This is a genomic window from Xanthomonas sacchari (genome assembly GCF_040529065.1).
GTDB lineage: Bacteria > Pseudomonadota > Gammaproteobacteria > Xanthomonadales > Xanthomonadaceae > Xanthomonas_A > Xanthomonas_A sacchari.
The window spans coordinates 3,718,502-3,833,844 of sequence record NZ_CP132343.1 but is presented as its reverse complement, the minus strand read 5'-3'; the positions used below and the strand labels follow the sequence as shown (position 1 = coordinate 3,833,844).

The 115,343-nt window shown below is 69.6% G+C and carries 89 protein-coding genes (2 of these 89 running past the window's edge); 45 read left to right on the top strand and 44 right to left on the bottom strand.

The features are described 5' to 3' along the window. Nucleotides 1-281: the 3' portion of a hypothetical protein gene (locus tag RAB71_RS16080; RefSeq protein ID WP_010342249.1), read on the top strand. It extends 202 nt beyond the left edge of the window; only the last 281 of its 483 coding nucleotides appear in the window; its start codon lies off the left edge, out of view; the stop codon is at nt 279-281. Nucleotides 282-531: 250 nt separating this feature from the next. On the opposite strand, the gene RAB71_RS16075 is transcribed toward RAB71_RS16080, so the two are convergent. Then, nucleotides 532-2,121 (bottom strand): alpha-N-arabinofuranosidase, encoded by a 1,590-nt coding sequence (locus RAB71_RS16075; protein ID WP_010342248.1) that lies wholly within the window; start codon nt 2,119-2,121, stop codon nt 532-534. Between the two features lie 374 nt (nt 2,122-2,495). On the opposite strand from RAB71_RS16075, the gene RAB71_RS16070 reads away from it, so the two are divergent. Beyond that, nucleotides 2,496-3,560 (top strand): aldose epimerase family protein, encoded by a 1,065-nt coding sequence (locus tag RAB71_RS16070; protein WP_029561992.1) that lies wholly within the window; start codon nt 2,496-2,498, stop codon nt 3,558-3,560. Nucleotides 3,561-3,650: 90 nt separating this feature from the next. On the opposite strand, the gene ccsA is transcribed toward RAB71_RS16070, so the two are convergent. After that, nucleotides 3,651-4,445, bottom strand: a complete 795-nt coding sequence (gene ccsA / locus RAB71_RS16065) for an inner membrane protein YpjD (protein ID WP_010342246.1) — start codon at nt 4,443-4,445, stop codon at nt 3,651-3,653. A 104-nt stretch (nt 4,446-4,549) separates the two neighbouring features. Between ccsA and ffh the strand changes: the two genes are divergently transcribed. The 8 genes from ffh to rplS all read left to right on the top strand — a co-directional run bounded on the left by ffh (nt 4,550) and on the right by rplS (nt 11,585). Then, complete coding sequence (ffh, locus tag RAB71_RS16060) at nt 4,550-5,929, top strand: signal recognition particle protein (protein ID WP_010342245.1); 1,380 nt, start codon at nt 4,550-4,552, stop codon at nt 5,927-5,929. 22 nt (nt 5,930-5,951) lie between these two features. Then, entirely contained in the window at nt 5,952-7,244 is a 1,293-nt protein-coding gene (locus RAB71_RS16055) for a hypothetical protein (RefSeq protein ID WP_029561991.1), read from the top strand. A gap of 79 nt (nt 7,245-7,323) precedes the next feature. Then, nucleotides 7,324-8,388, top strand: a complete 1,065-nt coding sequence (locus RAB71_RS16050) for a nitronate monooxygenase family protein (protein ID WP_104609585.1) — start codon at nt 7,324-7,326, stop codon at nt 8,386-8,388. After that, a complete protein-coding gene (locus RAB71_RS16045; RefSeq protein ID WP_010342241.1) occupies nt 8,385-9,185 on the top strand; it encodes an aminotransferase class IV in 801 nt (266 codons plus the stop codon). Before RAB71_RS16050 ends, RAB71_RS16045 begins: the two co-directional genes overlap by 4 nt. A 173-nt stretch (nt 9,186-9,358) precedes the next feature. Next, the gene (gene rpsP / locus RAB71_RS16040; protein ID WP_010342240.1) at nt 9,359-9,619 is read left to right on the top strand and encodes a 30S ribosomal protein S16; all 261 of its coding nucleotides are present in this window, start codon (nt 9,359-9,361) and stop codon (nt 9,617-9,619) included. 43 nt (nt 9,620-9,662) lie between these two features. Next, the gene (gene rimM / locus RAB71_RS16035; RefSeq protein ID WP_010342239.1) at nt 9,663-10,175 is read left to right on the top strand and encodes a ribosome maturation factor RimM; all 513 of its coding nucleotides are present in this window, start codon (nt 9,663-9,665) and stop codon (nt 10,173-10,175) included. Nucleotides 10,176-10,254: 79 nt separating this feature from the next. Continuing rightward, nucleotides 10,255-11,037: a tRNA (guanosine(37)-N1)-methyltransferase TrmD gene (gene trmD, locus RAB71_RS16030; protein ID WP_010342238.1), complete on the top strand. Its 783-nt coding sequence runs from the start codon at nt 10,255-10,257 to the stop codon at nt 11,035-11,037. Nucleotides 11,038-11,168: 131 nt separating this feature from the next. After that, complete coding sequence (rplS, locus tag RAB71_RS16025; RefSeq protein WP_010342237.1) at nt 11,169-11,585, top strand: 50S ribosomal protein L19; 417 nt, start codon at nt 11,169-11,171, stop codon at nt 11,583-11,585. Nucleotides 11,586-11,843: 258 nt separating this feature from the next. Here the strand turns inward: rplS and RAB71_RS16020 are convergent, their stop codons facing one another. After that, complete coding sequence (locus RAB71_RS16020) at nt 11,844-13,304, bottom strand: MATE family efflux transporter (protein ID WP_010342236.1); 1,461 nt, start codon at nt 13,302-13,304, stop codon at nt 11,844-11,846. Nucleotides 13,305-13,820: 516 nt separating this feature from the next. Between RAB71_RS16020 and RAB71_RS16015 the strand changes: the two genes are divergently transcribed. Next, a complete protein-coding gene (locus RAB71_RS16015; RefSeq protein ID WP_010342235.1) occupies nt 13,821-14,228 on the top strand; it encodes an RNA-binding S4 domain-containing protein in 408 nt (135 codons plus the stop codon). Nucleotides 14,229-14,365: 137 nt separating this feature from the next. Here the strand turns inward: RAB71_RS16015 and coaE are convergent, their stop codons facing one another. From coaE to RAB71_RS16000, 3 genes are read right to left on the bottom strand one after another with little or no spacing between them, the layout of a single operon-like run. Beyond that, on the bottom strand, nt 14,366-14,989 hold the full coding sequence (gene coaE / locus RAB71_RS16010; RefSeq protein WP_010342234.1) for a dephospho-CoA kinase: 624 nt from the start codon (nt 14,987-14,989) through the stop codon (nt 14,366-14,368). A gap of 13 nt (nt 14,990-15,002) precedes the next feature. Then, the gene (locus tag RAB71_RS16005) at nt 15,003-15,866 is read right to left on the bottom strand and encodes an A24 family peptidase (RefSeq protein ID WP_010342233.1); all 864 of its coding nucleotides are present in this window, start codon (nt 15,864-15,866) and stop codon (nt 15,003-15,005) included. Between the two features lie 6 nt (nt 15,867-15,872). Beyond that, on the bottom strand, nt 15,873-17,132 hold the full coding sequence (locus RAB71_RS16000; RefSeq protein ID WP_010342232.1) for a type II secretion system F family protein: 1,260 nt from the start codon (nt 17,130-17,132) through the stop codon (nt 15,873-15,875). Between the two features lie 358 nt (nt 17,133-17,490). Between RAB71_RS16000 and RAB71_RS15995 the strand changes: the two genes are divergently transcribed. Together RAB71_RS15995 and pilB are read left to right on the top strand one after the other, a co-directional pair. Continuing rightward, on the top strand, nt 17,491-17,898 hold the full coding sequence (locus RAB71_RS15995) for a pilin (protein WP_010342231.1): 408 nt from the start codon (nt 17,491-17,493) through the stop codon (nt 17,896-17,898). Nucleotides 17,899-18,098: 200 nt separating this feature from the next. Further along, nucleotides 18,099-19,829 (top strand): type IV-A pilus assembly ATPase PilB, encoded by a 1,731-nt coding sequence (gene pilB / locus RAB71_RS15990; RefSeq protein ID WP_029561990.1) that lies wholly within the window; start codon nt 18,099-18,101, stop codon nt 19,827-19,829. Between the two features lie 165 nt (nt 19,830-19,994). Here pilB and RAB71_RS15985 read toward each other — a convergent pair whose 3' ends face one another. Then, nucleotides 19,995-21,383, bottom strand: a complete 1,389-nt coding sequence (locus RAB71_RS15985) for a sigma-54 dependent transcriptional regulator (RefSeq protein ID WP_010342229.1) — start codon at nt 21,381-21,383, stop codon at nt 19,995-19,997. A gap of 82 nt (nt 21,384-21,465) precedes the next feature. Further along, nucleotides 21,466-23,079 carry a PAS domain-containing sensor histidine kinase gene (locus RAB71_RS15980; RefSeq protein ID WP_010342228.1) on the bottom strand — a complete coding sequence of 538 codons (1,614 nt, stop codon included), beginning with the start codon at nt 23,077-23,079 and terminating at the stop codon, nt 21,466-21,468. A gap of 341 nt (nt 23,080-23,420) precedes the next feature. Here RAB71_RS15980 and sucC point away from each other — a divergent pair, with 341 nt between their 5' ends. The 4 genes from sucC (at nt 23,421) to RAB71_RS15960 (ending at nt 30,025) form a co-directional block, all read left to right on the top strand. Continuing rightward, nucleotides 23,421-24,590, top strand: coding sequence for an ADP-forming succinate--CoA ligase subunit beta (gene sucC, locus RAB71_RS15975; protein ID WP_010342227.1), 1,170 nt, complete (start codon nt 23,421-23,423; stop codon nt 24,588-24,590). 22 nt (nt 24,591-24,612) lie between these two features. Continuing rightward, entirely contained in the window at nt 24,613-25,488 is an 876-nt protein-coding gene (gene sucD / locus RAB71_RS15970) for a succinate--CoA ligase subunit alpha (RefSeq protein ID WP_010342226.1), read from the top strand. 382 nt (nt 25,489-25,870) lie between these two features. Beyond that, complete coding sequence (locus RAB71_RS15965; protein ID WP_010342225.1) at nt 25,871-27,928, top strand: pyrroloquinoline quinone-dependent dehydrogenase; 2,058 nt, start codon at nt 25,871-25,873, stop codon at nt 27,926-27,928. Between the two features lie 459 nt (nt 27,929-28,387). Further along, nucleotides 28,388-30,025: an NAD+ synthase gene (locus tag RAB71_RS15960; RefSeq protein ID WP_010342224.1), complete on the top strand. Its 1,638-nt coding sequence runs from the start codon at nt 28,388-28,390 to the stop codon at nt 30,023-30,025. A gap of 203 nt (nt 30,026-30,228) precedes the next feature. Here the strand turns inward: RAB71_RS15960 and egtD are convergent, their stop codons facing one another. After that, a complete protein-coding gene (gene egtD, locus RAB71_RS15955) occupies nt 30,229-31,212 on the bottom strand; it encodes an L-histidine N(alpha)-methyltransferase (protein ID WP_010342223.1) in 984 nt (327 codons plus the stop codon). Next, nucleotides 31,209-32,498, bottom strand: coding sequence for an ergothioneine biosynthesis protein EgtB (gene egtB, locus RAB71_RS15950; protein ID WP_010342222.1), 1,290 nt, complete (start codon nt 32,496-32,498; stop codon nt 31,209-31,211). The genes egtD and egtB overlap by 4 nt, the downstream gene beginning before the upstream one ends. A gap of 70 nt (nt 32,499-32,568) precedes the next feature. On the opposite strand from egtB, the gene RAB71_RS15945 reads away from it, so the two are divergent. After that, nucleotides 32,569-33,777, top strand: coding sequence for an aminotransferase class V-fold PLP-dependent enzyme (locus RAB71_RS15945; RefSeq protein WP_010342221.1), 1,209 nt, complete (start codon nt 32,569-32,571; stop codon nt 33,775-33,777). 145 nt (nt 33,778-33,922) lie between these two features. Here the strand turns inward: RAB71_RS15945 and RAB71_RS15940 are convergent, their stop codons facing one another. The 5 genes from RAB71_RS15940 to RAB71_RS15920 all read right to left on the bottom strand — a co-directional run bounded on the left by RAB71_RS15940 (nt 33,923) and on the right by RAB71_RS15920 (nt 39,612). After that, complete coding sequence (locus RAB71_RS15940) at nt 33,923-34,894, bottom strand: IS110 family transposase (RefSeq protein WP_353940057.1); 972 nt, start codon at nt 34,892-34,894, stop codon at nt 33,923-33,925. 339 nt (nt 34,895-35,233) lie between these two features. Next, complete coding sequence (locus RAB71_RS15935) at nt 35,234-36,736, bottom strand: glycine betaine ABC transporter substrate-binding protein (RefSeq protein WP_010344380.1); 1,503 nt, start codon at nt 36,734-36,736, stop codon at nt 35,234-35,236. Next, nucleotides 36,733-37,470: an ATP-binding cassette domain-containing protein gene (locus tag RAB71_RS15930; protein ID WP_010344379.1), complete on the bottom strand. Its 738-nt coding sequence runs from the start codon at nt 37,468-37,470 to the stop codon at nt 36,733-36,735. Before RAB71_RS15930 ends, RAB71_RS15935 begins: the two co-directional genes overlap by 4 nt. A 52-nt stretch (nt 37,471-37,522) precedes the next feature. Further along, on the bottom strand, nt 37,523-38,473 hold the full coding sequence (locus RAB71_RS15925) for a hypothetical protein (protein WP_029562308.1): 951 nt from the start codon (nt 38,471-38,473) through the stop codon (nt 37,523-37,525). A 263-nt stretch (nt 38,474-38,736) separates the two neighbouring features. Beyond that, entirely contained in the window at nt 38,737-39,612 is an 876-nt protein-coding gene (locus RAB71_RS15920) for an outer membrane protein assembly factor BamD (protein WP_010344377.1), read from the bottom strand. A gap of 116 nt (nt 39,613-39,728) precedes the next feature. Between RAB71_RS15920 and rluD the strand changes: the two genes are divergently transcribed. The 4 genes from rluD to RAB71_RS15900 all read left to right on the top strand — a co-directional run bounded on the left by rluD (nt 39,729) and on the right by RAB71_RS15900 (nt 42,579). Then, nucleotides 39,729-40,736: a 23S rRNA pseudouridine(1911/1915/1917) synthase RluD gene (gene rluD / locus RAB71_RS15915; RefSeq protein WP_010344376.1), complete on the top strand. Its 1,008-nt coding sequence runs from the start codon at nt 39,729-39,731 to the stop codon at nt 40,734-40,736. A 112-nt stretch (nt 40,737-40,848) separates the two neighbouring features. Then, entirely contained in the window at nt 40,849-41,622 is a 774-nt protein-coding gene (gene pgeF, locus RAB71_RS15910; protein WP_010344375.1) for a peptidoglycan editing factor PgeF, read from the top strand. After that, the gene (locus RAB71_RS15905; protein WP_010344374.1) at nt 41,607-42,149 is read left to right on the top strand and encodes a DUF4166 domain-containing protein; all 543 of its coding nucleotides are present in this window, start codon (nt 41,607-41,609) and stop codon (nt 42,147-42,149) included. The genes pgeF and RAB71_RS15905 overlap by 16 nt, the downstream gene beginning before the upstream one ends. Beyond that, a complete protein-coding gene (locus RAB71_RS15900) occupies nt 42,136-42,579 on the top strand; it encodes a thiol-disulfide oxidoreductase DCC family protein (protein ID WP_029562305.1) in 444 nt (147 codons plus the stop codon). The genes RAB71_RS15905 and RAB71_RS15900 overlap by 14 nt, the downstream gene beginning before the upstream one ends. A 19-nt stretch (nt 42,580-42,598) precedes the next feature. On the opposite strand, the gene RAB71_RS15895 is transcribed toward RAB71_RS15900, so the two are convergent. The 6 genes from RAB71_RS15895 to RAB71_RS15870 form a co-directional block, all read right to left on the bottom strand. After that, the gene (locus RAB71_RS15895) at nt 42,599-44,461 is read right to left on the bottom strand and encodes a methyl-accepting chemotaxis protein (protein WP_029562304.1); all 1,863 of its coding nucleotides are present in this window, start codon (nt 44,459-44,461) and stop codon (nt 42,599-42,601) included. Nucleotides 44,462-44,775: 314 nt separating this feature from the next. Further along, entirely contained in the window at nt 44,776-47,208 is a 2,433-nt protein-coding gene (locus tag RAB71_RS15890) for a membrane-bound PQQ-dependent dehydrogenase, glucose/quinate/shikimate family (protein WP_029562303.1), read from the bottom strand. A gap of 351 nt (nt 47,209-47,559) precedes the next feature. Further along, on the bottom strand, nt 47,560-48,930 hold the full coding sequence (gene otsA / locus RAB71_RS15885; RefSeq protein WP_010344370.1) for an alpha,alpha-trehalose-phosphate synthase (UDP-forming): 1,371 nt from the start codon (nt 48,928-48,930) through the stop codon (nt 47,560-47,562). Further along, nucleotides 48,927-50,708, bottom strand: a complete 1,782-nt coding sequence (locus RAB71_RS15880; protein ID WP_010344369.1) for a glycoside hydrolase family 15 protein — start codon at nt 50,706-50,708, stop codon at nt 48,927-48,929. Before RAB71_RS15880 ends, otsA begins: the two co-directional genes overlap by 4 nt. A 76-nt stretch (nt 50,709-50,784) precedes the next feature. Continuing rightward, entirely contained in the window at nt 50,785-51,537 is a 753-nt protein-coding gene (gene otsB, locus RAB71_RS15875) for a trehalose-phosphatase (RefSeq protein ID WP_010344368.1), read from the bottom strand. A gap of 190 nt (nt 51,538-51,727) precedes the next feature. Next, nucleotides 51,728-54,166 carry a TonB-dependent siderophore receptor gene (locus tag RAB71_RS15870; RefSeq protein WP_010344367.1) on the bottom strand — a complete coding sequence of 813 codons (2,439 nt, stop codon included), beginning with the start codon at nt 54,164-54,166 and terminating at the stop codon, nt 51,728-51,730. A gap of 243 nt (nt 54,167-54,409) precedes the next feature. Between RAB71_RS15870 and RAB71_RS15865 the strand changes: the two genes are divergently transcribed. From RAB71_RS15865 to RAB71_RS15850, 4 genes are all read left to right on the top strand, one after another. Next, nucleotides 54,410-54,889 carry a DUF3574 domain-containing protein gene (locus tag RAB71_RS15865; protein ID WP_010344366.1) on the top strand — a complete coding sequence of 160 codons (480 nt, stop codon included), beginning with the start codon at nt 54,410-54,412 and terminating at the stop codon, nt 54,887-54,889. A gap of 70 nt (nt 54,890-54,959) precedes the next feature. Then, on the top strand, nt 54,960-55,418 hold the full coding sequence (locus RAB71_RS15860) for a GNAT family N-acetyltransferase (RefSeq protein WP_040902338.1): 459 nt from the start codon (nt 54,960-54,962) through the stop codon (nt 55,416-55,418). 100 nt (nt 55,419-55,518) lie between these two features. Continuing rightward, nucleotides 55,519-57,117: a hypothetical protein gene (locus RAB71_RS15855; RefSeq protein ID WP_010344364.1), complete on the top strand. Its 1,599-nt coding sequence runs from the start codon at nt 55,519-55,521 to the stop codon at nt 57,115-57,117. A 135-nt stretch (nt 57,118-57,252) separates the two neighbouring features. Further along, nucleotides 57,253-58,086 (top strand): DUF3014 domain-containing protein, encoded by an 834-nt coding sequence (locus RAB71_RS15850; protein ID WP_104609547.1) that lies wholly within the window; start codon nt 57,253-57,255, stop codon nt 58,084-58,086. Nucleotides 58,087-58,251: 165 nt separating this feature from the next. On the opposite strand, the gene RAB71_RS15845 is transcribed toward RAB71_RS15850, so the two are convergent. Next, nucleotides 58,252-58,956 (bottom strand): glutathione S-transferase, encoded by a 705-nt coding sequence (locus RAB71_RS15845; protein ID WP_010344362.1) that lies wholly within the window; start codon nt 58,954-58,956, stop codon nt 58,252-58,254. Nucleotides 58,957-59,172: 216 nt separating this feature from the next. On the opposite strand from RAB71_RS15845, the gene clpB reads away from it, so the two are divergent. The 3 genes from clpB to RAB71_RS15830 all read left to right on the top strand — a co-directional run bounded on the left by clpB (nt 59,173) and on the right by RAB71_RS15830 (nt 63,833). Continuing rightward, nucleotides 59,173-61,758, top strand: coding sequence for an ATP-dependent chaperone ClpB (clpB, locus tag RAB71_RS15840; RefSeq protein WP_010344361.1), 2,586 nt, complete (start codon nt 59,173-59,175; stop codon nt 61,756-61,758). Continuing rightward, the gene (locus RAB71_RS15835) at nt 61,758-62,417 is read left to right on the top strand and encodes an HAD-IA family hydrolase (protein WP_010344360.1); all 660 of its coding nucleotides are present in this window, start codon (nt 61,758-61,760) and stop codon (nt 62,415-62,417) included. Before clpB ends, RAB71_RS15835 begins: the two co-directional genes overlap by 1 nt. Before the next feature lie 129 nt (nt 62,418-62,546). Next, complete coding sequence (locus tag RAB71_RS15830) at nt 62,547-63,833, top strand: O-acetylhomoserine aminocarboxypropyltransferase/cysteine synthase family protein (protein ID WP_010344359.1); 1,287 nt, start codon at nt 62,547-62,549, stop codon at nt 63,831-63,833. Between the two features lie 172 nt (nt 63,834-64,005). On the opposite strand, the gene RAB71_RS15825 is transcribed toward RAB71_RS15830, so the two are convergent. Then, entirely contained in the window at nt 64,006-64,944 is a 939-nt protein-coding gene (locus RAB71_RS15825; protein WP_010344358.1) for a LysR family transcriptional regulator, read from the bottom strand. A gap of 59 nt (nt 64,945-65,003) precedes the next feature. Here RAB71_RS15825 and RAB71_RS15820 point away from each other — a divergent pair, with 59 nt between their 5' ends. After that, nucleotides 65,004-67,040 (top strand): FUSC family protein, encoded by a 2,037-nt coding sequence (locus tag RAB71_RS15820; RefSeq protein WP_010344357.1) that lies wholly within the window; start codon nt 65,004-65,006, stop codon nt 67,038-67,040. Between the two features lie 68 nt (nt 67,041-67,108). Here RAB71_RS15820 and RAB71_RS15815 read toward each other — a convergent pair whose 3' ends face one another. After that, nucleotides 67,109-67,858 carry an SDR family NAD(P)-dependent oxidoreductase gene (locus tag RAB71_RS15815; RefSeq protein WP_010344356.1) on the bottom strand — a complete coding sequence of 250 codons (750 nt, stop codon included), beginning with the start codon at nt 67,856-67,858 and terminating at the stop codon, nt 67,109-67,111. A 97-nt stretch (nt 67,859-67,955) separates the two neighbouring features. On the opposite strand from RAB71_RS15815, the gene RAB71_RS15810 reads away from it, so the two are divergent. Further along, a complete protein-coding gene (locus tag RAB71_RS15810) occupies nt 67,956-68,327 on the top strand; it encodes a helix-turn-helix domain-containing protein (protein WP_010344355.1) in 372 nt (123 codons plus the stop codon). 129 nt (nt 68,328-68,456) lie between these two features. On the opposite strand, the gene RAB71_RS15805 is transcribed toward RAB71_RS15810, so the two are convergent. Beyond that, on the bottom strand, nt 68,457-69,287 hold the full coding sequence (locus RAB71_RS15805; protein WP_234006547.1) for a helix-turn-helix domain-containing protein: 831 nt from the start codon (nt 69,285-69,287) through the stop codon (nt 68,457-68,459). A gap of 30 nt (nt 69,288-69,317) precedes the next feature. Here RAB71_RS15805 and RAB71_RS15800 point away from each other — a divergent pair, with 30 nt between their 5' ends. Both RAB71_RS15800 and RAB71_RS15795 read left to right on the top strand, forming a co-directional pair. Beyond that, nucleotides 69,318-70,553 carry an MFS transporter gene (locus RAB71_RS15800; protein ID WP_010344352.1) on the top strand — a complete coding sequence of 412 codons (1,236 nt, stop codon included), beginning with the start codon at nt 69,318-69,320 and terminating at the stop codon, nt 70,551-70,553. Nucleotides 70,554-70,655: 102 nt separating this feature from the next. Continuing rightward, nucleotides 70,656-71,741 (top strand): sterol desaturase family protein, encoded by a 1,086-nt coding sequence (locus RAB71_RS15795; protein WP_010344351.1) that lies wholly within the window; start codon nt 70,656-70,658, stop codon nt 71,739-71,741. A gap of 374 nt (nt 71,742-72,115) precedes the next feature. On the opposite strand, the gene RAB71_RS15790 is transcribed toward RAB71_RS15795, so the two are convergent. From RAB71_RS15790 to ybaL, 9 genes are all read right to left on the bottom strand, one after another. Further along, nucleotides 72,116-72,430, bottom strand: coding sequence for a PsiF family protein (locus tag RAB71_RS15790; protein ID WP_010344350.1), 315 nt, complete (start codon nt 72,428-72,430; stop codon nt 72,116-72,118). 53 nt (nt 72,431-72,483) lie between these two features. After that, the gene (locus RAB71_RS15785; RefSeq protein WP_010344349.1) at nt 72,484-73,737 is read right to left on the bottom strand and encodes a type III PLP-dependent enzyme; all 1,254 of its coding nucleotides are present in this window, start codon (nt 73,735-73,737) and stop codon (nt 72,484-72,486) included. Further along, the gene (locus tag RAB71_RS15780; RefSeq protein ID WP_010344348.1) at nt 73,734-75,491 is read right to left on the bottom strand and encodes an IucA/IucC family siderophore biosynthesis protein; all 1,758 of its coding nucleotides are present in this window, start codon (nt 75,489-75,491) and stop codon (nt 73,734-73,736) included. The genes RAB71_RS15785 and RAB71_RS15780 overlap by 4 nt, the downstream gene beginning before the upstream one ends. After that, the gene (locus RAB71_RS15775; protein WP_010344347.1) at nt 75,469-76,641 is read right to left on the bottom strand and encodes an MFS transporter; all 1,173 of its coding nucleotides are present in this window, start codon (nt 76,639-76,641) and stop codon (nt 75,469-75,471) included. The genes RAB71_RS15780 and RAB71_RS15775 overlap by 23 nt, the downstream gene beginning before the upstream one ends. Next, the gene (locus RAB71_RS15770) at nt 76,638-78,434 is read right to left on the bottom strand and encodes an IucA/IucC family protein (RefSeq protein ID WP_010344346.1); all 1,797 of its coding nucleotides are present in this window, start codon (nt 78,432-78,434) and stop codon (nt 76,638-76,640) included. Before RAB71_RS15770 ends, RAB71_RS15775 begins: the two co-directional genes overlap by 4 nt. Continuing rightward, nucleotides 78,431-79,657 carry a siderophore biosynthesis protein PvsA gene (locus RAB71_RS15765; protein ID WP_010344345.1) on the bottom strand — a complete coding sequence of 409 codons (1,227 nt, stop codon included), beginning with the start codon at nt 79,655-79,657 and terminating at the stop codon, nt 78,431-78,433. The genes RAB71_RS15770 and RAB71_RS15765 overlap by 4 nt, the downstream gene beginning before the upstream one ends. 250 nt (nt 79,658-79,907) lie before the next feature. Then, nucleotides 79,908-81,986 carry a TonB-dependent siderophore receptor gene (locus tag RAB71_RS15760; RefSeq protein WP_050946600.1) on the bottom strand — a complete coding sequence of 693 codons (2,079 nt, stop codon included), beginning with the start codon at nt 81,984-81,986 and terminating at the stop codon, nt 79,908-79,910. Between the two features lie 79 nt (nt 81,987-82,065). Then, nucleotides 82,066-82,797 carry an HpcH/HpaI aldolase/citrate lyase family protein gene (locus RAB71_RS15755; protein ID WP_010344343.1) on the bottom strand — a complete coding sequence of 244 codons (732 nt, stop codon included), beginning with the start codon at nt 82,795-82,797 and terminating at the stop codon, nt 82,066-82,068. Between the two features lie 203 nt (nt 82,798-83,000). Next, a complete protein-coding gene (gene ybaL / locus RAB71_RS15750; protein ID WP_010344342.1) occupies nt 83,001-84,680 on the bottom strand; it encodes a YbaL family putative K(+) efflux transporter in 1,680 nt (559 codons plus the stop codon). Nucleotides 84,681-85,115: 435 nt separating this feature from the next. Here ybaL and RAB71_RS15745 point away from each other — a divergent pair, with 435 nt between their 5' ends. Next, nucleotides 85,116-86,630 carry an MASE1 domain-containing protein gene (locus tag RAB71_RS15745; RefSeq protein ID WP_081482010.1) on the top strand — a complete coding sequence of 505 codons (1,515 nt, stop codon included), beginning with the start codon at nt 85,116-85,118 and terminating at the stop codon, nt 86,628-86,630. On the opposite strand, the gene RAB71_RS15740 is transcribed toward RAB71_RS15745, so the two are convergent. From RAB71_RS15740 to RAB71_RS15725, 4 genes are all read right to left on the bottom strand, one after another. Beyond that, entirely contained in the window at nt 86,620-87,051 is a 432-nt protein-coding gene (locus tag RAB71_RS15740) for a hypothetical protein (protein WP_010344340.1), read from the bottom strand. The two genes, RAB71_RS15745 and RAB71_RS15740, sit on opposite strands and share 11 nt — an antisense overlap. Before the next feature lie 720 nt (nt 87,052-87,771). Next, nucleotides 87,772-90,156, bottom strand: coding sequence for a TonB-dependent siderophore receptor (locus RAB71_RS15735; RefSeq protein ID WP_010344339.1), 2,385 nt, complete (start codon nt 90,154-90,156; stop codon nt 87,772-87,774). 820 nt (nt 90,157-90,976) lie between these two features. Further along, entirely contained in the window at nt 90,977-93,370 is a 2,394-nt protein-coding gene (locus RAB71_RS15730) for a TonB-dependent siderophore receptor (protein WP_010344338.1), read from the bottom strand. A gap of 211 nt (nt 93,371-93,581) precedes the next feature. Further along, the gene (locus tag RAB71_RS15725; protein ID WP_010344337.1) at nt 93,582-95,972 is read right to left on the bottom strand and encodes a TonB-dependent siderophore receptor; all 2,391 of its coding nucleotides are present in this window, start codon (nt 95,970-95,972) and stop codon (nt 93,582-93,584) included. A 255-nt stretch (nt 95,973-96,227) separates the two neighbouring features. Between RAB71_RS15725 and RAB71_RS15720 the strand changes: the two genes are divergently transcribed. Next, nucleotides 96,228-98,084 (top strand): ABC-F family ATP-binding cassette domain-containing protein, encoded by a 1,857-nt coding sequence (locus RAB71_RS15720; RefSeq protein WP_010344336.1) that lies wholly within the window; start codon nt 96,228-96,230, stop codon nt 98,082-98,084. 145 nt (nt 98,085-98,229) lie between these two features. Then, complete coding sequence (locus tag RAB71_RS15715) at nt 98,230-98,745, top strand: YcxB family protein (protein WP_010344335.1); 516 nt, start codon at nt 98,230-98,232, stop codon at nt 98,743-98,745. 319 nt (nt 98,746-99,064) lie between these two features. Here RAB71_RS15715 and RAB71_RS15710 read toward each other — a convergent pair whose 3' ends face one another. Both RAB71_RS15710 and RAB71_RS15705 read right to left on the bottom strand, forming a co-directional pair. Continuing rightward, the gene (locus RAB71_RS15710; protein ID WP_010344334.1) at nt 99,065-99,355 is read right to left on the bottom strand and encodes a hypothetical protein; all 291 of its coding nucleotides are present in this window, start codon (nt 99,353-99,355) and stop codon (nt 99,065-99,067) included. Between the two features lie 226 nt (nt 99,356-99,581). Next, nucleotides 99,582-100,460 (bottom strand): LysR substrate-binding domain-containing protein, encoded by an 879-nt coding sequence (locus RAB71_RS15705; RefSeq protein WP_010344333.1) that lies wholly within the window; start codon nt 100,458-100,460, stop codon nt 99,582-99,584. A 98-nt stretch (nt 100,461-100,558) separates the two neighbouring features. Between RAB71_RS15705 and bla the strand changes: the two genes are divergently transcribed. Together bla and RAB71_RS15695 are read left to right on the top strand one after the other, a co-directional pair. Further along, entirely contained in the window at nt 100,559-101,467 is a 909-nt protein-coding gene (bla, locus tag RAB71_RS15700) for a class A beta-lactamase (RefSeq protein ID WP_029562297.1), read from the top strand. 316 nt (nt 101,468-101,783) lie between these two features. Further along, the gene (locus RAB71_RS15695; RefSeq protein WP_029562296.1) at nt 101,784-102,725 is read left to right on the top strand and encodes an alpha/beta hydrolase; all 942 of its coding nucleotides are present in this window, start codon (nt 101,784-101,786) and stop codon (nt 102,723-102,725) included. 67 nt (nt 102,726-102,792) lie between these two features. On the opposite strand, the gene RAB71_RS15690 is transcribed toward RAB71_RS15695, so the two are convergent. Both RAB71_RS15690 and RAB71_RS15685 read right to left on the bottom strand, forming a co-directional pair. After that, on the bottom strand, nt 102,793-104,979 hold the full coding sequence (locus tag RAB71_RS15690; RefSeq protein WP_010344330.1) for a phosphocholine-specific phospholipase C: 2,187 nt from the start codon (nt 104,977-104,979) through the stop codon (nt 102,793-102,795). Nucleotides 104,980-105,049: 70 nt separating this feature from the next. Further along, nucleotides 105,050-107,446: a TonB-dependent receptor gene (locus tag RAB71_RS15685; RefSeq protein WP_010344329.1), complete on the bottom strand. Its 2,397-nt coding sequence runs from the start codon at nt 107,444-107,446 to the stop codon at nt 105,050-105,052. A gap of 424 nt (nt 107,447-107,870) precedes the next feature. Here RAB71_RS15685 and RAB71_RS15680 point away from each other — a divergent pair, with 424 nt between their 5' ends. Further along, nucleotides 107,871-109,154 carry a cation:proton antiporter gene (locus tag RAB71_RS15680; protein WP_010344328.1) on the top strand — a complete coding sequence of 428 codons (1,284 nt, stop codon included), beginning with the start codon at nt 107,871-107,873 and terminating at the stop codon, nt 109,152-109,154. A 71-nt stretch (nt 109,155-109,225) separates the two neighbouring features. Beyond that, nucleotides 109,226-109,567: an FmdB family zinc ribbon protein gene (locus tag RAB71_RS15675; protein WP_010344327.1), complete on the top strand. Its 342-nt coding sequence runs from the start codon at nt 109,226-109,228 to the stop codon at nt 109,565-109,567. Nucleotides 109,568-109,735: 168 nt separating this feature from the next. On the opposite strand, the gene RAB71_RS15670 is transcribed toward RAB71_RS15675, so the two are convergent. After that, the gene (locus RAB71_RS15670) at nt 109,736-110,686 is read right to left on the bottom strand and encodes a DUF3011 domain-containing protein (protein ID WP_010344326.1); all 951 of its coding nucleotides are present in this window, start codon (nt 110,684-110,686) and stop codon (nt 109,736-109,738) included. A gap of 157 nt (nt 110,687-110,843) precedes the next feature. Here RAB71_RS15670 and aspS point away from each other — a divergent pair, with 157 nt between their 5' ends. From aspS to RAB71_RS15645, 5 genes are all read left to right on the top strand, one after another. Further along, the gene (gene aspS, locus RAB71_RS15665; protein WP_010344325.1) at nt 110,844-112,595 is read left to right on the top strand and encodes an aspartate--tRNA ligase; all 1,752 of its coding nucleotides are present in this window, start codon (nt 110,844-110,846) and stop codon (nt 112,593-112,595) included. A 33-nt stretch (nt 112,596-112,628) separates the two neighbouring features. Continuing rightward, nucleotides 112,629-112,949: a hypothetical protein gene (locus tag RAB71_RS15660; protein WP_010344324.1), complete on the top strand. Its 321-nt coding sequence runs from the start codon at nt 112,629-112,631 to the stop codon at nt 112,947-112,949. 3 nt (nt 112,950-112,952) lie between these two features. Further along, nucleotides 112,953-113,471 (top strand): GNAT family N-acetyltransferase, encoded by a 519-nt coding sequence (locus tag RAB71_RS15655; RefSeq protein ID WP_010344323.1) that lies wholly within the window; start codon nt 112,953-112,955, stop codon nt 113,469-113,471. 98 nt (nt 113,472-113,569) lie between these two features. Then, on the top strand, nt 113,570-113,881 hold the full coding sequence (locus tag RAB71_RS15650; RefSeq protein ID WP_010344322.1) for an I78 family peptidase inhibitor: 312 nt from the start codon (nt 113,570-113,572) through the stop codon (nt 113,879-113,881). A 7-nt stretch (nt 113,882-113,888) separates the two neighbouring features. Beyond that, complete coding sequence (locus RAB71_RS15645) at nt 113,889-114,515, top strand: triacylglycerol lipase (RefSeq protein ID WP_010344321.1); 627 nt, start codon at nt 113,889-113,891, stop codon at nt 114,513-114,515. 98 nt (nt 114,516-114,613) lie between these two features. Here the strand turns inward: RAB71_RS15645 and RAB71_RS15640 are convergent, their stop codons facing one another. After that, nucleotides 114,614-115,343 carry the 3' portion of a hypothetical protein gene (locus tag RAB71_RS15640; RefSeq protein WP_010344320.1) on the bottom strand. It continues 173 nt past the right edge of the window, so only the last 730 of its 903 coding nucleotides appear in the window; the start codon falls outside the window, past its right edge; the stop codon is at nt 114,614-114,616.

Below are 115,343 nucleotides of genomic sequence, written 5' to 3'. Positions count from 1 at the left end.
CGCGCGAGGGCGTGTGCCGGCTGGACTTCGATCCGTGGACCAGCGCGCAGGACGGCGACATTCAGGGCGCGCCGACCTTCACCCTGGTCTCGGGCGGTTCGCAGGCCACCGTGGTGGAGGTGCGCATGGACTACCGCTTGGCGTTCGGCGGTCGTGCCGCGCGGGCGCAGTCGGTCAAGATCGAGCTGCAGCGCCGCGGCAACGGTTGCTGGGCGGTCAGCGACCTGATCGCGCCGGACGGGCAGTCGCTGTTCGCGCTGCTGACCGATCCGGAGGACTAGGCGCGCGGAGCGTCACGCGACGCAAGGAATCCAAATCCTTCTGCTGGGAGAGGGGCTGTGCATCGTGCGGATGGCTGCATGCGCCCTCAATGTGCGGAGGTGATGGGTGCGCTGGCAGGTGGGTCTGTCCCGCGCGCTATTGATCGGCGACAGGCTATTGGGGAGGAGTGGATGTGCTGCGCGCACGTACCCTCACCCCAACCCCTCTCCCGGGGGGGAGAGGGGCTAGGAGCGGGACGGTGACTTCGGGCTACTGCAACTTCAGCATCACGATCGCCTTGGCCGGCAGCGCCACCTGCAGCGTGTCGCCTTGCAGGCGGGCACCTGCGAACGCGGCCGGGCGCACCGCCTGCGGCTGGGCGAAGGTGTTGAGTGCATCGATGGTCGGGGCGGTCAGGATCTGCCCGTCGACGCTGCGTGCCTGCACGCCGTCGACCTGCACCGCGATGTCGGCGCTGCGGTTGGGGTCCAGATTGGTCAGCGCCACGTACACGTGCCCGTCCTTGGCCCGCACCGCCGAGCCGTGCACCGCCGGCACCGTGTAGCCGGCATGCCGGTAGTCCGGCGTCGTGATCTGCAGCGGCAGCGCGGTCGCGTCCTGGTAGGGCTTGTACAGCATGAACACGTGGTAGGTCGGCGTGAGCAGCATCCTGTCGCCGTCGGTGAGGATCATCGCCTGCAGCACGTTGACCATCTGCGCGATGTTGGCCATGCGCACGCGATCGGCATGCTGGACGAAGATGTCCAGGTTGAGCGAGGCCACCAGTGCGTCGCGCAAGGTGTTCTGCTGGCGCAGGAAACCCGGGTTCACGTCGGGCAGGCCCTTGTACCAGGTGCCCCATTCGTCGACCACCAGCGCGACCTTCTTGTCCGGGTCGTACTTGTCCATGATCGCGCTGTGCTTGGTGATCAGCTCGTCCATCAGGAGTGTGCGCGACAGCGTCTCGATCCAGGCCGCCTCGTCGAAGCTGATCGAGGAGGCGCGCGGCGGCCAGCCGCCGGGGATGGTGTAGTAGTGCAGGCTGAGGCCATCCATGAACTTGGTGGCCTCGCGCATCATCACCTCGGTCCAGTGATAGTCGGCATCGCTGGGGCCGGGAGCGATCTTCATGATCTTCTGGTCGGCCGGCGCCTTGACGAAGGTCTGGTAGCGGCGGAACACGTCGGCGGCGTATTCGGCGCGCATGTTGCCGCCGCAGCCCCACAGTTCGTTGCCCACGCCGAAGAACGGCACCTTCCACGGCGCCTGGCGGCCGTTGCGGCGGCGCTGCTCGGCCAGGGTCGAGCGCGTGGGCGCGGTCATGTACTCCACCCACTGCGCCATCTCGTCCGGCGCCGCGTCGCCGACGTTGCCGGCCACGTAGGCCTGCGTGCCGAGCAGTTCGGTGAAATCCATGAACTCGTGGGTGCCGAAGCTGTTGGGTTCCTCCACGCCGCCCCAGTGGGTGTTGACGCTGGTCGGGCGCTGGTTGCGCGGACCGATGCCGTCGCGCCAGTGGTATTCGTCGGCGAAGCAGCCGCCGGGCCAGCGGATGTCGGGGACATCCAGCGCCTTCAGCGCGGCGACCACGTCGTTGCGGTAGCCGCGGGTGTTGGGGATCTTCGAGTCCGGGCCGACCCAAACGCCGCCGTAGATGCCGGTGCCCAGGTGCTCGGCGAACTGCCCGAACAGGTGGCGCGACACTGCGGCGCCGGGGCGGTCGGCACGCAGGGTGCCGCGCACCTCGACGTCGGCGGCCTGCGCCAGCGTGGCGGCCAGCGCCAGGCCGAGCGTCGCGGCGATCAGCGGCAGCCGCCGCCACTGCACCGCACGCTGCTTCAGGAAACGGGGCGAACGCATCGGGAACTCCTTGTCGGTAGGGCGGCGCTGTCGCCAGCGTCGCGTGGAAGCGACGGCCGGCAGGCGGCCACGACGTGGCGCCAGACCGATGCCGCATTCGGGTGGCGCAACCCCGGCGCGCATCGCCTCCGCGCCTGCCCCCGGTTGCCCCTGTCCCGAGCATAAAAGAGACGCGCAGAGCGGACCAATGTCCGAATGCGCTGCCGCCATATCCGAATTGCAATACGCGGCACTGCCCCCCGCGCAGCCCGGTCCGCGAGTGTGCGCGCTATCGCACAGCGCACGGCCGCTGCTCGCGCAGCGATGGCCGCGCCGCGTCCTCGCTGGTTATGCTGCGGACCCCGCGCATGCGCACCGACTTCCAAGGCTCCTGCATGTCCTCGCTTTTCGGTCATCTTCCCGACGGTACCGCCATCCAGCGCATGGTCCTGGACAGCGGCGACGGCCTGCGCGCCGAACTGCTGACCTACGGCGGCCTGTTGCGCAGCCTGCGCCTGCACGGCGCGCATGGCGAAACCGACCTGGTGCTGGGGCTGCCGACGCTGCAGGACTACCTGCACGACCCGGCCTACCTGGGCGTGCTGGTCGGCCGCTTCGGCAACCGCATCGCCGGCTCGGCCTTCACCGTCGATGGCCGGCACTACGCGGTCACCGCCAACGAGGGCGCCAACCACCTGCACGGCGGCGCGCTGGGCTTCGGCCGGCGGGTGTGGACGGTGCTGGCGCAGACCGAGCGCACGTTGCAGTTGCGCTACGACTCGCCGGCGGGCGAGGAAGGCTACCCGGGGAACGTCGCGGTGGAGGCGACCTACCGCGTCGATGGCCGCTGCCTGAGCGTCGAGTTCGTCGCGCAGACCGATGCGCCGACCCCGCTCAATCTCACCCATCATCCCTATTTCAACCTGGCCGGCGACGCCGCGGTGCCCGCCGCGGCGCAGTGGCTGCGGGTGCCGGCCGACCGTTACCTGCCGGTGGGCGACGCCGCGTTGCTGCCGCGCGGCGAGGTCGCCACGGTGGCCGGCACGCCGTTCGATTTCCGCCAGGCGCGGGCCATCGCCGACAAGGACATCGCCGCCGATCCGCAGCTGTCGCTCAGCGCCGGCTACGACCACTGCCTGGTGCTGGCCGACGGCCACGACTGCACCGCGCTGCTGTATTCGCCACACAGCGGCGTGGCCATGCGCATCGCCAGCCCGATGCCGGCGGTGCAGTTGTACGAGGGCCAGGGCCTGGACCGGCAGCATCCGGCGCTGGGCCGCGGCATCTGCCTGGAGCCGCAGGGCTACCCGGACGCGCCGAACCAGCCGGGTTTTCCCGATTGCATCCTGCGTCCGGGCCAGGTCTATCGGCACCGCATCGTGTATCAGTTCGCCGACGTTGGCCGCGGAGCCGACTGGGCGGCGGTGGAGGCGGCCCTGGCGGAGCAGGGCGGCGGTTGATGCGTGGGACGTCGCCGTAGGAGCGGCTTCAGCCGCGACCGGGCCTTCACCCGTCGCGGCTGAAGCCGCTCCTACGGGAAGATGGGGATGCTACTGCGCGTGCCCCAGCACCAGCTCGATCACGAACTTGCTGCCGAAGAACGACAGCAGCAGGAGCACCATTGCCGCCAGGGTCCAGTGCACCGCCTTGACCCCACGCCAGCCATAGCGCCAGCGGCCGAACAGCAGCGCGCCGAACACGATCCACGACAGCACGCTGAGCACGGTCTTGTGCACCAGCCGCTGCGCCAGGAAATCCTGCACGAACAGCACCCCGGTCAGCAGGGTCAGGGTCAGCAGGATGAAGCCGACCACGATGGTGCGGAACAGCAGCGTCTCCAGTGCGGTCAGCGGCGGCAGCGCCCGCAGCCAGGGATGAAAGTCGCGGCGTCGCAGCGCGCGTTCCTGCAGCCACAGCATCACCGCCAGCAGGGCGGCGATGCCCAGCGTGGCGTAGGCCAGCAGCGCCAGCCAGGCATGTAGTTGCAGCCGCCAGTCCAGCACCGGCGCCGGCTCGTGGCCGTAGCCGTGGTAGGCCAGCAGCAGCGCCGCCGACAGCGGGAACACCACCACGCCCAGCGCGGCCATGCGCCCGCTGGCGCCGACCAGGGCGGTCATCAGCGCCATGCCCAGGCTGACCAGCGACAGCGCGGCGAAGAAGTGCATGTCCGGGCCGCCGGCGGTGTGCAGGGCGACCTGCACGTGATAGCCCGCATGCAGCGCCACTGCCGGCAGCGCCGGCAGAAGCCACGCCCGGCTGCGGTCCACCCGGTCGCGCACCACCGCGGCGATCAGCAGGCCGGTCGCGGACAGGTACAGCAGGGCGGCAAGGACGGTGATGAGCATCGCGCCAGTTTCGCATATCGGGCCCGCCGCCGTGATGGCGGCACCGGGATCGCCGGCGCGCCCGGCTATAATCGACGGCCGTTTCCCGCTCGCGACCCGCCCGCATGTTCGAATCCCTCACCCAACGCCTCTCCGGCACCATGCAGCGCCTGCGCGGCCGCGGTCGCCTGACCGAGGAGAACATCCGCGAAGCCACTCGCGAAGTGCGCATCGCGCTGCTCGAGGCCGACGTCGCCCTGCCGGTGGTGCAGGCGCTGATCGAGCGCATCAAGGTACGCGCGGTCGGCCAGGAAGTGCTCAAGAGCCTGACCCCGGGCCAGGCGCTGATCAAGGTCGTGCGCGACGAGCTGACCGCGGTGATGGGCTCGGCCGCCAGCGACCTCAACCTCAACGTGCCGGCGCCGGCGATCGTGCTGATGGCCGGCCTGCAGGGCGCGGGCAAGACCACCACGGTCGGCAAGCTGGCCAAGCACCTGAAGGAAAAGCGCAAGAAGAAGGTGATGGTGGTGTCGGCAGACGTGTACCGCCCGGCCGCGATCGAGCAGCTCAAGACCCTTGCCGAGCAGGTCGGGGTGCTGTTCTTCCCGTCCGAGGCCTCGCAGAAGCCGGTGGACATCGTCCGCGCTGCCATCGCCGACGCGCGCAAGTCCTTCGTCGACGTGCTGCTGGTGGATACCGCCGGCCGCCTGGCCATCGACGCGGCGATGATGGAGGAGATCAAGGCGCTGCACGCGGCGATCGCCCCGGTCGAGACCTTGTTCGTGGTCGACGCGATGACCGGCCAGGACGCGGCCAACACCGCCAAGGCGTTCAGCGAGGCGCTGCCGCTAACCGGCGTGGTGCTGACCAAGACCGACGGCGACGCCCGCGGTGGCGCGGCGCTGAGCGTGCGTTACATCACCGGCAAGCCGATCAAGTTCATCGGCGTCGGCGAGAAGCCCGACGGCCTGGACGTGTTCCACCCCGACCGCCTGGCCAGCCGCATCCTCGACATGGGCGACGTGCTGTCGCTGGTCGAGCAGGTCGAGCACCAGGTCGACAAGGACAAGGCGCAGAAGCTGGCCGAGAAGGTCGCCAAGGGCAAGAAGTTCGACCTCAACGACATGCGCGACCAGCTCGAGCAGATGCAGAACATGGGCGGCCTGTCCGGGCTGATGGACAAGCTGCCGGGCATGGGCCAGATCCCCGAGCACCTCAAGCAGCAGGTCGCCGGCAACAAGGACGTGCCGCGGATGATCGCCATCATCGGCTCGATGACCAAGAAGGAGCGGCGCAACCCGGGTCTGCTCAACGGCTCGCGCCGCGCGCGCATCGCCCGCGGCTCCGGCACCCAGCCGGCCGACGTCAACAAGCTGATGAAGCAATATCAGCAGATGGAAAAGATGATGAGCAAGATGGCCGGCGGCGGGATGAAGGGCCTGATGCGCGGCATGAAGGGCATGCTCGGCGGCATGGGTGGCCGCGGCGGCCTGCCGTTCCGCTGAGCCTGCAGCCACGGCACGCGTGGTGAGCGCGTCCGCTGGCACGCGCGTGCTGCGTCTGGCCCTCGCGCTCGCCCTGGCGCTGCACGCGACCTCCGGCTGGGCGGTGCTGCCGGCGACACTGGTGTACTGGGTGCTGGTGGTGCTGGTTGCCGCCGCAATCGATCACGCGATGGCGCGCCACACGGTCGGCAGTGCCGCGGCGGCGTCCATGGACTCCGTCAGTGGCGAGGCCGGCGCCGCGCCCGCACCGGCGCGGTTGCCGCCGCCAGCGCAGCCGGTCATCCCACCTGCGGCGCTGTGCGCGCGGCCGTCCGGTCCGCGCCAGTGGCGCCTGCATCTCGAGGACATCGTTCCATTCCCGGAGGAGCGCTTTCCGCGCCAGGGCATCTGCACCACCTCCGAACTGGTGCTGTACGCCGGCGATGCGCTGGTGCTCGCCTTCCATCCTGCTGCCGATAGCCCCGCGCAGTGGCGCTGCGACGTGCTTGCGCCGGGCGCGACCCAGCCGCAATGGCTGGAGGTGGCGGCGGACGTCGAGTACGTGGTGCCGATCGCGCAGACCGGCGTGTACTCGATCGGCATCGGCCAGGCCGAACTGCATGTACCCGGTACGGTGGCGCTGTGGCGACGCGTGCCGGAACCGGAACGGCTGGCGTGGCCGGTGCAGCCGCTGCGCGGCGCCCCCTTGGTCTATGCGCAGCGCTCCGACGGCTCCCTCGCCATCGATGACGCGCCGGCTCTGGATGCATGGCCGCTGGCGCAGTTGCCGCTCCGTTGCGTGGCACGCGCGCCGGCGGGAGCCGCGTTGCTCTTCGCCAGCGTCGATCGGAGCTGGGATGTGCCTGGAGCATCCGACGCCGCGGTGGCGGATCCAGCGGATGGCGCGATCGTGCATCGCCACTTCCTGCAGCTGAGCCAGGGTGACGTCCTGGTGCTCGAGGCGGTGTGGACATCCGCCCTCTTCGGCCAGCCACTGCCGGTGCCCGGCGGCACCCGTCCGACCGACGGCGAACTGCGGCTGTTCGCGCTGTTGCACGGGCCGCAGCTGGCGGCCTTGCATTCGTCCGCGACTGCGCCGACATGCGTGGAGGTGGTCTGTCCGGTCGACGGGCTGTATTGCCTGGAGTTGTGGTTGTCCGGCCCGGCGTCGTGGCGCGATCGTGCTGTGGAGACGTTGGTCGATCTGCGGCTGTGGGGCGCCTTCGTGCAGCGCCCGGCGCGGCTGCGCGCTTTTTCCCTGCAACAGGTGTGGGTCGGCGATCGGGGCCGGCAATGTCTGCCGGTGCCGGTGCCGGTGCCGCTGCCGCTGCCGTGAGCGTCGCCGCGTCGGTGGTACGGCGGCCCGGAGGCAGCGCGGCTAACATGGCGATTCCTGGAATCGCGGAGCACGCATGATGGAGCGCCTGGCGCGCGTGGAGGCCTTTCGGCAGCGCTTCGGCCTGCGCCTGCCGATCCTGCTCAGCCCGATGGCCGGCGCCTGCCCGGTGCCGCTGTCGGCCGCGGTCGCCGCGGCCGGCGGCATGGGCGCGATGGGCGCGGTGCTGTCCGCCCCGCAGGACATCGTGACGTGGATGGACGCGCTGCGTGCCGCCGGCGGCGGGCCGGCGCAGGTCAACCTGTGGGTGCCGGATCCGCCGCCCGCGCGCGATGCCGCCGCCGAGGCCGAGGTGCGCGCCTTTCTCGCTGCCTGGGGGCCGCCGGTCGAGGCGGCGGCCGGCGATGCGGCGCCGGCCGACTTCGACGCCCAGTTCGAGGCCTTGCTGGCGGCGCGGCCGGCAGTGGCCTCCTCGATCATGGGACTGTTCCGCCCGGATCAGGTGCAGCGGCTGCGGCAGGCTGGGATCGCCTGGTTCGCCTGCGTCACCACCCTGGACGAGGCGCTGGCCGCGCAGGCCGCCGGCGCTGATGCGGTGGTCGCGCAGGGGGGCGAGGCCGGTGGTCACCGCGGCGCCTTCGAGGCCGGCAGCGCCGAGCGGCAACTGATCGGGCTGTTCGCGTTGCTGCCACGGCTGGCCGACCATCTGCGGATCCCGGTGATCGCCGCCGGCGGCATCGGCGACGGCCGCGGCATCGCCGCCGCGCTGACCCTGGGCGCGAGCGCGGTGCAGATCGGCACCGCCCTGCTGCGCAGCCCGGAGGCGGCACTGACGCCGGCCTGGGCCGACGCGCTGGCCAGGGCCGAACCCGAGCAGACCACGTTGACTCGCGCCTTCTCCGGCCGCCTGGGCCGCGCGCTGGTCACCGACTACGTGCGTGCCGCCGCCGCGCCGGACGCGCCACCGCCGCGACCGTACCCGGTGCAGCGCGGGCTGACCGCACCGATGCGCCAGGCCGCGCAGCGTGCCGACCGCCTGGCGGCGATGCAGGCCTGGGCCGGGCAGTCGGCGTGGATGGCACCGGCCGAGCCCGCCGCGACGTTGGTTGAACGCTGGTGGGCGCAGGCGCAGGCCCTGCTGTGACATCGCAAGTCTTCCACCGCGGGCAGCCTGCCGGCGCCGAGCTGCTGGCCGCGGCCGCGCTGGTGAACTATGGGCATTTCAGCACCATGCAGGTGCGCAATGGTGCCGTGCGCGGGTTCGACCTGCATCTGCAGCGGTTGCAGCAGGCCAACGCGGCGCTGTTCGGGAGTGCCCTGCCGCATGAGCGCGTGCGCGACGAGCTGCGCGCGGCGCTGGCCGCCTTCGGCACGGGCGACGCCTCGCTGCGCGTCACCGTGTTCTCGCCCGCATTCACGCTGCGCCTTGCCGGTGCTGACTGCGCCGTGGAACTGCTGCTGTCGCTGGCGCCACCGGCACAGGCCGAGGCGGCGCCGCTGCGGCTGCGCAGTGGCGTATTTGCCCGGGAGACGCCCCACCTCAAGCACGTCGGCACCTTCGGTGCTTTTTACCAACGCCGCCTGGCGCAGCAGGCCGGCAGCGACGACGCGCTGTTCGTCGACGCGAAGGGGCAGGTGGCCGAAGGCCCGACCTGGAATCTGGGATTGTGGGACGGGGCCTGCCTGCACTGGCCACAGGCCCCGGCGCTGCATGGCACCCAGCAGCGGCTGCTGCAGGCGGGCCTGGCAGAGTTGGGTGTGGCGCAAGAAGTACGACCACTGCCGCTCCAGGCGTTCGGGCCCGACGTGGCCGCCTTCACCTGCAATGCCCGCGGCCAGCAGCCGGTGGCGGCGGTGGACGGGCGCGCGTTGCGCCCGGCCGAGGACTTGCTGGCCTTGCTGGAAGAAGCGCTGCGCACCCAGCCCTGGCAGGCGATCTAGGCGGCTCAAGAGGCATCTCGTGGCCATCGGCACCGCTTCTGGCGAATCCCCAATCCCGGATCCCCAATCCCTTGCCGCGGCAGCGGCACCCGACTTGGCAGAGCCGGGGCCGGCCGCTATAATCGCCGGCTCACCGCGCCATCCTGGCGACTGGGCAACACCGGAAACTCACCATGGTCAAGATCCGCCTCACCCGTGGCGGCGCCAAGAAGCGCCCCTTCTACCACATCATCGTCACCGACGTGCGCAGCGCGCGCGACGGCCGCAACATCGAACGCGTCGGTTACTACAACCCGGTCGCCCAGGGCGCCGAGCCGCGCGTGGTGCTGGACCTGGCCCGCGTCGACCATTGGGTGTCCAATGGCGCGCAGCTGACCGACAAGGTGCGCAACCTGTACAAGGAAGCTACCAAGAACCAGGCCGCCGCGGCCTGATTCCGCGGGCCGCGCCCAGCGCGCGGCCCTTACGTTTGCGCCAATGAAAGACAGCCAGCGCCGCATCCTGCTCGGTCGGGTCCTCGGCGCGTTCGGCATCCGTGGCGAGGCCAAGCTCGAGTCCTGGACCGAGCCGCGCCTCGCCATGTTTCGTTATCAGCCCTGGATCGTGCGCAAGCCCGACGGCAGCGAGAGCAGCCTCACCGGCGTGCGCGGCCGCGAGTCCGGCAAGTACCTGATCGCCACGCTGCCCGAGGTCACCGACCGCGACGCCGTGGAAGCCCTGCGCGGCACCGAGATCTACGTGGCGCGCAGCAGTCTGCCGCCGCCGCGCCCGGACGAGTACTACTGGGTGGACCTGGAAGGCCTGGACGTGCGCACCGTCGACGGCGTGGCGCTGGGGCAGGTGTCGCACCTGTTCTCCACCGGCGCCAATGACGTGCTGGTGGTGCGCGGCGACCGCGAGCGGCTGGTGCCGTTCGTGCAGCCGGACTACATCAAATCGGTGGATTTCGAGGCCAACCTGGTCGTGGTCGACTGGGACCCCGAGTTCTGAGCGAAGCGGCCATGCGGCCGCCTTGGCTTTTGCTTTTGCTTTTGCCATTCCCCATTCCCGACTCTCTATTCCCAGCTTCATGCGCATCGACGTCATCAGCCTGTTCCCCGAGTTCGTCGCCCAGTGCGCCGGGTTCGGCGTGGTCGGGCGTGCGCAGGAGCGGGCGCTGCTGGACCTGCACGGCTGGAACCCGCGCGACTACGCCGGCGGCGGCTACCGCAAGGTCGACGACCGCCCGTTCGGCGGCGGCCCGGGCATGGTGATGATGATCGAGCCGCTGCAGGCCTGCCTGCAGGCGGTGCGCGACGCCGATCCACAGCCGGCGCCGCTGATCTACCTGAGTCCGCAGGGGCGGCCGCTGACCCAGGCCAAGGCCCGCGAACTGGCCGCGTTGCCGCGTCTGCTGCTGCTGTGCGGGCGCTACGAGGGCGTGGACGAGCGCTTCGTCGCCGCCGCGGTGGACGAGGAAATCTCCATCGGCGACTACGTGCTGTCCGGCGGCGAACTGGCCGCGGCGGTGCTGGTGGATGCGGTGACCCGGCTGCAGGAGGGCGCGCTGAACGACGCCGAATCCGCCGCCCAGGACAGTTTCGAAGGCCCGGACGGCCTGCTCGACTGCCCGCACTACACCCATCCGCGCGAACACGCGCTGGGCGAGGTGCCGGCGGTGCTGCGTTCCGGCAACCACGCTGCGATCGCGCGCTGGCGGCGCATGCAGGCGCTGGGGCGGACCTGGCTGCGGCGCCCGGAGCTGCTGGACGAGGCCGCGCTGAGCGCCGCCGACCGGCGCCTGCTGCAGGAATTCCGCCAGGAGCGGGAGGCGGCGCAGGCCGCCGAACAGGAAAATCCATCCAGGCCCTAGCCATTGCCGCCGGGCTGGGTTAAAATGCCCGGCTTTCCGGCCAGTGCGTTCCGTGCTTGGCCCATCCGATATCGCGCAATCGCCGTGCGGCGACTGCCGGACCACCTCACCAGACACAAGCGGTGCCCACCATGAGCAAGCTCAACAAGACCATCCTGGCCGACTTCGAAGCCGCCCAGATCCAGCGCAAGCTGCCGGAGTTCAACCAGGGCGACACCGTCGTCGTCAACGTCAAGGTGAAGGAAGGCAACCGCGAGCGCGTGCAGGCCTACGAAGGCGTGGTGATCGGCACCAAGAACGCCGGCCTGAACTCCTCGTTCACCGTGCGCAAGATCTCGCACGGCTACGGCGTCGAGCGCGTGTTCCAGACCCACAGCGCCACCATCGACTCGGTCGAAGTGAAGCGCCGCGGCAAGGTCCGCGCCGGCAAGCTGTACTACCTGCGTGGCCTGGAAGGCAAGGCCGCTCGCATCAAGGAAGACCTGGCCGCCGCTGCGCAGGCCAAGGTCGCGCGTCAGGCCGCTGCCGCCGCCGCCAAGGCCGAGTAATCCCCCGGCGACCAATCGGTCGCTGCCGCAACGGCCGCCTTCGGGCGGCCGTTTGCGTTTGTGGCGTCGGCCATTGTGCCGGCCCGGTATGTCAGCCAAGGCCGCGCGCGCGGTGCTCTGTAGGAGCGGCTTCAGCCGCGACAAGCTCGACCGGATCAAGGCCGATCCAGGCGCGTAGCGGCAATGGCTTTGCGGGGAATGCCGTCGCGGCTGAAGCCGTTCCTGCGCGAGGATGGTGCGATACGCGGACGGGCGCACTCAGCGCGCCGGATCCTGCGCCACCGCCACGTCGGCGACCGGCGCCGGCGGCTGCACCGGGACTTCCGCCGGATGCGCCACCGTCTCCGGTGGCGCGGGCGCCAGCATCCGCGCGGTGCGCCAATTGCCCCAGCGGTAGTACGCCAGCGACACCAGCATCGCGCAGGTGGCGCTGGTCGGGAAGCTCCACCACACCGCATCGGCACCCAGTTGCGGCTGCAGCAACTGGGCGAACGGCACGCGGATGCCCCACAGCGACAGCGCCAGGATCAGCAGCGGCGGGATCACCGCACCCGTGGCGCGGACTACGCCGGAGATCACGAAGGTCACCCCGAAGAACAGGAACGACCACACCGCGATGTGGTTGAGATGGCGCGCGATCTCCAGCGCCGCGCTGTGCGGCGGCAAGAACAGCGCCAGGGTCCAGCGGTCGAACAGGATCAGCGGCGCGATCAGTGCGCCGGTCAGCAGGAAGTTGAACAGCACGCCCTTGCGCGCAGTCGCCGCGACGCGGTCCCAGCGCTGCGCACCGACGTTCTGCGCGGCCATCGACGAACAGGCCGCACCGATCGCCATCGCCGGCATCTGCAGATAGGCCCACAGTTGCAGCGCTGCGCCGTAGGCCGCGGACGTGTCGGTGCCGTAGCCGTTGACCAGGGCGATCATCACGATCATCGCCAGCGAGATCAGCACCATCTGTAGGCCCATCGGCACACCCTTGACGATCAGCGCGCGCAGGATCGGCAGGTCGAGCCGGAACAGCCGCGCGTCGCGGCGGCCCAGCCACAGCACGTGGCGCTTGTGGCGCAGGTACAGCAGCAACCCGGTCAGCGACACCGCCTGCGCGATCAGCGTGGCCCAGGCCGCACCGGCGATGCCCAGCTTGGGGAACGGTCCCAGCCCGAACAGCAGCAGCGGATTGAAGCCGATGTCCAACGCCACCGACAGCAGCAGGAAGCGGAACGGCGTGCGCGAATCGCCGGTGCCGCGCAGCGCCGCCGACAGGAACGCGAACGTGTACAGCAACGGCATCGCCAGGAAGATCACCCGCAGGTAGGCCTCGGCCAGCGGCAGCGACGCCGCCGGCGTGCCCATCGCCGCCAGCAGGTGCCGCGCCAGCCACCAGCCGCCGGCGGCGATCAGTACCGAGATGCCGATGAAGAAGGTGGCGCTGGTGCCCATAACCCGCCGCGCCTGCGCCACGTCGCCGCGGCCCATCGCCTGGCCGATCAGGATGGTGGCGGCCATGCCGATGCCGAACACCGAACCGATCAGGAAGAACATGATGCTGTTGGCGTTGGCCGCGGCGGTGAGTGCCGCTTCGCCGAGATAGCGGCCGATCCATACGGCATTGACCGAGCCGTTGAGCGACTGCGCGATGTTGCCGGCCAGGATCGGCAGCGAAAACAGCAGCAACTGGCGGCCGATCGGGCCTTCGGTTAGCGCGGCGGGCTTGGTCATCGCGGGTCGGGATCGAGCGTGAGCCGGCCACACTATCACCGACGGATGTCGCTGGGCGATGGGCGGATCTGGGTCTGCAGCGTTCGTGCAGCAGACGGGCTGTGGGGCGGGCCTGCGCCGCCCCCACGGCGGGTTGCGTGGGCCGTCACGCGTGGCGGCCGGTCCAGCCCGAGTCGCGGTAGTGCGCTTGCGCCGAGGATGGGCGCGCGTTCGGCATGGATCGCGTCATTCGCTTGGTGTGGGGGTGGATCAAGGCCAGCGTCAGCCTGGGACAGTAAATCTGGGTGAGCCACACCCACGGTGCGCCTGCCTGGAGTTCGCTCGCTACCTGCCAACGCATTCATCCTGAAGGGGCGTGTCCCTGCGGACGCGGTGCTTGTATTGGCGCGATCGCATCGCCATCTGTGCGGAAAGACCTGCGCGCCGCCCATGCACCCTGCCGGTGCCATGGTGTCCGATCCGGCGGCGTCCCTTGGCTGCCTGCAACCTCAACGTGAGTGGATGTCGAGCAACGCAATGAACGAACCTGTCGTGCAAGCTGCTTCGGTGCGCCTGGATGTCTGGCTATGGGCCGCGCGCTTCTTCAAGACCCGCAGCCTGGCCAAGCAGGCCGTGGAAACCGGCAAGGTGGACGTGGCCGGGCAGCGGCCCAAGTCCTCGCGCGCGGTGCGCGTGGGCGAGCAGGTGCGGGTGCAGCGCGGAGACGAGCTGTTCGAGATCCAGGTGCTGGGGCTGAGCGATACGCGCGGTCCGGCCAGCGTGGCGCAGGCGCTGTACCAGGAAAGCGAGGCGTCGCGCGAGCGCCGCGCGCAGTTGCGCGCGCAGCGCAGCGCCGAGCGCAACGGCTACCAGGCACCGGAGGGCAAGCCGGACAAGCGCGCGCGGCGGTTGATCCGCGCGTTGGGTGATCTGGACGCGTTGTAGCCGAACCTGCGTCGCCGTGCTTAGGCGGGCGGCGTTGCGCCGATCTTGGTCAGAAGGTGGGCTGCGGCCCGTAAGCCGTTCGCGTCGATGGCAGTGGCGACGCGTCCGCTGTACCGCAGTCGCAGCTGAAGCGGCTTCTACGAGGCGGCTTTTGCCGCCGCCAATGCCCGGTATTCCCGATCCAGCCGCTCCACCGACGCCTGCAAATCCGCTGCGGCGCCGTCGTTGACCACCACGTCGTCGGCAATGGCCAGTCGCGCGGCGCTGGTGGCCTGCGCTGCCAGCATGCGCTGCGCCAGGTCGGCGGTGATGCCATCGCGCTGCATCAGCCGGGCGTGCTGCATTGCCTCGGGGGCGTCGATCACCAGGATCCGGTCGAGCCAGGGATAGGCGGTGCGTGCGCCGACCTCGGTGAGCAGCGGAATGGCCGCGATCGCGTACGGTCCTGCGGCTTCGCGGCACTGTTGCTGCAGCAATTGGCGGATGGCGGGGTGGGTGATCGCTTCCAGGTCGCGGCGTGCCGTCGCGTCCTCGAAGATGCGCTGACGCAAGGCGGCACGATCGAGCTGCCCATCGTCCTGCAGGATCTGCGGCCCGAACCGCGCCACGATCTGCGCCAGCGCGGGATGCCCGGGGGCGACCACCGCACGTGCGGCAAGGTCGGCATCGGCGACGACGATGCCCCTGGCCTCGAAGCGGCGACTCAGTTCGCTCTTGCCGGAGGCCACGCCTCCGGTCAGGCCGACGACGAAATCAGTCAAGCGGCGGGCTCCGTCAGCGCAGTCCCGACCAGCGCATGTAGGTCTCGACGATTTCCGTGCCCCAGAAGAAGGTGATCCAGCCGGCGATCGCCAAGTACGGGCCGAACGGGATCGGCGTGGCGCGGTCGCGGCCCTTGGCCGCCAGCCACAACGAACCCAGGATCGCGCCGACCAGCGAGGAGATCAGGATGGTCGGCAGGATGCCCTTCAGGCCGCACCAGGCGCCGATCGCGGCGAGCAGCTTGAAGTCGCCATGGCCCATGCCCTCCTTGCCGGTGATCTGCTTGAATAGCCACCACACCGACCACAGCGAGAAATAGCCGACCGCGGCGCCAAGCAGGGCCGGTTTGGCCGGCATGTACAGGTTGTCCATGCTGCCGATCAGGCCCAGCCACATCAGTGGCAGGGTCAACTGGTCCGGCAGCAGGCGGGTACGCAGGTCGATGCCGGACAGCGCCACCAGGAAACAACTGAACACGATCGCGCCGAAGCCCTGCCAGCCGAAGCCGAAGCGCCACACGCTCGCGACCACCAGCAGGCTGGTGAGCAGTTCCACCAGCGGGTACTGCGGCGAGATCGGCGCATGGCAGTAGCGGCACTTGCCGCGCAGCGCGAGCCAACTGAACAGCGGGATGTTCTCGAACCAGGCCAGCTTGTGCTTGCAGTGCGGGCAGTGCGACGGCTCCACCACGATGCCGGGCGGCGGCGGATCGTAGATGTCCGGCAGCTCCAGGATCTCGCGCGAATCGCGCTTCCACTGCCACTCCATGCGCTTGGGCATGCGCAGGATCACCACATTGAGGAAGCTGCCCACCAGCAAGCCGAGTCCGGCCGCGGCCGGGAAGCCGAGGCCGGGGTGTTGATCGAGAAATGCCATTAATGCTTATCCAACGACGGAGGCCAGCTTGAAGATCGGCAGGTACATGCCGATGACCATGCCGCCGACGATGGTGCCGATGAACACCATGATCAACGGCTCCAGCAAGCTGCTCAATGCATCTACCGCGTTGTTCACTTCTTGCTCGAAGTACTCGGCCACCTTGAACAGCATGGCATCCAGTGCGCCGGCCTCTTCGCCGATCGCCGTCATCTGGATCACCATGTGCGGGAACAGATTGGTCTGCTTCATCGCCATGTTGACCGGGTAGCCCACCGCTACGTCGTCGCGCATGCGCAGCACCGACTTTTCGTAGACGCTGTTGCCGGTGGCGCCGGCGACGATGTCCAGCGCCTCCACCAACGGTACGCCGGCGCGGAAGGTGACCGCCAGGGTGCGCGAGAACCGCGCCACTGAACTGTTGTGCATGATCTGGCCGATGATCGGCACCTTCAGGATCAGCCGGTCCATGCCGTGTTGCATGGCTGGCGACCGCTTGTAGGCAAAGGTGAAGCCGACGATAGATCCGACCAGCGCAACCAGCAACAACCACCAGTAGGCCACCATGAAGCGCGAGGCTGCCACGATCATCTGGGTGAAGGCTGGGAGTTCCGCACCGAAGCCCTTGAACACGTCTTCGAACTGCGGAACCACGAAGACCAGCAGGATCGAGCTGACGATCAAGGCGACGGCCATGACCATGGCCGGGTAGAACAGGGCCTTCTTGATCTTGCCCTTCAGTGCTTCGATGTTTTCCTTGTAGGTCGCGACCGTCTCCAACACGGTCTCGAGCACACCTGCACCTTCGCCAGCCTTGACCAGATTGCGGTACAACTCATCGAACTGCACCGGGTGCTTGCTGATGGCTTCGTATAGGGACGAGCCGCCCTCAATATCGGTACGGATCTGGTCGACCATTTTTTTCATGCGCGGGTTCTTGTGCCCGCTGGCGATGATTTCCAGTGAACCCACGATGGGGACGCCCGATTTCATCATCGTCGCCATCTGGCGGCTGAAGAAAGCGATGTCCTTCGTGCCGATCTTGCTGCCGCTCGCCCCGAACAGCGGTTTCGGCTTGGGTTTGACCACCGAGGGCGTGATGCCTTGCCGGCGCAATTCGGCGCGCAGCAAGTTGGCGCTCTTGGCGACCTGTTCACCCTTCATTTTGACGCCGCGCTTATCCGTACCCTCCCAGACGAAGGGCACCTGCTGACTGGTGCTGCGTGCGACCGGCTCTTTCTTGACTGCGCTGCGCGTTGCGGACATCAGGTTGTCTCCCCCGTCCGGCCATCCCCGGGCGGACATATCCAGCATGGTATCGGTTTCCTGGACGTCTGACATCCGCAGCGGCCATCATCAAACCGGATCGCACCCCGGAGGTGACGCAGTGCGTCACTTTCTGCCCCGCATGGGCGGATGGTCCATCCTGTCGCAAATTCCTGATTTGCCTGCAACTTGGGCCTGTGGCTGAGGCATGATGCACTTCGGTAGGGGATTGGACGTGCGCGCGAAGTTGGCACGCAGTCTGCTTCACTTACCCCACGTGGCGCTCCGCCGCGGCGCTCGGGGAGTAGGATCCGCGGGCGAGTGCCCATCACTCACATTCCATCTCTAGGGGTTTGTTATGAAGAAGCAGCAGGGCTTTACCCTGATCGAACTGATGATCGTGATCGCGATCATCGCCATCCTGGCCGCCATCGCGCTGCCGATGTACCGTGATTATGTGGCCAAGTCGCAGCTCGCCGCCGCGCTTGCTGAGGTGAATCCGGCCAAGACCATGCTGGAATCCAAGCTGCAGGAAGACAGCACCTACGTTCCGGCAACTGCCGCCGACGTTGGCCTGCAGTCCACCTCGCCGCGCTGCACCACCTTCAGCGCCACCGCAACCACCCTGTCGTGCAACACCATCAAGGGCAACGACATCGTCGCCGGCGCGACCTTGACCCTGACCCGTGCCAACACCGGTGTCTGGACCTGTGCGATCACTGGTGGTGCGGTGCTTGCCAAGCACAAGCCGAGCAACTGCACCTAAGAGATTGCTCGCGGTTTCAAAAAGAAAAGGCCCTATCGGGCCTTTTCTTTTTTGCCCCCTCGGCTGGTGGGGCGGCGGTATAGTGGCGGTCAGGTCGGATTGAAGTCGGTCTCGGCTTTGACCACGATCGTTTCAGCCGCGCTGACGAAGTTCGAACGGCCTGTCTGAATATTCGATTTGAAATTTTCGAGCAGGTATTCATGAACGCAATGACGAGCAACCTAGTCGGCATCACCGGGATCGCCCGCCGCCTCGTGCAGGACGGTGTGCTCGAGGAAGCCGCGGCGCGGACCGCCATGGCCCAGGCGGCCGAGGCGAAGGTGCCGCTGCCGCAGTGGTTCTCCGAGAAGAAGCTGGTCACTGCCGCACAGCTGGCCGCCGCGAATGCGGTCGAATTCGGTATGCCGTTGATGGATGTCTCGGTTTTCGACGCCAGCCAGAACGCGATGAAGCTGGTCAGCGAGGAGCTGCTGCAGAAGTACCAAGTGCTGCCGTTGTTCAAGCGTGGCACCCGCCTGTTCGTCGGCATCAGCAACCCCACCCAGACCCGGGCGCTGGACGACATCAAGTTCCACACCAATCTGACGGTGGAGCCGATCCTGGTCGACGAGGACCAGATCCGCCGGACCCTGGAGCAGTGGCAGGCCAGCAACGATTCCCTCGGCAGCGCGCTGGGCGACGACGAGGGCATGGACAACCTCGATGTCGGCGGCGGCGACGAGGACATGGGCGGCGGTGGCGACACCGGTATCGACGCCAAGGGCGAGGACACCCCGGTCGTCAAGTTCGTGAACAAGGTGCTGGTCGATGCGATCCGCCGTGGCGCGTCCGACATCCACTTCGAGCCCTACGAGGACGACTATCGGGTGCGCCTGCGCATCGACGGTCTGCTCAAGAGCGTGGCCAAGGCCCCGGTCAAGCTCAACCAGCGCATCGCCGCGCGCCTGAAGGTGATGGCCCAGCTGGACATCGCCGAGAAGCGGGTCCCGCAGGATGGTCGCATCAAGCTCAACCTGTCCAAGAACAAGCAGATCGACTTCCGTGTCAGCACGCTGCCGACGCTGTTCGGCGAGAAGATCGTGCTGCGTATCCTCGACGGCAGTGCGGCCAAGCTGGGCATCGACAAGCTCGGCTACGAGCCGGAGCAGCAGAAGCTGTTCCTGGATGCGATCCACAAGCCGTATGGCATGGTCCTGGTCACCGGCCCCACCGGCTCGGGCAAGACGGTGTCGCTGTACACCGCGCTGGGCATCCTCAACGACGATACCCGCAACATCTCCACCGCCGAGGATCCGGTCGAAATCCGGCTGCCCGGGGTCAACCAGGTGCAGCAGAACAACAAGCGCGGCATGACCTTCGCCGCGGCGCTGCGCTCGTTCCTGCGCCAGGATCCGGACATCATCATGGTCGGCGAAATCCGCGACCTGGAGACCGCCGAGATCGCGATCAAGGCCGCGCAGACCGGCCACATGGTGCTGTCCACCCTGCACACCAACGACGCGCCGCAGACCATCGCGCGCCTGATGAACATGGGCATTGCGCCCTACAACATCACCAGTTCGGTGACCCTGGTCATCGCCCAGCGCCTGGCGCGGCGCCTGTGCAACAACTGCAAGCGTCCGGTCCAGTTGCCCGAGAAGGCCTTGCTGGCCGAAGGCTTCACCGAGGCGGAGATCGCCGCCGGCGTCCAGCTGTACGAGGCGGTCGGCTGCGACGAGTGCACCGAGGGCTACAAGGGCCGCACCGGCATCTACCAGGTGATGCCGATGAACGACGAGATCGCGGCGATCGTGCTGCAGGGCGGCAACGCCATGGACATCGCCAGCGCCGCGCAGAACATCGGCGTCAAGGACCTGCGCCAGTCGGCCCTGCTGAAGGCCCGAAACGGCATCACCAGTCTGGCCGAGATCAATCGGGTGACGAAGGACTGATTGGGGCGGGGATTGGGGAGTCGGGATTGGGGATTGGCAACAGCGGCGCAGCGGCTTGCGTCACCGTGCGCTGCCTTGCCGCTTCACCTGCTTGAGATCCGATCGCTCGGAAGCCGCTCTTCGCTCTTGCTAATCCCCAATCCCGACTCCCTAATCCCGGCGCTCCTACTCCATCCCCAGCTTCTTCAGCTTGTAGCGCAGCGCTCGAAAGGTGATGCCTAGTTGCGCGGCGGTGCGGGTCTTGTTCCAGCGGTTCTCTTCCAGCGCCTTCTGGATCGCGGCGCGTTCGAGTTGCTCGATGTAGGACGGCAGGGCGGAGGAGCTGGGGTCGATGTCGACCACGCCGCGCGGCAGGGCGGGGGCGGCTTCGGCGGCGCTGCGGGCGTGGTTGCCGGGTTGCGGCAGGCGCAGGTCGGTGGCGCTGATCTGGTCGTCCTCGGCCATCGCCAGGGCGCGTTCGAGGATGTTTTCCAGTTCGCGCACGTTGCCGGGAAAGGCGTAGCTGCTCAGGGCGTCCAGCGCCGAGGGCGACAGCAGCGGGGTGGGGCGGCCGTGGCTCTTGGCCAGCCGCGCCAGGATCGCCGCGGCCAGTTGCGGCAGGTCGCCGCCGCGCTCGCGCAGCGGCGGCACGCGCAGTTCGATCACGTTGATGCGGTAGTACAGGTCGTGGCGGAAGCGGCCCTCGGCGACCAGGTCGGCCAGGTCCTTGTGCGTGGCCGAGAGGATCCGCACGTCCACCGGCACTTCGCTGGCGGCGCCGACCGGGCGCACCGATTTCTCCTGGATGGCGCGCAGCAGCTTGACCTGCATCGGCAACGGCAGTTCGGCGACCTCGTCGAGGAACAACGTGCCGCCGTGCGCGGCCTGGAACAGGCCGGCCTGGTCGGCATGGGCGCCGGTGAAGCTGCCCTTCTTGTGGCCGAAGAACTCGCTTTCCATCAGTTCGGCGGGGATCGCGCCGCAGTTCACCGGCACGAACGGACCGGCCGCGCGGGCGCCCTGTTCGTGGATGGTGCGCGCGACCAGTTCCTTGCCCACGCCGGATTCGCCGAGGATGTAGACCGGCGCCTGGTTGCGCGCGACCTTGGCGATGGTGCTGCGCAGCGCGTCCATCGCCGCCGAGGCGCCCAGCAGGCGGCTGGCCTGTTCCGGGGCCGGCGGCGGCGGCGCGGCGCGGCTCTCGTTGTTGAGTTCCAGCGCATGCTTGACCAGGCCGCGCAGCACCTGGATGTCCACCGGCTTGCTGACGAAGTCGAAGGCGCCGGCCTTCAGCGCCTCCACCGCCAGGTCCATGCTGCCGAAGGCGGTGATCATCGCCACCGGCGTGCGCGGGTAGTGCCTGGCGATCTCGCTGACCAGTTCGATGCCGTTGCCGTCGGGCAGGCGCATGTCGGTGATGCACAGATCGTAGGGGTTGCTCGCCAGCAGTTCGCGCGCTTCGGCGAGGTTGGCGGCGGTGCTGATGCGCAGCCCCATCCGGCCCAGGGTCAGGACCAGCAACTCGCGGATGTCGCGCTCGTCGTCGACGACCAGGGCGCTTCGGGTTTCGTTCATGTGCAGGGAAGATAGCGTAGGAACCGGGGCATGCGCCAATTTACCGGCGCCGGCCGCGCGCTGGCGGAGCGATTCTCACCTGTCAGCCGCTGAGCATGGCGTGTGGGCCGGGCAGGGCGACGCGGAAACAGGCGCCGCCGGCCGGCACCGGCACGTACTCCAGGCGTGCCTGGTTGGCCCGGCACAGCTCGCGGGCGATGTACAGGCCCAGCCCGGTGCCGTGCTCGGAGGTGGTGAAGAACGGCCGGAACAGCTGTGCCGCCACCGCCTCGGGGATGCCGGGGCCGCGGTCCATCACGTCGACGATGGCGTTGCGCTCCTGCAGCGCCACGCGCAGGCGCACTCGCGCCGGTTCCTCCATCACCCGCCCGTACTTGAGCGCGTTGTGCACCAAGGCGCTGAGGATCTGGTGCAGGTGCTTGGGATCGACCAGCGCGTGCACCGGCTGCGGGGCGAGGATCGCTTCGAGGCTGTCGGTCTCGATCGACAGGGTCTGCCGGTACTCCAGCACGAAGCGGCGCACGAACGCGCCCAGGTCCAGGTTCTCCGGATTGGAGCGTTCGCGCCGGGCCAGGCCGAGCACGCTCTCGACGATGCCGTTGGTGCGCTGGCACTGCTGGTGGATGATCTGCAGCAGGCGGCGGTCGGCATCGCCGATCGCCGGCGATTCCTCCAGCAACTGCGAGGCGTAGTTGATCGCGGCCAGCGGGTTGCGGATCTCGTGGGCCAGGCTGGCCGAGAAGCGGCCCAGCGCCGACAGCGTCAACGACTCGGCGCGCCGCGACACCACCGTGGCGTCGTCCAGGAACACCAGGGTCAGGTCGCCCTCGGCCAGCAGCCGGGCGAAGCGCGGCTGCACCTCGGGCTGGTCCGGCGACAGCTGCAGCGGGCTTTCGTCCTGGTTCCAGCCGTTGCGCCAGCGCTGCAGGCGCCGGGCCAGTTCCGGCGCGGCGCTGAGCAGGTCGAGCCGGCCGCTTTCGCTGTTGCCGTCGGTGTCGCCGAGCAGGGCCGACGCGGCCTCGTTGGCCAGCGTCACCCGGTTCTGCGCGTCCACCACCAGCACCCCGGTGCGCATGCGGCGGATGATCAGTTCGTTGATTTCGTAGAGATTGGCCACCTCGGCGCCGCGGCGTTCGGCCAGGCTCTGGCTGGCGCGCGCGCGCTGGCCGAGGCGGTTGCAGATGTAGGCCACCGCCAGATAGCTGGTGGCGAACATCGCCAGTTCGGCCAGGCTGCGGGTGTTGTCGGCGCCGTCCAGGACGCTCCAGATGTATTCGGCCAGTGTCGCCGCCGAGGCGGTCAGGGCGACGGCGAGGCCGCCGCGCAGGCGCAGCAGCATCGCCGCGGCGGCGACGTTGAACAGCAGCATCATCGCGATGCCGGCGCTGGCCGCGGGCAGGGCGTGCGCGGCCAGGGTCGCGGCGACGATGTCGGCGATGGCGCTGAAGCCGACGATCGGCGCCAGGTGCGCCTCGTTGCGGCCCCACACCAGCAGCGCCAGCGCCACCGCCAGGTAGGCGGTGGACAGGGTGGTGGCCAGTTGCGGGTAGCGCGGCTCGCCGACCAGGATGCCGAGCGGACTGAACACCAGGGCGGCGATCAGCCCGGCCACCAGCACACGGTACAGCGCGAAGAAGTACAGCTCGCGGCGCGGGATGGACTCGATGCGATCGATGAGCGAGGCGCTGGTGGGCAAGCCGGACTCCGGGCGGGCAGCGGACGGCGCGAGTATAGGGGCGGTGCTGTCTGCGCGGATGGCGGCCGGGGCGCAGCGACCTGGCCGGGCCGTCGCCGCCGGCGGTGCGGTGCCCGGTCGAGGCAGGAGAAAGCACGGGCGAGCACGGCGGGGCGGATGCGGTCCGCCAGCCGATGGCGCCACCGCGGACCTCCCCGGCGTCCTCGGCCGGGTCGGCGCGCCGACGCTTTTGCGCCGCCGCCCTCGGTCGGCGACAATAGGCGTCCCGTCCGTACCGCTCCCGGCCGCCACTCAGGGCCCGGATCGCTGCGGGACGGCCGTTCCTTTTCCCACGGTGACGCATGAATTTCCACGAATATCAGGCAAAACAACTGCTTGCCGAGTACGGCATCCCGGTCCCGGCCGGCAAGGTCGCGGCGACTCCGGAAGAAGCGGTTGAAGCCGCCAAGTCGCTGGGCGCTGGCCCTTGGATGGTCAAGGCGCAGATCCACGCAGGTGGTCGCGGCAAGGCCGGCGGTGTCAAGTTCTGCAAGACCACCGACGACGTGAAGGCCGTTGCCGAGAAGCTGCTCGGCACCAAGATGGCCACCTACCAGACCGCCGGCGTCGAGCTGCCGATCAACCTGGTGCTGGTGACCACCGCCGGCGAGATCGTCAAGGAGCTGTACCTGTCGGTGCTGGTCGACCGCGGCACCCGCACCATCAGCTACATCGCCTCCTCCGAGGGCGGCATGGAGATCGAACAGGTCGCCGCCGAGACCCCGGACAAGATCCACACGCTCAACGTCGACTTCGTCGAGGGCGTGCAGGGTTACCACGGCCGTGACATCGGCTTCAAGATGGGCCTGACCGCCAAGCAGGCCGGCCAGTTCGCCAGCATCATGGTCAACCTGTACCGCATCTTCAACGAGAAGGATCTGGCCCTGGTGGAGATCAATCCGCTGGCCATCCTGGACGACGGCAACCTCTACGCGCTGGACGGCAAGTTCAACAGCGACGACAACGCCAACTTCCGCCACAAGGAACTGGTCGCCATGCGCGACAAGTCCCAGGAAGACGAGACCGAAGTGACCGCTTCGGAGCTGGACATCAACTACGTCACCATGGACGGCAACATCGGCTGCATGGTCAACGGCGCCGGTCTGGCCATGGCCACGATGGACGTGATCAAGCTCAACGGCGGCGAGCCGGCGAACTTCCTGGACGTGGGCGGCGGCGCCAACAAGCAGCGCGTGATCGAGGCGTTCAAGCTGATCCTGTCCTCGGACAAGGTCGAAGGCATCTTCGTCAACATCTTCGGCGGCATCGTCCGCTGCGACATGATCGCCGAGGGCATCATCGCGGCGGTCAAGGAAGTGGGCGTCAAGGTGCCGGTCGTGGTGCGCCTGGAAGGCACCAACGTGGAAGAAGGCAAGCAGCTGCTGCGCGACAGCGGCATGGCCATCATCCCGGCCGACAACATCAACGACGGCGCCAAGAAGGTCGTTGAAGCTGTCAAGAACGCTGCCTGATCCACGACACCAAGGAACTCCAATGTCTGTTTTGATCAACAAGAACACCAAGGTGATCGTGCAGGGCTTCACCGGCCAGCAGGGCACCTTCCACGCCACCCAGATGATCGAGTACGGCACCCAGGTCGTCGGCGGCGTCACGCCGGGCAAGGGCGGCACCACCCACATCGACCTGCCGGTGTTCAACACCGTGGCCGATGCGGTGCAGAGCACCGGCGCCGATGCCTCGGTGATCTACGTGCCGCCGCCGTTCGCGGCCGACGCGATCCTGGAAGCGGCCGCGGCCGGCATCAAGGTCATCGTCTGCATCACCGAAGGCATCCCGGTGCTGGACATGCTGCGCGTCAAGAACGTGCTGACCCGTTCGCATCCGGACACCGTGCTGATCGGGCCGAACTGCCCCGGCGTGATCACCCCGGGCGAGTGCAAGATCGGCATCATGCCGGGCCACATCCACAAGCCGGGCAAGATCGGCATCGTGTCGCGTTCGGGCACGCTGACCTATGAAGCGGTCAAGCAGACCACCGAAGTCGGCCTGGGCCAGTCCACCTGCATCGGCATCGGCGGCGACCCGATCAACGGCCTGAACTTCGTCGACTGCCTCAAGCTGTTCAACGAGGACCCGCAGACCGAAGGCATCATCATGGTCGGCGAAATCGGCGGCGACGCCGAGGAAGCCGGTGCCGAGTACATCGCCAAGCACGTCAAGAAGCCGGTGGTCGGCTTCATCGCCGGTGCCTCGGCGCCGGCCGGCAAGCGCATGGGCCACGCCGGTGCGATCGCCTCGGGCGGCAAGGGCACGGCTGAAGGCAAGTTCGCGGCGATGGAAGCCGCTGGCGTCAAGACCGTCCGCTCGCCGGGCGACCTGGGTGCGGCGATCGCCTCGCTGGTGAAGTAAGGCGTCAGCGCCGCCACGGCAGCGACCCGTCTCCGGGTCGTCGCTGTCGCCGCCGCTGTCCGGAAAGGCCTCGCGCAAGCGGGGCCTTTTTCGTTTTGGTTGGCCGGTGTACGGCATCGTTGCGACGTGCCTGGTGTGACCGGCCGGGTGCGGGCGGCCACGCGCTGCAGCCGACCAGCCCCCTGCGCAATCAAGCGTTTGCGCCATCCCCGGGGTCGCCACTCGTCCCTGCCGACCCGCCATTGGTCCCCAGGCCTGGGGTTGCCGTCCCTGCTGCGCTGACAGGGCCCGGCACGACTCCGACACTGGCGCCACTTTCTTCGGCAGCGACAGGAGCGGATGCGTGATCAGGCGATGGCGGGCAGCGGTATGCGGGGCGGGCATGGCGATGGGTATCGGTGGCATCTGCGCGGCGGCGCCAGGCGACTGGGCCAGTTATGCCGGCGCGCCCGGCGGCGGGCAGTATTCGCCGCTGACCCAGATCACCCCGGACAACATCGGCCGGCTGCGCATCGCCTGGTCGTTCCGCACCGGCGAACTCGGCGCGGGCCTGCCCGATCCGGAACGGCGCCGCTTCGAGGCCAATCCGCTGGTGCTGGGTGGGCGCATGTACCTCACCACCGGGACCGGCATCGCCTTCGCCCTGGATGCGACCAGCGGCCGCACACTGTGGTCGTTCGATACCAAGGTCGCGCGCAACAAGCACTACAGCGACCCGGCCTCGCGCGGGGTGAGTTTCTGGCGCGACACGCAGGCGACGGCGGGCGCGTGCCGCGAGCGCATCGTGTACGGCACCCTGGATGCGCGGCTGATCGCGCTGGACGCCGCCGACGGCAAGCCCTGCGCCGGGTTCGGCAAGGACGGCACGATCGACCTGCATGCCGGCATCGACGTGCACGACAACGCCAGCGATGCCTGGGCCAACTATGCGGTGACCTCGCCACCGGTGGTGGCCGGCGACGTGCTGGTGGTCGGCAGCTCGATCGGCGACAACCGCGGGCATGCGCTGGAGCAGGGCGTGGTACGTGGCTACGACGCGCGCAGCGGCCGCGAGCTGTGGCGCTGGGATCCGGTGCCGCGCGATCCGGCCAAGGCGGCTGCGGCCGGATGGCAGCCGGCGCAGGCGGCCACGGTCGGCGGCGGCAATGCCTGGGCGCCGCTGTCGGTGGATCCGGCGCTGGGTCTGGTCTACGTGCCGACCGGCTCGGCCAGCCCCGACTACTACGGCGGCGAGCGCCTGGGCGACAACCGCGACGCCGACTCGCTGGTGGCGCTGGACCTGCACAGCGGCCGCCGGGTGTGGGCGCAGCAACTGGTGCACCACGACCTGTGGGACTACGACCTGGCCTCGCAGCCGGTGCTGACCACGGTGCAGACCGCGCAGGGGCCGCGTGCGGCCGTGTTGCAGGCGACCAAGACCGGCTTCCTGTTCGCCTTCGATCGCCGCGACGGCACGCCGCTGTTCCCGATCAGCGAGGTGCCGGTGCCGACCTCCGACGTGCCGGGCGAGCGCACCTCGCCGACCCAGCCGATGCCCGAGCCGGGGTTGCGTCTGGCACGGCATGCACCGCTGACCGCTGCCGATGCGTGGGGGGCGACGCCGGGCGCGCGCCGCGAATGCGCCGCGCTGATCGCCGGGCTGCGCTCGGAAGGCCTGTTCACCCCGCCCAGCGTGCGCGGCACGATCGCGCTGCCGGGCTGGGCCGGCGGCGTGAACTGGGGCGGCATCGCGGTGGATCCGCAGCGGCAGCTGGCGATCCTGCCGGTGTCGGACCTGCCGATGCAGGTGGCGCTGATCCCGCGCGAGCAGTTCAGCAAGGCCGAGCACGCGCGCCATCCGGACCAGCAGTTCAACGACATGGAAGGCACGCCGTACTACATGCGCCGCGGCATGCTGAGCTCCTCCGGCGGCATTCCCTGCGTCAAGCCACCGTGGGGGCGACTGGTGGCGGTGGATCTGCGTACGCGCAAGATCGCCTGGGAGCGCCCGCTCGGCACCCTGGAAGAGAAGCTGCCGTGGCTGCCGCTGGAGGTGGGCACGCCGCTGCTCGGCGGCGCGGTGACCACGGCCAGTGGTCTGACCTTCATTGCCGCGGCGGCCGATGCGCGCCTGCGCGCGCTCGACAGCGCCACCGGCAAGACCCTGTGGGAAGCCAAGCTGCCGGCCGGCGGCCAGGCCACGCCCTCGGTCTATGCGGTGGGCGGCAAGCAGTACGTGGTGATCGCGGCCGGCGGGCGCGAAGGCATGGGCACGATGGGCGATTACGTGGTTGCCTATACGCTCGACGGCGAAGGCAAGGAGGTGGTGTTCCAGCACGGCGTCGGTGTGCGCATGGCGGTGCTGGGCGCCGTCGCGCTCGGGTTATGTGCGGGAGTGGTGATGCTGTTGCGGCGTTGGCGCCGGCGGCGCCGTGCACGGACCGGTGCTGGCGTCCGCTGAAGCACTTGGCGCTGGCAGGTTAGCGCCTTGGAGTGATGCAGTCGGGACTGAAGTCCCTCCCACAGTGACGCCTCGGCACGTGCTGTCCCTGGCGTGAGCGCGGCTTCGGCGGCGACGCGCGGCGCATGCGCCAGCGATTTCTGTTGGTCGTGCATGTTGCTCGATCGTGGGTGCGACTTCAGGTCGCGACGCGGGGTGCCTGGCCAAGCGGCTTTCTCGGGCGCGCGCAGCGGAGAGAGCGTCCTGCGGCATCGCCGCGGCTGCCGCCATGTGCGCATCCAAGATGCGGCTTGCCCGGGCTGCACGCCGCATTCCAGCGTGGCGGCATGCGCATCATCGGCCGCAACCCGGCACAGCGCTACACTGCGCATGGCGCCGCGCGATGCAACGGCGCTGCGGCAGGTGCGATGCGCTCGCGTGGCGCCTGACGGTCTTCCATCCGTTCCTGCAAGGTTGCCTATGTCCGCCTCCCTCCGCCTCGCCATGGCCCAGTTCGATTTCCCGGTCGGCGCCGTGGCCCAGAACACCGACCGCATCATCGCCTTGATCGAGGAGGCGCGCGACGAGTACGGCGCCGACGTGGTGCTGTTCCCGGAGCTGGCGGTGAGTGGCTATCCGCCGGAAGATCTGCTGCTGCGGCCGGGCTTCTTGGCCGACTGCGAGCGCGCAGTGCAGCGCATCGCCGCGCAGGTGCGTGGCATCGTCGCGGTGGTCGGCTGGCCGCAGAGCGCCGGCAGCGTGGTCTACAACGCCGCCAGCGTGCTGCGCGGCGGCCGCATCGAGCGCACCTACCGCAAGCGCGAACTGCCCAACTACGCAGTGTTCGACGAGCGCCGCTATTTCGACGTGGACCCGGACGGCGAGAACTGCGTGTTCGAGGTCAAGGGCACGTCGGTCGGCCTGGTGATCTGCGAGGACCTGTGGTTCCCGGAGCCGCTGGCGGCGACCGTGCGGGCGGGTGCGGAACTGGTGCTGGTGCCCAATGCCTCCCCCTACGAACGCGGCAAGCATGCGCAGCGCGACGCGCTGCTGGCCGAGCGCAGCCGCGAGAGCGGCGCGGCGCTGGCCTATCTCAACGTGGTCGGTGGCCAGGATGCGCTGGTGTTCGACGGCGCCTCGGTGGTGGCCGACGGCGACGGCACCGTGCATCCGGCGGCGGCTGCCTTCACCGACCAATGGCTGGTGGTGGAGTACGACACCGCCGCGCGCCGCTTCGCGCCGCTGCGCTGGACCGACGACGGCGACGAGAGCATGGATGCGCTGGCCTGGCGCGCGGTGGTGCGCGGGCTGCAGGACTACTGCGCCAAGAACCGCTTTTCCAAGGTCTGGCTGGGCCTGTCCGGCGGCATCGATTCGGCGCTGGTGCTGGCGATGGCAGTGGACGCGCTGGGCGCGGACAACGTCACCGCGGTGCGCTTGCCGTCGCGCTACACCGCCGATCTGTCCAACGACCTGGCCGCGGACCAGTGCCGCGTGCTGGGCGTGAAGCTGGAGACGGTGGCGATCGAGCCGGCGTTCGAGGGCTTGCTGAGCGCGCTCGGTCCGTTGTTCGCCGGCACCGAGCCGGACGTCACCGAGGAGAACCTGCAGTCGCGCAGCCGCGGCGTGATCCTGATGGCGCTGGCCAACAAGTTCGGCGGCCTGCTGCTGACCACCGGCAACAAGAGCGAGTACGCGGTGGGCTACGCCACCATCTACGGCGACATGTGCGGCGGCTACGCGCCGCTGAAGGACCTGTACAAGACCGAGGTGTTCGGCCTGGCGAAGTGGCGCAATACGGTCGGCGGCACGCCGGTGATCCCGCCGGCGGTGATCGCGCGGCCGCCCTCGGCGGAACTGCGCGCCAACCAGACCGACCAGGATTCGCTGCCGCCGTACGACGTGCTCGATGGCATCCTCTACCGCTACGTCGACCAGGAAGAATCGCGCGACGAGATCGTCGCCGCCGGCTATGCCGCCGAGGTGGTCGACCGGGTGGTGCGGCTGGTGCGCATCAGCGAATGGAAGCGCCACCAGGCCGCGCCGGGGCCGAAGGTGTCGCGCCGCGCGTTCGGGCGCGAGCGGCGCTATCCGATCAGCAACGGGTACCAGGCCTGACGCGGTCGTCGACCTGGCATCTGCCTCATCTGTCTCATCTGTAGGAGCGGCTTCAGCCGCGACGGGCCTTACCAGGGTTGCTGGAAAGCCTGTCGCGGCTGAAGCCGCTCCTACGAGGGATCTACGCGAGGTTTCGTTGACAGGAAGCTACAGCATCGCGCCGTATTAGCTTTTACGAATCCCCAATCCCAAATCCCCACCCTTCAGACCGTTTGCAACAACCGCAGCCCGAACGCATCGTCCTGCGCATTCCAGCCATGACTGACGCGCAGGCCGGCTTCGGCGGCCATCGCCGCGAAGCTCTGGTCGGTGTACTTGTGGCTGTACTCGACCTGCATCGCTTCGCCTTCGGCGAAATCGAAGCGGCGCCCGGCCACGGTCACCTGCTGCGCGCACTGGCTGACCAGGAAGGTCTCGATCCGCTCGCGCGCTTCCGAGTACACCGCATGATGGCGAAACTGCGCCAGGTCGAAATCGCTGCCGATCTCGCGGTTGAGCCGGCGCAGCAGGTTCAGCGTGAATTCGGCGGTGACCCCGGCGGCGTCGTTGTAGGCGGCCTCCAGCAGCGCCGTGTCCTTGACCAGATCGATGCCGATCAGCGCGCAGCCGTCCGCGCCCATGGTCTGGCGCATCGAGCGCAGCAGGGCGATGCCGTCCTCGCGGGTGAAGTTGCCCAGGGTCGAGCCGGGGAAGAACACCAGGGTGCGGCGCGCGCCGCGCTGCGGCGCCGGCAGCGCCACCGGCGCGGTGAAGTCGGCGCACACCGGCAGCATCTGGATGTGCGGGAAGCGCTCGGCCAACCGCGCGGTGCTGGACATCAGCATGTCGCGGGATATCTCTATAGGCGTGTAGGCCACCGGCATGCGCAGGCCATCCAGCAGCAACTGGGTCTTGCGGCCGCTGCCGCTGCCCAGTTCCACCACGTGCGCGCCGGTGCCCACCGCCTGCGCGATCGACGGCATGCGCGCTTCCAGCAGGTCCAGCTCGGTGCGGGTCAGGTAGTACTCGGGTTGGCGGGTGATCGCCTCGAACAGGCGCGAGCCCTCGGCGTCGTAGAAATACTTGGACGGCAACTGCTTGGGGCTGCACGACAGGCCAGCGATCGCATCGGCGGTGATGTCGTCCGGCTGCGGATGCAGGTCGGTCAGGGCGGCTTCGGTGAGGGCACGGGCGGTTGCGGCATTCATGCGGGATCCTTGGCCAGGCGCACGCCGGCGAACTGCCACCGCGCATCGGAGGGGAAGAAATTGCGGTAGCTGGCGCGGATGTGATCGTGCGGCGTGGCACAACTGCCGCCGCGCAACACCCACTGCGCGTTCATGAACTTGCCGTTGTATTCGCCCAGCGTGCCCGACCACGGACGGAAGCCGGGGTAGGGCAGGTAGGCACTGCCGGTCCATTCCCAGACATCGCCGAACAACTGCTGCAGGCCAGTACTGGCCGGCGCCGTCGACTGCGGATGCAGCGCATCGCGTTCGACGAAGTTGCCGGCGACGGCGACGCCGGCCGCCGCCTGTTCCCACTCCGCTTCGGTCGGCAGGCGTGCGCCGGCCCAGCGCGCGAACGCATCGGCCTCGAACAGGCTGAGATGGCACACCGGCGCATGCGGATCGCGTTCGCGCCAGCCGCCGAGGGTGAATTCGCGCGCGCCGTCGGCATGCCAGTACAGCGGGCGCTGCCAGTCCTCGGCGCAACGCTTGGCCCAGCCGTCGCTGAGCCACAGCCCGACCGTGCGATAGCCGCCATCGGCGATGAACTCGGCGTATTCGGCATTGCTCACCGGGCGGCTGGCCAGCGCATGCGCCGGCACCAGCACGCGATGCCGCGGCGATTCGTTGTCGTAGGCGAAGTCGGCATGCGCCGGCCACGGCGCGGCACCGATCTCGCTGATCTGTTCGTCGCGCTGCAGCCAACGCAGGGGGGACGCCGGCGCGTGCTGCGTCGCCAGGTCGGCGCGATAGGCCGGGCCCAGTGGATTGCGCCAGAACGCGTGCTTGATGTCGGTGAGCAGCAACTCCTGGTGCTGCTGCTCGTGCTGCAGGCCCAGCTCCAGGATCTGCAGCGTCTGCGGCGCCAGCGTGCCGGCCTGCAACTGCGCCAGCACGCGGCTTTCGATCTCCGCGCGGTAATCCAGCACCTGCGCCAGCGATGGCCGCGACAGCAGGCCGCGATGCGGTCGCGCATGCGCCGGGCCGATGCTCTGGTAGTAGCTGTTGAACAGGTAGTCCCACTGCGGGTCGCGGGCACGGTATGCCGAATCGGCGCCGAGCACGAAACGCTCGAAGAACCAGGTGGTATGCGCCAGATGCCATTTGGCCGGGCTGGCGTCGTCCATGCTCTGCACCATCGCGTCTTCTTCGCTCAATGGTGCGGCCAGATGACGGCTGCGGTCGCGCACGCGGCGCAGGCGCTCGGCCAGCGTCGCGGCGGACGCGATGGGCGAGGGCGGTGACGCCGGAGAGATCGCTTGCATCGCCGCAGTCTTAGCGCTGGGGCGTGAACGGACCGTCACGCGTCGCGGACCGTGGCGTTACCCTAGGCACATGTCTACGATCGCCTCGCGCCACGCAGCCGGTCTGGCGTCCACCGGACAACTGGTCGACCTCGATGCCGCGGCGGAGGCGTTCGCCCTGCCGGCCGGAGTGCGCCACCTCGACACCGCCAGCAAGGGGCCGCGCCTGCACCGTGCGCTGGCCGCGGGGCAGGCGACGTTGGCCGACTCGGTCGCCCCATGGACGCTGTCCTTCGATGCCTGGCGCGGGCAGATCGAAGACCTGCGTGCGCTGGCGGCAGCCACCGTGTTCGCGGGCGACAGCGAAGGCGTGGCGATGGTGCCCTCGGCCGCCTACGGCCTGGCTATCGCGGCGCGGCAGGTGCCGTTGGCGCCCGGCGATGCGGTGCTGCTGCTCGATGGCCAGTTTCCGTCCAACCTGCTGGCGTGGCAGCAACGCTGCGCCGAGAGCGGTGCGCACCTGGCGGTGGTGCGGCGGGCGCCCGGACAGGACTGGACCGATGCGGTGCTGGCCACGCTCGACGCGCAGCCGCGCGTGCGTGTGGCGACATTGCCGAATGCGTATTGGCGCGACGGCGGTCTGCTGGATCTGGATCGGATCGCGCCGCGCGTGCATGCGGCCGGCGCAATGCTGGTGCTGGACCTGAGCCAGAGCCTGGGCGTGCTGCCGGTGCGGTTGGACGCCTGGCGGCCGGACTTCGTGGTCTCGGTCGGGCATAAATGGCTGCTCGGGCCGATCGGGCTGGCATGGTTGTGGGCCTCGCCGCACTGGCGCGCGCACGGCGTCCCGTTCGAGCAGCACTGGCAGGCGCGCGATCCGGGTGGCGACTGGCAGTTCCCGGCCGAAGCGCCGCCACCGTACCGTAGTGGCGCGCGCCGCTTCGATGCCGGCGGCGTGGCCGATCCGCTGCGCCTGGCGATGGCCAACGCGGCGCTGCAGCAGGTGCAGCAGTGGCAGCCGGCACGCATCGCGCAGCGGCTCGGTGAACTTGGCGCGGCGTTCGATTCGGAACTGCAGGCGCTGGGCGCGGGCGACTGGATCGCGTCGGGGCATGCGCCGCATCTGTATGCGCTGCGTCCGCCGGCGTCGACGATGCCGGTGTTGCTGCCATGGCTGCAACATGCGCAGGTCATCTGCACGCATCGCCACGGCGCGCTGCGCATCGCGCCGTACCTGCAGCTGACGGCGGAGGCGATGCGCGACCTGGCGCGCGAGATGGTGGCGGTGGTGCGTGGCTAAAGCACGCGTGTGCGAGCGTCGTCTGTCCGCGGCCGACGACCGATCCGAATCGTCGATTGTGTTGAGATGCATGCCTTCGTTCGTCGCGGCAGAAGCCGCTCCTACGAGAGACGCGGCATGCATGCCGTAGATACCGTCTTACCCCCTAGCAGGCAAGTCCCCTTTTCGGATCGAACGCCGTACCCGATTTGAGAACCCCGTAGGCCAGGTGCAGGAGCTTGCGCATGGCGGCGCACACGATCTGCTTGCCGGCTTTGCCGCGTTCGCTCAGCCGCTGTTTCAGCGTCCGGATGATCGGGTTGTGGGTCATGGCCACCAGGGCCGGCATGAACAGGCCCGCACGCAGGCGGGGCGAGCCGGTGCGCGAGATGCAGACGTGGCCTTTGCGGTCGCCCGACTGCTGCAGGCACGGATTCAGGCCCGCGAAGGCGGTCACCGCCGCGGCATCGGCGAAGCGCCTCACATCGCCAAGCTCGGCCAGCATCAAGGCCGCGCTGGTGTCGGCAATCCCCTGGATGCTCACCAGCAGCTCGCGCTGCCCACGCAAGGTCGGATCCTGGTCGATGTGGTCATCGATGGCCTGCTCGATCTGGGCGATGTGGTGTTGCAGATCGGCCAAATGGACCTGGATCGAGTCCTTCACCTGGGCCGGAGCGACGTCCAGCCGGTTGCGCTCCATCTGCAGCATCTGTTGCAGATCCTGGCGCCGGCGCACCAGCGCTTTGAGCTGCTTGAGCGCCGGCGGATCAGGGTGCCAACGGCGTAACTGCTCGCGGTGACGCAGGGCATAACTGGCGATCAGCTTGGCATCGCTGCGATCGGTCTTGACCCGGCTGAGCTGGCTGCGTGCGTACGCGGCCGTCTGCGCAGGGTTGAGCACGCACACCTGATAGCCTCGTGCGTGGAGGAACTCGGCCAGCGCCTGGTGATATGTGCCGGTGGCCTCCATGGCGATCCAGCTATCGGGCTGCGCATGCGTCTGCAGCCATGCCTGCAGGGCCTGGAAGCCCTTGGCATCGTTGGACAACTTGGCCTTGGTACGGTGCTTGCCATTGGTCAGATCGATGGCCGCATCGAAACTGCGTTTGGCGACGTCGATGCCGATGACGGGAGACATACGCGATTCCTCCATCGTGTCAGGGTCATGATCGGCGCTGGGCCCGGTCCTGCCTTGTCGATGCGAGTTCACGCCCGGGAGCGGACTCTGGATACCGTTCGGACACACAAGGGCCAGCATGTGGAGGGCGGAGCCGATCTACGATGCAAGCTCGAAGCTTTAGGAGCGACTGGACCTGCCACACCTCCTCCGATGATCAGTCGGAAGACATGACGCCTGTCTAGGGGCGACATGTCCAGATACAAGGAGCGGCTTCAGCTGCGACCTCTACGTCGGTGTGAAGCGTGTCGTGTTGCCACGGGTCGGCACACGCGCAACTCTCCAGGCGCTGCACCTGCTTCACCGCCGCGCCGCCAGGCGCAACCCGCGCGGCGTCAGCACCCGCTCCAGCAGTTCGAACAGGCCCTGCACCAGCAACGCCAGCAGTGCGGCCGGCACCGCGCCTTCCAGGATCAGGCCGAGGTCGTCCAGGCGGATGCCGGTGAGGATCGGCTGGCCGTAGCCGCCGGCGCCGATCAGCGCGCCCAGAGTGGCGGTACCGACGTTGATCACCGCCGCGGTCTTGATGCCGGCGAGGATGGTGCGCAGCGCCAGCGGCAGTTCGATTCGCCACAGCCGGGTGCCCGGCGGTAGGCCCAGCGCGGCGGCGGTCTCGCGCAGTTCGCGCGCAATGCCGGTGATGCCGGCGTGCGTGTTGCGCACGATCGGCAGCAGGCTGTACAGGAACAGCGCGGCGATCGCCGGTTTGGCGCCGATACCGAACAACGGGATCATGAACACGAACACCGCCAGCGACGGCAGCGTCTGCAGCACGCCGGTCAGGGCCAGCACCGCCTGGCCGAGCCGTGGCCGATGCGCGGCCAGGATGCCCAGCGGCAGCGCCACCAGCAGGGCCAGGCCCAGCGACAGCCCGACCAGCGCCAAGTGCTCGCGGGTGCGTTGCAGCAGCCTTGGCAAGCGGCCGTCCTCGGCCGGCGCGGCGATGCCCAGCCAGTGCGCGGCGATGGCGCTCTCGGCGCGCTTGTCGAGCTTGGCTTCGGCGTTGAGCCGCTGCATGGTCGCCGCGTCGATGCGTCCGCCCAGTCCCTGCAGCGCCTGCACGAAGCGCGGCGCGCGCTGCGCCAGGTCGGCGCGGTACAGGAACACCGCGGCGTAGCGCGGGAAGTAATGCCTGTCGTCCTGCAGCACCAGCAGGTCGTGCGCGGGGATCTCGGCGTCGGTGCTGTACAGGTCGGTGAGGTCGATCGCGCCGCTGTCCAGCGCGCGGTAGGCGAGGTCGTGGTCCAGGCCGGTGGGCACCTGCGGCAGGCCGTAGGCGTCGCGCACGCCGGGCCAGCCGTCGGCGCGCGAGACGAATTCGTTGCTCAGTCCGAACTTCAGCGTCGGATGCGCGGCCAGGTCGGACAGGTGCACGATGCCCAGCGCCTGCGCGCGTTGCCGGCGCATGCCGAATGCATAGGTGTTGTCGAAGCCCAGCGGCGCGCTCATCGCCAGGCCGCGCTGCGCCAGCGCCTGCCGCAGCGCGGCGTCGTCGGCGCCGGGCATGTGCAGCAGTTCGGCGGCCAGGGTGCCGGTGTACTCGGCATAGGCGTCGATCGAACCCTGTTCCAGCGCGCGCCACAGGATGCGGGTGCCGCCGAGTTGGCGCCGGTGCTCGACCTCGACGCCGGCCTGGCGCCCGGCGCCGGCGGCGATCTCGCCCAGCACCACCGCTTCGGTGAAGTTCTTGGAGCCGACCACGACCTTGGGGTCGGCGGCGGCGGCCGGCAGGCTCAGCAGACTGGCTGCTGCACCGAAGGCGAGCAGCGCGACCGCGCGCCAGTGCGCGCCCAGCGACGTCATCGCGCATCCTCCAGGGTGCGCTGCGCCTGCAGGAACTGGCCGACGAACGGATCGGCCGGCGCCTCCAGCAACTGGCGCGCGCTGCCTTCCTGCAGCACGCGGCCGCCACGCATCAACACCAGCGTGTCGCCCAGGTAGGCGGCCTCGGCGACGTCGTGAGTCACCAGCACCACGGTCTTGCCGAGCAGTGCGAACAGGTCGCGCATCTGCGTCTGCAGTTCGTGGCGCACGATCGGGTCGAGTGCGCCCAGCGGTTCGTCCAGCAGCAATACCGGCGGATCCAGCAACAGCGCGCGGATCAGCCCCACGCGTTGGCGCTGGCCGCCGGACAGCTCGGCCGGGTAACGCGCCAGCAGCGCTTCCGGCAGCCGGCACAGCTCGGCCAGCTCGTGCAGGCGCGCGGCGATGCGCGGTCGCGTCCAGCCCAGCGTGCGCGCCAGCAAGGCGGCGTTGTCGCGTGCAGTCAGGTGCGGGAACAGCCCGCCTTCCTGGATCACGTAGCCGATGCGCCGGCGCTGCGCCAGCAGGGTGGCGCGGCGCAGCGGTTCGCCCTGGAAGCGCACCTCGCCGCCATCCGGCCATTCCAGCCCCAGCAGCAGGCGCAGCACGCTGGACTTGCCGGCGCCGCTGGGGCCGATCAACGCGGTGGTGCGGCCGGGGGCGATGCAGAGATCGACCCGGTCCAGCGCCAGCATGTCGCCGTAGCGGCGGATGACCCGATGCAGTTCGAACATCGCCGCAGCATAGCCGCAGGCGGCGACCACGCCGCGCGAAGACGCGGCCGGCTCAGCGCGCGGCGTCGGTCAGCAGGTCCAGCGTCGGTTTCGGCCGGCTCAGGTCGTACATCAGGCCGAAATGCGCTTCCGCGCCCTGCTGGTCAGGCTGGTCGAGCAGTTCGTAGAGATTGATCTCGGCGACCACGTCGGCGTAGTCGCTGCGCAGGGTCTGCAGCAGTTCCGCCACGCTGTCGTAGCAGGCGCCGTCGCCGGGATGGCCGCCATCGGTGTTGCCGGTGTAGATCTCGGCGCAATTGAGCTCGTTGACGTAGACCTTGGTGGCGTATTTCTGCGCGGCGGCGCGCACTTGTCCGAGATACAGGTCCATCCAGTAGCCGCGCTCGCCGTGGAAGGCGTAGTAGTGGAAGCTGATCCGGTCGAAGTCGAAGCCGGCGGCCTTGGCCTGGTCCAGGAACCACAGCGAGCCGTTGCGGTCGCCCGGGCAGCGCGCGTTGGCCGAATGATCGTCGCTGTTGCAGGCGGTGATGTTGATGGTGAACTGCAGGCCGGCGCCCAGTTCGTCGGAGGCCTGCTTCATGCCGCGGTACATCGTGGTCATCGCCGCGATCCGCGCCGGCGCGGCGGCACGATCCAGGTCCTGCTCGTTGCCGATCTCCCAGACCTTGATGTCGTTGGCATAGCGGCGCGCCAGTGCGTAGCCGATCTCGCGCGACATCGGGTACACCATCGGCCGCAGCGCGATGTTGTACTGGCGCGAGAGCTGCACCAGCCGGTCGAGCACGGTGAAGTTGCGCGGGTCCACGTCGAACCGGTAGCTGCGCAGGTTGCGCTGATCGAGCAGGCGGAACACCGCCTCGCTCTGGCTGAGCGGGTAGGCCTGGCGGCCGTCGTGACCATTCACCCCGTACACGATGGCCGGTGCCGCGGCGGCCGGGAGGGCGGCGATGGCGAGGACGGCGGCGAACAACCACAGCAGCGGGCGCAGGATGGGCATGGGCATGGTCCCAGCGGATCGGCACGGAGGAGGTGTGCGGGCAGCCTAGCAAGCCTGCGCAGCGGTCTGGCCGACAATCGTCCGGATTGGGGCGCGCGTCGCAGTCCGCAGCGCCGGGCTGGCCCGGCGTCGTTGCGCTGCTGCGCGGCGTTCCCGGCGTGTGCCGGTTCGGATCGGCTCGCCTTGCAGGGAGGCCGCGGTGATCGCCCTTCAGAACGCGACAGGGGCCTTGCGGCCCCTGTCGGTGTGCATCGTGTCGGCGCGGTGGATCAGCGCTGCATCTGCGAATTCGATTGTCCGGTGGCGGCGGACTTCTCGCCGGCGAACGGGTTGAGCTTGCGGATCATCCACGGGTACTTCGGCCAGTTGCCGGTCAGCCACGGATGCTGCGGATCGTTGAGTTCGAGCACGCGGCGCGCGTCGGCGGCCAGGGTCTTGTTGCCCAGGTGGGTGTAGGCATCGGCCAGCACCGCCACCGCGTCGTTCTGGTAGGCGCTCTGCGGGTAGGTCTCGAGCAGGTAGGTGGCGCGCGAGGCGGCCGACACCCAGGCGTCGCGGCGCAGGTAGTACAGCGCGTTGTCCAGCTCGTGCTGGGCGAACACGTTGCGCAGGGCGATCATGCGCGCGCGCGCGTCGGCGGCGTAGCGGCTGTTCGGGTAGCGCTCGGCGACGGTGTTGAAGTCGGCGTAGGCCTGCTGCGGGGTGGACAGGTCGCGGCGGCTGGGATCCAGCGACCACACCCGGCGCAGGAACACCGTGTCGCGGTTGGAGTTGGACAGCCCGCGCAGGTAGTACATGTAGGCGATGTTGCGCTGGGTCGGATAGGTGCGGATGAAGCGGTCGATGGTCGACACCGCGTCGTCGTGCTTGCCGGCCTTGTACTGGGCGTAGGCGCTCTCGATCATCGCCTGCTCGGTGTAGTTGCCGTACGGGTACTGCGCGATCAGCCGCTTGAAGCTGCTCTCGGCGCCGGCCCAGTTGCCGGTCTCCATCTGCCCGTGCGCCTTCTGGTAGAGCTGCTCCACCGGCATGCCTTCTTCGGGGTTCTTCTTCTGACGGTGGCAACCCGTCGCCACGACCAGCGTGACCAGCAGCAGGGCGATGAAACGGACGTGCGCGGACAGCGGGACGGAGCGTCGGATCATGGGTTCGGGCGCGGCAGGGCAGGAATACGAAGGGGCGATGATAGCCTAGTGGCCTGTCCTGCGACTGACTACGGCCGCCGCGACCCTCCTTTTCCGACCCAAGCCGTGCACCTGCCATGCCCCATACCCCCCCGGATCTGCCCGAGGACGCCGTCAGCGACGGCCCGCGCCAGGCGCGCGTCCCCGATCACGCCGCCGGCCGCCGCTTCGACGCGGTGCTGGCCGAACTGTTTCCCGAATACTCGCGTTCGCGCCTGGCCGAATGGATCAAATCCGGCGACGCCCTGCTCGACGGCGCCCCGGCGCGGCCGCGCGATGCGCTGCGCGGCGGCGAGATCGCCAGCCTGCACGCGGTGCTGGATACCCAGACCCACGCCCTGCCCGAGGACATCCCGCTGGAGGTGCTGTACGAGGACGACCAGGTCATCGTGCTGAACAAGCCGGCCGGGCTGGTGGTGCACCCGGGCGCCGGCAACCCCAGCGGCACCCTGGTCAACGCCTTGCTGTACCGCGACCCGGGGCTGTCGGCGCTGCCGCGCGCCGGCATCGTGCACCGCCTGGACAAGGACACCAGCGGCGCCATGGTGGTGGCGCGGACCCTGCAGGCGCATACCTCGCTGGTGGCGCAGCTGTCGGCGCGCGACGTGCACCGGCAGTACCTGGCGGTGGTGGTCGGGGCCCTGGTCTCCGGCGGCACCGCCAACGCGCCGATCGACCGCCACCCGCGCGACCGCCTGCGCATGGCGGTGCGCGAGGACGGCCGCGACGCGGTCACCCACTACCGGCTGCGCGAACGCTTCCGCGCCCACACGGCCCTGGAATGCCGCCTGGAAACCGGCCGCACCCACCAGATCCGCGTGCACATGGCGCACCTCAAGCACCCCATCGTCGGTGACCCGCTGTACGGCGGCCCGCTGAAGCTGCCCAAGGGCGCCAGCGACGAACTGATCGCCGAACTGCGCGGTTTCAAGCGCCAGGCGCTGCACGCCGAGACCCTGGAGTTCAAGCACCCGCTGAGCGGCGAGCCGGTCCGCGCCACCGCCGCGGTGCCGGCCGACCTGCAGCAGTTGATGGCCTCCCTGCGCGCGGATGCGCAGGCGGCGGCCGAGCGGACGCGGCGCTGAACATGGCCGCGGCGTCGCTCTCCCGCGCCATGGCGCGCGGCTCCCACCTGGGACGTGGCCTGGGACGCCAGGCTGCCGGCATGGCGCCCGGTGTCGGCCGCGGGCGTTGCCGATGAGCGACTTCGCATTGTCGGCCGACTGGCCAGCCCCGCCCCGCGTCCATGCCCTGACCACGCTGCGCCATGGCGCCGGCGCCTCGTTGCCGCCATTCGACCGCTTCAACCTGGGCAACCGCAGCGCCGCCGACGGCGACGACCCGGCCACGGTGCAGCGCAACCGCGATGAGTTGGCCGCGCGCCTGGCGCTGCCGACGCCGCCGCATTGGCTGCGGCAGGTGCACGGTGTGCAGGTGCTGCGCTTCGACGCGCCGCCCCGCGGGACCGGCATCGACGCCGAGCCGACCGCCGATGCCGCGGTCACCGCCGAGCCGGGGGTGGTGCTGGCGATCCTGACTGCCGACTGCCTGCCGGTGGTGTTCGCCGCCCGCGACGGCAGCGAGGTCGGCGCCGCGCATGCCGGCTGGCAGGGGCTGGCCGGCGGCATGCTCGAGGCCACCATCGCCGCGCTGCGCACGGCGCCAGCGCAATTGCAGGCCTGGCTGGGACCGGCGGCCGGACCGCAGCACTACGAGATCGGCGTCGAGGTGCGCGAGGCGTTCCTGCGCCACGATCCGGCCGCCGCGGCCGCGTTCGTCGCCACCCGGCCCGGTCATTGGTTGGTGGACCTGTACGCGCTGGCGCGGCAACGTCTGGTCGCGGCCGGCATGGACCCGGAGCAGATCCACGGTGGCGGGCTGTGCACCATCGCCGATGCGCAGCGCTTCTACTCCTATCGGCGCGACCGCCGTAGTGGACGCATGGCGACCCTGGCGTGGATCGCGCCCTGACGCCGCCGCTGTTCGCGCAGGTGCTGGGGCCGGCGTTCGCGCAATTGCCGCCGGTGCTGCGCGCGCTGCACACGCCCTCGTCGCAGTCGCGCTATGTCGGCCAGGCGATGGTGCAGCGCGGCCGCCACCCGCTGCTGCCGCTGTGCGCGTGGCTGGTGCGGTTGCCGCGCACCGGGCCGGCGACGCCGGTGGAGGTGGTGTTCCGCGCCGATGCCCGCGGCGAGCGCTGGGAACGCCGCTTCGGCACGCATGCCATGCCGTCCGGGCTATGGCTGCACCGCGGCCGGCTACGCGAGCGCCTGGGCGCGGTGGTCTTCGAATTCGCCTTGCGGGTCGACGGTGCCGGCATCGAATGGCGTGCTGCCCGCGCCTGGGCCTTCGGCGTGCTGCCGCTGCCGCGACGTTGGCTGGCCGGCGTGCACTGCCGCGAAGACCAGCGCGACGGCCGCTACGCGTTCGTGATTGCGGTGACGCTGCCGTGGATCGGCCCGTTCATCCGCTACGAGGGTTGGCTTGCGCCGGCCTGAGCCGCCACCGGGTGCGGCGCCTGCGGCGTCGGAAGACACGGCCATCGTCGTGTTCGATGGGGTATGCGCGCTGTGCAGCCGCTGGGTGCGGTTCCTGCTGCGCTTCGATCGCCGCGGCCGCTACCGCTTCGCGGCGATGCAGTCGCCGCGCGGCAGCGCGCTGTTGCGCGAGCATGGCCTGGATCCGGCCGATCCGCTGTCGTTCCTGCTGCTGACACGGCACGGTGCCTTGACCGATTCGGACGCGGCGATCGCGGTGATCGCCGGGCTTGGCGGCGTGTGGCGCAGCGTCGCGTTGCTGCGCCTGCTGCCGCGTCGCTGGCGCGATGCCGGCTACCGCGTGCTGGCGCGCAACCGCCATCGCTGGTTCGGCACGACTGCACAGTGTTTCCTGCCGGAACCGCAACAGCGCGCGCGCTTTCTGGACTGAGCGCCTCGCGCGGACCGGCTCAGCCGGCGCCGCGCGCGAACGGCACGACCTTGCCGTCGCTGCCGCCGGCGCGGCCGCTGTCGATCCGGAACACCGCAACCGCCGCAGCCAGCCCACCGGCCTGTTCCTCCATGCTGCGCGCGGCGGCGGTGGCTTCCTCGACCAGGGCGGCGTTGCGCTGGGTCACCTCGTCCAGTTGCGCCACGGTGCGGTTGACCTGTTCGATGCCGCTGGACTGCTCGCCGCTGGCTGCGCTGATCTCGCCGATCAGGCCGGTGACCCGCTGCACCGAACCGACGATCTCGTGCATGGTGGCGCCGGCGCGGTTGACCAGTTCGGCGCCTTCGCCGACGGTGCGTGTGGAGGCCTCGATCAGTTCCTTGATCTCCTTGGCCGCATCGGCCGAGCGCTGCGCCAGCGAGCGCACTTCCGAGGCGACCACGGCGAACCCACGGCCCTGTTCGCCGGCGCGCGCGGCTTCCACCGCCGCGTTGAGCGCCAGGATATTGGTCTGGAAGGCGATGCCGTCGATCACCCCGATGATCTCGCCGATGCGCTGCGAAGACGTGCTGATCGCGCGCATCGTCGTCACCACGTCGTCCATCACCTTGCCGCCGGAACGGGCGACCTCGCCGGTGTTCTGCACCAGGCCGTTGGCCTGCTGGGCGTTGTCGGCGTTCTGCTTCACCGCCGAGGTCAACTCTTCCATCGAGCTGGCGGTTTCCTCCAGGCTCGCGGCCTGCTGCTCGGTGCGGTCGGACAGGTCGGTGTTGCCCGCGGCGATCTCCGAGGCGGCGCGGCGGATCGTTTCGGCCGAGTCCTGGATGCCGACGATGATCTCGGTGAGCTTGGCAACGGTGCGGTTGGTGTCCTCGCGCAACCGCGCGAACACGCCCTGCGCCTGGCCGTCGACGCGGTGGGTGAGGTCGCCTTCGGCCAGTGCCGCCAGCGCCCCGGCCAGTTGCGCGAGGTTGCTTTCCACTCCATCGGCGATGCGGTTGACGCCCTCGGCCAGCGACTTGAGGACGCCGTCCATCGCCGCGGTCTCGATGCGCTGGCTGAAATCGCCGTGCGCGGCGGCTTCGATCACCGTGGCCAGCGCTTGTTCGGCGTTGACCTGTGCGGTCACCTCTTCCCATTGCGCGATGGTGCCCAGGCGGCGGCCGTCGGCGCCGTCGATCGGGCTGTACACGAAATCGATCTGGCGGCCGAAGAACGGCGCGCGCACGCGCTTGGAGCCGGTCAGTGCGCGCATGCGGTCGATCGCCGCCTGGCTGTCGGGATAGATGTCGCCGATGCTGCCGCCGACGAACTGCTCGGCGCGGAATTCCGGACGGAAGCGCTGCACGTCCGGTTCGATGGTCTTCAACATCTGCAGCAGCTTGCGGTTGGCGAAATGCACGCGGCCATCGTCGTCGGCGATGCGCACCATGGTGTCCAGGTCGTCCAGCGCCTGGATCACGAAGCGGCCATGCTGCAGCTCTGCTTCGGTCTGCGCCTGGCGTGCGGCCAGCGCCTGTTGTGCGTTCTGCAGCGCGCGCAGCAGGGCGACTTCGGACGCGTCGCCGGCCAGTTCTAGTTCCACCCGTTGCGCGAAGCGACCTTCGCCCAGCGCCTGCAGCGCCTGCGTAGCCTGCTCCAGGGCACGCGGTGCGCTGCGCCTGCCGAGCCAGGCCAGCGCCACGGCCACCGCCACGGCGATCAGCAGGGCCGGCAGCAAGCGCGGTAGCGCCGATCCGGTTGCACCGACCGTGCGGCCGACGTGCAGCGCATAGCCGGCCAGCGCCAGCAGGAGCAGCGCATGGAAAAGGGCAAGCAGCGTCGAACGGGAGCGCAGCCACGAGGCTGTGGTGAAGCGGGGAACGGCGGATGGCGAGGGCATGGTCTGCACCGGCTGGGAAACAACGGGCATCGCCGCGAGGGCGAGGCGGTCGCGCGGGGGCTTATCCAGTATCGGCGCATCGCCACGCTGGCTTGATCGCCTGCACCTGCCGTTCGTCGGAAACTTTACTTGGCCTGAACGTCCGTGGGCGTCTGCATGGGGTGTTCTGACATGCTGCATTGCAGCAGGGTGAGCGGCGGAGACCCTGTGGCGGGCGCTGGGGTGTTCCGCCGCCCCTGGCCGGGTCGCTCAACGCCGCTGTCGGCCACCCGCCATGGCCGCAGGCGGCCGGTGGCGGGTGGCGCGGTGGGCGGTTACTTCGCCGGCGCCGCCGCATCCGGCAAGGTCCAGGCGATCACGCTGTCGCCGGCCTTGGTGTCCATTCGGTCGTGGCCGCCGATCGCCGCGACGATGTACTGCTTGCCATTGACGGTGTAGCTCAGCGGCGCGGCCTGCGGGCCGGCCGGCACGCGCACTTCCCACAGCAGCTTGCCGGTCTGGGTGTCGTAGCCGCGCAGGAAGTTGTCCAGCGCCGCACCGATGAAGGTCACGCCGCCGGCGGTGGCCAGCGAGCCGCTGTTGTTGGGCGTACCCAGTTCGAACTTCATCTTCGACGGGATGCCCATCGGGCCCTGGTCGTAGCCGGTGCCCAGCGGGCGCCGCCAGATCACCTGCTGGGTGCGCAGGTCCACGCCGGAGATGTAGCCCCACGGCGGCGCCACGCACGGGGTGTTGAGCGGCGACATCCACGGTTCCTTGCGCGCGCCGTAGGGCAGGCCTTCCTGGGCCATGTAGCCGGGCGTCCTGCTCTTGCCGTTGAACACCGACACCACCCCCAGCGACTGCATTTCCTGCCGCGGGTACACGTGTTCGGTGTAGGGCAGGCGATTGCTGTTCATCACCATGATGCCGCGCTGCAGGTCCACCGACACGCCGCCCCAGTTGATGCCGCCGTGGTTGCCGGTGAAGGCCAGCGAGCCGCCCAGGCTGGGCGGGGTGAACATGCCTTCGTAGCGCAGCCGCTTGAACTGGATGCGGCATACCAGTTGATCGAACGGGGTGATGCCCCAGGCGTCGGATTCGACCAGGGTCTCGTACTCGTGGCTGGGCGCGCCGACAGTGTTGGGCATGCCCGGGGACACCGGTTGGGTCCTGGCGGTCCAGTCGCCGTGGTCGGTGCCCTGCGGCACCGGCTTCTGCTCCACCGGCATGATCGGTGCGCCGGTTTCGCGGTCGAGCACGAACACCTGGCCGGACTTGGTGGCCTGGATCACCGCCGGGCGGGTGCCGCCGCCGGGCACCGGGAAATCCACCAGGTTCGGCTGCGGGCCGATGTCGTAGTCCCACAGGTCGTGATTGACCGTGCGGAAATGCCAGCGTTCTTTGCCGGTGGCCGCATCCAGCGCGACCAGCGAGGCGGTGTACTCCTCTTCCTGCGGCGTGCGCTGCTTGCCGAAGAAGTCGCCGGAGGCGTTGCCGGTGGGCAGGTAGACCAGGCCCAACTGGTCGTCGGCGGCCATCAGCGACCACACGTTCGGGGTGGAGCGGGTGTAGGTCTGGCCGGCCGGCGGCGCCGCGTCGATCGCCGGATTGCCCAGGTCCCAGGCCCAGCGCAGTTGCCCGCTGACCGCGTCGAAGGCACGCACCACGCCAGACGGCGCGTCGCGTTCCTGGCCGTCGCGGATCTGCCCGGTGGGCTGGATCACCACCCCGCGCATCACCACCGGCGGCGAGGTCGGGCCGACGTAGCCGGGCTTGGTGTTGCCGGTGTCCTTGTTGAGGTCGACAAAGCCGTGCGTGCCGAAGCTGTCGCACAGCTTGCCGGTGAGGGCGTCGAGCGCACCCAGGCGGCCGTCGACCATCGGCCAGAAGATGCGCTTGGCGCATTCGGCGACCGGCGTGGTGGCCTCGAAGTAGGACACACCGCGGCAGGTGGTGGCGGCGACGCCGGCCATGGCCTTCGGATCGGTGTGCGGATCGAAGCGCCAGCGCTCCTTGCCGGTGGTGGCCTCCACCGCGATCACCTTCTGCGTGGGCGTGCAGATGTAGACCAGGTCGCCGACCTTCAGCGGGGTGTTCTGGAACGCGTAGCCGAGCTTGGAGCCGGCCGGCTTGAGGTCGCCGGTGTGGAATTCCCAGGCGATCTTCAGGTCCTTGACGTTGTCCGGGGTGATCTGCGCGCCCGGGCTGTAGTGGTTGGACAGGTTGGAGCCGGCGTAGGCGGTCCAGTTGCCGGCGTCGTGGTTGCCGGCGACGTTGCCGTCGGGGCTGTCCACCGTGGCGCGGCTGAAGGCGGCCTGCGGGCGCTGCGCGGCCAGGCTGGGGTCGGCCAGTTCCACCGTGCGCGGGAACAGCAGCGGCACGAACACCAGCGCCGCGCCGAGCACCGGCAGCACGCCGGCGATCAGCAGGTAGCCGACGCCGGAGACGGGCGCCAGGCGCCAACGTGCGACCTTCCAGAATGGCAACAGCAGCAGGCCGAGCACCGAGATCATCGCCAGGCGCGGGATCAGTGCCCAGCCGTCCAGGCCGACCTCGGCCAGGGCCCAGGCGATGGTCGCGGCCAGGGTGACGCCGAACAGCCACAGGCCGACGCGACGGCCCAGTGCGAGCAGCAGGCCGGACACAGCCAGCGCCACGCCGGCGAGCAGGTAGTACCAGGAGCCGCCGACGGCGACGAGTTGCCCGCCCATGACGGCGAGCGCGACGCCGATCGCGGCGATGAGGACGGCATAGCCGGCGAACAGCCAGCGGCCGGCATTCGGTGGGGAAGAAACGGTCATGAGCGAAACATCCGACGAGGATCCCTGCGCGTGGCGCGAACGGCGGCGGTGCAGGCGGATCGTGGGGGGAGAGGCGAGGGCGGGGCCGCAAGCGCGGCGTGCATCGCGAAGCAGCGGCCGCGCTGGGGTGGTCTGGCAAAGCAGAGGACCGGCGCGGCGCGTGCTGGCTATTTTAGGCGACGCAGGTGGTCGGGCCGTGACGGAACACGGAACACTGCGTCATGCGGCGCCATGGCGGGCGCCGCATGGCGTGCAAGGTCGGATCGTGCGACGCGCAGGCGATGCGCGCCGCGTCGTGCGAAGCGCGCGATGCCGCTAGCGCACGCTCTCGAGCGCCTGCAGATAGCGCTGGCGCCACGCATTGATGTCGTGCTTGCGCAGGTGATCCATCATCGCCTGCCAGCGTTCGATGCGCTTGGGCTTGGGCAGCGAGGCGCCGGTGGCGATGGCATCGGCGACGCCGTCCAGGTCGTGCGGATTGACCAGCAGCGCCTCCTTCAGTTCGTCGGCGGCGCCGGCCAGCAGCGACAGCACCAGCACGCCGGGATTCTCCGGGTCCTGCGCGGCCACGTATTCCTTGGCCACCAGGTTCATGCCGTCGCGCAACGGCGTCACCAGGCCGACCTGCGCAGCGCGGTAGAAGCCGGTGAGCGTGGCGTGGGTGAAGTTGCGGTTGACGTAGCGCAGCGGGGTCCAGTCCGGCTCGGCATGGCCGCCGTTGATGTGTCCGGCGATCTGCTCGAGCTGGTTGCGCAGCTGCTTGTACTCGGTGACGTCGCCGCGCGAGACCGGCGCGATCTGCAGGTAGGTGAGGCTGCCGCGCTGGTCCGCATGCCGTTCCAGGTAGCGTTCGAAGCCGAGGAAGCGTTCCGGCAGGCCCTTGGAGTAGTCCAGCCGGTCCACGCCGATCGCCAGTTGGCGATCGCGCAGGCTGCTGCGCAGGTCGCGCACCGCCGGCTTGGACATCGCCGCGCGTGCCTGCTGCGCGATCAGTTCGGTGTCGATGCCGATTGGGAACATGGCCGCGCGGAACCGGCGCCCGCCCGGCGCTTCCAACACGCCGTCCTTGATCACCTTGCCGCCGCCGAACAGGCGCACGTAGGCCTGGAAGCGGTCGACGTCGCGGCGGGTCTGGAAGCCGATCAGGTCGTAGGCGTAGAAGCCGGAGAACAGCCGCGCGTGGTCCGGCAGCGCCTGGATCAGGTCGGCCGAGGGGAAAGGCACGTGCAGGAAGAAGCCGATGCGGCAGCCGATGCCGCGCTCGCGCAGCAGCGAGGCCAGCGGAATCAGGTGGTAGTCGTGGATCCACACCGTGTCGTCCTCGCGCAGCAGCGGCGCGAGCTTGTCGGCGAACATGGCATTGACCCGGCGATAGCCCTCGCGCGTGGCGCGGTCGTAGTCGACCAGGTCCAGGCGGAAGTGCAGCAGCGGCCACAGCGTGCGGTTGGCGAAGCCGTTGTAGTACGCGTCCAGGTCGGCGCGATTGAGGTCCATGGTGACGAAGCGGATATCGCCCTGGGTCTGTTCGTGCATCGCGCCGCTGTCGCCGCGCACGGTCTTGCCGCTCCAGCCGAACCAGACGCCGCCGCGCTCCTTCAGCGCCGCCAGCAAGCCAACCGCCAGGCCGCCGGCGCGGTTCTCGCCGGGCAAGGCCACGCGGTTGGATACCACCACCAATCTGCTCATGATGCCTCCTGCCAACTGCGCGACAAGCGCATGGCGGCGATGATCAGGCCGACATGCGAATAGGTCTGCGGGAAATTGCCCCAGGCTTCGCCGTTGTCGAAGGCCAGATCCTCCGACAGCAGGCCCAGGTGATTGCGCCGGGCGAGGATGCGCTCGAACAGCTCGCGCGCCTCCTCCTTGCGGCCGATCGCGGCCAGCGCGTCGATGTACCAGAACGTGCAGATGGTGAAGCTGGTCTCCGGTTCGCCGAAATCGTCCGGCGCCACGTAGCGGTACAGCGCATCGCCATGCTTGAGATCGCGGCCGATCGCCTCGACGGTGGCGATGAACCGCGGATCGTCCGGGGCGATGAACCCGATGTCGGCCAGCAACAGCAGCGAGGCGTCCAGCCGGTGGCCGTTGAAGGTGTCGGTGAAGTGCCCCAGCTCCGCACTCCAGGCCTCGGCCAGCACGCGTGCGTGGATGCGGTCGGCGCGTTCGCGCCAGTGCAGCACGCGGTCTTCCAGGCCCAGCCGCGTGGCGATCTTGGCCAGGCGGTCGCAGGCGGCCCAGCACATCGCGCTGGTGTAGGTGTGCACCTCGGCGCGGCCGCGGAATTCCCACAGACCGGCGTCGGGCACGTCGTGCAGTTCGAACGCGCGCTCGCCCAGCGGTTCCAGGCGCAGGAAGGTGTGGGTGTCGCCGGGATCCTTCAGGCGCAGGTCGAAGAACAACTGGGTGGAGGCGAGCACCACGCTGCCGTACACGTCGTGCTGCTTCTGGATCCAGGCCAGGTTGCCGCGCCGCACCGGGCCCATGCCGCGGTAGCCGGCCAGCGACTCGACCTCGTGTTCCTCCAGCGCCGCCTCGAAGCCGATGCCGTACAGCGGCTGCAGACTGCCGTCGGTGGTGGCGATGTTGAAGATGTAGCCGAGGAACTGCTCCATGGTGCGGGTGGCGCCGAGCCGGTTCAGCGCGCGCACCACGAAGGCGGCATCGCGCAGCCAGCAGTAGCGGTAGTCCCAGTTGCGCGGGGTGTCCGGCGCCTCCGGAATGGAAGTGGTCATCGCCGCGATGATCGCGCCGCTGTCCTCGTACTGGCACAGCTTCAGCGTGATCGCGCTGCGGATCACCGCCTCCTGCCAGTCCAGCGGCACCGACAGATAGCGCACCCACTCGCGCCAGTATTCCTCGGTGCGTTCCTGCGCTTCCTGGATGTAGCCGGTGAGCGAGCGGGTCAGCGATTCGTCCACGCCCAGCATCAGGTTGACCGGGTGGTTGAGCACGAACGGCAGTTCTTCGCGGATGAAGCGCACCGGCACGTCGGTGGTCAGGCGCAGGGTGAAATCCGGCAGCAGCCAGCGCACGTGGTTGCTGCCCCAGGTGCTCTCCGGCTGGCGCGCGCCCCAGTCGGCCAGCGGCCGCGCGCGCACGCGGATGCGCGGGTTGCCGGCCAACGGCCGCACCTGGCGGATGATGCTCACCGGCCGGTAGAAGCGGCCGTGGTTGCGCCAGCGCGGGGCGAAGTCGATCACCTCCACCGCGCCGCCGTGGGCGTCGCGCAACACCGTGCGCAGGATCGCGGTGTTGGCCAGGTAGTGCTGGTCGCTGTCGACGAAGTCTTCCAGGTCGATGCTGAAATCGCCGCCTGGATGCGCGCGTGGGGAGAGCAGGGCGCAGAACGCCGGGTCGCCGTCGAAGGCCGGCAGGCAGCTCCACACCACGCTGGCCCGTTTGTCGATCAGGGCGCCGAAGCTGCCGTTGCCGATGACGCCGAGGTCGAGATTGGGGGAACTCATGGAGCGGACGGGTCCTTGTGCGGAAGCAGTGGGGGAAACGGCCACGGGGCGCGGACGGACGGGCGTTGCGGCGGCCTCATCCGGCGTTATCGCGCAGCCAGGCGTGTACGCCGCGTGGATCGGGCAGCGCATAGGTGGCGACGCTGTCGGCGCGGCTGCCGACCAGCACGCTCCAGCCGCCGGCCTGGTTGGCCGCGGCGAAGCCGAATTCGTCGGTGAGATCGTCGCCGACGAACACCGGGCGGCGCCCGCGGAACGGCGGCTGCTGCAGCAGCGTGGTCAGCGCCACGCCCTTGTCGCTGCCTTCGGGCACGAACTCGACCACGTGGTCGCCGGGCTGCAGGCGGTAGCCGGGCAGGTCGCCGAGCTGTTCGTTGGCGAACGCCAGGACCGCCTCCGCGGCGGCCGGCGCGGCCCGCCAATGCAGGGCCATGCTGGCGCCCTTGTCTTCGACCAGCACGCCCGGATGCGCCTGGCGCAAATGTGCGGCGCGCGCATGCAGCGCATGGAGAAAGTCGGAGGTGTCTGCGGGCATCGCCGCCTGCGCGTCGGCGGCGCTGCGCAGCTCGTGGCCGTGCAGCCCGGCAGCGGGCAGCCGCAGTGGCGCGAACAAGGCGTCCAGCTGCGTCAGCGGACGTCCGCTGACCAGCGCCACCGCGCCACCGAGGCGCTGGTGCAGGCGGCCGATCGCCTCACGCACCTCGGGCAGCAACTGCACCTGGTCGGGGCGTTCGGCAAAGGCGATGAGGGTGCCGTCCACGTCCAGGAACAATGCGCAGGCATCGTCCAGACGCGGCGGCGGCGGTCGGAGGGGGAGCGCGTCTGCCATCTGTTCATGATGAACGGGACAGCGTTAGCGCCAGGTGGATTGGAGCTGGGAATGGGGAGGCGGGAATCGGGAATGGGGAAAGCAACAGCCGTGCGGGCAGGCTCTTGCTCTTCCGATTCCCGTTTCTCGATTTCCGATTCCCCGCTCCTTCCCATTCCCGATTCCCGTCTCCCCATTCCCCACACCTTCGTCAGAAGGTGTACCGCACCCGCCCATAGTAGTAAGCGCCATTGCTGCCGATCGGCGAGAGCACGTCGTAGGGCAGGTTGCCGAAGTAGGCGATGTCCGGCTTGGAGCGGTCGGCGTAGGCGTCGGTGAGGTTCTGGCCGCCCACCGCCACGCTCCACTGCGGGGTGAGGTGATACTCGACCTCGGCGTCGAGTTGCCACTTGGCGCTGTAGGTCTGCTCCGGGGCGAAGCCGCCGCCGAAGTCGAACACGCGGGTGGCGCTGCCGTAGCGGGTGACGCGGGTCTGCAGCGACCAGCGCGCGTCGCTCCAGTTCGCCGCCAGCTGCGCGCGGGTACGCGGGGTCGCCTCGGTCAGGGTGTTGCGCTCCTCCACGCCGAACAGCACGTAGTCCGGATTCAGCGCCAGCAGCTGCGCCGGCGTGGCCACCACGTTCTCCAGTTCGGTCTTGGCGTAGCTCCAGGTGCCGGTCAGCTGCAGTTGGCCCTGGCCCAGCGCCTGCCGCCAGTTGCTGACCAGTTCGGCGCCGCGGGTGCGGGTGTCGGCGGCGTTGACGAAGAAGCTGGCGCTCTGCAGGCCGGTGATGCCGAAGCGCTGCGCGACGAAGTCGGTCAGGGCGTCGCCGTCGATGCTTTCCGACAGCGCGATGCGCTTGTCGATGTCGATCTGGAACAGGTCCAGCGACAGGTCGAAGTGGCTGCCGACGCGGCTGGTGAAGCCCAGGCTGTAGTTGCGCGACTTCTCCGGCTGCAGCGTGCGCGCGCCCAGCGCCTGCGCGATCGGGTTGTCGACCGAGAGCAGGCGGCCCTGCAGCAACTGCCCGTTGGCGTTGTAGCCGGTGGAACTGGCCTCGTAGCCGATCTGGCTCAGCGACGGCGCGCGGAAGTTGTTGGAGATCGCGCCGCGCAGGGCGAACGCCGGGACGAACTCGTAGCGCGCGGCCAGCTTGCCGGTCAGTTCGCCGCCGAAGTCCTGGTAGTGCTCGTAGCGCGCGGCCAGGTCGGTGGAGAGCTTGTCGCCGAACTGGCTGGACACGCTGGCGTAGAGGCTGGCGACGTTGCGCGACAGGTCGGCCGCGTCCTGCGGGGTCAGGCCGCCGCCGGCCTGGGCGCCGGTGGGGCGGTCGGTGTAGGGGCCGGCGGCGTAGCTGGCCGGGTCGCCCGGGCGGGTGCGGTAGTGCTCGCGGCGCAGTTCCACGCCGGTGCCCACGGTGTGGGTGGCGCCGGCGGCGTCGAAGCTGCGGCTCAGGTCGAGGTTGGCCACGCCTTGCTCGAACGCGTAGTCGCCGGTCTTGAAGCGGGTCGGGCTGCCCGGGCCCAGCGAGGCGTTGAGCGAGTGCTTGAGCCGGTAGGTGAAGTCGTTGCGGCCGTAGTCGAGGCTGGCGTCGTAGGCCCATTCGCCCCACTGCCCGCGCGCGCCGAGCACCGCCTGCAGGTCGCGGTTCTCGCCCAGCGACACCGGGCGGTAGCCCTGCGGATACACCTGGGTCCAGTTGGCGGCGCCGTCGGGATAGCGGAAGTAGTTGTCGCCCTGGGTGTCGCGCTGGTTGTAGGTGCCGAAGGCGTAGACCTCGCTGCTCTGGCCGAACGGCAGCTTGCCGTTGAGCCAGGCGTTGAGGTCCTTGCTGGCGCCGTCGCCGAGCGCGTAGTTGCGCTTGCCGGCCAGGGCCAGGTTGGCCGGGGTCTGTTCCTCGAACGAGGGGATCTGGTCGAAGCCGGCGCGGTTGGTGGCTTCGTGGTTCTTCAGTTCCAGGCCGACCTTGAAGAAGCCGCCGTCCTCGCCCAGGCGCGTGCCGACCTTGCCGCTGGCATAGCCGGTCTGGCCGTCGGTGAGGGTGCGGTGGATCGGCTTGACGTCGGTGTGGTTGGCGCCGTAGCTGGCTTCCAGCGCACCGCTGTCCGGGTCGTCGTCGAGGATCACGTTGATCACCCCGGCCACCGCGTCGGAGCCGTACTGCGCACCGGCGCCGTCGCGCAGCACCTCGATGCGCTTGATCGCGCTGATCGGGATCGCGTTGAAGTCCACAGGCGTGGTGCCCTTGCCGATCTTGCTGTCGGTGTTGACCAGCGCCGAGGTGTGGCGGCGCTTGCCGTTGACCAGCACCAGCACCTGGTCGGGCGAGAGCCCGCGCAGTTGCGCGGCGCGCACGTGGTCGGCGCCGCCGGAGTTGGACTGGCGCGGGAAGTTGAAGGAGGGCAGCAGCGCCTGCAGCGCGCTGCCGAGTTCGCCGTTGACCACGCCGGCCTTGCGGATGTCCTCGGCGCTGAGCACGTCCACCGGGGCGGTGGATTCGAGCACGGTGCGGCCGCTGGCGCGGGTGCCGGTGACGATCACTGTGTCCAGATTGGTCGTGGTGGCCGGGGCGGCGTCCTGGGCGAAGGCGGGGGCCGCCAGGGCCAGGGCGATGGCCAGGCTCAACGGCCTGACGAACGGGGACGACATGGGGGCTCTCTCCTGAAACGATGACCATCAAGACCGGCCGCGCCGGCCATGGCGTCGACCGAGGTCGGCAAAGGTTGCTGCATCCATCCGGATGAAGCGATATATTAGCCCGACGTTAAGGCGATGTGCGAGCCGCGTGTTCGGTGCGCTCGGGCATGAGCTCATGCTCGGCGGTTATCCGGCCCGGTCCGCACCTGGCCTACGATCGTGTGTTGCCTGCCCCTTCCGACCGAGACCTTGCCGATGCTGCTGCGTGCCCCGTTGATCGCCGTCCTCCTGGCCCTGAGCGCTTGCGCCAGCGTCGCCCCGTCTGCCCCCACCGCGCCGAGCAAGGTCAGCGCGACCATGCAGGGCGATGCGGCGCGGCCGGCGCAGGCCAGCGGCTGGGTGCGCAGCGAGCTGTACTTCGGCGTCGGCGAGGAGAGCGGCCCGGCCGACCGCCCGCAGGCCGAGCCGATCAGCGAGGCGCGCTGGCGCGCGTTCCTGGACAAGGAAGTGACGCCGCGCTTTCCCGACGGCCTGACCGTGTTCGATGCCTACGGCCAGTGGCTGTTCCGCGGCGCCAAGGAGCCGAACCGGCTCAACACCAAGGTGCTGGTGATTCTGCACGAGGACACCCCGCAGCGCCGCGCCGACATCGAGGCGATCCGGCTGGCGTGGAAGCAGGCCACCGGGCATCAGTCGGTGCTGTGGGCGCGGCAGGCGGTGGACGTGTCGTTTTGACTGCGGGGATTCGGGAGTGGGGAATGGGGATTCGCAGAGGCGGAGCGTTGCGGTGACGGTGGGGGCGTTTGTGATCCGGCCGGGGGAACTGGACGATCCGGCGGTGCGTGGGTTGCTGGAGTACCACGTGCAGCAGATGCATGCACAGTCGCCGCCGGGCAGCGTGTATGCGCTGGATCTGTCCGGTCTGCGGCAGCCGCAGGTGCGGGTGTGGAGCGTGTGGCGTGATGAGGCGCTGGCCGCGGTCGGCGCGTTGCGGACGCTGGACGATGGCGGTGGCGAGCTGAAGTCGATGCGCACGCATCCGTCGTTCCTGCGCCAGGGCGCGGCCGCGGCACTGCTCGACCACCTGATCGCGCTCGCCCGTGCCGAAGGCCTGCAACGGCTGAGCCTGGAGACCGGCAGCGGCGCGGCATTCGCGCCGGCGCTGGCTTTGTATCGCCGACGCGGCTTCCGCAACGGGCCGGCGTTCGGCGATTACGTACCCAGCGCGTTCAACCAGTTCCTGCATCTGCCGCTGTCGCCGTAGCGGCGCGCCGCCGCCGGAAAACGGCATCCTGCGCGTGCACCGATCCGTCGGTGCCGCTTCCCCTTACCATCCCTCGACTCCCCACGCCGCCACTGCCCGCATGTCCAGTCCCGCTCCCGTTTCGCCGCGCCTGCGCTGGTTCGTCGCCGGCGACCTCAACGGCTTCTTCGGCCTGGTGGTCGACAACCTGTCGATCCTCGGCTTCATCACCCTGGCGCTGGTCGGTCTCTTCCAGTTCCCCGCCGAGGTCATCTACACCCGGATGATTCCCGGCACCGCCTTCGGCGTGTTGGTCGGCAACCTGCTCTACACCTGGATGGCGCGGCGCCTGGCTGCGCGCAGCGGGCGCAGCGACGTCACCGCGATGCCGCTGGGCCTGGATGCGCCGACCAGCATCGGCATGGCCCTGCTGGTGCTTGGCCCGGCGTTCGTGCGCTACAAGCAGCAGGGCCTGGATCCGCAGGCCGCGGCGCTGGCCACCTGGCACCTGGGCATGGCGTCGCTGGTGGTGATGGGCACGCTGAAGACCGTGCTGTCGTTCTTCGGCGACGCGGTCACCCGCGCCTTGCCGCGCGCCGCGCTGCTCGGCTCCATTGCCGGCATCGCCATCGTGCTGATGGGCTTCCTGCCCCTGCTGGAGACGCTGCGCACGCCGCTGGTCGGGCTGGTGGTGCTGGGCCTGCTGCTGTACGTGCTGATCGCCAAGGGGCGGTTGCCGTGGCGCCTGCCTGGGGTGCCGGTGGCGCTGGCATTGGGCACCGGCCTGTACTACTGGGCCAATGCGGCCGGCTTCGGCATTCCCGGCCACCAGGCGCCGCAGTGGATCGCGCCGCAGCTGGTGCTGCCGTGGCCGAGCCTGGGCTTCGTCGCCGGCCTGGCCGACACCGTGCCGCTGCTACCGCTGCTGCTGCCGTTCGGCCTGCTGATGGTGGTGGGTGGCATCAACGTCAGCGAGAGCGCACGCGCCGCCGGCGACGACTACCGCACCCGCGACATCCTGCTGGTCGAGGCCGGCGCCACCCTGATCGCCGGCGTCTGCGGCGGCGTCGCCCAGACCACGCCGTACATCGGCCAGCCGGCCTACAAGCACATGGGCGCGCGCAGCGGCTACACGCTGCTCACCGGCCTGTTCATCGGCCTGGGCGGCATGCTCGGGCTGGTCGCCGGCCTGGTGCAGTGGCTGCCGATGGCGGTGCTGGCGCCGATCATCGTCTACGTCGCCATCGACATCACCACCCAGGCCTTCCAGGCCACGCCCAAGCGCCACGCCGGTGCGATGGTGCTGGGCTTCCTGCCGTCGGTGGCCTACCTGCTGGCGATCAAGGCACCGGGCTGGATCGCCCCGGAGCAGCTGGCCAAGCTCACCACCACCCTCGACGGCCACGGCCTGCCGGAGCTGGCGGTGATCCTGACCCTGGGCAACGGCTTCATCATCACCGCGATGCTGTGGATCGCCGCGGTGGCGGCGATGGTCGACGGCCGCTTGCGTCGCGCCGCCGCGTTCCTGCTGGTGGCGGCCGGGCTGACCCTGTTCGGGCTGATCCATTCGGTGGACCCGCGCGGCGGCCTGTACCTGCCGTGGACGCTGAGCGGCGTGCCAAAGCTGATCGCCTGGCAGTTCGTCGGCGGCTACCTGGTGCTGGCCGCCTTGCTCGGCCTGCTGTCGTTGCAGAAGCCGCGGGCGGTACTGGTGGACTGACGGCGCGGTGGTGCGCCGACCATGGCGACATTGCATGGGGACGATGCGTCGAGGCTGAACGCCAGCCGTCGCACGCTGGAACCGGTGCGCATCGCGACGGTCACACCTCCATTGTCCGATGGAGATGTGCATCCCATGCAGTCGCGTCCTTCGTTCTGGCCGTGGATCCTGGTCGCCGTGCTGGTGGCCGCTGCTGCGGCATGGTTGTTCCGCGACAACATCGCAGCGTTATGGCCGGCCGCCGCACCGGCGCCTGCCGCAGTCGCGCCGGCACCCGTCGCGACCCCGCCCGCAGCGCCCGTTGCGCCGGCCGCGGCGGCAACACCTCCGCCGATCCAGCACCCGATCGATGCCGCGGCCGCTGCCGATGCGGCGATTCCGGCGCTGGCCGCCAGCGACGACGCAGCCTGGTCGGCACTGAGTGCGCTGGCCGGCGGCGACGCACCGCTGGCGCTGCTGCTGCGCGACCACCTGATCCAGCGCTTGGTGACCATGGTCGACAACCTGACCCAGCGCCGCGTCACTGCCCGCTCCCTGGCGCTCAAGCAGGTGCCGGGCGACCTGCAGGTGAGCACCGATGCCGGCGGCGCCAGCGTCATCGCCGACACCAATGCCCAGCGCTATGCGCCCTACGTGGAGGCCTTCACCCGCGCCGATCCGGGCACGGCGGTGGCGGCCTACCGGCGCTTCTATCCGTTGTTCCAACAGGCCTACGTGGAACTGGGCTATCCGCAGGGCTACTTCAACGATCGGCTGGTGCAAGTGATCGACCACCTGCTGCAGACCCCGACACCGACCGCGCCGCTCGCGGTGGAGATGGATCCGGTGCGCGGCAAGTACCGCTTCGTGGATCCGGCGCTGGAATCGCTGTCGATCGGGCAGAAGGCGCTGCTGCGCATGGGCCCGACCCAGGCCGCGGCGGTGAAGGCGCAATTGCGTGCGGTGCGCGTGGAGTTGACGCGGACCTGAGTCGGACGCGGGCTTTTGGTTCTCGTAGGAGCGGCTTCAGCCGCGACGGGCCTTACCGGGAAATGCCCATCGCGGCTGAAGCCACTCCTACAACCGCGATGCCGTCATCTGCCAGCCCGCCGGGTGACAGCGGGCTTCCGGTAAACGACAAGGCCGTCGGCCCGCTCAGCCATCCAGCTCCGGGTAATGCCGGAAGATGCCGTTCTCGTTGAACGGCAGGCGCCGTGGCGAGGCCAGGTAGGCCGCGATGCCCGGGCGCTCGCACACGCGCTGCTGCAGCGCGCGCAGTCGCGGCAGCTTCGGCGACAGTTTCTTCATTGCCTGCGGAAACGCGTAGTCCAGTCCGCTCATCAGCTGGAACAGCGACAGATCCACATAGGAATGCTCGCGCAGCACGTGGCGCCCGCCGCCCTGGTCCAGCACCTGTTCGAAATAGCCCAGGAACTTCGGCAACCGCTGCTTGCGCAGGTCTTCGGCGCGGCGCTGCGCTTCGGCCTTCTGGTCTTCGTAGTACAGCCCACTGGCGATGGGATGGTGGCTGTCGTGGACCTCGGCGACCAGGTCGGCGATGGTCAACTGCAATTGCAGCGCCTGCAGCCGCCGCGAGTCGCTGTCCGGCACCAGGCCCAGCGGCGGGCCGAGGTAGTGCAGGATGTTGGCGACCTGAGCGATCACCAGCCGGCCGGCCTTGAGGAACGGCGGTGCGAACGGCCGCGCGCCGGCATGGGCGCCGTCGAGGAAGGGCTGCATCGCCGCATCGCCCTGTTCGCGGGCCACGTCGCGGTAGCCGGCACCGGCATCCTCCAGCGCCAGCCGCACGAACTCGCCGCGGCCCTGGATGCCGGTCCAGTAGTAGAGCTCGTAGTGCATGACGGGGCCTGCGCGTGGGGACGAAGCGCCGAGGGTAGCGCCCTTGCGGTAGCGGCGTGTGACTGGCAGGTACCAAAGTGCGGCCAACGGCACACCGCGTCGCGGTGCTCCTGCGTAGCGTATACAGACGCCGCCGACGGCCTTGAAACAGAAGCGGACAGCCGCATTTTGCTGGCATGCCGGCATGGCCGGCCCTTTCCTTCAGAGGACTTCCCGATGCGGATGGACAAGCTCACCTCGCGCTTCCAGCAGGCCCTGGCCGACGCGCAGTCGCTGGCCGTGGGCCGCGACCACACCATCATCGAGCCGGTGCACGTGTTCGTGGCGCTGCTCGACCAGGCCGGTGGCAGCACCCGGCCGTTGCTGGCGCAGGCCGGCGTCAACGTGCCGGTGCTGCGCGAACGCCTGGGCGAGGCGCTGGACAAGCTGCCCAAGGTCAGCGGCCAGCCCGGCAACGTGTCGATGGGCAACGACCTCAGCCGCCTGCTCAACCAGACCGACAAGCTGGCGCAGCAGCACAACGACCAGTTCATCGCCAGCGAGTGGTTCGTGCTGGCCGCGGCCGACGACGGCGGCCCGTTGGGCCTGGCGCTGCGCGCGGCCGGCGCCGACAAGAAGAAGCTCGAGTCCGCCATCGACAAGCTGCGCGGCGGCGAGACCGTGCAGTCGGAAAACGCCGAGGAACAGCGCCAGGCGCTGGAGAAGTACACCATCGACCTCACTGCGCGCGCCGAGAGCGGCAAGCTCGATCCGGTGATCGGCCGCGACGAGGAGATCCGCCGCACCGTGCAGGTGCTGCAGCGGCGCACCAAGAACAACCCGGTGCTGATCGGCGAGCCCGGCGTCGGCAAGACCGCCATCGTCGAGGGCCTGGCCCAGCGCATCGTCAATGGCGAAGTGCCGGAAGGTCTGCGCGGCAAGCGCGTGCTGTCGCTGGACATGGGCGCGCTGATCGCCGGTGCCAAGTTCCGCGGCGAGTTCGAAGAGCGGCTCAAGGGCGTGCTCAACGACCTGGCCAAGAACGAAGGCCAGATCATCCTGTTCATCGACGAACTGCACACCATGGTCGGCGCCGGCAAGGCCGATGGCGCCATGGACGCGGGCAACATGCTCAAGCCGGCGCTGGCGCGCGGCGAGCTGCACTGCATCGGCGCCACCACCCTGGACGAGTACCGCAAGTACATCGAGAAGGACGCGGCGCTGGAGCGCCGCTTCCAGAAGGTGTTCGTCGGCGAACCGACGGTGGAGGACACCATCGCCATCCTGCGCGGGCTCAAGGAGCGCTACGCGGTGCACCACGGCGTGGAGATCACCGACCCGGCGATCGTCGCCGCGGCCACGCTGTCCAACCGCTACATCACCGACCGCCAGTTGCCGGACAAGGCCATTGACCTGATGGACGAGGCGGCCAGCCGCATCCGCATGGAGATCGACTCCAAGCCGGAGGAACTGGACCGCCTGGAGCGGCGCCTGATCCAGCTCAAGATCCAGCGCGAGATGCTGAAGAAGGAGAAGGACGAGGCCTCGCGGCAGCGCCTGGCCGACCTGGAGAGCGACATCGCCAAGCTCGAGCGCGAGTTCTCCGACCTGGACGAGGTGTGGAAGTCGGAGAAGGCGGCGCTGCAGGGCGCGACCAAGATCAAGGAGCAGATCGAGCAGGCGCGCGTGGAACTGGAGGCCGCGCAGCGGCGCCAGGACTACGCCAAGATGAGCGAGATCCAGTACGGCCTGCTGCCGAATCTGGAGAAGCAGCTGGCCGCGGCCAACGAGGCCGAACAGCACGACTTCAAGCTGGTGCAGGACCGCGTCACCGCCGAGGAAATCGCCGAGGTGGTGTCGCGCTGGACCGGCATCCCGGTCAACAAGATGCTCGAGGGTGAGCGCGACAAGCTGCTGCGCATGGAGGACGAGCTGCACCAGCGCGTGGTCGGCCAGGAAGAAGCGATCAAGGTGGTGTCCGACGCGGTGCGCCGCTCGCGCGCCGGTCTGTCCGATCCGAACCGGCCCAGCGGCTCGTTCCTGTTCCTGGGCCCCACCGGCGTCGGCAAGACTGAGCTGTGCAAGGCGCTGGCCGAGTTCCTGTTCGACAGCAGCGACGCGATGATCCGCATCGACATGAGCGAGTTCATGGAGAAGCACTCGGTGGCGCGGCTGATCGGCGCGCCTCCGGGTTACGTGGGTTATGAAGAAGGCGGCTACCTCACCGAGGCGGTGCGGCGCCGGCCGTATTCGCTGATCCTGCTCGACGAGGTGGAGAAGGCGCACAGCGATGTGTTCAACATCCTGCTGCAGGTGCTCGACGACGGCCGCCTCACCGACGGCCAGGGCCGCACCGTGGACTTCCGCAACACCGTCATCGTGATGACCTCCAACCTGGGCTCGCACCAGATCCAGGAACTGAGCGGCGACGGCAGCGCCGAGGCCTACACGCAGATGAAGGCGGCGGTGATGGGCGTGGTGCAGGCGCACTTCCGCCCGGAGTTCATCAACCGCCTGGACGACATCGTGGTGTTCCACCCGCTGGACAAGGCGCAGATCAAGTCGATCGCGCGCATCCAGCTGCATGGCCTGGAAAAGCGCCTGGCCGAGCGCGGGCTGAAGATCGAACTGGGCGACCGCGCGCTGGAGCTGCTCGGCAATGTCGGTTTCGACCCTGTGTACGGTGCGCGCCCGCTCAAGCGTGCGATCCAGGCGCAACTGGAGAACCCGCTGGCGCAGCAGATCCTGTCCGGGCAGTTCGTCAGCGGTGACACCATCAAGGTCGAGGCCGAGGGCGGCAAACTGGTGTTCGAGAAGGCGTGATGGGGCACGTCGCGCAGGCACCGCAGGCGCGCACCGCCGCGCCTGCGGCGCGCGCGCTGTTGATCGACATGGACGGCGTGCTGCGGCTGTGGCCCGCCGACGACGCCGAACTCGAGCGCGCACACGGCGTGCCGCAGGGCAGTCTGCGCACGGTGGCGTTCGCGCCGGCGCTGCTGGAGCCAGCGATCCGCGGCGCGACGCGCGATGCGCAATGGCGGGCCGAGGTGGCCGCGCGCCTCGCTACGATGGCGCCGGAGGCCGATGTCGCGGCCTTGGTCGCCGCTTGGTCCGCGCCGACGGCGGCGCGGCTCAACCCGCCTGTGCTGGCGCTGCTGCAGCAGGTGCGCCAGCGCATGCCCGTGGTGTTGCTGAGCAACGCCACCTCGCGCCTGTCGCACGATCTGCAGGCGCTCGGCATCGCCGATGCGTTCGACGCGGTGGTGAATTCGAGCGAGGTCGGCGCGATCAAGCCGGAGCCGGCGATCTTCCTGCATGCGCTGGCGCAATTGGGAATGGCCGCGGACGAGGTGCTGTTCGTCGATGACACGGCGGTCCATGTCGAGGCCGCACGTGCCCTGGGCCTGCGCGCCGAGCGTTATGTGGACGCAGAAACCTTGCGTGCCTGGCTGCTCGTCCAGGGCGCGCTCGGCGACGACTGAGCCTGGCAGGTCGCCACGCTGCCGGCCGCAACGCTGACAACCCAGCGGCATGGCCTCATAACCGCAGGTTTGCATCTGCCGTCGCGCGCGGCGCTATCGTCTGCGCTCCCTCGTTGCCGAGACGCGCGCATGTCCGACCCGAACTGGAAGCTGGAAACCATCGCCGTGCACGGCGGCTATCGTCCCGATCCGACCACCCGCGCGGTGGCGGTGCCGATCTACCAGACCGTGGCCTACGCCTTCGACGACACCCAGCACGGCGCCGACCTGTTCGACCTGAAGGTGCAGGGCAACATCTACAGCCGCATCATGAACCCCACCACCGACGTGCTGGAGCAGCGCATCGCCGCGCTGGAAGGCGGCATCGGCGCGCTGGCGGTGGCCTCCGGGCAGGCGGCGGTGACCTACGCCATCCAGACCATCGCCGAGGCCGGCGACAACATCGTCTCCTCCAGCGCGCTGTACGGCGGCACCTACAACCTGTTCGCGCATACGCTGCCGCTGTCCGGCATCCAGACCCGCTTCGCCGACTACCGCGATCCGGGCGCCTTCGCCGGGCTGATCGACGAGCGCACCAAGGCCATCTTCGTCGAGTCGATCGGCAATCCGCGCGGCAACGTCACCGACCTGGAAGCGGTGGCCGCCATCGCCCACGCCCATGGCGTGCCGCTGATCGTCGACAACACCGTGCCCACGCCGTACCTGCTGCGGCCGTTCGAGTTCGGCGCCGACATCGTGGTGCATTCGCTGACCAAGTACCTGGGCGGCCATGGCACCAGCCTGGGCGGGGCGATCGTCGATTCCGGGCGCTTCCCGTGGGCGGCGCACGCGCAGCGCTTCCGCCGCCTCAACGAGCCGGACGTGAGCTACCACGGCGTGGTCTACACCGAGGCGCTGGGCGAGGCCGCCTACATCGGCCGTGCGCGGGTGGTGCCGCTGCGCAACACCGGCGCGGCGCTGTCGCCGTTCAATGCGTTCCAGATCCTGCAGGGTATCGAGACGCTGCCGCTGCGCATGGACCGGATCAACCAGAACGCGCTGGCGCTGGCGCGGCACCTGCAGGGCGAGGCCAAGGTGGAGTGGGTCAATTACGCCGGCCTGCCGGACCATCCCGAGCACGCGCTGGCGCAGAAGTACCTGCGTGGGCATGGCTCCGGCGTGCTGACCTTCGGCCTGCGCGGCGGTCGTGCCGCCGGCGCGCGCTTCCTCGACGCGCTGCAACTGTTCACCCGGCTGGTCAACATCGGCGACGCCAAGTCGCTGGCCACGCATCCGGCATCCACCACGCATCGCCAGCTCTCGCCCGAGGAGTTGCAGCGCAGCGGCGTCAGCGAGGACACGGTGCGGCTTTCGGTGGGCATCGAACATATCGACGATCTGCTCGCCGATCTGCAGCAGGCGCTGGGGCAGGCCTGAGCGCGCGGCAGCATCGCCGCGATGGAGGCTTTTGGGACTTCAGGGCTGTCCTGTAGGAGCGGCTTCAGCCGCGACCGGGGCGTTCCCGGTAGCCCATCGCGGCTGAAGCCGCTCCTACCGGGCAACTAGACTCCGGCTTGCTGGGCCGGAGGCAGCTGACGAGAGGTGCCTTTCAATCGCACACGCGCCAATCGGCGAAGATCTCCAGCAGGAAGTCGACGAACGCGCGCACCTTGCGTTCCTGGGTGGCGCGACGCGGATACAGCGCGGTGATCTCCAGATCCGGCCAGCGTTGCCAGTCTGGCAGCACGCGCACCAGTTGGCCCTGGTCGAGCCGCGATTGGACCAACGGCTGGGAGAGCAGGGCGATGCCGGCCCCTTGCGCCACCTGGCGGATCACCGTGGTCGATTCGTTCGAAATCAGCAGCGGCCGCAGGGTCAGCTCGATCGATTCGCCGGTGCCGTGCCGCAACGCCCAGACCACGAGCGGGGCATCCGCGCCGACCGCGAGCACCGCGTGGCCGAGCAGGTCCTTGGGATGTGCAGGCGTACCGGCACGGGCCAGATAATCGGGACTGCTCACCAGGATGGCGCGCGAGGCGCCCAACGGCCGCGCAACGTAGCTGGAGTGGGGCGGTGGCCCGACGTGGACGGCAACGTCCAGGCCATGGCTGAGCAGGTCCAGCGGCTGATCGTCGTAGGTCAGCGCCAGTTGCACGCCTGGGTGGCGCTGGCGGAGTCGCGCCAGCTGCGGCTCCAGCACCAGCAGGCCCAGTGCATAGGGAGCCAGCACACGCAGGGTGCCGCGCGCCTGCGCGCGCAGGTCGCGCGCGTCCTGCACGGCATCCTGCAGGGTCTGCTCGGCCTCCACGCAACGGGCATAGAAGGCGCGCCCGGCCTCGGACACCGCCAGCCGACGGGTGCTGCGATGGAGCAGTTGCACGCCCAATGCCTGTTCCAGTGCCTTGATGCGACGGCTGACGCTGGTCAGCGGCACGCGCGCCTGGCGCGCGGCGGCGGTGAGGCTGCCCTGTTCGACCACGCGCAGGAACAGCCGCACGTTGTCGAAGTCCACGCGGGCGGCGCGCGCGCTTTCTTCCGTTTCTGGCAAGGGTCTATCCATCTTTGGCTGCATTATGCTGAAAATCGTCTGGCCCTACGATGAGGGCCATGCGCCTGCCCAGCTTCGACGCGGTGTCGATGGTCCGTCTCCGTCCTTCTCCCGATGTGTGGTTTGCGCTGCGGACCACGGCCGCCGCGCTGCTGGCGCTGGCCATCGCGCTGCTCTGTTCGATGGAGGATCCCAAGTGGGCGGCGATGACGGTCTTCATCGTGGCCCAGGCCGACCGCGGCATGAGCGTGGTCAAGGCGCGCAACCGCATCGTGGGCACGCTGGTGGGGGCGAGCATGGCCGTGGTGTTGATGGGCCTGTTCGGCCAGGCGCCGCCGTTGTTCATGATCGCGCTGGCGCTGTGGCTGGGTGCCTGCACCGGCATGGCCAGCGTGGTCTCGGCCTTCCGCAGCTATGGCGTGGTGCTGGCCGGCTACACGGCGGTGATCGTGGGCATGTCTTCCACTGCCCATCCGCAGCAGGTGTTCGACATCGCCGTGGCGCGCGCGACCGAGATCCTGCTCGGCATTGCGGTCGAAGGCGTGATGGCGTCGATCTTCTCGCCGGCGTCGCCGCGCCTGGCACTGGAGCGACGGCTGGAGGCCTATCTGCGCCAGGGCAGTGCGCTGGCCGCGCGGCTGCTGCGCGGCGAGGCGACCGGCACGCAGATCCACGGCTTCTTCGCCAGCGCCTTGGCGCTCAACGACGCGGTCGACTATGCCGCCGCACGTTCGCGCGAGATCGCGCGGCTGGGCGGCCGCCTGCGTCACATCAGTTACCTGATGCTGGCGCAACTGTTGGCGGCGCAATCGTGCCGGGTCGGCCTGGATGGATGCGCGCCTTCGCGTGCGCTGCGCGGCGTGCACGACCTGTTGGTCCAGCGTGCCGAGGGCCGCTCGCCCGGCGAGGACGCATTGGCCACCACGCTGGGGCGGCTCGATCGGCACCATCGCCGCCTGCGCCGGCTGTGCATGCAGCGGCGCGACGCCTTCGACCGTGCCTTCGCGCTCGAACACGCGCGCACCATCGTGCACGACTTGCAGGCCAGCCAGCAGGAACAGGCGGCGTTCGAACAGGGCCAGCCGTCGCGTCGCCGCTTCGCCACGCGCCGCCATCGGGACCGGTACGAAGCGGCGTACAACGGAGTGCGTGCCTTCCTGGCGATGGGGGCGGCGTCGCTGTTCTGGGTCTACAGCGGCTGGAGCGCCGGTGCGGGCATGGTGACCATCGTCGGCGTGGTGTGCGCGCTGTATGCGACCCGGCCCGATCCGGTGTCCGGGAGCATCGGCTTCCTCAAGGGCGCCGGGTTGGCGGCGCTGGCCGCCTTCGTGTGCATCGTCTGGCTGCTGCCGTGGGTGGAGGATTTCGCCGGACTGGCGGCGGTGCTGGCGCCGTTCCTGATCCTGGCCGGCCTGGCGATGCGACGGCCTTCGACGGCCGCGCTGGGCGCCAGCGGCTCGATCTTCTTCATCGATCTGGTGGGGCCGCTCAACGGCACCAATACCGGCGTGGTGCAGCTGTTCAATGGCACGCTGACGCTCCTGCTGGGCATCGGCATCGGCGTGCTGATGTTCACCGTGCTGCTGCCCAGTGGCGCCGAGCGCTACCTGCGCCGGCTGCGGCGTTCGGTCGATGCCGATCTCGCGGCGATCGCGCTGCATCCGCGGCGCATGCAACGGCGCGCATGGTTCGGTCTGATGGCCGATCGCATGCGCGCGCGCCTGGGCCTGGCCGCCGCGCTGCCGGAGGCGACGCTGCAGCGCGACCTGGCCGCCTTGCTCGGCGCGCTGGGCATGGGCAGCGACGCGCTCGATCTGGCGCGGACCGATGGCATGCCGGGGCTCCGGGTGCGTGCGGTGCTGCGCCGGCTCGCGCGCGGCGACCTGCCCGGCGTGGCCGAGCAGGCCATGCGCGCGGCGCGCCACCATGCCGGCCTGGCCGGCGATCGCCAGGACGCGCAGGCCCAGGCGCACTGGCGCACGGCGATGGTGCTGTGGGACATGGCGCTTTGCGCGCGCGAGTATCTGCAGGCCGGCGCTGAGGACAGCGTGCAAGCGCAGGTGCCGCTGACGCCGTCGGTGACGCTGCAGTCCTGAGATAGACCACGATGCGACAGGCCTGTCGGGCTGTGCCGAGCAGGTCGGCTGCCGCGGCGTCGCGTCGTTCAGACCTGCGCGAACCCGCCGTCCACGAACACCTCGCTGCCGGTCATGAAGCTGCTCTCGTCCGAGGCCAGGAACAGCGCCGTCGCCGCGACTTCGTCCGCGTGCCCGATGCGGCCCAGCGGCACCTGCGCGGTCATGCCCGCGACGATCGCCTCCTGCTGGCCGGTGCCGGACAGCACCAGGTCCAACCCGGGCGTGGCGATCGGCCCGGGCGAGAGCACGTTGACGCGGATGCTCGTGCCTTTCAGGTCCAGCGCCCAACTGCGCGCGAAGTTGCGCAGGGCGGCCTTGGTGGCGCTGTAGACGCTGAACGCCGCCGTGCCCATGCTGCCGGTGGTGGAGCCGGTGAGGATCACCGAGCCGCCGGCGCGCATCAGCGGCAGCGCCTTTTGCACGGTGAACAGCGTGCCTTTGACGTTGACGCCGAAGGTGCGATCGAAGGACTCCTCGGTGATCGAGCCCAGCGGCTGGAAATCGCCCAGTCCCGCATTGGCGAACAGCACATCGATGCGGCCCTTTTCGGCCTGGACCTGGGCGAAGACGCGGTCCAGATCGTCCAGCCTGGAAATGTCGCCCTGGAGGGCGATGGCGTCGGCGCCGATCAGGCGCAGCGCCTTGTCCAGTTCCTCCTGCCGACGCCCGACGATGACGACCTGCGCACCTTCGGCGGCGAAGCGGATCGCGCTCGCCAGGCCAATGCCGCTGTTGCCGCCGGTCACCACTGCAATCTTGCCGTTGAGCCTGCTCATGCTGCGCTCCAGAGAATGGGGAGGCGGCACTGTAGAACCGGGCTATTCTTTTGAATAGTATGCACCATTTGGTAAGTACCTTCGGAACGGACGGGCCATGGCGAACCCCACTTTCAGTTGCGGTCTCGAGGCCGCGCTGTCCGTGCTTGGCGGCAAGTGGAAGCCGCTGATCCTCTACAACCTGGCCAAGCGCGTGCACCGCTACGGCGAGCTGCGGCGTGCCATCGGCGGGGTGACCGACAAGGTGCTAATCCAGCAGCTCAAGGAACTGGAGCGCGATCAGGTCGTGGCGCGCATCGACTTCCAGGAGATCCCGCCCAGGGTCGAGTACGCGCTGACGCCGTTCGGGCAGTCCCTGGCGGCGGCGCTGGCAGGGCTGTGCGAGTGGGGCACACAGCACATGCAGACGGTCGAGCGCATCAGCGCGCGTCGCGCGTCCGCCGCGGCCACGTCCAAGTCCCGCGCCTGATCGCAGGTGCCGTGAGCGGTCGCGCGCTGCAGGTCTGGACTCGCGCGCCTGGCCGCGCGGACATCGCGCGCGTGGGCGGTGGTGGCGTGGCTGCGCCGTCGATGCGCCGCCGCCGCGTCGCGGATGCCGCTAGCGGAAGAACTGGCTCGGCGGCTGCCCGAACTGGCGCTTGAACATGGCGGTGAACGCGCTGGGGCTGTCGTAGCCCAGTTCCACCGCCACGTCGATGATGCGGTCGCCGGCGGCCAGCCGTTCCAGCCCGCGCAGCAGGCGCAGTTGCTGGCGCCACTGACCGAAGCGCATCCGCAGCTCGCGCTGGCACAGGCGCTGGATGGTCTTGACGTCCACGCCCAGCGCCGCAGCCCAGGCGTGCAGGGTGGTGGGGTCGGCCGGGTCGGCGTCGAGCGCGGCGCCGATGCGCAGCAGGCGCGGATCGCGCGGCTGCGGCAGGTACAGCGGCAGCGCCGGCAGCGCGTGCAGTTCGTCCAGGATCAGCCGCATCAGCCGTCCGTCGCGCGAGTCGGCGGCGTGGTCCCAGGGGATCTCCGCGGCGCTGCGGATCAGCGCTTCCAGCAGCGGCTCCACCGCCATCACTGCCGGCGTGTCGGGCATGCCAGCGATCGCGGCGGGGCGGATGTACAGGCTGCGCATGTGCAGGCTGCCGATCCAACGCACGCTGTGCTCGGTGCCGGCGGGAATCCACAGCGCGCGCGTGCTCGGCACCACCCAGTGGCCCTGGCCCGAACGCACCACCATCAGGCCGGAGACCGCGTAGATCAACTGATGACGCGCATGCCAGTGCGGGGCGATGGCGCTGTCGGGCGGGTAGTCGACGGCCTTGCACACCACGTCGGCGGGCGCGTCGTCCGCGTTGCGCGTGGAGCGCGGCACCAATACGCCCTTTTTGCGATGGTTGCTGGGCATGTCGCGCAAGAAGGTCGGGGCAGGGAAGCCTACCATGCACGCGTTCCCGGCAATGCCTGTCCCGCCATGTCCACGCTGCGTCTTGCCGCCCCCGTCGTTTCCTCGTCTGCCGCCGCCGCCCCGCGCAAGGTCGCCTCCGGTGTGCTCGCGGCGATCACCTCCTCGCACCTGATCAACGACATGATGCAGTCGCTGATCCTGGCGCTGTACCCGGTGCTCAAGGGCCAGTTCCAGCTCAGCTTCGCCCAGGTCGGCCTGATCACTCTCACGTACCAGATCACCGCCTCGCTGTTCCAGCCGCTGATCGGGCTGCGCACCGACCGCCGGCCGGCGCCGTACTCGCTGCCGCTGGGCATGAGTTCCACGCTGTGCGGCCTGCTGCTGCTGGCCTATGCGCCCAGCTTCGGCATGGTGCTGCTGGCCGCGGCCCTGGTCGGGATCGGCTCGGCGATCTTCCATCCCGAATCCTCGCGCATTGCGCGGCTGGCTTCGGGCGGCCGCCATGGTCTTGCGCAATCGGTGTTCCAGGTCGGCGGCAATACCGGCACTGCGCTTGGGCCGCTGATCGCCGCGGCGGTGATCGTGCCCAACGGCCGCCACAGCGTGGCCTGGTTCGGCGGCGCGGCGCTGCTCGGCATCGCCCTGCTGTCCTACGTCGGGCGCTGGTACGCGCTGCACCTGCAGGCCGCGCGCGCGGCGCCGCGGCCGGTCGCCGCGGTGCCGGCACTGCCGCGGGCCATGGTGGTGCGCATCGTCGGCATCCTGCTGCTGCTGATCTTCTCCAAGTATTTCTACATCGCCGGGCTGAGCAGCTACTACACGTTCTACCTGATCCAGCGCTTCGGCATCTCGGTGCAGAGCGCGCAGCTGCACCTGTTCGCGTTCCTGCTGGCCTCGGCGCTGGGCACGCTGATCGGCGGCCCGGTCGGCGACCGCATCGGCCGCAAGCCGGTGATCTGGGTGTCGATCCTGGGCGTGGCGCCGTTCGCGCTGGCGCTGCCGCACGTGGGCCTGCATGCGGCCACCGCGTTGACCGTGCTGATCGGCTTCGTGCTGTCCTCGGCGTTCTCGGCGATCCTGGTGTACGCGCAGGAGATGATGCCCGGGCGCATCGGCACCATCTCCGGGCTGTTCTTCGGTTTCGCCTTCGGCATGGGCGGGCTGGGCGCGGCGGTGCTGGGCCTGCTTGCCGACCACCGCGGCATCGTCTTCGTGTACCAGGTGATGTCGTTCCTGCCGCTGCTGGGCATCGTCGCGGCGTTGCTGCCGAGCCGGCGGGCCGACGCCGTCGCGGCGCACTAGCGCCACCGCGCGCGGCCGGCATCGGCCGGCGCGGACAGCTTGGCGAAAGCCAGCGGCCGCATGCTGTCGCGCCGGCCGTCGCGCCCCCATCGCCGTCTTCGCATGCCTGTCATCGCCCTGGTCTCGTCCGTTGCCCACGCCTGGTCCACGCTGGTCGACCTGGTCGCCAGCCACGCGGTGGCGCCGCTGCTGGCGGCGCTGCACCTGACCGGGCTCAGCGACGATCCGCACGACATCGCCGCCTCGCTGCTGGTGGCCGCGCTGCAACTGTCCATCATCGGCGTGCTGTTCCGGCCGCTGGAGAGCCTGTGGCCGGCCGAGCGCTGGGAACATCGGCGGCTGGCGCGGATCGACTTCCACTACACCTGGTTGATGCTGATCGGGGTGTTCCCGCTGTTCTCGTTCCTGATTCTCACTCCGGTGGTGAATGCGCTGGGCGGCGCCGACCCCAACGCCGCGGCGGCGCCGGAGACCGGCCTGCGCCATCTGTGGCCGTGGCTGGACCAGCATCCGCTGGTGCTGTTCGCGCTGTACTACCTGGCCTACGACTTCACCTATTACTGGATGCACCGGGTGCAGCACTGGATGCCGTGGTGGTGGGCGATGCACAGCATGCACCACAGCCAGCGCCAGCTTAGCTGTTGGGCCAATGACCGCAGCAACTACCTGGACGGCATGCTGCAATCGTTCGTGCTGGCCGCGGTGGGCATCGCCTTCGGCATCGAGGCCGACGAGTTCGCCTGGCTGATGCTGCTCGGCGAGCTGGTGCAGAACCTGTCGCACGCCAACACCCGTTTCGGCTTCGGCCCGGTGCTCGACAAGATCCTGGTCGATCCGCCGTTCCACCGCCTGCACCACATGCGCGTGGACCCGGAGCGGCCGGGGCTGCACAACTGCAACTTCGGCCAGGTGTTCGCGTTCTGGGACGTGCTGTTCGGCACCGCGCTGTACGGCGAGCCGGTGCGGCCGACCGGCGTGGGCGATCCGATGGTGGACCGCGACAACGAGCTAGGCCTGGTGGCGCTGCAGGTGGAAGGGCTCAAGCGCTTCTGGGGCGCGGTGCGACGCCGCTCAGGATGGACGCCGGGCGAGGTGGCGTTCGGCGAGGACTATGCGCCGATCGCGGTGGATCATGCGGGGATGCCGTTGAACGGCGGGGATTCGGGAGTGGGGAGTCGGGATTCGTAGGAGCGGTGGCGGTTGGCACTGCGGTTGTTGCCGGTCTCGCTGGCTGTCGTACCCTCACCCCAACCCCTCTCCCGAGGGGAGAGGGGCTTAGCTTTTCCTTCTCCCCTCGGGAGAAGGTGCCCCGAAGGGGCGGATGAGGGTAGGGCGCAGCCTCGTGCATTCAACCATCGCGAGACGCTACGCGCCGTACCCTCACCCCAACCCCTCTCCCGAGGGGAGAGGGGCTTAGCTTTTTTCCTTCTCCCTCCGGGAGAAGGTGCCCCGCAGGGGCGGATGAGGGTACGGGCGCAGCCTCGTGCGCCCAAACACCGCGAGACGCTACGCGACGTACCCTCACCCCAACCCCTCTCCCGGTGGGAAAGGGGCTAGTCGGCTCACTGCTTCTTCAGACAACCGCTCATGAAGGTCTTGCGGGCGTCGCCCTGCAGCTTCTGCGTCGCGGCTTGCGCGTTGCAGTCCTTCATGCGTTGCTGGGAGGCGTTGCCGGCCGCCGGGGCGGCGCCGCCGCTGAGGCAGGCCTTCTGCGCGCTCTTGTACTCGTCGCCTTTCTTGCCCTTGTTCTGGGCCGAACACTTGGCCATCAGGGTCTGTTGTGCGGTCGGTGGCTTGGGCGCGGCGGTGGCCAGCAGCGGGGCGGCGGTGAAGCTCAGCAGCAAACAGGTGGCGGCGAAGCGAGCGGAACGGGTCATGGCGGCAGCTCCGGAGGGTGTGCAGGCAGGATGTGCCGGCACGGGCGAGCGGATCATGACGCGGCGGTGGCCGGGTCGGCAATGCGGCGCTGCGGCATGGCATCGGCGGCTTGCGCAGCGGCGTCGAGGAACAGCATCTGCGGCGGTGGATGCATCAGGAAGTGCTGGTGCGAGATGTTCCAGGCGTAGGCGCCGGCCAGTGGGAACGCCAGGCAGTCGCCCGGCGCCAGCGCGGCCACCGGCTGGTCGCGGGCCAGCACGTCCTTGGGCGTGCACAGCTGGCCGACCAGGGTCACCCGCGCATCGCGCAGCACCGGCGGCTGGGTGCCGCGCAGCACCAGAAACGGATGGTCGTGGCCTTGCGCGGCAGGCGTGCGGAAATGATGGGTGCCGCCGCGGCCGATGGCGAACTGCGCGCCATGGCTGCGCTTGATGTCCAGCACCTCCATCAGGTACCAGCCGCAGGCGGCGCTGACGTAGCGGCCCGGTTCCAGGCGCAGGCGCAGGCCATCGCCATGCGTGTGCAGCAGCGTCGGCAATCCTGCGCAGAACGTCGCCCAATCGAACGAAGCTGCCGGATCGGCATAGTCCACGCCGAAGCCGCCGCCGGCATTCACCGTCAGCGGTCCCAATCCATAGGCTTGGCGCCAGCCCTGCACGGTCTGCAGGTAGTGTGCGATCAGCCGCAACTGCAGCTGCGCATCGCGCTGGTGCGACAGCAGGTGGAAGTGGAAGCCGTCCAGGCGCAGTCCGCTCGCGCCACGCAGTACCTGCATGGCCGCGTCCAGATCGTCCACGTCCAGGCCGAACGGCGAGGGCCGCCCGCCCATCACCAGGCGCGTGTCCTGCATGCCCGGCACCATGATGTTCAGGCGCAGGAAGACCGACAGCGGCCGCTCCCTCGATGCGGCGATGCGCGCCAGCCGCTGCAGCTCGCCCAGGCTTTCCACGTGCACGCTGCAGTCGGGCAGGCTGGCGGCCAACTGCAGTTCGCTGTCGAGCTTGCCGGGGCCGCCGAACAGCAGCCGGCGGCCTGGCTGATGCGTGTGCAGCCATTGCAGTTCGCCGCCGGAGGCCGCCTCGAAACCGTCCACCCACGGCGCCAGCGTGCGCAGCACCGGCGGTTCGGCATTGGCCTTGGCCGCATACAACAGCTCGCACTCGGCAGGCAGCTGTGCGCGCAGCATCGCCGCATGCGCCTGCAGCGCTGCCAGGTCGTAGACGTAGGCGCAGACCGGGCCGTCGGCCTGTGCGCGCAGCCGCGCCAGCGCCGCGTGCAGGGGGGCGGGATCGATGCGCAGGCTCATGCCGCCGCCTGCCGCAGCGCGGCGCTGCCGATCGGGTTGGGCAGGAAGCTGTAGTCGGCATGGCGGTCGGCACGCTGCAGCAGGCGCAGACGCAGGTTGTTCTTGGCCGGCAGCGGCGCGCCGTCGAGCAGGGCCTGCAGTGCCGGTTGCGTGCCGTGACGCTGCTGCCATGTTCGCGCGATGTCGCCGACGATCTGCCACAGCTGGCGTTCGCGGCGGTCGTGGCCGTCGGCGAGGTGGAAGATCGCTTCGGCCAGGTTGTTGACCAGTGCGCAGTAGGCGATGCGGTTCCAGCCGCGTTCGGCGCTGTAGTACAGCGACTGCCGTGCAGTCTCGGACATGCCGGGCAGGCGCGCGGCCGGCCAGCGCGACGGCAGCAGCTTGGTGCCTTCCAGGTCGCGGATCCACACCTGCGTCGGCAGGCCGTCCTCGCAACCGATCACGGTGTTCTGCAGATGCGGCTCGAGCACGATGCCGTAGCCGAACCAGGCGCTCCACACGCCATCCAGCAGCAACTGTGCGTAAGCGCGGAACCAGGCCGCGGTGGCCGCCTCCAGGCTGCTGCCGCTGCGTTGCGCCAGCGCCTGCAGCGCGGCGGTGCAGGCCGGCTCGCCGCGCGCGTCGTTGGTGAACAGTGCACCGGCCACCTGCGGGCGATAGCGCGCGCGCTGCGCCGCGGGGATCGCCTGCCGGTACAGCACGCCGAAGCTTTCGCCGAGTTCGCGGCAGGCCTGCGCATCGGCGTCCAGCGCGGAGAAGTCCAGGTCGGTGGCGGCCGGCTCCAGCAGTACGTGGAAGCCGGGCACGCGCTGCGCCAGCGCCTGCCAGTCCGGGGCCAGCAGGCGGGTCAGCGCCACCGCGCTTTCCAGTTCGTACCAGGCGTTCTTGCGCACGCAGTTGGTCAGGCGCACGTGCACCGACAGCTTGAGGAAATGATCGAGGTCGGCGTGATACAGCGTGCGCACCGACGAGGTCGGGCGCAGCGCCAGGCCGCGTTCGCCCAGCGGCTCGATCCAGCCGCGCGCCTGCGCTTGGCGCAGCAGCGGATGGGCCAACACGCGCTCGGCTTCCCACGGATGGCAGGGGTACAGGTCGGCGCCGCCGCCGGCCTGCGCCAGCGTCGCGCGCACGTCATCGCCCTGCGCGCGGTACAGGCGCGGGTCAATGCGGAACCAGAACAGCGGGAAGGCGCTGCGCGCTTCCGGCGCGCAGGCCAGCACCTGGTCCAACGGCACGCCTTCGCGGCTCTTGGGCGTGGGATGGAAGGCGTGGCCCCACAGCATCGACTGCTCGGCGTCGATCAGCGCTTCGCCGGTGGGCGGGGCGGCCTCGGCCTGGCGCAGCAACTGCGCGGTGATGGCGATGCTGTTGGCGCTCTGCGCCAGCAGTTCCAGGTTCGGCGCCTGTTCGCCTTCGCTCAGCTCCTGCAACAGCCGGCGCACCAGCGCCTCTGCGTCCAGGCAGTGCCAGGGACGCCCGTCGGCCTTGAGGTAGGGCGCCGAAGCGAAGCGGCAGCGGCCCAGGCCGTCGGCATGCGCCAGGCGCACGCACAGCGTGGCGCCGGAGGGCAGGCGCAGGCGCAGCCAGCGCTCGCCGGCGGCGGCGATGCCGGGCCGGTCCAGGCCGCGATAGTCGAAGTCGGCCAGGCCGCGCCCGAGCGCGACTTCGCGCAGGTAGCAGTTGAGCCAGCAAGTGATCGCCTGCGCTTGCGCCAGGCTGTCGTACCACGGGTCATGCATCGGCAACGGGGACATGGACGGTTCTCCGAACGGACGTGAGCATCAGGGCCGGCAGTAGCGCCAGCAGGACGGCCGCGGCGGCGGCGAGGAACGGCACGGCCAGGCCATGGCCTTGCACCAGGGCGCCGGCGAGGGCGCCGCCGGCGACGCCGGCGTACTTGCCGGCAGCATCGAAACGGCCGAACAACTGGCCGGCGCCGCGCCCGCCGGCGATCTCGGCCAGGCTGCGGTTGAGGCCGCGCAGCGCCATCCACATGCCCAGGCCGAACAGCAGCCGCGCGGCGATCAGCCAGCCCGGCGTCGGCGGTGCCATCTGCAGCAGGCAGGCCAGGGCGAACAGCGCCAGGCCGGCCGGCAGCGGCGATGCGCGGTGGTCGCGGCCGCGCCAGCACGGCATCAGCACCAGGTAGACCAGGTGCGGCAGGCTGTACAGCAGGCCGGCGACCGCGCTGCTGCCGATGCCGTGCGCCTGCGCATACGGCAGGAAGTAGGGAAAGGTCACCACCATCGCGAAGCAGAACAGGAACTGCGTGGTCCACAGCGCCCAGCGCTGGCGGCGCTGCGCCGCATCCGCATGCGGCACCGCGGGCGTGGACACGACTGGCGCCGGCGCGCGCGGCGGATCGTCCGGCAAGCGCCAGCTCAGCGCGAAGGCGAGCAGTGGCAGCAGCGCCAGGTAGCGGTACAGCGACTGCGCCGGGCCCAGCGTGGTGGCCAGGCCAAGCAGGGCCGGGGCGGTGACCATCGCCAGTCGCGCCGAGAACTGGGTCCAGTCCAGCGCCCGCGCTAGCGAGCCGTGCTGCGACTGGCTGCTGAGATAGGCATTGGTCGCGGCCAGCGAGCCGCCGCAGGCGCCCTGCACGACCAGGCCGGCGACCAGCCAGCCCAGGTTCGGCGCGAAGCCGGCCATGGCGAAGCCCGCTGCCAGGCCGAGTTGCGCGCGCAGCAGCGAGCGCTTGCGTCCGTAGCGATCTGCCAGCCGGCCCCAGGCGCTGGCGGTGAGCGCGGTGCACAGCGTCGGCAGCACGTAGAGCACGCCGCTCCAGCCGATCGCCGCGCCTGGCGCCAGCTGCTGCAGCACCTGCGGCAGGAACAGCGGCATGCCCAGCGCGGTGAAGGCCGCCAGGTAGTGCGCGGCCAGCACCGGGCCGAGGATGCGCTTCATCGCGTCGCCCCGATCGCGAGCGCGCGCGCCGCCAGCGCATCCTCGCGCAGCAGGTTGGGCGCGCTGTCGCCGTAGAACTTGTTGATGTCCGCCGCGCCGGTGACCTGCTTGCCGAGCAGGCTGCCGGCGCTGAGCAGGTACTTCACCGGGAGCTTCGGTGCATCCAGCAGCGCCTGCGCCGGCGCGGTGTCGATGCCTTCTTCGCGCAGCGCGCGAAGGGTGCCGTGCAGGCGCGCGCGCAGCAGCGCGTAGAGCGTTGCGCGCAGCCCCGGCTGCCATTCCGCCAGCCCTTCCAGCACCGCCTGCAGATCCAACTGCAGGATGATGGTGCAGAACATCCGCGCCAGCGCGGCGTCGTCCTGCACCGCGATGCGCGCATCGCGCGGGGTGCCCAACGCGGCCAGCGCCGGCCGTTGCGCGTGCAGCCGCGACAGCAGCACCCGCGCCGCATCGTTGTCCTTCATCAGCAGCCGCGGCGCACGGCCGGCGGCGTAGATCAGCACGCTGTTCTGCTGGTTCGCCTCCAGGGCGATGCCGTAGCGCAGCCACAGCCGCAGGTGCACCTCGCACATCAGCGCCAGGTAGCTGTCCCACCAGGCGGTGAGGTCGCCGCCATGGAAGCGCTCGGCCAGGTGCATGGCCAATGGGCGGCCATCGGGCAGCAGCGCGCACAGGCCGGCCACGGGGACCAGGGTCGCCTCCGGCAGCGCTGGATAGCGGCGCAGCAGGTAGGACAGGTGCCGGGTCTCGCCGACATGGCCGGCATGCGCCTCGTCCACGTGCAGGTAGCGTTCGCCCAGCGCCGGATCGTGCGAGGCGAGGTCGCGCAGCACGCGCTCGAACCAGTGCCCGTCGTACAGCGTGGACGGCTTGATCAGGCGCAGGTTGAGTGCGCCCAGCGTGCGCATCGGCACCGGCAGCTTCAGATGATGATCGGGAAACGCCAGCGGAATCACCGTGCGCAGCGACAGCGAGGGCCGCACCTGCAGCCACGGCTGCGGCGCGGCGATCGCGCCCGCCGGCAGGGCGAAGCCGTCCTCGCCCAGGCGTTCGAAGATCAGCGGATGCAGCGGCCAGGCGACATGGTCGGCGTCCAACGCCGGGTCCAGGCCGAGCATGCTCGGGCGCGGCCAGAACGCCGGCGGCGGCGTGGTCTGGGTGACCTGCGCGGCCGGCAGCGCCAGCCAGCGCAGTGCGAAGCTGGGGCCGAATTCCGGTGCGTAGCGCGGCAGGTCGGCGTCGTCCAGGCCGAGCTTGGCGCGTGCGCTGGGATAGAACGGATGGTCGCGGTGGCTGGCCAGTTGTTCGCAGCGGTAGGCGCGTTCGTGCGCGTCGGCCGCGTCCAGCGCGGTGGCCAGCAGCGGCCGTTGCTGCGCATAGGCCTGCCGCGCCAACGCACGCTGGCGCACCGCGCACTCGGCTTCCTCGACATAGGCGCGGTGCAGCGCCTGGGTCTCCGCATCGAGCCCGGCGCCCAGCCGCGCCAGCCACTGCGCCGCGCCGGATTCGCAGGCGCTGTGCTGCCCGGTGTGCAGCACCCAGCCGTCGCTGCAGGCGCTCACCGTCTGCAGGTAGCCGGCACGGCGCAGCGGCAGCCACAGTTCGCCGTCGGGCAGGTGCGCGATGCGCCACCAGATGGCGTCCGTAGGCAGCGGCGCCTGGGTCCAGGCGGCGAGCACCGCCGGCGGCGGGGTGGCAGCGGCGCCGCGGCTGACGATGCCGCGCAGGTCTTCGCGCAGGCAGGCGTCGATCACGCGCAGGTCGATGTAGCGGCGGTCGGCGTCCTGGCTCATGCGGCCGCTCCGATGCTGCTGTCGATGCGCCAGTGCAGCGACGCCTCGGTGCCGTCCAGCGCCTGCTGCAGGTCCACCTCGGTGTCGGCGAGCACGTCCAGTACGCCCAGGTAATCCTTGTTGGAATGGCTCAGGCGGATGGCGTCGCCGGGTTGCCGCAGGCGCCGGTAACGCGCTTCCCAGTGCGCGTCGCTGCTGGCGTGGTCGGCACTGGCCACGGCCAGCGTGCCGTCGTGCTCGGCCACGTAGTAGCGCACCAGGGCGTGCGTGCGGCGCGCCTGCAGCGTCGGCAGCGGGCGGCCCAGGTGCAGGCCGAGGACGCTGTCGAACCAGTGCCCGCCGAACAGGCGGTCGAGCAGGAACTCGCGGCCGTCGCCGATGCTGCGGTAGTTGATCTCCACCAGCACCGGGCCGTCGGCGGTCAGGATGAACTCGCTGTGGCACACGCCGAAGCCGATGCCGAACGCCTGCAGTTGCGCCAGCGCCTGCTGCAGCACCGGCGTGTCGGTGGCGCCGCGCCAGCGCGCTTCGCATTCGACGAAATGCGGCGGCGCCGACAGTTGCACGTCGAAGCCGCCGATCGGCTGCAGGCTGCGCCCGTCGCCGAGCGTTTCCAGGGTGAACAGCGGACCCTCAAGCATGCTTTCCAGCAGCACGCTGCGCTGCGGGTGGCGCTGCCAGAAATCATCGAGGTAGGTCTGCAGCGCCGTCGCGTCGGCGCAGTGGCGCACGTCCAGGCTCGCCACGCCTTCGCGCGGCTTGGCGATCAGCGGCCATGGCGCCTGCGCCGGCGGTTGCGCGCCCGGCGCCAGGCTGCAGAACCAGGGCGTCGGCAGGCCGAGCGCGCGCAGCCGCTGGCGCATCGCCGCCTTGTTCTTGGCCGCGTAGCAGACCTGCCAATCCTTGCCGGGCACGCCGAGCGCGGCGGCGACCACGGCGGCGCTGGTCTGCAGGTGATCGCTGTTGCTGAACACCGCGCGCGGCGGCTGCGGCAGGCTGCCGAGCAAGTCGAGCACACCCAGCGGATTGAACACGTCGCACTCCAGCACCTGCACCGGTGCGGCCGGCGGATGGCGGCGGAAGTGCTCGAGGTGGGCGTGGCGGTGGTCGGTCAGCAGCAGCACCGGCACGCCCAGGCGTTGCGCGGCGGGGAGGAAGCCATCGGTCACCGCCGGGTGGCAGACGTGGCTGAGGATCAGCAGGGGAGCGTCGTGCGGGGTCATGTGCGGGTCTCGTCGGGCGCAGGCGCACGCACGCCGCCGGCGCGGCCGCGCAGAGGCGGACACGGGAGGCAGGCGCCGCGGCTGCGGCAGGGTCGCGTGGTTGCCTGGCGCATCGCATCGGGCGTGCGCTGGGTACGGGAAGGACGCGGCTGCGTCCGTTGCACTGGCCCGCGTCTCCCGCGGGCGGCGGCGCGCCGTGCTGGCGCGCGGTGGTGCGGCGTCCGGCGTCGTCGTCCGACGCCGGGATGGATCAGAACGTGTACTCGAGGCCGACGGTGACGCTGCGGCCCGGCGCCGGCTGCCGGCCCCAGGGGCTGGTGTCGATGCCGCGGTACCAGTACTTGCGATCGAACAGGTTGTTGACCGCCAGCGACGCGCTGAGCTTGCCGCTGGCGCCTTCGCTGAGCACCTGGCTCAGCTGCGCGTTCCACACCCAGTAGGAGGGCAGTTCGCCGACCGAGGCGATCGCGTTCTCCTGCACGGTGTTGGCCGCATCGCTGAAGGCGCGGCTGAAGTAATAGCTGGAAACGGCGACGGTGGTATGACCGGATTCGGGCCGGTACGACGCGCCGAGGGTGAGCTGGTTGCGCGAGGTGTAGGGCACGCGATTGCCGTCGTACACGCCCGATTCCTGCCGCGCGTCCAGGTAGGCGTAACCGGCGTTGAGGGTCAGCGCGCGCAGTTGCGCCGGGCTCCACTGCACTTCCACTTCGGCGCCCTGGTGGCGGGTCTTGCCGAGGTTGCGATAGGTGCGCGTGGTGTTGTCGAGCTGGATCTGCTGGTCGAAGTCGATCAGGTAGCCGCCGAACTGCACGCGAGTGCGTTCGTTGGGCTGGTAGCGCGCGCCGGCCTCGTAGTTCCAGGCCAGTTCGGCGTCGAGGTTGTCGCCGAAGATGATCTGGGTGACCTGCGGCGCGCGCAGCGAGCGCTGGCCGTCGGCGTACAGGTACCACGTCGGAGTGGCCTGGAAGCCCAGGGTCAGGCCGGGCAGCACGTCGTCGGTCTTGTTGCGCGTGCGCACGCCGCTGGCCAGGTTGTAGTAGCGCGAATCGACCTGCTCGTAGCGCAGGCCGGGGGTGACGGTGACGCGGCCGTCGGCGAACGCGATCGCGTCGCTCACGTAGGCCGCCGCGCCGCGGTCCTTGAAGCGCCAGTCGCGCACCAGGGTGTACAGGCCGTCGCTGAGGCGGGTGTTGCCGACCAGGAAGTCGATGTCCTCGTTGATCGCACGGGCACCCAACGTCCACTGCTGGCGCACAGCGCCGTCGCCCATCGTCCAGCTCAGCCGCGGCTCGCTGCCATAGACCCGGAAATCGCGTGGCGCGCTCTGCCGCAGTTGCGGCGGCAGGTCGGGGCGCCAGGTCTCGCTGGACGCCGAGCGCATGCCGACAATGAAGTTGCGGCTGCTGCGCGCGCTGAAATTGCTCCAGTCCAGGCGCAGGTCCTGGAACGGCCCCACGTCGCCGAAGTCCTGCTGGTAGACCAGCGAGGCGCGCGTGGTGCGGCCGGTGAATTCGTCCAGCGGCCGCGTCGACTGGCGGGAATCGCGCAGGTAGTCGGCGACGGACAAGGCGCCGGCCATGTCCATGTCGGCGACATAGCGCTGCACGCTGGCCTTGAGCAGCTTGTCCGGCGCCAGCCACCATTCCGCGCGCAGGCGCAGGTTCTTGATGTCGGTGGCGCTGTGCTCGCGCCAGTAGTCGCCCTTGGTCCAGTTGGCGTCCAGTTGCAGGCCGAACGTGTCGCTGGCGTAGCCGCCGGTGCTGATCGCGGTGTCGCCCAGGTAATGCCCGGCGCCGCCGGCGGTGACCTTCTGGCCCAGCGTGGTGGTCCAGGTGGTGGGGATGTCCGGGCTGATCAGGTTGATCACGCCGCCGACGTTGTTGGGGCCGTACTGCACCGCGGCGCCGCCGCGCACGATGTCGATGCGGTCGATCTGGTTCAGGCCGACCGGGAACAGCGACAGGCTGGTCTGCCCGTACGGCGCCAGCGCCAGCGGAATGCCGTCCTCCAGCACCTGCACGCGGCCGCTGCGGCTTTCATACAGGCCGCGCAGCATGATCTGCGGCAGCGCGCCGGTGCCGGTCTCGTCGAACACCTTGATGCCCGGCACCTTCTGCAGGGCATCGTCCAGCGAGCGGTTGGCGCCGGTGCGCAGTTGCACGTTGTCGATCACCTGGCGGCTGCCGGCGTAGTGCTGCACGTCCTCGACGGTGGAGCGGCCGAGCAGGCTGCCCTGCACCTGCACCGCGTCGAGCTGGCGGATCCGCGCCTGCGCGTCGGCGTCGGGCGGGGTGTCCTCGGCGCGCACGCTGGTGGGAGCGAGCATGGCGGCGGCGAGGGCGACGGCCAGCAGCGAAGGGGAAAGCGAAGCGATCAAGACGACGACTCCAACAGGAACGAAACGGTCAGGGGCTGCGCAGGTCGGCCGCGCGCTGGCGCAACGCGGCCTGCAGCAGCGCGCGGTCCTCGCCGGCGAACAGCCACTGCAGGTCCGCCTGCGCCAGCCAGTGCGCGCGCTGCGCGGCGTCGCGCGGATTGGGGCAGAACGGAATGCCGGCGGCGCGACAGGCCCCGTCGATCGCCAGCAACTGCTCCCAGACCTGCGGGTGGGTGGGCTGCGGGCCGAGGCCCAGGTCCAGCGCCAGGTCCAACGCGCCTTCCATCACCAGCGACACGCCAGGCACCTGCAGGATCTGCGGCAGCGCGCGCACGCCGGCGGCGCTTTCGATCATCGGGATCACGCGCAGGCGCTCACGGCTGCGGGCGATGTAGTCGGCCAGGGCCACGCTGCCGAAGCCGGTGGCGCGGCCACCGGTGATGCCGCGGCGGCCGTGCGGCGGAAAGTGCGCGGCGGCAACCGCGCGCTCGGCCTGTTCGGCGCTGTCCAGCCCGGCCAGGACCACGCCGCGGGCGCCAGCGTCGAGCACCCGGCCGATCAGCTTGGCGTCGACCTCGGGCACCCGCACCCAGGCTTCGCAGCCGCCCAGCTCGCAGGCGCGGATGGCGTGTTCCAGCTCGGCTGGCGAGCGCAGCACGTGTTCCAGGTCCAGCACCGCAAAGTCGTAGCCGACATGCCCGAACATCTCGCACAGCAGGGCACTGGGCACGGAGTTGAGCAACCCGATCTTGCAGGCCATGGGGGAGGGCGAGCGGAACTGGGGAAGGGAGCGCAATCCTGCCGCAAACGAGAATGCTTATCAAGAAGATTCGCTGCAGGGCTTCACGGCCGCCGTAGACGCTTTCTGTGCGCTACCGCGCTTTTCGCTGCGACTCACTCGCCGAAGAGGAGCCGCTTTTGCGAATCCCCAATCCCTAATCCCCAATCCCTGCGCTAAAGGCCTCAGCGCGCGACGGCGCGCATCCCCCGGTACGGCGGCGTCGCCATCACCATTTCCGCCAGCGAATAGGCCAGCTCGCGCTCGGCCATCACCGTGCCGTCGGCGCCGTGGTCGAGCAGGTGCTTGACCTCGGCATCGCTGTGCGCCCGCGCCAGCAGGGTCAGCGCCGGATTCAGCGCACGCAGCTTGGCCAGGGCCTCGCCGGCCTCCAGCGGCTGCGGGATCGCCAGGATCGCGATCTTGGCCTTCTCCGGATGCGCCTCGGCCAGCACGCGGTCGGCGGCGGCACTGCCGCGGATGCCGGGGATGCCGTCGGCGTGGGCGCGTTCGACATGGTCGCGGTTGTCGTCGATCACCAGCACCGGCACGCCGCGCTCGCGCAGCACCGCCGCCAGCGCGCTGCCGACCCGGCCGTAACCAATCACGATGGCGTGGTCGACCAGATCCAGCGACGGACCCGGCGGCAGCTCCGGTTCCACCGTCACCGGCGCCTCCACCGCCTGGCGCGCCTGCCAGCGGTCCAGCCAGCTGAACAGCAACGGGTTGGCGATGATCGACAGCAGCGCGCCGGCCAGGATCAGGTCGCGGCCGGTCTCGGGCAGGATCGCCAGGCTCACGCCGAGGCCGGCGAGGATGAAGGAGAACTCGCCAATCTGCGCCAGGCTGGTGGAGATCGTCAGGGCGATGCCGGTGGGGTGGCCGAACGCCCGCACGATCACGAACGCGGCCAGCGACTTGCCGACGGTGATGGTCAGGAAGGTGGCCAGCACCTGCCACGGATGCTCGACCAGGATATGCGGGTCGAACAGCATGCCCACCGAGACGAAGAACAGCACCGCGAAGGCGTCGCGCAGCGGCAGCGAGTCGTTGGCGGCCTTGTGGCTCAGCTCCGATTCCTTCAGCAGCATGCCGGCGAAGAACGCGCCCAGCGCGAACGACACGCCGAACAAGGTGGCCGAGCCGAACGCCACGCCCAGCGCGATCGCGAGCACCGACAGGGTGAACAGCTCGCGCGAGCCGGTCGCGGCGACCTTCTCCAGCGCCCACGGGATGGCGCGGCGGCCGACCACCAGCATCACCGCTACGAACGCGGCCATCTTCAGCAGGGTGACGCCGAGCGCGCCGAGGATCGCCCCGGTGTCGGCGCCCTTGCCGCCGAGCGCGTCGGCCAGCGCCGGCAGCAGCACCAGCGCCAGCACCATCACCAGGTCCTCCACGATCAGCCAGCCGACCGCGATGCGCCCGCGCTGGGTTTCCAGCAGGCGCCGTTCCTCCATCGCCCGCAGCAGCACCACGGTGCTGGCCACCGACAGCGCCAGGCCGAACACCAGGCCGTGCAGGGTCGGCCAACCCATGCTCCAGGCCAGCCCCCAGCCGAGCAGGGTGGCGACCGCGATCTGCGCCAGCGCGCCGGGGATCGCGATCCACTTCACTTCCATCAGGTCTTCGAGCGAGAAGTGCAGCCCCACCCCGAACATCAGCAGCATCACCCCCAGTTCCGACAACTGGGTGGCCAGGGCCTGGTCGGCGACGAAGCCCGGCGTGAACGGCCCCACGCAGATGCCTGCCACCAGGTAGCCGACCAGCGGCGAGAGCTTGAGGCGATGGGCGAGCGTGCCGAGGACGAAGGCGAGCGCGAGCCCGACCGCGATGATGTCGATGAGACTGGTGTCGTGATGCATTCAGGATCGCAGAACAAGGAAGCCTGGAGTGTCGCCGATCGGGGCTTTTGTCGGCAAATCGGTGTGGCGGGGCGCAGCGGCGACGCGGCGGCCGGCAGGCGCTCGGTGTGGCGCTGCCCGGATCCACTCAGCCGCATATGGCGGAAGTGGCGGAACCCGGTCGCACCGGTCACGCCTACCGCGCCGGCCGAGGGAGCGACCTGGCCTGGCGGGTGACGATCATCGCGCAATCGGCTGCGTCGGCGGTGCCGCAACGCGGTCTCGGATGTCGCTCCCCGACAGCACGACTGGGATGGAGGTCGCAGCGAACCGTGCCCGCACGCAACTCCCTGTCAGGAAAGACATTACAGCGCATGGTGGACGTTATCTGTCTACTGTTTCGGCCCATTCCGTGGTGTATGTTTGCGCCCATTGGTGTCCTGCCGGGACAGGGGCATGGCTAGACTGAAGACTTTCGCTAGAGGAATCCTCCTGAGCGCCTTGTACTGCGCGGCTTATCTGGCCGTGTGGCACTGCTCTCTGGATCAGTGGTTCCTGCCGATCGGACTGCGCACGGCAGCACTGCTGTTTCTCCCGTATCGGCTCTGGCCCTACGTGTTCCTGGGAGATGCGGCGGCGCTGTTGAGCATGCGCGTGCCGATGATCGAGGAGGGCGGCGCAAATCCGGTCTGGGTGTACGGCAGTTCGTTCCTGCTGATGCCCGCCTTCGCGCTGCTGCCGTGGATGGTCCGGCGCAATCTTCCGGATTTCCGGGTCGAGCAGAGCTGGCTGCCGCTGATCTGCCTGTGCGCAGCGTTGTGGGCGGTGCTCGTCAACAAGGGCGTCAACTGGCTGCTGGGTGGGCCGGCGGCCTACATCAATCTGGAAAACACGCTGAAGTTCTGGATCGGTTTCTATCTGGGTATCGTCATGTTCGTCTTCCCCGCGCTGCTGTGGGTCAGGCGAGCAGAGGGCGATGCGGCTGCGCGAAGGACGGTTCTGCACAGCGCAGGCGTCGCCGCGCTGCTGATGGGCGTCCTGTTCGGCGTCGCGATGCAGGTGGAGGGCGTGCTGCGCCAGTTCCTCCTGGTTCTCATGATTGCGCCGGCCGTCTGGCTGACCTTCAAGCATGCCTGGCGAGGCGCCGCGATCGGCGTGGTGATGGCCAACTTCGCGGTGGCCATGTCCATGCCGAAGACCAATTATGCCGGTGCCTACGACGCGGACTCATTGCAGGTGCAATTGTTGGTCGCCTTTGCGGTGACCGCACTCGCTTCCCTCGGCGCCAAGTTGTCCGTGGCCTTCGATCAAGTGCAACGTTTCGGCTTTGCCGAAAGGGAGGCGCTGCAGGTCGCCCAAGCCAGCTACATGTCGGCCGAACGTACCCTGCGCAACCGGGTGATCGAGTACACCGACATCCACGTGCATATCAACAAGCTGCGCCGCGACATCGCCACCACGCTGAAGGAGCACGGCCACTACGCCGCGGCGATGGAAATGAACCGCACCGGGGTGATCCAGGCGCAATTGCTGGACGATTACGTCGCCGCACTGTATCCGCTGGATATCGAAACCCACGGCCTGTACGGCGCGCTGAATTCCATCGCCTTCGCCAATGCCTGCGAGACCGAGGTCGAGGCGCGCCTGCACGGCGATACGCGGCGGCTGTCGATTGGCCTGCAACTGGCGGCGTACCGGTGCGTGCTCAATGCCATGGAAATCCTGCCCAACGCGGGCCGGCACACGATCACGGCGCGGGTCTGGTCGGCGCGCGGCAAGCGCGGCGTGGTGGTGACGCTGGAAGCCGATACGACCATGCCGGGCAGCGGCCGCAAACAGCACAGCGCCGACGAGATGGACTGGGAGCTGGCGAGCCGGTTGAAGGCTCATGACGGCACCTGCCGGCGCCGTCATGAGCGAAAGATCAGTTTCCTGATCTCAGAGCCCCTGCAAAAGCCGGTTACTTCTTGATGGTCACGGTCCAGACGTCGCCGTTGGCGCTGCTGGCCAACTGCACGGTGAAGTAGCGCGCATCGTAGACCACGGTGCCGCGGCTGCTGTCGAAGGTGTCGACGGTGCTCACCCGATCCACGTCCTGACCCATCGGCGTCACCCAGGCGGTGTCGCCGACACGGCCGATCGCGCCGCGCACCTGGCCGGTGGCGTCGTTGATCTGCAGGTAGGTCACGCCATTACGCTCGAACTGGTAGATGCGCGCCGACGCGTTGGTGGACAGATTGGTCGCCGCCGGGGCGCTTTCGCCCAGGCCGCGGATGGCGATCGGCGTGCCGACACCGCCACCCGGGCAGCAACTCTGCGCCGAGGCATTGAACGCCAGCGCAGAGCAAAGCGCGATGCCCGAAAGCGTCGCGAATTTGGAAGTTTTCCACATAATCAGATCCTTCCCCATAAGGGATTTTTTGCCTGCCGTTCAGGCGATTCCACATTACGCGAATCGCAACAGGCCACTGTTGACAAATAATCAATCGGTTCATACTTGTGATGCGGCTCACGCTTATTTATGCGGAATGATTTCCACAAAATGCGCCGCATCGGCTTGCTCAGGTATGGCCCCAGGTCACGCAACATCGCGTCGACCCTCCGGCAGTGCCGGGATGTCGGGCGTGGACTGCATTGCAGTTTCCATGCCATTTATTGCAGGCACAGCGTCGCGACACAGCGGCAGCGTATTTCGCTGCCCGCCGTTTGCGCCGATGGGCGACGACGTGGGTGTCGAATGCCTCTATCTATCGGGCGCGAGTTGCGGCGCGAGTAAATCTATTGCGCTAATGCGGCAGCCCGATGCGCTTGGGTCGCGCGACGAAGGCTTGACGCGTCTGCGTCATTGCCAGTGGCGCTGGGATGGAGCCTCGCGGCGACCGTGCGCGTAAACCGGGTGACTGCCGCAGTGCGCTGCTGTGCCCTGCGACATCGGCAAGGCCGGCACGCGCAGGCCTTGTCGACATCCCACCGCTGCTGCGCGGGCACGCATCCGATTCCTGCAGCGTGGTGATGCCGCACGTCAGCGATGCGGACGTGGCGGGGTGCGGTGTCGAGACTGCCGATAGAAAATGCGGCGGCGGTGCCTCGGGACACCGCCGCCGCACACGCATCACCAGCTGTAGTTGACGTTGGCGTAGGCGAACGCGCCATTGAAGCCGAACGGTGAGGAGGTGCTGTACGGCAGATAGGTGCGGGTGCCGGCACCGGCGCGCGAGCGGTCGGGGTACTCGTTGAGCACGTTGTCGCCGCCGACGGTGACGCGCCAGCGACCCAGCGTGTAGGCCGCCGACAAATCCAGCGTCCACTTGGCCGCATAGGTCTGATCGGCGGCGGGCGTGGTGCCGAAGTCGGTGAATTCGCCCCAGCGCGTGGCGGTGGCGGTGAAGGCCCAGGCGCCGGGCGACCACACGCTGCTCAGGAAGAACTTGTCGCGCGGCGAACCGCGGGTGATGCGGCCGATCTCGGCACGACCGATGCGCACCGCGGTCGGGTCGATCGCTTCCAGCACCGCAGGATTGCCGGCGATCTTCTCGATGTCGGTCTTGTTGTAGTTGTAGCCGGCGGTGAGATCGAGGCTGCTCGCGGGCAGCGCGATCTTGTAGGTGCCGATCGCGTCCACGCCCTGGGTCTTGGTATCGATGGCGTTGGTGAAGTAGCGGCCGCCGCCGATGCCGGCGTAGCCGTTGCTCTGCAGGTAGTTGCGTACCGCCGTGGAGGTGAGATTCTCCGAGAGCACGATGCGGTCGTCGATGTCGATGCGGTAGGCGTCGAGGGTGATGTACAGCGCGTCCACCGGCTGCAGCACCAGGCCCAGGCCGTAGTTCTTGGACTTCTCGGCCTTCAGCGGTTCGGCGCCGAGCGCGATCGCCGCCGGGTTGTCGGTGCGGAAGGTGCCGATCTCGAACGGCGTGGCGGCGATGCTGCCGTCGGGCTGGGCGACGTTGATGAAGTTGGTGGCGACCGACTGGAAATACTGCTGCTGCAGCGAGGGCGCACGGAAGCCGGTGGAGACGGTGGCGCGCAACGCGACCTTCGGGCTGAAGGCGTAGCGCAGCGACAGCTTGCCGGTGGCGGTGTCGCCGAAGTCGCTGTAGTTCTCGTAGCGCCCGGCCAGGCCGGCGGAGAACTTGTCGGTGATGTCGCCTTCCAGGTCCAGATAGGCCGAGTAGCTGTTGCGGTCGTAGTGGCCGGAGTCGCTGGGCTTGAAGCCGGCGAACACCTGCGCGCCCGGCAGCAGGGTGCCGTTGGCCGAGGGAATGCCGCCGTTGACGTAGGACGCCGGCTCGCCCGGCGATTCGTTGAACTTCTCGCCTCGCCACTCGGCGCCGAAGGCCAGGGTGAGCGGGTAGGCCAGGCCGACCGCCAGCGATTTGCTGAAGTCGGCGTTGAGCACGTTCTGGGTGACCTGCAGCGCGCCGGCGTAGAACTCGGTGGGGCTGGCCAGGCCCAGGCTGTTGTTGAGGCTGTGGCGCACGTCGAAGCTCAGGTCGTTGCGGCCGTAGTTGTAGCTGAGGTCGATGGCCAGGCCGCCGGCGGTGCTGGACTTGACCCCGCCGACCCAGGACACGTCCTTGCTGACGTTGTAGATCTGCGGCAGGAAGCCGTCCGGGTAGATTTCCGGACGGTTGCGGTTGTCGCCGGACCAGCGGAAGTAGCCGTTGGACAGCACTTCGCGGCGGCTGAGCATCGCGTAGGAATAGAAGGTGATGTAGTCGGCCGGGCTGTACTGGCCGTTGTAGGAGAACGCGCCCTGGTCCACGTCGGGGTCGCCGTAGCGCTGTTGCACCTGGCCCTGGTACGGCGTGGCGCGGTCGGTCTGGTCCTGGTGGCCGGCCTGTGCGGCGAAATGCACGCTGCCGGTTTCGGCGAAGGTGAGCCCGGCATCGCCGGAGAGCTGGTACTGCTCGCCGTCGCCGGCGCTGTACTTGCCGTAGCGCCCGGCCAGGCTGCCGCCGCTGCCGCTGCCCTTGAGCACGATATTGATGACGCCGGCGATGGCGTCGGAGCCGTATTGCGCCGAGGCGCCATCGCGCAGCACTTCGATACGTTCGACCGCGGCGATCGGAATGGTGTTGAGATCGGCCGGCGACGAGCCGCGGCCCTGCGCGCCGTTGAGGTTGACCAGGGCGGTGGTGTGGTAGCGCTTGCCGTTGACCAGCACCAGCACCTGGTCCGGCGAAAGCCCGCGCAGTTGCGCCGGGCGCACCGCATCGGAACCGTCGGTGATCGCCGGGCGTGGGAAGTTCAGCGAGGGCACGGCGCGCGACAGCGCGGTGGCCAGTTCGGTGGTGCCGGTGGACTGCAAGGTTTCCGGCGAGATGATGTCGATCGGCGACGCCGATTCGGCCACGGTGCGGTCGGCCACGCGCGTGCCGGTGACGATGACGGTGTCCAGCGTTTGCGCGTTGCCGCTGTTCTGCGCATGGACGGAAACGGCGGACGTCGCCAGGCACAGGGCGACGGCATGGGCGAGCGGAGTGAGCGTACGCGTCATGAGGGAGGCGGCTCCAGTAGTGGGGGAAGGCGTCGCTGCATGCGCGCTCCCTGTCCCCTGGCGGATGCGGCGACGCTCCCTAGGGATTACCGGCGGATGTAAGGAGTGTCAATGTTCCGTTAAGTGCAACGCGGAGGTTGCAGTTGCAACCAACGCTGCAGGCGTTGCGGCAGCGCGCATCCGCGGATTTGCTGGAGTTGTAGACAAAATGCGGGTCGCGCGCGATGGCGTCGTGCCTGCGCTGTGCTTGCGCGGGATGGGGTGCGTGTCCTGCTTGACGCTGCGGGCTGCTGCGGGCTGCTGCGGGCTGCGGGCTGCGGGCTGCGGGCGTCTTCGTGTGGATTGGCCAGCGGTTGTGTCGTCGAAGGTGGCCATCGCGTGGTTGGTCGTTTCAGCCATGCCGTCAGTTGCGACGCTTCATTGATCAGGCGTCGCGGCTGAAGCCGCTCCTACGCGTGCTACGGCGTACGCTGCTGAGGCTATACCGAAGCGCGTGCGACGCGTTCTTCTGGCTCGTTGAGGCGGGTATGGCAAGGCACGCTCGGTTCAACCAGGGGAGACGCCGTGCGACAACGTCGTGCACGTTTCTTGCGTTGCGTTTCGTAGGAGCGGCTTCAGCCGCGACCCATGCGCGATCGCGTCGCAGCTGAAGCCGCTCCCACAAAAAAACAGGCAGGCGAGCACATCGCAAACCGATAAATTGCCAATCCCGAATCCCGAATCCCGAATCCCGAATCCCCGCCCCAAAAAACAACGGCCCGGAAAACCCGGGCCGTCGTCGTGCTCGGCGCAGGCGCTATCAGCGCGCCTGGTCTCGCGATCACCAGCGGTAATTGATCCGCCCGTACACGTAGGCGCCGTTGAAGCCGTACGGCGAGTAGTTGCTGTACGGGAGCATGCCGTAGGTGGAGTTGATCAGGTTGGCGGTCTTGTCCGGGTACTGGTCGAACACGTTGTCCGCGCCCAGCGTCAGCGTCCAGTTCGTGCTCGGCTTGAAGCTGGCCGAGGCGTCGACCACCCAGTCCGCGCCATAGGTCTGATCGCGTGCGGCGGTGGCCGAATTGCGCACGGTGAACTCGCCGTAGCGGGTCGCGGCCAGGCTCAGGTCCCACTTCGGCAGCTTCCAGGTGCCGCTGAGGATCAGCTTGTCCTTCGGGTAGCTGTCTTCCAGGCGGCCGATCTCGTCGCGGCCCAGCGTGGTCTGGGTCGAGCCGATGGCGGCCAGCGCCTGCGGCTGGGTCACCGCGTGGGTGATCTCGGTCTTGCTGTAGCCGTAGCTGGCGGTGAGGTCCAGCGTGCTGGCCGCGAACGGGATGCTGTAGGTGCCGACCACGTCGACGCCGCGGGTGCGGGTGTCGGCGGCGTTGCTGAAGTAGCGCACGCTGGTGACGTTGCTGTAGCCGAGCTGGCGCAGCTTGGCCAGCACCGCTGCGTCGTTGAGGTTGGACGAGAGCAGGATGCGGTCGTCGATCTCGATCTGGTACGCGTCCACGGTCAGGTACAGGCGCTCGACCGGCTGCAGCACCAGGCCCAGGCTGTAGGACAGCGAGGTCTCGGCTTTCAGCGGCGCCGCGCCCAGTGCCTGGGCCACGGCGCTGTTCACCGGGAACGTGCCGGATTCGAAGAAGCTGCCGTTGATGTAGCTGCTGGTCACCGCCTGGTACTGCTGCTGCGCCAGCGACGGCGCACGGAAGCCGCTGGCGACGGTGCCGCGCAGCGCGACCTTGTCGGTGAACGCGTAGCGCGCCGACAGCTTGCCGGAGGTCTTGCTGCCGAAATCCGAGTAGTCCTCGTAGCGGCCGGTGAGGCCGGCGGAGAACTTGTCGGTGAGGTCGGCTTCCAGGCCCGCGTACACCGCGTAGTTGTGGCGGTCCGAATGCACCGCGTTGAGCGGCGCGAAACCGGCGAAGCCCTGCGCGCCGCCGGTGGTGCCGGTATAGGAAGCCAGCTCGCCCGGCGACTGGTTCCACTTCTCCTGGCGATACTCGGCACCGAAGGACAGCGTCACCGGATAGGCCAGGCCCCACTCCAGCGGCTGGGTGAAGTCGGCGTTGACCGCGTTCTGGGTGTACTCCAGCGCGCCGTCGTAGAAGCGACGCGGGCTGTCGACGCCGAGGCTGTAGTTGATGCTGTTGGCGGTGTGGAAGTCGACCTTGTTGTAGCCGTAGTTATAGCTGATGTCCCAGGCGAAGCCGCCGGCGGTGCTGCCCTTCAGGCCGGCGATCAGCGAGCGGTCCTTGGAGTACTGCTCGATCTGCGGCACGTAGCCGTCGGGATAGACCTGCGCCAGCAGCGCGGTCTGGCCGTTGTGGTTGGGCGAGCGGTAGAACGCGAACGAGGTGATGTCGCGGTTGCTGGCGATCGCGGTGGCGTAGCCGGTGAGGTGGTCGCTGAAGCGGAACTCGCTGTTGGCCGAGACCGCGGTGGCGTCGACCTTGGGGTCGCCGTAGACGAAGGTGGTCTGGCCGATGCCGGGATAGTTGCCGGTGTTCGGCGCGGTGCCCTGGTAGGGACCGGCACGGTTGGTGGCGTCCTGCTGGCTGATCTGCCCGGCCACGTGCAGGCTGCCGCGGCCATCGCCGAAGCCGACGCCGGTGTCGCCGGACAACTGCGACTTGGCGCCGTCGCCGGCCGAGTACTGGCCGTGCTCAACCGCCAGGCTGCCGCCTTCGCTGGCGCCCTTGAGCACGATGTTGACCACGCCGGCGATGGCGTCGGAGCCGTACTGCGCCGAGGCGCCGTCGCGCAGCACTTCCACCCGCTCGATCGCGGCGATCGGGATCGCGTTGAGATCCACCGCCGAGGAACCGCGGCCGATGGTGCCGTTGACGTTGATCATCGCCGAGGTGTGGCGGCGCTTGCCGTTGACCAGCACCAGCACCTGGTCGGGCGAGAGCCCGCGCAACTGCGCCGGGCGGATGCCGCTGGTGCCGTCGGTCAGCGCCGGGCGCGGGAAGTTCAGCGAGGGCAACGCGCGCGACAGCGCGGTGGCCAGTTCCGAGGTGCCGGTGGCCTGCAGCGCCTCCGGGGTGATGATGTCGATCGGCGACTGCGACTCGGCGACGGTGCGGTCGCTGACCCGGGTGCCGGTGACGATCACCGTGTCCAGCGTGCTGGGCGAGTTGGACGCCTCGGGGGCGGTCTGGGCGAAGACGGAGGGAGTGGCGAGGGCGGCGAGCACGGCGCTCGCCAGCAGCGACAACGGACGGTTCATGGAAACTCCAGCAGGTGCCGAAACGGCAGGCGGGGCACGGCGGCCGGCATGGCCAGGCAGGCCGCGTCCCAGGGGCGGCTTATTATTTTTTAACATGCGTGCTGCGTCGCAGGATGCAAGCGCATGTTCTTATTCTTTTACGTTCTAAGTCGCCCGCTCCGCTCCGCTGCGTGGCCGCGCCCCTGCGGCCACGCCACGGTCCCTGGCCTTCTCAGAAGCGGTAGCTCACCCGCCCGTACCAGTAGCGCCCGTTGAAGCCGAACGGCGACAGCGGCGAGTACTGCAGGCCGTTGGGGCGGTCGTCGTAGATGTTGTTAAGCGCGGTCCGGGTCGGGTACTGGTTGGTGACGTTGTCGGCGCCGACAGTGAAGGTGAGGTCACGCCAGGCGTAGCTGGTGGACAGGTTGAGCAGCCAGCGCGCCGCGAACGCCTGGTCCTGGCTGCCGTCGGCATCGTCGCCGCGGCGGGTGATGGCGCCGTAGCGGGTGGCGTCGCCGTGCAGGGTCCAGCCGGCCAGGGTCCAGTCGCCGCTGAGCACGTACTTGGTGCGAGGCGTGGCGTCGGTCAGCAGGCCCTGGCTGGCGCGGCCGAAGTTCGGATCGGAGATCTCCAGGATCTCGATCTTGTTGTAGTTGGCGCTGAAACTGAGGTTGAGCGTGCCGGCGCGGTCGAGGTCGAGCAGGTAGTTGCTCACCCAGTCCACGCCGCGGGTGCGGGTGGTGGCGCCGTTGACGAAGAACTGCGCGGCGCTGACCTGGCCGATCGGCACGGCCAGCGAGATCTGGTCCGAATACAGGATCTGGTCCCAGATGCGGATCTGGTACAGGTCCAGGGTGGAATTGAAGCCGCCGCCGGGCTGCCAGACCGCGCCGATGCTGTAGTTGGTGGATTTCTCCGGCGCCAGCGGCTTGGCGCCGAGCGCGATCGCCACCGGATCGGAGGTGCGGTAGGTGCCGATCTGGCTGAGGACGCCGTCCACCGGCAGGGTCACCACCGAGGCGTAGTTCTGTTGCGCCAGCGAGGGCGCGCGGAAGCCGTTGGAGATCGTGCCGCGCACGGCGAAGGCGTCGTTGAGCTGGTAGCGCGCCGACAGCTTGCCCGAGCGGGTGGTGCCGGCATCGCTGTAGTCCTCGTAGCGTGCGGCCACGCCGCCGGACAGGCGCTCGCTCAGGTCCGCTTCCAGGTCCGCGTACACCGCCTTGCTGTGGCGCTGGAACTGCCCGGCCACCGAGGGCGACAGGCCGGGAAACACCTGCGAGCCGCCGGGGTAGGGCGCGCCGGTCTCGGGGTTGATGGCGTTCGGATCGAAGTAGATCGAGGTGGGCGAGCCGGCCACCACGGCGTACTTGTCCTGCCGGTACTCGGCGCCGAAGGCGAGGTTGACCGGATAGGCCAGACCCCAGTCCAGGGACTTGCTGAAATCGGCGTTGAGCGCGTTCTGCTCGTTGCGGAAGCCGCCGGCGTTGAAGCGGGTCGGCGAGGCGCCGGTGCTCCAGTACAGGTTGGTGTTGATGGTGTTGCGCAGGTCGAAGGTGACGTCGTTCTTGCCGTAGTCGGCGGAGACGTCCCAGGTCCAGCCGTTGTCGGTGCTGCCCTTGACGCCGAGCACGGCGGCGCGGTCGTTGGACGGGTTGTAGATCTGCGGCAGGAAGCCGTTGGGGTAGACCGCCTGCACGTTGCGGTCGCTGTTGTCCCAGGCGCGGTAGTAGCCGTTGGACAGCACCTCGCGGCGGCTGAAGTTGGCGTAGCCGTACAGGTCGACGTGCGGGGTGAGCGCATAGCCGAAATTGACCAGCCCCTGATAGGTCTTCAGCGCCGGGTCGCCGTAGCGCTCGTAGGGAACGCCGCTGGGGTTGGCGGCCCCGGCCAGGGTGGTGGCCTTGTCGGTGTTCTCGGCGCGGTTGGTGTTCATCGCATTGAGGTAGTTCCACGACACCCGCACCCAGCCCGGCGCCTCGCCGCCCGGCGCACCGCCGAAGGCCAGCCCGTAGGAGCCGTCGATGCCGTTCTGCGCGCCGTCGCCCTTGTCCATGATGCCGCCGCTGACGGAAACGCTGTTGCTGCCGGGCTTGGCGCCGTGCTTGAGCACGATGTTGATGACGCCGGCGATGGCGTCGGAGCCGTATTGCGCCGACGCGCCGTCGCGCAGCACCTCGATGCGCGCGATCGCCGACATCGGGATCGAGTTGAGGTCGGCCGGTGCCGAGCCGCGCCCGACCGACGGGTTGTAGTTGACCAGCGAGGTGGTGTGGTAGCGCTTGCCGTCCAGCAGCACCAGCACCGCATCCGGCGACAGGCCGCGCAGGGTCGCCGGGCGCAGCGCGTCGTTGCCGTCGTTGATCGCCGGGCGCGGGAAGTTCAGCGACGGCAGCAGCTTGCCGAGGGCGCTGGCGAGGTCGCTGGCGCCGGTGGCCTGCAGCGCCTCGGGCGCGATGATGTCGATCGGCGATTGCGATTCGGCCACCGTGCGGTCGGCGATGCGGGTGCCGGTGACGATGATGTTGTCCAGCGTGGTCGGCGCCTGCTGGGACTGGGCGAGGCTGTTGGCGGAGGCGAGCGCGAGCAGGACGGCACTGACGAGAGGGAGGCGGCGTTGCGTCATCGGGCGGAGACTCCAGTGGCTGGTGGGAGTGGCGTGGGTCTGGCGATTTCCATTGGGGTGGGTGAATGCTGCGGTGCAGCGGTTGCCATCGGATTGAAATCCGTTTTTCACGCCGGCGCGTATACAAATGCGGACCTGGGTCCGGTTTTTTGCGGTGCCCAGGGGACAGCCCCGGACCGCGCCGCGTCGCCGCCCCGGGTGGGCCGGGGCGGGCGAAGCGGCTACACTTCCGCCTCGCTAGCCGAGTGCCCTGCCTTGATTTCCCTACGTAATTTCGCCTTGCGCCGCGGCGAGCGGCTGTTGCTGTCCAATGTCGACCTCACCCTGCATGCCGGTTACCGGGTGGGCGTGGTCGGCCGCAACGGGGCCGGCAAGTCCAGCCTGTTCGCGGCGGTGAAGGGCGAACTGGAGGCCGACAAGGGCGACGTCGACCTGCCCGGCAAGGTGCGCATCGCCAGCGTCGCCCAGGAAACCCCGTCGCTGCCGGACCCGGCGCTGAGCTTCGTGCTCGGCGGCGACACCGCAGTGGCCGCGGTGCTGGCCGAAGAGGCTGAGGCGACCGCGCGCGAGGACTGGGAGGCGGTGGCCGCCGCGCACACCAAGATGGCCGAGATGGGCGCCTACGACGCCGATGCGCGTGCCGGCAAGCTGCTGCACGGCCTCGGCTTCCCGGCCGAGACCCATCACCGCGCGGTGTCCTCGTTCTCCGGCGGCTGGCGCGTGCGCCTGAACTTGGCGCGCGCGCTGATGATGCCCAGCGACCTGCTGCTGCTCGACGAACCGACCAACCACCTCGACCTGGACGCGGTGTACTGGCTGGAGCAGTGGCTGCTGAAGTATCCGGGCACGCTGCTGCTGATCTCGCACGACCGCGAGTTCCTCGACAACGTCGCCACCCACACCCTGCATCTGCACAACGGCGGCGCCAAGCTGTACACCGGCGGCTACACCGATTTCGAGCGCCAGCGTGCCGAGCAGTTGCGCCAGCAGCAGATCGCGCACGAGAAGGAACAGGCCGAGCGCGCCCACCTGCAGAGCTTCATCGACCGCTTCAAGGCCAAGGCGTCCAAGGCGGCACAGGCGCAGAGCCGGATGAAGCGCCTGGAGAAGCTGGCCGGCACCGAGGCGGTGCGCGCCGAACGCGAGTTCCGCATCGAACTGGCGCCGCCGGCCAAGCTGCCGTTCTCGCTGATTCGCCTCAACCACGCCGAGGCCGGCTACGGCGCCGAGGCGGTGATCCTGCACAACGTCGGCTTCGGCCTGGAGGCTGGCCAGCGCATCGGCCTGCTCGGCCCCAACGGCGCCGGCAAGACCACCCTGGTCAAGACCCTGGTCGGCGAACTGCCGCCGATCGCCGGCGAGCGCATGGCGCATCCGGACCTGCGCATCGGCTACTTCGCCCAGCACACGGTGGAGTCGCTGCACGAGGGCCAGTCGCCGATGGACCACATGCGCGAGATCGACAAGGACGCCAGCAACCAGGCGTTCCGCGATTTCCTCGGCAAGTGGAATTTCCCCGGCGATCGCGCGTTCGAGCCGGTCGACGGCTTCTCCGGCGGCGAGCGCGCGCGCCTGGCGCTGGCGCTGATCGCCTGGCAGCAGCCCAACGTGCTGCTGCTCGACGAACCGACCAACCACCTCGACCTGGAGATGCGCGAGGCGCTGGCCGAGGCGTTGAGCGATTTCGAGGGCGCGATCGTGATGGTCTCGCACGACCGCCACCTGATCGGCCTGGTCTGCGACACCTTCTGGCGCGTGGCCGACGGCGTGGTGGAGCCGTTCGACGGCGACCTCGACGCCTATGCCGCGTGGCTGCGCACCCGCCCGGCCGCGCAGGGCACCAAGCAGAAACTGGCCGAGGCCGCGCCGACCCCGCCGCCGCCGGTCAAGCCGCTGCCGGCGAAGAAGCCGCCGAACCCGCACAAGCTGGCCGCCGCGGAGAAGCGTGTGGGCGAGCTGGAAGCGGCGCTGGCCGAGCTCGACTGCCAGCTCGCCGATCCCAAGCACTACGCCGATGCGGAAAAGATGGCGGTGCTGGGCCGCGAGCGCGAGGCCGCCGCGCGCGAACTGGCGCAGGCCGAGCAGACGTGGATGGAGTTGATCGACGGCTGAGGCGCGCCGTGGGCCTGCCTTGCTGGCAGGTAGACCGACGCCGCGGTGGAGGGCCGCGCAGCGCGCTTGCCGGCGGCTTTGCGCCGGCCCTGCCGCGCGTGGCACGCTCCCGCTCTGGCCGATGGAGGACAGCGGGAGGAACAGCATGACGATCAGCGGCAACATCACGCTGGAGGACTATCTGATCGCCCAGCGCCTGCATCAACGGCGCGCCGTGCGGCGCGTGCTGGTGGCGATGGCGGCGTTGCTGCTGAGCGGATTGACGCTGTTCGCCTTCGCCCGGCATGGCTCCGGCCTGGACATGCTCGCCGGCGCCGGCGCCGGTGGCGGTGGCTTGATCGGCCAGACCATCCAGTCGGCATGGACGATGCCGCGCAAGCTCCGCCGCCTGTATGCGCAACAGGCGACGTTGCGGCATCGCCTCACCTATCGCTGGGACGAGGCCGGCCTGGAGGTCACCTGGGCGGATGGCCGCGTGCGTCGTTCCTGGCGCGATTACGTGCGCTGTCGCGAGAATCCGCAGGTGCTGATGCTGTACCAGAACGACATCCTGTTCGACCTGGTACCGATGTCCTGGTTCGCCGATGCCGCGCAGCGCGACGCCTTCCGGCAACTGGTGGCGGCGCAGGTGGGCGGCGAGGCCGGCAAGCGCGCCGTGTAGCGGGCGCCGTGGCTCAGGCGAGCGCAGGAGAGACGTGAGAGGTGGATGTTCGGGCCGGGTCTGTTCGCGCGGATGCGGCTCGGCGATGGTGTCGCCGCCGAACTCGGATGATTCCCGTCGGGCCAGTTCCTTCTCCCTGCGGGAGAAGGTGCCCCGAAGGGGCGGATGAGGGTGCGGGCGCCTGCGGAGCCCGGAGCAGCCGGCCGTGCGTGCCGGCGTACCCTCACCCCAACCCCTCTCCCAGTGGGAGAGGGGCTTCAATCGCTTCTTGACGCGGCTCCAGGCGAGGCCGGAGCGCGAGAGCGCCGGCCTGTGACGCTCAGGCCGCGGCGCTGGCCACGACCAGCAGGCCACCGGCGATCGCCGCCCAGTCCAGCGGCGTGCGCGAGCGCAGGCTCTGCAGCGAGGGGCGGGCGGTCGGCGTCGGCCGCAGGCCTGCCTTCAGCGCCATCAGCGCCAGGCCCGCAGCGCTGAGCGCCCAATGCCATTCGCTGGCGCCGCCGCGCAGGAAGTAGGCCAGATGCAGAACACACAGGCAGGCCAGCGCGGCCGCGAGCACGACGTCACGCGAGACCAGTCCCGGACGGGCGGTCAAGGCAATACGGTTCATCAGCAAGTTTCCCCCAGAAACTGTGGGCGCCTTCCCCAGGCGCACATTGCGACTGCGACCGGGATCATAGTTCGCCCCAAACCGGTCGCCAAGCGGCACTGCACAAAATCTTCACGCGGGTATCGTTACCAGTTTCGCGCGCTGTTTCGGCGATGCCGTTCACGCTGGCCGAGTACCCGACAAACCGTTACATCCAGGCACTTTCCTGCGCCGCCGCCAGGCCGACTCACTCGGCCGACGCCGCCTGCTCGGCCAGCAGCCACGCGCGCAAGCGCCGGGCGGCGTCGTTTTCCACGCGCGAGCGCAGCCGGGTCAGCCAGTAGCGGCCCAGGTCGATGCGCGTGCTGAACGGACAGACCAATCGCCCGGCATCCAGATCCTGGGCGAACAGGCGCAGCGGCAGCAGGGCCACGCCGTGGCCGGCTGCGGCGATGCTGGCCAGGGTCAGCGAGGCATCGCAGATCGGGCCGCCGGCTTGCACGTCGGGCGCACCGGCGGCCTGCAGCCAGCGCGGCCATTCGTCCAGCCGATAGGAGCGCAGCAGCGTGGTCCTGGCGAGGTCGGCGGGCGTGCGCAGCAGCGGCGCCAGCGCCGGCGCACACACCGGTGCGAACGGGGCGTCCAGGATCGGCGTGGCGTGCTGGCCCTGCCAGTCGCCATCGCCGAACCGGATCGCCAGGTCCAGGCCTTCGCCGGCCAGGTCGACCCGGTTGTTGTGGGTGTACACGCGCAGTTCGATGTCCGGATGCGCGGCGTGGAAGGCGTCCAGCCGCGGCAGCAGCCAGCCCACCGCGAAGGTGCCGACCACGCCCACGCTCAGCGTCTCGCGGTAGCGGCCGCCGGCGAAGCGCTGCAGCGTCCCGGCGATGCGGTCGAAGGCCTCGGTCAGCACCGGATGCAGGCGCAGGCCCTCGTCGGTCAGGGCCACACCGCGCGGCAGGCGCTGGAACAGCACCACGCCCAGGCGCGCCTCCAGATGCTTGATCTGGTGGCTCAGCGCGGCCTGGGTCACGCATAGCTCTGCGGCGGCGCGGGTCAGGTTCTGGTGCCGCGCCGCGGCCTCGAAGGCGCGCAGGGCATTCAGCGGCAGATGCGGGCGGATCATTGCCAGGTATCAATTCGGCTCATGGGTGCGATTGAATAACCTCGCTGGTGGGGGTGGGTCAATGCGGCCATCATCCTGGCTCCCGACGGAGGTGGACGATGCTGACGAGACGACGGTTCCTGCAGGGCGTGGGCATGGGCGCGAGCCTGCTGGCGGTGGCTGCAGCACAGGCAAAAACCGCGCAACAGCCTGCGCAGACGCTGCAGCAGCGCCTGGCCGAGATCGAGCGGCGCAGCGGCGGCCGGCTCGGCGTGAGTCTGCTCGACGGCAGCGGCGCAACGCTGGGCTGGCAGCGCCAGGATGAGCGCTTCCCGCTGTGCAGTACCTTCAAATTTCTATTGGCAGGGGCCGTACTGCAGCGGGTCGACCGCGGTGAGCTGTCCCTGGAGCGGCGCCTGCCGGTGCGCAAGGCGGATTTGCTGGCGAATGCGCCGGTGTCCGAGCGCCATGTCGGCGGCAGCCTCAGCGTGGTCGAAATGTGCCGCGCGGCGATGATCTACAGCGACAACACCGCGGCCAACCTGTTGCTGCCGCTGGTCGGCGACCCGCCCGGGGTGACCCGCTTCCTGCGTGCGCTGGGCGATGCGCAGACCCAACTGGACCGCAACGAGCCGGGCATGAACGAGTTTGTCGCCGGCGATCCGCGCGACACCACCACGCCGGCGGCGATGGCCGCGACGATGCGTGCCTTGTTGCTCGGGCAGGTGCTGCAGCCGGTCTCGCGGCAGCGCCTGATCGACTGGATGCGCGACAACCGCACCGGCAACGACTGCCTGCGGGCCGGCCTGCCGGCGGGCTGGCGGATCGGCGACAAGACCGGCAGCAACGGCACCGATACCCGCAACGACATCGCCATCGTGTGGGCGCCGGGGCGGGCCACGCCGCTGCTGCTCACCGCGTATCTCAACGGCGCCACGGTCGACAGCGCCGCGCGCGATGCGACGCTGAAGGCGGTGGCGCAGGCGGTGGTGGCGTCGCTGCCTGCGCAGACGCTGCGTACCGGCTAGGCGCGTTGCGCGCGCCGTATCGCCTGCGCTCGCCGCAATCGCGCCGGAGGCAGGTCGCTCTCCCGTAGGCGCGGCTTCAGCCGCGACAGGCTTTGCCGCGAAGGTCCGTCGCGGCTGATTCCACAAACGGGACAAGAGCCATTCGCACGAGCCGCTGCTCGCGATCGTCGGCGGCGCCATCGTGGGGATGCCGCGTGCGATCGCCAGCGTTGTGCCAACGGCCACGGCCACCGCGGCCGTGCTCACTGATCGTGCGGTCCCTTTCATTCCCAACCCCTGTTCGGAGCGTCCCATGCGTCGATTCGTGTGCTGTTCGTTGGCCATCGCCCTCGGTCTGTCTGCCCACGCCGCGCAGGCGCGGGTCTGGGAACCCACGCCGGGGCACGTGCAGGTGCCGATCTGGCCCGGCGCGGTGCCGGATGCGTTGCCGCACCCGAAGCCGGAAACGGCCGGTCCCGGCCCGGGCAAGCCGTGGTGGCCTGCCATCCACGACGTCAGCCGGCCGACCATGACCGTGTACCCGGCGCAGGGCCACAACACCGGCGCCGCGGTGGTGGTGTTTCCCGGCGGCGGCTACCAGATGCTGGCGATGGACCTGGAGGGCACGGAGATCTGCGACTGGCTGGTCTCGCGCGGCATCACCTGCGTGCTGCTGAAGTACCGCGTGCCCAACTCCGGGCCGACCTGGGTCAACGACCGGCGCTACTACCCCAAGGTGCAGACCGCGCTGCAGGACGCGCAGCGCACGCTGGGCCTGGTGCGCCAGCAGGCCGCCACCTGGGGCGTGGACCCGCACAAGATCGGGGTGATGGGCTTTTCCGCCGGCGGCCACCTTGTGGCCGCGACCAGTACGCATTTCGCCCAGCGTACCTATCCGCTGGTGGATGCCGCCGACCGCGTGAGCTGCCGCCCGGATTTCGCCATCGCCGTGTATCCCGGCCATCTGTGGGTGCACGAGGACGAGGACGCCGACACCCGCGATTTCACCGATCTGGCCTTGCGTCCGGACATCCGCGTCGCCGCCGACACCCCGCCGACCTTCCTGCTGCAGGCGCAGGACGACTATGTCGACGGCATCTCGCAGGTGCTGGCGTACTACGTCGCGCTCAACCACGCCGACGTGCCGACGGAAATGCACATCTATGCCAAGGGCGGTCATGCCTTCGGCCTGCGCGCGAAGAACCTGCCGATCGCACAGTGGCCGCAGTTGGTGGAGACCTGGTTGCGGACGATCGGGGTGCTTGAGAGCCGGGATTAGGGACAGCCGGGATTTGGGATTGGGGATTCGGGATTGGCAAAAGCGTGTCGGCGCGCGGATTGCGCTTTCACGAATCCTCAATCCCGACTCCCCAATCCCGCCCGCCTCCGGCGGGCTCCTGATACAGCCGCGCCGGTCCGCCCATCGCCGGGTCGCTGATGCCGGGCTTGCCGGTTTCCACGCGGCCGGCCAGGCGCTGACGCGCGTTGTCCTGGACCAGCCACAGGTCGTACCAGCCGCCGCTCGGCTTGGCATTCCAGCGAATGCGCTGCTCGGCACCGGGCGCCAGCGTCACGCGTTGGCGGGGTTGCGCCTGGGCGTAGGCGGCCGGTTCCAGGGACACGCTAAGCGGCGCGTCACCCGGATTGCGCAGGACCAGGCACAGCGCCTCCGCGTTGGTCGGTTCCTGGGCGATCTCGGCCTGCAGCAGCGGGGCGCTGAGGTCGCCGCGGTAGTGGCGGTGGAAGCCGTTGGGGCCGAGCAGCCACAGGTCGTAGCTGCCGTCGTAGGTGGTCCAGGTGCCGTCCAGGGTCGCGCCGGCGCCGACCGTGTAGCGGCGCGGGAGTGCGGCCAGGTCGTAGCGATCGTAGACGTGCAGCACCGCCGCTGCGCCTGCATTGGCCATGCGTAACTGCACCTCGCCACGTGCCTGCACGTACTGCAGCTGCACCGTCGGCCGATACGGCAGGGCGCGCGAACGGCGCACGCCGAACGCCTGCCGAGGCGCCTGCAACTGCGGCGGCAACGGTGGCAGCGCGTGGTCGCTCAATGCGGCGGCGCGCGCCGCTGCCTCGCGCACATCCGGCAGGTCGGCGACGAACGGGCGGGTATCGGCCTGGCGGAAATCGAAGGCGTCGAGCAAGTCGCCGCAGACCGCGCGGCGCCAGGCGCTCACGCCGCTGGCGGCGACGCCGAAGCGGCGCTCCAGCAGGCGCAGCACCGAGGTGTGGTCATAGACCTGCGAATCCACCCAGCCGCCGCGGCTCCATGGCGAGATCACGTACATCGGCACGCGCGGGCCGAGGCCGTAGGGGCGGCCGCGCAGTTCCGGCGGGTCCGCCTTGGCATCGCCCGGCGCCGGATGCAGGTGGTATTCGCCATCGGTGGCGACGCTGGAGGCGCCGGCCCAGCCGCCGGCCGCGGTCACGGCCGGATCGTGCGACGGCGAGGGCGAAGGCGGCGCCGGCGGCGGCACGTGGTCAAAGAAGCCGTCGTTCTCGTCGAACATCAGCAGCAGTGCGGTGCGTGCCCACACCTTGGGATCGGCGGTCAGCGCATCGAGCACGCGCGCGGTGTAGGCCGCGCCCTGCGCCGGGCTGGACGGATCGGGATGCTCGCTGCCGGCGGCGTCGGCGATGATGAAGCTCACCGACGGCAGCCGCGCGGCCAGCACGTCCTCGCGCAACTGGGCCAGACTGCGGCTGGACACGCCACGCGCGCGCAGTTGCGGATCGTGCCCGGGCGCGCCGCGCCAGGCCGCACGGAACGGCGCGAAGCCGGCCAGCGGGTTGTCGGTGAAGTTGTCGGCCATGTCCTGGTAGATCTGCCAGGACACGCCGGCCTGCTGCAGCGCCTCGACATAACTGGGCCAGCGATAGTCGTCCGGGTCGCCGCCCAGTTCCGGGAAGTTGTCGTGCGAGTTGGCGATCGCCGGGCCGCCGGCGCGCGCATGCGGATCGTTCTGCCCGGTCCACAGGAAGATGCGGTTGGGATTGGTGCCGGCCTGGATCGCGCAGTGGTAGGCGTCGCAGAGGGTGAAGGCGTCGGCCAGGGCAAACTGGAACGGCAGGTCGTCGCGTTCGTAGTAGGCCAGCGCGTGGTCGCGCTTGGCCGCCGGCCACTGGCCCATGCGGCCGTGGTCCCAGGCCTGCTGCGCGTTCGGCCAGGTGTGCGGGGTGCCCTGCACGCGCATGGTGGCGAAGTCGTGTGCGGTGCGCAGCGGGAACGGCGCGAGCTGGCGGCTGCCGTCGGCGCTGGGCTGCAGCCACACCGTGCGCGGTGCGGTGTCGGGCAGCGGCGGGGCGGGGATCGGGAAACGGTCGCCGAAGCCGCGCACGCCGGGCAGGCTGCCGAAGTAATGGTCGAAGGCGCGGTTCTCCTGCATCAGGATCACCACGTGCTGCAGGTCGTCCAGGGTGCCGCTGCGCACGTCCGGGGCGATCGCCGCGGCGCGGGCGATGCTCGGCGGCAGCAGGGCAGCGGCGCTGGCGGTGAGGCCGGCGCGGAGCAGCCGGCGGCGGGTCTGGTCGGTCATGGTGGTCCGGGGAAACGCAATGCGGCGGCGGCCAGGAGTGGCCGCCGGCGCGAGACTGCCACGGCGCCGGTTACAGGTCGACCATGAAGGTCAGGCCGACGGTGCGCGGCGGCGCGATGAAGGCGCTGTCGCTGCCGTCCACGCCGTTGAGGTAGCGCTTGTCGGTGAGGTTGCTGATCACCAGGTCCAGCTTGGCCTGCTGCAGTTGCGGACTCAGTCCGCCCAGGGCGATGCCAAGGTTGGCGTCGAAGGTGGTCACCGCATCCAGCGCCGCGCTGTTGGCCGCGTCCAGGTAGCGCCGGCCCAGGTAGCGGCCGGACAGGCCGCCGTGCCAGCGCTGGCCCTGCCAGTCGGCGGACAGCACCAGGGTCTGCCGCGGCTGGCCGATCACCTGCGAGCCGGGGGCGATCTCCAGCGCCTGGTCGCGCGCGGCGTTGCCGCTGCCCAGGTAGGTGGCCTTGTTGTAGGTGTAGGCGCCGTTGAGCCGCCAGCCGTTGTCCCAGGCGTAGCCCAGCGCCAACTCCACGCCGCGCGCGTGCACGCCGCCGAAGTTCTCATAGACGCCGTCGGTCTCGCCCAGGTAGTCGATGCCGGTGACGAAGTTGGCCGGCACGTAGACGATGCGGTTGTCGAAGCGGATGTCGTACAGGGTGATGCTGCCGGTCAGCGGCCAGCGGCTCATGCGCAGGCCGACCTCGATGTTGTCGGCGGTTTCCGGCTTGACCTTGCTCAGCACCAGCGGATCGGTCTCGCCGAGCACGCCGGAGGGGATCGCGGCGAAGTTCTGCGAGAAGCCGGCGAAGGCCTCCACGCCCTTGATCGGCGTGGTCCAGGTCAGGCCAGCGGAAAACAGCGGATCGGAGTGCGAATCCGATTCGATGTGCGCGGCGTCGCCGATGCGGCGGTCGCGGGTCTGGTCGACGAAGAACTGCTTGACGCCCACGCGCCAGGCGAAGTCGCCATAGCGCATCACGTCCTCGACGTAGTACATCTGCTCGTCGGTGCGGTAGTCGTCCTTGAACTGCACCCAGTACGGCGTGTGGTCGAAGGCGATGTTGGTGCCGACGTTGAGCAGGCGGTGCCAGTCGCGGGTGACGCTGCGGTCGTAGCGTTCCAGCCACAGGCCGCCGCGCACGGTGTTGTGCAGCCCGCCGAAATCCTGCGCCCATTCCACGTCGGCGGTGACGCCGCCGCGCTGGTTGTCGTAGTGGCTGTGGCGGTAGGACTGCACCGGCAGCGAGCCGGCCGGGTAGCAGGCCGGGTTGGACTCGGCCGGCAGCGTCGCGGTGTCGGCGCAGCCGGGCAGCATGCTCGCCGCCGCACCGCTCGGGGTGACGAAGTAGAGCTTGCCCAGCGCGCTGCCGCCGTACACGGTGTGGCCGCCGGTGTATTCGGACTCGGGCTGGCCGGCGCCATCGTTGGTGACGTCGACCAGGTACGGCGGAATCCAATCGCCGCGGCCCTGCATGCGGTGCGCGTAGCCGGTCAGGGTGGCCTTGAAACCGTTGCCGCCGTCGAACAGGCCGCGCAGGTAGCCGAAGGTGTTCTTGCGCAGCGCGCGCGAGCCGGAGCGATAGTTCTGGTCGTAGTAAGGGATGCCGGTGAGCGTGCCGGTGAGCAGGTCGTGGTCCGGATCGGTGGCGAACTGCGCCGGGGTGACGCTGCTGTATTCGGATTCGTTGGCGTCGTCGTAGGACAGGTAGCCGCTGAGCGTCCACGCGCCGAGGTCGCTGACGAACTTGCCGGCCAGGTGGTCGCGGGTGGTGTGGCCGCTGCCGTCGATCCAGTCGTCGTTGCTTGCGTGCGAGCCGCTGACCCAGGCGCGGGTGCCGCCGAGGTCGCCGCTGTCGTAGCGCGCGTAGTACTTGCGCGCCTGGTTATCGCCGATGCCGAAGGCCAGGCGCACGCGCTGCTGGTCCAGCGGTTCGCTGGTGAGGAAGTTGAGGGTGCCGCCAAGCGCTTCGTTGGAGCGCGAGGCGATGTCGGCGGTGCCCTGGCTGACCTCCACCGTCTCCAGGTCCAGGGTGTCGATGAAGCGGTTGGCCTTGGAGCCGCCGCCGTAGGCCGAGCCGCCGTTGGGCACGCCGTCGATGGTGGTGCCGATCTGCTGGTCGTCGCGGTTGGTGACGAAGCCGCGCATGCTGATCTGGGTGCCCCAGTCGGAGGAGCCGAACGCATCGGCCTCGGTGGCGATCACGCCGGGCAGTTCGTTGAGCGCGTCGTTGACGCTGCTCATCGCGAACTGGCGGTCCAGCGCCTCCTTGCTGACGTTGATCTTGGCGTAGGTGGTGGCCTGGCCGAGCACCTGCACCTGGTCGAGGGTGGAAACCTGGTCGCTGCTGTCGGCAGGCGTGGCGGTCTCTGCTGCGTCGGTGGCCTCGGCGGCGTGGGCGCAGGCGATGCCGGCGGCGAGCGCCAGGGCCAGCAGGGTCGGAGAAGGGGTGCGGAAATACGCCGAAACGGTCATCGGTTGCGCAGCTGCGTGAGGGGCGCTCATGGTCGTACCGGGCGGTTTCGTGCGTGTGACCGGGATCTTGCGAATCCGTGCACCATGCGCAAATCGGCATGAATCGGGTGCGGGGTGGCACCGGCGCCACGCGCAATGGCAACGGGGGCTGGCGGTTGCGGCAGAGCCACTGCGTGTGCGCGGCTGTTCGGCACGGCGTTGGAGTGCGCTGCGTGTACGCCGTTGGACGATGCGTGTCGGGCACGGATGCCTGCAGGCGACGCGAATCCGCCACAGCGAGGACGTGTCCTTCGCGGGGCGCATGCAGGCGCCGCGCGGTGGCGCGACCGCAGCCGGCGCTCCGCCGTGATGGCGCAGCACACGGCCGACCCGGCATCATCGCCGCTGCCGCCGCTGGCGGGTCCCCACCGGAATCTCCTGCCCGATGAGCCACGAACTGATCTACCTGCTGCTGATCTTCGCCCTGCTGGTGATCCCGCGCGCGCTGCAACGCTTCAAGATGCCGGCGCCGCTGACCTGCCTGCTGTTCGGCATCATCGCGATGCTGGCGATGGGGCCGCGCGCGCACGATCCGGTGGTGACCTTGCTGGCGACGCTCGGCATCTCCTCGCTGTTCCTGTTCGCCGGCCTGGAGGTGGACCCGAAGGCGTTGCGCCGTGGGTTGTGGCCGCTGCTGCTGCACCTGGTGGTGCGCGGTGCCACCCTGTTCGGCGTCGGCTGGCTGGCCTGGCGCTACGCCGCGCTGCCGTGGCAGGCGGCCGGGTTGCTGGCGCTGGCCCTGCTGACCCCGTCCACCGGTTTCATCATCGAGTCGCTGGGGCGGCTGGGGCTGGACGAGGAAGAACGCTTCTGGGTCACCAGCAAGGCCATCGCCGGCGAGCTGCTGGCGCTGGCGGCGCTGTTCGTGATCCTGCAGGCCGGCGATCCCTGGCAGATGGGCCTGTCCAGCCTGGCGCTGGTGGCGATGCTGGTCGGCCTGCCGCTGCTGTTCGTGGCCCTGGGGCGCTGGGTGGCGCCGCAGGCGCCGGGGTCGGAGTTCTCGCTGCTGGTGATGGTCGGGCTGATCGCCGCCTACATCACCTATTCGCTGGGCGTGTACTACCTGGTCGGTGCGTTCATCGCCGGCCTGGTGGCGCGGCTGCTGCGCCAGCGCATGCCGCTGCTGGCCTCCGACGAGAACCTGCAGGCGGTGCGCCTGTTCGCCTCGTTCTTCGTGCCGTTCTATTTCTTCAATGCCGGCACCAAGGTGCCGAGCGGGGCGCTGAGCCTGCAGGCACTGGGCCTCGGCCTGGCCATGACCGCCTGCGTGCTGCCGCTGCGCATCGGCATCCTGTGGCTGCAGCGGCGGGTGCTGTTCGGCGAAGGCGCGCGCAGCAGCCTGCGGGTGTCGCTGGCGCTGTCGCCGACGCTGATCTTCACCCTGGTGCTGGCCGGGATCCTGCGCGACCGCTTCGCCATCGCCGACGCGCTGTTCGGCGCGCTGCTGCTGTACGCGGCCCTGACCACGCTGCTGCCAGCGCTGCTGCTGCGCATGCCGTTCGATGTCAGCCCGTTGGAGACGGCGCCGGCCACGCCGGCAGATCCCGCATCGGCGCAGGCACCGACGGCACCGGATGAGCCGGTCGCCGAGGCGCCGCTGGTGGACGCACCGACGCCGTCGGCGGGCGCACCGGAGACCGCGCCGCGGCCCCAGCCCGGGCCGGCGTGAGCCGGGACGCTTGAAAGCCGGCGTGCGGCCCCCATACTGGCCGCCTCCGTTGCTCTCGCGTTTTTGCCGCCATGCCGATCTACGCTTTCCAATGTGCCGCATGCGGTCACAGCTTCGACCGCCTGCAGAAACTGTCCGATCCCGATCCGGAGACCTGTCCGGCCTGTTCCGCCCCGGCGGTCAAGCGCCAACTCACCGCGCCGGCGTTCCGCCTGTCCGGCAGCGGCTGGTACGAGACCGACTTCAAGAAGGACGGCGACAAGAAGCGCAACCTTGCCGAGTCGGGCAGCCCCGGCAGCAGCGGGGACAGCAAGCCCGCGCCCGCCGCTGCGACGTCCGACGCGCCGGCCAAGCCTGCTGCGGCGGCCACGCCTGCCGCGGCGCCCGCCGCAGCCAAGCCTGCGGCCACCTGAGCCTCGCCAGGTCGCGCAAGCGCGCGGCCTGTCGTAGGAGCCGCTTCAGCGGCGACCGTGGATTACCGGGTCGCGGCTAATCCAAAAGAACGGCAAGCGCCGCCCTAAAAATCGGCCTGTAGCCATGCATCGGGCCGCGCAGCCGCCACGCGGCCCGTGTGTCTTCGCTCAGCGCGCGCCGAAGCGCGCCCGGCATCCGCCGTTGACCCACACCGTATTGCCTTCGTAGCCCCAGCTGCGGCCTTCCGCGCAGGTGGTGCCGGACAGTTGTTCGATCAGCACCGGGCGGCCCTGGCGGCGGTCCCAGGCGCAGGTGCGCAGGCGCTTGTCGTCGCTGCTGCAGGTCACCGTGTAGCCGTTGTCCAGCGGCGGCCGGCCCGGTCCCCAGCCGCCACCGCCGCGGCCCTCGGCGAACTCGCCGCGGCAGCCGTCGTCGACCCACACCGCGCCATCGCGCGAGCCCCAGGTGCGGCCTTCGATGCAGCGGGTGTCAGATAGCTGTCGCACCAGCATGGCATTGCGCCAGCCGGTCGGGCAGATGCGCTGGCGCTGGTCCTGGCTTTCGCAGCGCACGGTGCCGGCCACGCCGCCACCGCCACCACCGCCCCAGTTGCCGCCCGGAGCGCCGCGGCCTTCGACGAAACGGCCGCGGCAGCCCTGGTCCACCCACACCACGCCGGGCGCCGAGCCCCAGGTGCGGCCTTCGATACAGGGCGAGTCGGAGAGGGTGCCGACCAAGCGGGCGGGCCCGCGGAACGGGGTCGCGCACTGTTGGCGGCGGCGGTCGTTGCTGGAACAGGCGACGGTGCGGCCGTCGAAGCCCGGTTCCTGCCGCCAGCCGCCGCCGCTGCCGCGCAGCGAGGTGGCGATGTCCTGCTGGATGTTGCCGAAACTCCAGCCGCGGTCGATCTGGTCCAGATAGAACTCGAGCTGGTCGTCGGGGATCTGCCGGCCGCGCGACTGGTCGGCGTACTCGCGTTCGATCACCCGGACCCGGCCGGGGACCGACAGTTGCCGCAGGTCCTGCGGGGCATAGGCGCGGGCGCTCTGGGCCGCGGCCGGGGCGCTGGCCAGGGCCAGCGCGGCGATCACCAGCCAGGTGCCAAGGGGCTTCAACATGGGTTCTCTCCTCCCCGTGAATGGTGCGCGGACTATAGCCGCAGGCCAACTTAAGCCAGGATGAGTCATGCGCGATTTGCCCGGGCCGACGCGCCGCCGCAGAATACCGGGCTTGCCGGCGCCTTCTGCGCCGGCCGCCCCCTGTTTGGAGCTAGCGATGCGTACCCACTTCTGCGGCCTGGTCGACGAGACCCTGATCGGCCAAACCGTCACCCTGGCCGGCTGGACCGACGTGGCCCGCAACCTCGGCGGCGTGTGCTTCATCGACCTGCGCGACCACGAAGGCATCGTGCAGGTGATGGTGGAGCCGGAGAACGCCGAGGTGTTCAAGGTCGCCGCCAGCCTCGGCTACGAGGACGTGCTGCAGGTCGAGGGCGAGGTGCGCGCGCGGCATGCGGTCAACGACAAGCTGCGCAGCGGCAAGGTCGAGGTGATCGCCACGGCCATCACCGTGCTCAACAAGGCCGCGCCGCTGCCGTTCCACGCGCACGAGAACCCGGGCGAGGAAACCCGCCTGAAGTACCGGTATCTGGATCTGCGCCGCCCGGAGATGCAGCGCATGCAGCGCACCCGCATCAAGCTGGTGCAGGCGCTGCGCCGCTACCTGGACGAACGCGGCTTCCAGGACATCGAGACCCCGATCCTGACCAAGGCCACCCCGGAAGGCGCGCGCGACTTCCTGGTGCCGGCGCGCATGCACCCGGGCGAGTTCTACGCGCTGCCGCAGTCGCCGCAGCTGTTCAAGCAGATCCTGATGGTGGCCGGCTTCGACCGCTACTACCAGATCGCGCGCTGCTTCCGCGACGAGGCGTTGCGCGCCGACCGCCAGCTCGAGTTCACCCAGCTCGACATGGAGTTCGCCTTCGTGCGCGAGCGCGACGTGCAGGACTTCGTCGAGGCGATGGTCCGCGCCATCTTCAAGGAAGTGGTCGATGTCGAACTGGCCGCCGAATTCCCGCGCATGACCTGGGCCGAGGCCATGCGCCGCTACGGCTCGGACAAGCCGGACCTGCGCATCGCGCTGGAACTGACCGACGTCGCCGAACTGGTCAAGGACAGCGACTTCGCGGTGTTCAGCAACGCCGCGGGCGACCCGGACGGCCGCGTCGCCGCGCTGCGCATCCCCGGCGGCGCCAGCCTCTCGCGCAAGCAGATCGACGAATACGCCGCGCACGCCGCCAAGTACGGCGCCAAGGGCCTGGCCTACGTCAAGATCGCCGACAGCGGCGAGATCAGCTCGCCGATCCAGAAGTTCTTCGGCGAGGCCGCGTTCGCCGCGCTGCTCGCCCACGTCGGCGCCGGCAACGGCGACATCGTGTTCTTCGGCGCCGGCGCCTACGGCAAGGTCTCCGACTTCATGGGCGCGCTGCGCCTGAAGGCCGGCAAGGACTTCAATCTGGTCGCCGACGGCTGGCGTCCGCTGTGGGTCACCGATTTCCCGATGTTCGAGTGGGACGAGGAGGCGCAGCGCTACGTCGCCCTGCATCATCCGTTCACTGCGCCGGCCGTGGACGACATCGCCGAGCTGCGCACCCACGCCAAGACCGCGGTGTCGCGCGGCTACGACATGGTGCTCAACGGCAACGAGATCGGCGGCGGTTCGATCCGTATCCACCGCCCGGACATGCAGAGCGCAGTGTTCGAGCTGCTCGGCATCGGTGCCGAGGAAGCGCGCGCCAAGTTCGGCTTCCTGCTGGACGCGCTGAACTACGGCGCGCCGCCGCACGGCGGCATCGCCTTCGGCATCGACCGCATCGCCGCGCTGATGGCCGGCACCGAATCGATCCGCGACGTGATCCCGTTCCCCAAGACCACCGGCGCGCAGGATCTGATGACCGACGCACCGTCGCCGATCGCCGACGCGCAGCTGGCCGAAGTGCACGTGCAGGTGCGCCCGCAGGCGCAGTGATCCCTTTCTTCCAACCGTAGCGCAGGCCGACACATGAGCGAGACCGCATTCAATCTGGAGTGGGAAACCCTCGGCAACGAGGGCGCAGTGGAGGCCATCGTCACCCAGCGCGCGCGCGTGTTCGGCGGCTGGCTGGTGCGCGCCGGCAGCGGCGCCAACGCGCCGCTGGCGTTCGTGCCGGATCCGGAAGGCCGTTGGGACGGCGAAGACTTCGGCGAGGACGACTACGAGTACGAGGAAGACGACGAGGAAGAAGAGGGCGAGGACGAGGAAGAAGGCGACGACGAGGACGAGGACGAGGACGAGGACGACGGCGAAGAGGCCGATGCCGACGCCGCGCACCCGGCGCGCTGAGCCGTGCTGATTCGTCGCGCCACGCCGGACGATGCCGCGGCGGTGACCCGCATCGCCACGGCCACGTTCTGCGAAACCTTCGGCCATCTTTACCCTGCGCAGGATCTGCAGGCCTTCCTCGACGAAGCCTATTCGATCGAGCGCGCGCAGGTGGTGCTGGCGCATCCGGACTACGCGATCTGGCTGGTCGAGCATGACGGCGAGGTGGTGGGACACGCCGCCGCCGGCCCCTGCGGTCTGCCGCATGCCGAGGTGACGCCTGGCGATGGCGAACTGAAACGGCTGTACCTGCTGCGCGCGCACCAGAACGGCGGCTGGGGCGGTCGCTTGTTCGACACCGCCCTGGCCTGGCTGGAGCGCAACGGCCCGCGCACGCTGTGGGTCGGCGTGTGGTCGGAAAACTTGGGCGCGCAGCGCTTCTACGCGCGCTACGGCTTCGAGAAGGTCGGCACCTACGAGTTCCCGGTGGGGCAGGTGCGCGATCTCGAATTCATCCTGCGCCGGCCGTCACGCGCGGCCTGACGCCTGCAACCGGACGTCGTCCGGGCATGCCGCGTCGACACAGCGGCAACGAGCGCGCGCTACAGTGCTGGCCTGTCCAGCCTGAAGGAGAGCGCGCCATGTTCCGACCGTGGATGGGAATCGCCGCCGTGTTGCCGCTGCTGGCCGCGTGCGCGCCACCGGCCAAGTTGCAGCCGGCCAGTGGCGGGCCGAGCGTGCAAGGCGATGGCCGCTGCAACGTCGAGGCCGTGGCCTGGGCGGTGGGCCAGGAGGCCACCCAGGCAACCATGAGCCGGGTCTGGAAGGAGAGCGGGGCCGGCGTGGTGCGGCCGATCGCGCCGGGCCAGGCGGTGACCCGCGACCTGCGCCTGGACCGGCTCAACGTGTTCCTGGATGGCAGCAATCACATCGTCCGCACCACCTGCGGCTGAGCCGCGCATGGCCGCCGCGCCGCAGGTGCTGTTGCTGCATGGCATCTGGAACGCGCGGCCGTGGCTGCTGCCGCTGGCGCTGCGCCTGCGCCACGAGGGCTGGCGCGTCGCCAGCTTCGGCTATTCGACCGCCTTCGGCGGTGCCGAAGCCGCGCTTCCACGGCTGCACGTCCGCATCGAACGTATGGCCGACGCCGGTCCGGTGGCGTTGGTTGGGCATAGTCTCGGCGGCCTGATTGCGTTGCAGGCCTTGCAGCAGGCGCCGGCGCTGCCGGTGACCCGGGTGGTGTGCCTGGGCAGCCCCTTGGCCGGCAGTGCCGCTGCGCGCGCCCTGGCGCAACGGCGGCTCGGGCGGGCGCTGGGCCGCAGTGCGGCGCTGTTGCAGCGGGGCGTGGCGCGTTGGGACGGGGCGGCCGAGGTCGGCATGATCGCCGGCACGGTGGCCCGCGGCCTCGGCGCGCGCTTTGCCGCGCTCGGGCCGGCGTCCGACGGCAGCGTGGCGCTGGCCGAGACCCGCGTGCCTGGCCTGGGCGATCACTGCCAGGTCCGCGCCAGCCACAGCGGCCTGCTGTTCTCGGTGGAGGCCGCGCGGCAGACCGCGGCGTTCCTGCGCGACGGCCGCTTCGCCGCCTGAGCCGGCGCCTGGCAGAACCCAATGCGCCGCGGCGCCGGTCGCGCCGCATTGCGATCCACCGCGACCGCCTGGCGCCGGCGTAGTGGCAATGACGCCCCTTACGGCGTCACGAAGGTCTTCAACCAGTCCAGCGTGGGGTTGAGCGCCCAGGCGGCGGTGCCGCTGCGGTAGTTGCCGTCGACCAGCACGCCCGCGCACTGGGTGCCCGGATAGCCGCCGAAGCCCATGAAGCAGTGGTCGGCGTAGAGGTCCTGCACCTCGCGATCCTTGACGACGTACCAGCCGCTGCCGTTGCTGCGGAAGCACGACTGCTGCCCGTCGCAGCGCAGGCCGGTGACCAGTTGCGCCTGCGTGCGGGCGATGTTCTCGGTGCCGCCGACGAACATGTCGCGCTCGCCGTTGATGATGCGCAGGCGATCGGACGGCAGCGAGTGGTTGCCGTCGGCGATGCACGACGCCAGGTTGTAGTAGGCGGTGTAGGTCGCACCGGTGCCCTGGCCGAACGAGGCGGCGACCCGGGGATCGTAGTCGTGCGCCAGCACCGAGATGATCGAGCCCTGGCTGAGCCCGCCGGTCACCACGCCCTTGGAGCAGTCGGCCTTGTCGCGGGCGCAGAGCTGGGCGATGGCGCTGTTGAGATTCTGCGCATCGAAGATGGCCTTGGCGCGGTTGCCGATGACGCCGCAGCTGCCGAAGCTGGCGTTGTCGTACTCCACCGAGGCGGCCACGAAGCCCTTGGCCGCGGCGGCGTTCACCGCGGCCATCGCCCAATTGCTCTGGTAGTTCTCGCCGGTGCCGCCGATATGCACGTACACCGGGTACTTGCCG

Coding starts and splice junctions, on each gene's coding strand:
- RAB71_RS16015 (WP_010342235.1), top strand. CDS start 13,821: ATGAACGAACCTGTCGTGCAAGCTGCTTCGGTGCGCCTGGATGTCTGG.
- otsA (WP_010344370.1), bottom strand. CDS start 48,930: ATGAGCAGATTGGTGGTGGTATCCAACCGCGTGGCCTTGCCCGGCGAG.
- bla (WP_029562297.1), top strand. CDS start 100,559: ATGCTGACGAGACGACGGTTCCTGCAGGGCGTGGGCATGGGCGCGAGC.
- RAB71_RS15810 (WP_010344355.1), top strand. CDS start 67,956: ATGGCGAACCCCACTTTCAGTTGCGGTCTCGAGGCCGCGCTGTCCGTG.
- RAB71_RS15770 (WP_010344346.1), bottom strand. CDS start 78,434: ATGAGCCAGGACGCCGACCGCCGCTACATCGACCTGCGCGTGATCGAC.
- RAB71_RS15985 (WP_010342229.1), bottom strand. CDS start 21,383: ATGAACGAAACCCGAAGCGCCCTGGTCGTCGACGACGAGCGCGACATC.
- egtB (WP_010342222.1), bottom strand. CDS start 32,498: ATGCAAGCGATCTCTCCGGCGTCACCGCCCTCGCCCATCGCGTCCGCC.
- RAB71_RS15755 (WP_010344343.1), bottom strand. CDS start 82,797: ATGGCCTGCAAGATCGGGTTGCTCAACTCCGTGCCCAGTGCCCTGCTG.
- otsB (WP_010344368.1), bottom strand. CDS start 51,537: ATGGCAGACGCGCTCCCCCTCCGACCGCCGCCGCCGCGTCTGGACGAT.
- RAB71_RS15845 (WP_010344362.1), bottom strand. CDS start 58,956: ATGCACTACGAGCTCTACTACTGGACCGGCATCCAGGGCCGCGGCGAG.
- RAB71_RS16020 (WP_010342236.1), bottom strand. CDS start 13,304: ATGACCAAGCCCGCCGCGCTAACCGAAGGCCCGATCGGCCGCCAGTTG.
- RAB71_RS15785 (WP_010344349.1), bottom strand. CDS start 73,737: ATGAGCCTGCGCATCGATCCCGCCCCCCTGCACGCGGCGCTGGCGCGG.
- RAB71_RS15865 (WP_010344366.1), top strand. CDS start 54,410: ATGCTGCTGCGTGCCCCGTTGATCGCCGTCCTCCTGGCCCTGAGCGCT.
- RAB71_RS15880 (WP_010344369.1), bottom strand. CDS start 50,708: ATGAGTTCCCCCAATCTCGACCTCGGCGTCATCGGCAACGGCAGCTTC.
- RAB71_RS15835 (WP_010344360.1), top strand. CDS start 61,758: ATGGGGCACGTCGCGCAGGCACCGCAGGCGCGCACCGCCGCGCCTGCG.
- RAB71_RS15945 (WP_010342221.1), top strand. CDS start 32,569: ATGTCTACGATCGCCTCGCGCCACGCAGCCGGTCTGGCGTCCACCGGA.
- RAB71_RS15660 (WP_010344324.1), top strand. CDS start 112,629: ATGAGCGAGACCGCATTCAATCTGGAGTGGGAAACCCTCGGCAACGAG.
- RAB71_RS15820 (WP_010344357.1), top strand. CDS start 65,004: ATGCGCCTGCCCAGCTTCGACGCGGTGTCGATGGTCCGTCTCCGTCCT.
- RAB71_RS15995 (WP_010342231.1), top strand. CDS start 17,491: ATGAAGAAGCAGCAGGGCTTTACCCTGATCGAACTGATGATCGTGATC.
- RAB71_RS15805 (WP_234006547.1), bottom strand. CDS start 69,287: ATGGTAGGCTTCCCTGCCCCGACCTTCTTGCGCGACATGCCCAGCAAC.
- RAB71_RS15965 (WP_010342225.1), top strand. CDS start 25,871: ATGGCGATGGGTATCGGTGGCATCTGCGCGGCGGCGCCAGGCGACTGG.
- RAB71_RS16000 (WP_010342232.1), bottom strand. CDS start 17,132: ATGTCCGCAACGCGCAGCGCAGTCAAGAAAGAGCCGGTCGCACGCAGC.
- RAB71_RS15775 (WP_010344347.1), bottom strand. CDS start 76,641: ATGAAGCGCATCCTCGGCCCGGTGCTGGCCGCGCACTACCTGGCGGCC.
- RAB71_RS15705 (WP_010344333.1), bottom strand. CDS start 100,460: ATGATCCGCCCGCATCTGCCGCTGAATGCCCTGCGCGCCTTCGAGGCC.
- RAB71_RS15815 (WP_010344356.1), bottom strand. CDS start 67,858: ATGAGCAGGCTCAACGGCAAGATTGCAGTGGTGACCGGCGGCAACAGC.
- RAB71_RS15940 (WP_353940057.1), bottom strand. CDS start 34,894: ATGTCTCCCGTCATCGGCATCGACGTCGCCAAACGCAGTTTCGATGCG.
- pgeF (WP_010344375.1), top strand. CDS start 40,849: ATGAGCGACTTCGCATTGTCGGCCGACTGGCCAGCCCCGCCCCGCGTC.
- trmD (WP_010342238.1), top strand. CDS start 10,255: ATGCGCATCGACGTCATCAGCCTGTTCCCCGAGTTCGTCGCCCAGTGC.
- RAB71_RS15855 (WP_010344364.1), top strand. CDS start 55,519: ATGTCCAGTCCCGCTCCCGTTTCGCCGCGCCTGCGCTGGTTCGTCGCC.
- RAB71_RS15685 (WP_010344329.1), bottom strand. CDS start 107,446: ATGACCGTTTCGGCGTATTTCCGCACCCCTTCTCCGACCCTGCTGGCC.
- RAB71_RS15935 (WP_010344380.1), bottom strand. CDS start 36,736: ATGACGTCGCTGGGCGCGCACTGGCGCGCGGTCGCGCTGCTCGCCTTC.
- RAB71_RS15730 (WP_010344338.1), bottom strand. CDS start 93,370: ATGAACCGTCCGTTGTCGCTGCTGGCGAGCGCCGTGCTCGCCGCCCTC.
- RAB71_RS15930 (WP_010344379.1), bottom strand. CDS start 37,470: ATGTTCGAACTGCATCGGGTCATCCGCCGCTACGGCGACATGCTGGCG.
- RAB71_RS15715 (WP_010344335.1), top strand. CDS start 98,230: ATGACGATCAGCGGCAACATCACGCTGGAGGACTATCTGATCGCCCAG.
- RAB71_RS15795 (WP_010344351.1), top strand. CDS start 70,656: ATGCCTGTCATCGCCCTGGTCTCGTCCGTTGCCCACGCCTGGTCCACG.
- ybaL (WP_010344342.1), bottom strand. CDS start 84,680: ATGCATCACGACACCAGTCTCATCGACATCATCGCGGTCGGGCTCGCG.
- RAB71_RS15735 (WP_010344339.1), bottom strand. CDS start 90,156: ATGACGCGTACGCTCACTCCGCTCGCCCATGCCGTCGCCCTGTGCCTG.
- sucC (WP_010342227.1), top strand. CDS start 23,421: ATGAATTTCCACGAATATCAGGCAAAACAACTGCTTGCCGAGTACGGC.
- egtD (WP_010342223.1), bottom strand. CDS start 31,212: ATGAATGCCGCAACCGCCCGTGCCCTCACCGAAGCCGCCCTGACCGAC.
- RAB71_RS15680 (WP_010344328.1), top strand. CDS start 107,871: ATGAGCCACGAACTGATCTACCTGCTGCTGATCTTCGCCCTGCTGGTG.
- RAB71_RS16075 (WP_010342248.1), bottom strand. CDS start 2,121: ATGCGTTCGCCCCGTTTCCTGAAGCAGCGTGCGGTGCAGTGGCGGCGG.
- RAB71_RS15960 (WP_010342224.1), top strand. CDS start 28,388: ATGTCCGCCTCCCTCCGCCTCGCCATGGCCCAGTTCGATTTCCCGGTC.
- RAB71_RS15870 (WP_010344367.1), bottom strand. CDS start 54,166: ATGTCGTCCCCGTTCGTCAGGCCGTTGAGCCTGGCCATCGCCCTGGCC.
- sucD (WP_010342226.1), top strand. CDS start 24,613: ATGTCTGTTTTGATCAACAAGAACACCAAGGTGATCGTGCAGGGCTTC.
- rpsP (WP_010342240.1), top strand. CDS start 9,359: ATGGTCAAGATCCGCCTCACCCGTGGCGGCGCCAAGAAGCGCCCCTTC.
- RAB71_RS15645 (WP_010344321.1), top strand. CDS start 113,889: ATGGCCGCCGCGCCGCAGGTGCTGTTGCTGCATGGCATCTGGAACGCG.
- ffh (WP_010342245.1), top strand. CDS start 4,550: ATGTTCGAATCCCTCACCCAACGCCTCTCCGGCACCATGCAGCGCCTG.
- RAB71_RS16005 (WP_010342233.1), bottom strand. CDS start 15,866: ATGGCATTTCTCGATCAACACCCCGGCCTCGGCTTCCCGGCCGCGGCC.
- RAB71_RS15800 (WP_010344352.1), top strand. CDS start 69,318: ATGTCCACGCTGCGTCTTGCCGCCCCCGTCGTTTCCTCGTCTGCCGCC.
- RAB71_RS15895 (WP_029562304.1), bottom strand. CDS start 44,461: ATGCCCTCGCCATCCGCCGTTCCCCGCTTCACCACAGCCTCGTGGCTG.
- RAB71_RS15740 (WP_010344340.1), bottom strand. CDS start 87,051: ATGTGGAAAACTTCCAAATTCGCGACGCTTTCGGGCATCGCGCTTTGC.
- RAB71_RS15725 (WP_010344337.1), bottom strand. CDS start 95,972: ATGACGCAACGCCGCCTCCCTCTCGTCAGTGCCGTCCTGCTCGCGCTC.
- RAB71_RS15650 (WP_010344322.1), top strand. CDS start 113,570: ATGTTCCGACCGTGGATGGGAATCGCCGCCGTGTTGCCGCTGCTGGCC.
- RAB71_RS16070 (WP_029561992.1), top strand. CDS start 2,496: ATGTCCTCGCTTTTCGGTCATCTTCCCGACGGTACCGCCATCCAGCGC.
- RAB71_RS15925 (WP_029562308.1), bottom strand. CDS start 38,473: ATGCCCATGCCCATCCTGCGCCCGCTGCTGTGGTTGTTCGCCGCCGTC.
- RAB71_RS15745 (WP_081482010.1), top strand. CDS start 85,116: ATGGCTAGACTGAAGACTTTCGCTAGAGGAATCCTCCTGAGCGCCTTG.
- RAB71_RS15690 (WP_010344330.1), bottom strand. CDS start 104,979: ATGACCGACCAGACCCGCCGCCGGCTGCTCCGCGCCGGCCTCACCGCC.
- RAB71_RS15675 (WP_010344327.1), top strand. CDS start 109,226: ATGCCGATCTACGCTTTCCAATGTGCCGCATGCGGTCACAGCTTCGAC.
- RAB71_RS15765 (WP_010344345.1), bottom strand. CDS start 79,657: ATGACCCCGCACGACGCTCCCCTGCTGATCCTCAGCCACGTCTGCCAC.
- clpB (WP_010344361.1), top strand. CDS start 59,173: ATGCGGATGGACAAGCTCACCTCGCGCTTCCAGCAGGCCCTGGCCGAC.
- aspS (WP_010344325.1), top strand. CDS start 110,844: ATGCGTACCCACTTCTGCGGCCTGGTCGACGAGACCCTGATCGGCCAA.
- ccsA (WP_010342246.1), bottom strand. CDS start 4,445: ATGCTCATCACCGTCCTTGCCGCCCTGCTGTACCTGTCCGCGACCGGC.
- RAB71_RS16050 (WP_104609585.1), top strand. CDS start 7,324: ATGGAGCGCCTGGCGCGCGTGGAGGCCTTTCGGCAGCGCTTCGGCCTG.
- RAB71_RS15670 (WP_010344326.1), bottom strand. CDS start 110,686: ATGTTGAAGCCCCTTGGCACCTGGCTGGTGATCGCCGCGCTGGCCCTG.
- rplS (WP_010342237.1), top strand. CDS start 11,169: ATGAGCAAGCTCAACAAGACCATCCTGGCCGACTTCGAAGCCGCCCAG.
- RAB71_RS15710 (WP_010344334.1), bottom strand. CDS start 99,355: ATGAACCGTATTGCCTTGACCGCCCGTCCGGGACTGGTCTCGCGTGAC.
- RAB71_RS15790 (WP_010344350.1), bottom strand. CDS start 72,430: ATGACCCGTTCCGCTCGCTTCGCCGCCACCTGTTTGCTGCTGAGCTTC.
- RAB71_RS15830 (WP_010344359.1), top strand. CDS start 62,547: ATGTCCGACCCGAACTGGAAGCTGGAAACCATCGCCGTGCACGGCGGC.
- rluD (WP_010344376.1), top strand. CDS start 39,729: ATGCCCCATACCCCCCCGGATCTGCCCGAGGACGCCGTCAGCGACGGC.
- RAB71_RS15920 (WP_010344377.1), bottom strand. CDS start 39,612: ATGATCCGACGCTCCGTCCCGCTGTCCGCGCACGTCCGTTTCATCGCC.
- RAB71_RS15780 (WP_010344348.1), bottom strand. CDS start 75,491: ATGTCCCCGTTGCCGATGCATGACCCGTGGTACGACAGCCTGGCGCAA.
- pilB (WP_029561990.1), top strand. CDS start 18,099: ATGAACGCAATGACGAGCAACCTAGTCGGCATCACCGGGATCGCCCGC.
- rimM (WP_010342239.1), top strand. CDS start 9,663: ATGAAAGACAGCCAGCGCCGCATCCTGCTCGGTCGGGTCCTCGGCGCG.
- RAB71_RS15760 (WP_050946600.1), bottom strand. CDS start 81,986: ATGCTCGCTCCCACCAGCGTGCGCGCCGAGGACACCCCGCCCGACGCC.
- RAB71_RS15850 (WP_104609547.1), top strand. CDS start 57,253: ATGCAGTCGCGTCCTTCGTTCTGGCCGTGGATCCTGGTCGCCGTGCTG.